General features: G+C 52.9%; 96 protein-coding genes and 1 riboswitch. Of the genes, 18 read left to right on the forward strand and 78 right to left on the reverse strand.

Going from position 1 to position 115343, the window contains the following annotated elements; genetic code table 11:
* The 9 genes from H8693_RS05215 to H8693_RS05255 form a co-directional block, all read right to left on the reverse strand.
* On the reverse strand, window positions 1–103 hold a 103-nt coding region (locus H8693_RS05215), incomplete at its 3' end, for a GTP-binding protein (protein ID WP_178619405.1).
* A 77-nt stretch (window positions 104–180) separates the two neighbouring features.
* Window positions 181–2256, reverse strand: coding sequence for an elongation factor G (gene fusA / locus H8693_RS05220; protein ID WP_178619401.1), 2076 nt, complete (start codon window positions 2254–2256; stop codon window positions 181–183).
* Between the two features lie 240 nt (window positions 2257–2496).
* The gene (rpsG, locus tag H8693_RS05225; RefSeq protein ID WP_178619397.1) at window positions 2497–2967 is read right to left on the reverse strand and encodes a 30S ribosomal protein S7; all 471 of its coding nucleotides are present in this window, start codon (window positions 2965–2967) and stop codon (window positions 2497–2499) included.
* 83 nt (window positions 2968–3050) lie between these two features.
* Window positions 3051–3428, reverse strand: a complete 378-nt coding sequence (gene rpsL, locus H8693_RS05230) for a 30S ribosomal protein S12 (protein WP_178619394.1) — start codon at window positions 3426–3428, stop codon at window positions 3051–3053.
* Between the two features lie 74 nt (window positions 3429–3502).
* On the reverse strand, window positions 3503–3763 hold the full coding sequence (locus H8693_RS05235) for a ribosomal L7Ae/L30e/S12e/Gadd45 family protein (protein ID WP_178619391.1): 261 nt from the start codon (window positions 3761–3763) through the stop codon (window positions 3503–3505).
* A 120-nt stretch (window positions 3764–3883) separates the two neighbouring features.
* The gene (locus tag H8693_RS05240) at window positions 3884–4672 is read right to left on the reverse strand and encodes a hypothetical protein (RefSeq protein ID WP_249280113.1); all 789 of its coding nucleotides are present in this window, start codon (window positions 4670–4672) and stop codon (window positions 3884–3886) included.
* A gap of 59 nt (window positions 4673–4731) precedes the next feature.
* Window positions 4732–8313 (reverse strand): DNA-directed RNA polymerase subunit beta', encoded by a 3582-nt coding sequence (rpoC, locus tag H8693_RS05245; RefSeq protein WP_249280114.1) that lies wholly within the window; start codon window positions 8311–8313, stop codon window positions 4732–4734.
* 87 nt (window positions 8314–8400) lie between these two features.
* Window positions 8401–12177: a DNA-directed RNA polymerase subunit beta gene (rpoB, locus tag H8693_RS05250; protein WP_249280115.1), complete on the reverse strand. Its 3777-nt coding sequence runs from the start codon at window positions 12175–12177 to the stop codon at window positions 8401–8403.
* Window positions 12178–12613: 436 nt separating this feature from the next.
* A complete protein-coding gene (locus H8693_RS05255; protein ID WP_249280116.1) occupies window positions 12614–13720 on the reverse strand; it encodes a PIN/TRAM domain-containing protein in 1107 nt (368 codons plus the stop codon).
* Window positions 13721–13933: 213 nt separating this feature from the next.
* Between H8693_RS05255 and H8693_RS05260 the strand changes: the two genes are divergently transcribed.
* Window positions 13934–14308 (forward strand): nucleoside triphosphate pyrophosphohydrolase family protein, encoded by a 375-nt coding sequence (locus H8693_RS05260; RefSeq protein WP_249280117.1) that lies wholly within the window; start codon window positions 13934–13936, stop codon window positions 14306–14308.
* 62 nt (window positions 14309–14370) lie between these two features.
* Window positions 14371–14955, forward strand: coding sequence for a GNAT family N-acetyltransferase (locus H8693_RS05265; RefSeq protein WP_249280118.1), 585 nt, complete (start codon window positions 14371–14373; stop codon window positions 14953–14955).
* Here the strand turns inward: H8693_RS05265 and H8693_RS05270 are convergent.
* The 8 genes from H8693_RS05270 to H8693_RS05305 all read right to left on the reverse strand — a co-directional run bounded on the left by H8693_RS05270 (window position 14905) and on the right by H8693_RS05305 (window position 23718).
* Window positions 14905–15261: a hypothetical protein gene (locus H8693_RS05270; protein WP_249280119.1), complete on the reverse strand. Its 357-nt coding sequence runs from the start codon at window positions 15259–15261 to the stop codon at window positions 14905–14907. The genes H8693_RS05265 and H8693_RS05270 overlap by 51 nt on opposite strands.
* Window positions 15262–15665: 404 nt before the next feature.
* Complete coding sequence (gene radA, locus H8693_RS05275) at window positions 15666–17021, reverse strand: DNA repair protein RadA (protein WP_249280120.1); 1356 nt, start codon at window positions 17019–17021, stop codon at window positions 15666–15668.
* Window positions 17021–18226: a TolB family protein gene (locus H8693_RS05280; RefSeq protein ID WP_249280121.1), complete on the reverse strand. Its 1206-nt coding sequence runs from the start codon at window positions 18224–18226 to the stop codon at window positions 17021–17023. Before H8693_RS05280 ends, radA begins: the two co-directional genes overlap by 1 nt.
* A gap of 497 nt (window positions 18227–18723) precedes the next feature.
* A complete protein-coding gene (ispD, locus tag H8693_RS05285) occupies window positions 18724–19902 on the reverse strand; it encodes a 2-C-methyl-D-erythritol 4-phosphate cytidylyltransferase (protein WP_249280122.1) in 1179 nt (392 codons plus the stop codon).
* Entirely contained in the window at window positions 19899–20141 is a 243-nt protein-coding gene (locus tag H8693_RS05290; RefSeq protein WP_178619365.1) for an RNA-binding S4 domain-containing protein, read from the reverse strand. Before H8693_RS05290 ends, ispD begins: the two co-directional genes overlap by 4 nt.
* Before the next feature lie 80 nt (window positions 20142–20221).
* Window positions 20222–20494 (reverse strand): HU family DNA-binding protein, encoded by a 273-nt coding sequence (locus H8693_RS05295; protein ID WP_178619362.1) that lies wholly within the window; start codon window positions 20492–20494, stop codon window positions 20222–20224.
* Window positions 20495–20680: 186 nt separating this feature from the next.
* Window positions 20681–22114 carry a nucleoside triphosphate pyrophosphohydrolase gene (gene mazG / locus H8693_RS05300; RefSeq protein WP_249280123.1) on the reverse strand — a complete coding sequence of 478 codons (1434 nt, stop codon included), beginning with the start codon at window positions 22112–22114 and terminating at the stop codon, window positions 20681–20683.
* Between the two features lie 2 nt (window positions 22115–22116).
* The gene (locus H8693_RS05305) at window positions 22117–23718 is read right to left on the reverse strand and encodes a putative polysaccharide biosynthesis protein (RefSeq protein WP_249280124.1); all 1602 of its coding nucleotides are present in this window, start codon (window positions 23716–23718) and stop codon (window positions 22117–22119) included.
* A gap of 354 nt (window positions 23719–24072) precedes the next feature.
* On the opposite strand from H8693_RS05305, the gene spoVT reads away from it, so the two are divergent.
* Window positions 24073–24627, forward strand: coding sequence for a stage V sporulation protein T (gene spoVT, locus H8693_RS05310; protein ID WP_178618641.1), 555 nt, complete (start codon window positions 24073–24075; stop codon window positions 24625–24627).
* 257 nt (window positions 24628–24884) lie between these two features.
* Here the strand turns inward: spoVT and thiD are convergent, their stop codons facing one another.
* The 8 genes from thiD to H8693_RS05350 form a co-directional block, all read right to left on the reverse strand.
* On the reverse strand, window positions 24885–25664 hold the full coding sequence (gene thiD / locus H8693_RS05315; RefSeq protein ID WP_249280125.1) for a bifunctional hydroxymethylpyrimidine kinase/phosphomethylpyrimidine kinase: 780 nt from the start codon (window positions 25662–25664) through the stop codon (window positions 24885–24887).
* Entirely contained in the window at window positions 25661–26314 is a 654-nt protein-coding gene (locus H8693_RS05320; protein WP_249280126.1) for an HAD family hydrolase, read from the reverse strand. The genes thiD and H8693_RS05320 overlap by 4 nt, the downstream gene beginning before the upstream one ends.
* Window positions 26305–26952: a thiamine phosphate synthase gene (thiE, locus tag H8693_RS05325; RefSeq protein WP_249280127.1), complete on the reverse strand. Its 648-nt coding sequence runs from the start codon at window positions 26950–26952 to the stop codon at window positions 26305–26307. Before thiE ends, H8693_RS05320 begins: the two co-directional genes overlap by 10 nt.
* Window positions 26939–27760, reverse strand: a complete 822-nt coding sequence (gene thiM / locus H8693_RS05330; protein WP_249280128.1) for a hydroxyethylthiazole kinase — start codon at window positions 27758–27760, stop codon at window positions 26939–26941. The genes thiE and thiM overlap by 14 nt, the downstream gene beginning before the upstream one ends.
* A gap of 17 nt (window positions 27761–27777) precedes the next feature.
* On the reverse strand, window positions 27778–29085 hold the full coding sequence (gene thiC / locus H8693_RS05335; RefSeq protein ID WP_249280129.1) for a phosphomethylpyrimidine synthase ThiC: 1308 nt from the start codon (window positions 29083–29085) through the stop codon (window positions 27778–27780).
* A gap of 53 nt (window positions 29086–29138) precedes the next feature.
* Window positions 29139–29242, reverse strand: a riboswitch (TPP riboswitch).
* A 180-nt stretch (window positions 29243–29422) separates the two neighbouring features.
* Complete coding sequence (locus H8693_RS05340; protein WP_178618623.1) at window positions 29423–29884, reverse strand: GNAT family N-acetyltransferase; 462 nt, start codon at window positions 29882–29884, stop codon at window positions 29423–29425.
* 226 nt (window positions 29885–30110) lie between these two features.
* A complete protein-coding gene (gene malQ, locus H8693_RS05345; RefSeq protein WP_249280130.1) occupies window positions 30111–31589 on the reverse strand; it encodes a 4-alpha-glucanotransferase in 1479 nt (492 codons plus the stop codon).
* A 53-nt stretch (window positions 31590–31642) separates the two neighbouring features.
* The gene (locus H8693_RS05350; protein WP_178618616.1) at window positions 31643–31987 is read right to left on the reverse strand and encodes a helix-turn-helix domain-containing protein; all 345 of its coding nucleotides are present in this window, start codon (window positions 31985–31987) and stop codon (window positions 31643–31645) included.
* Window positions 31988–32143: 156 nt separating this feature from the next.
* Between H8693_RS05350 and H8693_RS05355 the strand changes: the two genes are divergently transcribed.
* The 5 genes from H8693_RS05355 (at window position 32144) to H8693_RS05375 (ending at window position 36667) form a co-directional block, all read left to right on the forward strand.
* Window positions 32144–32323: a hypothetical protein gene (locus H8693_RS05355; protein ID WP_178618613.1), complete on the forward strand. Its 180-nt coding sequence runs from the start codon at window positions 32144–32146 to the stop codon at window positions 32321–32323.
* An 82-nt stretch (window positions 32324–32405) separates the two neighbouring features.
* Window positions 32406–32870 (forward strand): S-ribosylhomocysteine lyase, encoded by a 465-nt coding sequence (locus H8693_RS05360; protein WP_249280131.1) that lies wholly within the window; start codon window positions 32406–32408, stop codon window positions 32868–32870.
* A gap of 111 nt (window positions 32871–32981) precedes the next feature.
* Window positions 32982–33695 (forward strand): ABC transporter ATP-binding protein, encoded by a 714-nt coding sequence (locus tag H8693_RS05365; protein ID WP_178618607.1) that lies wholly within the window; start codon window positions 32982–32984, stop codon window positions 33693–33695.
* Window positions 33688–35289, forward strand: a complete 1602-nt coding sequence (locus H8693_RS05370) for a putative ABC transporter permease subunit (protein WP_178618605.1) — start codon at window positions 33688–33690, stop codon at window positions 35287–35289. The genes H8693_RS05365 and H8693_RS05370 overlap by 8 nt, the downstream gene beginning before the upstream one ends.
* 448 nt (window positions 35290–35737) lie before the next feature.
* Window positions 35738–36667: an alpha/beta fold hydrolase gene (locus H8693_RS05375; RefSeq protein WP_249280132.1), complete on the forward strand. Its 930-nt coding sequence runs from the start codon at window positions 35738–35740 to the stop codon at window positions 36665–36667.
* 479 nt (window positions 36668–37146) lie between these two features.
* Here the strand turns inward: H8693_RS05375 and H8693_RS05380 are convergent, their stop codons facing one another.
* The 8 genes from H8693_RS05380 to mnmA all read right to left on the reverse strand — a co-directional run bounded on the left by H8693_RS05380 (window position 37147) and on the right by mnmA (window position 49541).
* Entirely contained in the window at window positions 37147–37659 is a 513-nt protein-coding gene (locus H8693_RS05380; protein WP_249280133.1) for a hypothetical protein, read from the reverse strand.
* A 12-nt stretch (window positions 37660–37671) separates the two neighbouring features.
* Window positions 37672–38742 carry an FkbM family methyltransferase gene (locus H8693_RS05385; RefSeq protein ID WP_249280134.1) on the reverse strand — a complete coding sequence of 357 codons (1071 nt, stop codon included), beginning with the start codon at window positions 38740–38742 and terminating at the stop codon, window positions 37672–37674.
* 393 nt (window positions 38743–39135) lie between these two features.
* Entirely contained in the window at window positions 39136–40356 is a 1221-nt protein-coding gene (locus tag H8693_RS05390; RefSeq protein ID WP_249280135.1) for a SurA N-terminal domain-containing protein, read from the reverse strand.
* Window positions 40357–40438: 82 nt separating this feature from the next.
* The gene (gene mfd / locus H8693_RS05395; RefSeq protein WP_249280136.1) at window positions 40439–43867 is read right to left on the reverse strand and encodes a transcription-repair coupling factor; all 3429 of its coding nucleotides are present in this window, start codon (window positions 43865–43867) and stop codon (window positions 40439–40441) included.
* Window positions 43868–44439: 572 nt separating this feature from the next.
* Window positions 44440–45009, reverse strand: a complete 570-nt coding sequence (pth, locus tag H8693_RS05400; RefSeq protein ID WP_249280137.1) for an aminoacyl-tRNA hydrolase — start codon at window positions 45007–45009, stop codon at window positions 44440–44442.
* A complete protein-coding gene (gene glmU, locus H8693_RS05405) occupies window positions 45006–46391 on the reverse strand; it encodes a bifunctional UDP-N-acetylglucosamine diphosphorylase/glucosamine-1-phosphate N-acetyltransferase GlmU (protein ID WP_249280138.1) in 1386 nt (461 codons plus the stop codon). Before glmU ends, pth begins: the two co-directional genes overlap by 4 nt.
* Window positions 46392–47111: 720 nt before the next feature.
* The gene (locus H8693_RS05410; protein ID WP_249280139.1) at window positions 47112–47897 is read right to left on the reverse strand and encodes an NUDIX domain-containing protein; all 786 of its coding nucleotides are present in this window, start codon (window positions 47895–47897) and stop codon (window positions 47112–47114) included.
* Window positions 47898–48476: 579 nt separating this feature from the next.
* Window positions 48477–49541, reverse strand: coding sequence for a tRNA 2-thiouridine(34) synthase MnmA (gene mnmA / locus H8693_RS05415; protein WP_249280140.1), 1065 nt, complete (start codon window positions 49539–49541; stop codon window positions 48477–48479).
* Between the two features lie 139 nt (window positions 49542–49680).
* Here mnmA and H8693_RS05420 point away from each other — a divergent pair, with 139 nt between their 5' ends.
* Complete coding sequence (locus H8693_RS05420; protein ID WP_249280141.1) at window positions 49681–50583, forward strand: ComEC/Rec2 family competence protein; 903 nt, start codon at window positions 49681–49683, stop codon at window positions 50581–50583.
* 55 nt (window positions 50584–50638) lie between these two features.
* Here the strand turns inward: H8693_RS05420 and H8693_RS05425 are convergent, their stop codons facing one another.
* The 4 genes from H8693_RS05425 to H8693_RS05440 all read right to left on the reverse strand — a co-directional run bounded on the left by H8693_RS05425 (window position 50639) and on the right by H8693_RS05440 (window position 56603).
* A complete protein-coding gene (locus H8693_RS05425) occupies window positions 50639–52543 on the reverse strand; it encodes a hypothetical protein (protein ID WP_249280142.1) in 1905 nt (634 codons plus the stop codon).
* Between the two features lie 312 nt (window positions 52544–52855).
* A complete protein-coding gene (locus H8693_RS05430; protein WP_249280143.1) occupies window positions 52856–53857 on the reverse strand; it encodes a ribose-phosphate diphosphokinase in 1002 nt (333 codons plus the stop codon).
* 743 nt (window positions 53858–54600) lie between these two features.
* Window positions 54601–55446: a PHP domain-containing protein gene (locus tag H8693_RS05435; protein ID WP_178621078.1), complete on the reverse strand. Its 846-nt coding sequence runs from the start codon at window positions 55444–55446 to the stop codon at window positions 54601–54603.
* Between the two features lie 485 nt (window positions 55447–55931).
* Window positions 55932–56603, reverse strand: coding sequence for a hypothetical protein (locus tag H8693_RS05440; protein ID WP_249280144.1), 672 nt, complete (start codon window positions 56601–56603; stop codon window positions 55932–55934).
* A 135-nt stretch (window positions 56604–56738) separates the two neighbouring features.
* On the opposite strand from H8693_RS05440, the gene H8693_RS05445 reads away from it, so the two are divergent.
* Window positions 56739–57641, forward strand: coding sequence for a hypothetical protein (locus H8693_RS05445; RefSeq protein ID WP_249280145.1), 903 nt, complete (start codon window positions 56739–56741; stop codon window positions 57639–57641).
* Between the two features lie 260 nt (window positions 57642–57901).
* Here H8693_RS05445 and H8693_RS05450 read toward each other — a convergent pair whose 3' ends face one another.
* The gene (locus tag H8693_RS05450; protein WP_249280146.1) at window positions 57902–58411 is read right to left on the reverse strand and encodes a VanZ family protein; all 510 of its coding nucleotides are present in this window, start codon (window positions 58409–58411) and stop codon (window positions 57902–57904) included.
* 416 nt (window positions 58412–58827) lie between these two features.
* On the opposite strand from H8693_RS05450, the gene H8693_RS05455 reads away from it, so the two are divergent.
* Window positions 58828–60324, forward strand: coding sequence for a nucleotide sugar dehydrogenase (locus tag H8693_RS05455; RefSeq protein WP_249280147.1), 1497 nt, complete (start codon window positions 58828–58830; stop codon window positions 60322–60324).
* A gap of 94 nt (window positions 60325–60418) precedes the next feature.
* Here the strand turns inward: H8693_RS05455 and H8693_RS05460 are convergent, their stop codons facing one another.
* The 26 genes from H8693_RS05460 to H8693_RS05590 all read right to left on the reverse strand — a co-directional run bounded on the left by H8693_RS05460 (window position 60419) and on the right by H8693_RS05590 (window position 89861).
* Window positions 60419–60982 (reverse strand): LbetaH domain-containing protein, encoded by a 564-nt coding sequence (locus tag H8693_RS05460; RefSeq protein ID WP_249280148.1) that lies wholly within the window; start codon window positions 60980–60982, stop codon window positions 60419–60421.
* A gap of 81 nt (window positions 60983–61063) precedes the next feature.
* A complete protein-coding gene (locus tag H8693_RS10665; protein ID WP_283243762.1) occupies window positions 61064–61624 on the reverse strand; it encodes an acyltransferase in 561 nt (186 codons plus the stop codon).
* Window positions 61621–63126, reverse strand: a complete 1506-nt coding sequence (locus H8693_RS05475; protein ID WP_249280149.1) for a lipopolysaccharide biosynthesis protein — start codon at window positions 63124–63126, stop codon at window positions 61621–61623. Before H8693_RS05475 ends, H8693_RS10665 begins: the two co-directional genes overlap by 4 nt.
* A 36-nt stretch (window positions 63127–63162) precedes the next feature.
* A complete protein-coding gene (gene wecB, locus H8693_RS05480) occupies window positions 63163–64281 on the reverse strand; it encodes a non-hydrolyzing UDP-N-acetylglucosamine 2-epimerase (protein ID WP_249280150.1) in 1119 nt (372 codons plus the stop codon).
* 20 nt (window positions 64282–64301) lie between these two features.
* Window positions 64302–65492 carry a Coenzyme F420 hydrogenase/dehydrogenase, beta subunit C-terminal domain gene (locus H8693_RS05485; RefSeq protein WP_249280151.1) on the reverse strand — a complete coding sequence of 397 codons (1191 nt, stop codon included), beginning with the start codon at window positions 65490–65492 and terminating at the stop codon, window positions 64302–64304.
* Window positions 65492–66655, reverse strand: coding sequence for a polysaccharide pyruvyl transferase family protein (locus H8693_RS05490; protein WP_249280152.1), 1164 nt, complete (start codon window positions 66653–66655; stop codon window positions 65492–65494). Before H8693_RS05490 ends, H8693_RS05485 begins: the two co-directional genes overlap by 1 nt.
* Before the next feature lie 41 nt (window positions 66656–66696).
* Entirely contained in the window at window positions 66697–67791 is a 1095-nt protein-coding gene (locus H8693_RS05495; protein WP_249280153.1) for an O-antigen ligase family protein, read from the reverse strand.
* Between the two features lie 181 nt (window positions 67792–67972).
* A complete protein-coding gene (locus H8693_RS05500) occupies window positions 67973–69157 on the reverse strand; it encodes a glycosyltransferase family 4 protein (RefSeq protein ID WP_249280154.1) in 1185 nt (394 codons plus the stop codon).
* Window positions 69158–69166: 9 nt separating this feature from the next.
* Window positions 69167–70291, reverse strand: coding sequence for a glycosyltransferase (locus H8693_RS05505; protein WP_249280155.1), 1125 nt, complete (start codon window positions 70289–70291; stop codon window positions 69167–69169).
* 18 nt (window positions 70292–70309) lie between these two features.
* Window positions 70310–70816, reverse strand: coding sequence for a KdsC family phosphatase (locus H8693_RS05510; RefSeq protein WP_249280156.1), 507 nt, complete (start codon window positions 70814–70816; stop codon window positions 70310–70312).
* The gene (locus H8693_RS05515) at window positions 70785–72368 is read right to left on the reverse strand and encodes an aldolase catalytic domain-containing protein (RefSeq protein ID WP_249280157.1); all 1584 of its coding nucleotides are present in this window, start codon (window positions 72366–72368) and stop codon (window positions 70785–70787) included. Before H8693_RS05515 ends, H8693_RS05510 begins: the two co-directional genes overlap by 32 nt.
* A gap of 83 nt (window positions 72369–72451) precedes the next feature.
* A complete protein-coding gene (locus H8693_RS05520) occupies window positions 72452–73096 on the reverse strand; it encodes an acylneuraminate cytidylyltransferase family protein (RefSeq protein WP_249280158.1) in 645 nt (214 codons plus the stop codon).
* A complete protein-coding gene (locus H8693_RS05525) occupies window positions 73096–74286 on the reverse strand; it encodes a polysialyltransferase family glycosyltransferase (RefSeq protein WP_249280159.1) in 1191 nt (396 codons plus the stop codon). Before H8693_RS05525 ends, H8693_RS05520 begins: the two co-directional genes overlap by 1 nt.
* 5 nt (window positions 74287–74291) lie before the next feature.
* Window positions 74292–74990, reverse strand: coding sequence for a sugar transferase (locus tag H8693_RS05530; protein ID WP_249280160.1), 699 nt, complete (start codon window positions 74988–74990; stop codon window positions 74292–74294).
* Window positions 74991–75022: 32 nt separating this feature from the next.
* Entirely contained in the window at window positions 75023–76234 is a 1212-nt protein-coding gene (locus H8693_RS05535; protein WP_249280161.1) for a DegT/DnrJ/EryC1/StrS family aminotransferase, read from the reverse strand.
* 167 nt (window positions 76235–76401) lie between these two features.
* Window positions 76402–77487 carry an NAD-dependent epimerase/dehydratase family protein gene (locus tag H8693_RS05540; RefSeq protein ID WP_283243763.1) on the reverse strand — a complete coding sequence of 362 codons (1086 nt, stop codon included), beginning with the start codon at window positions 77485–77487 and terminating at the stop codon, window positions 76402–76404.
* A 684-nt stretch (window positions 77488–78171) separates the two neighbouring features.
* Window positions 78172–80055 (reverse strand): polysaccharide biosynthesis protein, encoded by a 1884-nt coding sequence (locus H8693_RS05545; RefSeq protein WP_249280162.1) that lies wholly within the window; start codon window positions 80053–80055, stop codon window positions 78172–78174.
* 60 nt (window positions 80056–80115) lie between these two features.
* On the reverse strand, window positions 80116–81180 hold the full coding sequence (locus H8693_RS05550; protein WP_249280163.1) for an LCP family protein: 1065 nt from the start codon (window positions 81178–81180) through the stop codon (window positions 80116–80118).
* A gap of 4 nt (window positions 81181–81184) precedes the next feature.
* A complete protein-coding gene (locus tag H8693_RS05555; RefSeq protein WP_249280164.1) occupies window positions 81185–81817 on the reverse strand; it encodes a tyrosine-protein phosphatase in 633 nt (210 codons plus the stop codon).
* 5 nt (window positions 81818–81822) lie between these two features.
* Complete coding sequence (locus H8693_RS05560; protein WP_249280165.1) at window positions 81823–82539, reverse strand: CpsD/CapB family tyrosine-protein kinase; 717 nt, start codon at window positions 82537–82539, stop codon at window positions 81823–81825.
* Window positions 82530–83204: a YveK family protein gene (locus tag H8693_RS05565; protein WP_249280166.1), complete on the reverse strand. Its 675-nt coding sequence runs from the start codon at window positions 83202–83204 to the stop codon at window positions 82530–82532. The genes H8693_RS05560 and H8693_RS05565 overlap by 10 nt, the downstream gene beginning before the upstream one ends.
* A 19-nt stretch (window positions 83205–83223) precedes the next feature.
* On the reverse strand, window positions 83224–84570 hold the full coding sequence (locus tag H8693_RS05570) for a D-alanyl-D-alanine carboxypeptidase family protein (protein ID WP_249280167.1): 1347 nt from the start codon (window positions 84568–84570) through the stop codon (window positions 83224–83226).
* A gap of 365 nt (window positions 84571–84935) precedes the next feature.
* On the reverse strand, window positions 84936–86081 hold the full coding sequence (locus H8693_RS05575; RefSeq protein WP_249280168.1) for a tyrosine-type recombinase/integrase: 1146 nt from the start codon (window positions 86079–86081) through the stop codon (window positions 84936–84938).
* A gap of 294 nt (window positions 86082–86375) precedes the next feature.
* Window positions 86376–87827, reverse strand: a complete 1452-nt coding sequence (locus tag H8693_RS05580; RefSeq protein ID WP_249280169.1) for a lactate racemase domain-containing protein — start codon at window positions 87825–87827, stop codon at window positions 86376–86378.
* A gap of 153 nt (window positions 87828–87980) precedes the next feature.
* Entirely contained in the window at window positions 87981–88919 is a 939-nt protein-coding gene (locus tag H8693_RS05585) for a 1-phosphofructokinase family hexose kinase (RefSeq protein WP_249280170.1), read from the reverse strand.
* A 15-nt stretch (window positions 88920–88934) separates the two neighbouring features.
* Window positions 88935–89861 carry a class II fructose-bisphosphate aldolase gene (locus H8693_RS05590; protein WP_249280171.1) on the reverse strand — a complete coding sequence of 309 codons (927 nt, stop codon included), beginning with the start codon at window positions 89859–89861 and terminating at the stop codon, window positions 88935–88937.
* Window positions 89862–90185: 324 nt separating this feature from the next.
* On the opposite strand from H8693_RS05590, the gene H8693_RS05595 reads away from it, so the two are divergent.
* Complete coding sequence (locus H8693_RS05595; RefSeq protein ID WP_249280172.1) at window positions 90186–91025, forward strand: DegV family protein; 840 nt, start codon at window positions 90186–90188, stop codon at window positions 91023–91025.
* On the opposite strand, the gene H8693_RS05600 is transcribed toward H8693_RS05595, so the two are convergent.
* From H8693_RS05600 to tilS, 5 genes are all read right to left on the reverse strand, one after another.
* Entirely contained in the window at window positions 90980–91639 is a 660-nt protein-coding gene (locus tag H8693_RS05600) for a hypothetical protein (protein ID WP_249280173.1), read from the reverse strand. The genes H8693_RS05595 and H8693_RS05600 overlap by 46 nt on opposite strands.
* 77 nt (window positions 91640–91716) lie before the next feature.
* Window positions 91717–92301, reverse strand: coding sequence for a DUF3267 domain-containing protein (locus H8693_RS05605; protein WP_249280174.1), 585 nt, complete (start codon window positions 92299–92301; stop codon window positions 91717–91719).
* A gap of 128 nt (window positions 92302–92429) precedes the next feature.
* Complete coding sequence (gene ftsH / locus H8693_RS05610) at window positions 92430–94508, reverse strand: ATP-dependent zinc metalloprotease FtsH (protein WP_249280175.1); 2079 nt, start codon at window positions 94506–94508, stop codon at window positions 92430–92432.
* 54 nt (window positions 94509–94562) lie between these two features.
* Entirely contained in the window at window positions 94563–95099 is a 537-nt protein-coding gene (gene hpt / locus H8693_RS05615; RefSeq protein ID WP_178620548.1) for a hypoxanthine phosphoribosyltransferase, read from the reverse strand.
* Complete coding sequence (gene tilS / locus H8693_RS05620; RefSeq protein WP_249280176.1) at window positions 95083–96504, reverse strand: tRNA lysidine(34) synthetase TilS; 1422 nt, start codon at window positions 96502–96504, stop codon at window positions 95083–95085. The genes hpt and tilS overlap by 17 nt, the downstream gene beginning before the upstream one ends.
* An 809-nt stretch (window positions 96505–97313) precedes the next feature.
* Between tilS and H8693_RS05625 the strand changes: the two genes are divergently transcribed.
* Window positions 97314–98975: an outer membrane protein assembly factor BamB family protein gene (locus tag H8693_RS05625; RefSeq protein ID WP_249280177.1), complete on the forward strand. Its 1662-nt coding sequence runs from the start codon at window positions 97314–97316 to the stop codon at window positions 98973–98975.
* A gap of 122 nt (window positions 98976–99097) precedes the next feature.
* Here H8693_RS05625 and H8693_RS05630 read toward each other — a convergent pair whose 3' ends face one another.
* Window positions 99098–99334, reverse strand: a complete 237-nt coding sequence (locus H8693_RS05630; protein WP_249280178.1) for a hypothetical protein — start codon at window positions 99332–99334, stop codon at window positions 99098–99100.
* A 200-nt stretch (window positions 99335–99534) separates the two neighbouring features.
* On the opposite strand from H8693_RS05630, the gene H8693_RS05635 reads away from it, so the two are divergent.
* Window positions 99535–100968 carry an MBL fold metallo-hydrolase gene (locus tag H8693_RS05635; RefSeq protein WP_249280179.1) on the forward strand — a complete coding sequence of 478 codons (1434 nt, stop codon included), beginning with the start codon at window positions 99535–99537 and terminating at the stop codon, window positions 100966–100968.
* 481 nt (window positions 100969–101449) lie between these two features.
* Here H8693_RS05635 and H8693_RS05640 read toward each other — a convergent pair whose 3' ends face one another.
* The 5 genes from H8693_RS05640 to dapF form a co-directional block, all read right to left on the reverse strand.
* Complete coding sequence (locus H8693_RS05640) at window positions 101450–102406, reverse strand: ATP-binding protein (RefSeq protein WP_249280180.1); 957 nt, start codon at window positions 102404–102406, stop codon at window positions 101450–101452.
* A complete protein-coding gene (locus tag H8693_RS05645) occupies window positions 102387–103829 on the reverse strand; it encodes a DnaD domain protein (RefSeq protein WP_249280181.1) in 1443 nt (480 codons plus the stop codon). The genes H8693_RS05640 and H8693_RS05645 overlap by 20 nt, the downstream gene beginning before the upstream one ends.
* 311 nt (window positions 103830–104140) lie before the next feature.
* On the reverse strand, window positions 104141–105034 hold the full coding sequence (locus H8693_RS05650; protein ID WP_249280182.1) for an alpha/beta fold hydrolase: 894 nt from the start codon (window positions 105032–105034) through the stop codon (window positions 104141–104143).
* Between the two features lie 1002 nt (window positions 105035–106036).
* Window positions 106037–107356 (reverse strand): CCA tRNA nucleotidyltransferase, encoded by a 1320-nt coding sequence (locus H8693_RS05655; protein ID WP_249280183.1) that lies wholly within the window; start codon window positions 107354–107356, stop codon window positions 106037–106039.
* A 65-nt stretch (window positions 107357–107421) separates the two neighbouring features.
* Window positions 107422–108249: a diaminopimelate epimerase gene (gene dapF, locus H8693_RS05660; protein ID WP_249280184.1), complete on the reverse strand. Its 828-nt coding sequence runs from the start codon at window positions 108247–108249 to the stop codon at window positions 107422–107424.
* Window positions 108250–108610: 361 nt separating this feature from the next.
* Between dapF and H8693_RS05665 the strand changes: the two genes are divergently transcribed.
* The 3 genes from H8693_RS05665 (at window position 108611) to H8693_RS05675 (ending at window position 111495) form a co-directional block, all read left to right on the forward strand.
* A complete protein-coding gene (locus H8693_RS05665; protein WP_249280185.1) occupies window positions 108611–109747 on the forward strand; it encodes a DUF5711 family protein in 1137 nt (378 codons plus the stop codon).
* A 17-nt stretch (window positions 109748–109764) separates the two neighbouring features.
* Window positions 109765–110469, forward strand: a complete 705-nt coding sequence (locus tag H8693_RS05670; RefSeq protein ID WP_178621956.1) for a CvpA family protein — start codon at window positions 109765–109767, stop codon at window positions 110467–110469.
* Window positions 110470–110664: 195 nt separating this feature from the next.
* A complete protein-coding gene (locus H8693_RS05675; RefSeq protein WP_249280186.1) occupies window positions 110665–111495 on the forward strand; it encodes a pentapeptide repeat-containing protein in 831 nt (276 codons plus the stop codon).
* A 402-nt stretch (window positions 111496–111897) separates the two neighbouring features.
* On the opposite strand, the gene H8693_RS05680 is transcribed toward H8693_RS05675, so the two are convergent.
* From H8693_RS05680 to H8693_RS05690, 3 genes are all read right to left on the reverse strand, one after another.
* Entirely contained in the window at window positions 111898–112755 is an 858-nt protein-coding gene (locus H8693_RS05680; protein WP_249280187.1) for a ParB/RepB/Spo0J family partition protein, read from the reverse strand.
* A gap of 4 nt (window positions 112756–112759) precedes the next feature.
* Entirely contained in the window at window positions 112760–113542 is a 783-nt protein-coding gene (locus H8693_RS05685) for a ParA family protein (protein ID WP_407926345.1), read from the reverse strand.
* A 144-nt stretch (window positions 113543–113686) separates the two neighbouring features.
* Entirely contained in the window at window positions 113687–114526 is an 840-nt protein-coding gene (locus tag H8693_RS05690; protein ID WP_178619113.1) for a ParB/RepB/Spo0J family partition protein, read from the reverse strand.
* 186 nt (window positions 114527–114712) lie between these two features.
* Here H8693_RS05690 and H8693_RS05695 point away from each other — a divergent pair, with 186 nt between their 5' ends.
* Window positions 114713–115228 (forward strand): DUF6125 family protein, encoded by a 516-nt coding sequence (locus tag H8693_RS05695; protein WP_249280188.1) that lies wholly within the window; start codon window positions 114713–114715, stop codon window positions 115226–115228.
* Window positions 115229–115343: the final 115 nt, after the last annotated feature.

Consider the following 115343-nt stretch of genomic DNA (forward strand, 5'->3'; position numbering starts at 1 on the left):
CCGCCGTGATCGCCGCCGTCAGCGTCGTCTTCCCGTGGTCTACGTGCCCGATCGTCCCGATGTTTACATGGGGCTTCGTTCTCTCGTATACTTGCTTTGCCATTTTCTCTTTCTCTCCTTTTATTCTCTTGCTAACAAAATAGGGGTTGCCCGGCCGCAGCCGGGCTATCCTTCCGGCAATTATTTCTTGCCGGTAATTTTTTCCGCAATGCTCTTGGGCACCTGTTCATAGTGCGAGAACTGCATGGTATATGTCCCGCGGCCCTGGGTGCGCGAGCGAAGGTCAGTAGCATACCCGAACATTTCCGAAAGGGGAACCATGGCATGCACGGCCTGCGCGCCGCCGCGGATCTCCGTTCCTTCGATGCGGCCCCGGCGGGAGTTGATATTTCCAAGAACGTCTCCCAGATAATCCTCGGGGATTACGACTTCTACCTTCATGATGGGTTCGAGAAGGACAGAACCTGCCCGTTCCAGCGCATCTTTCAATGCCATGGAACCGGCAATCTTGAAGGCCATTTCCGAAGAGTCGACCTCGTGATAGCTGCCGTCCGTCAGCGTGACCTTGAAATCCACAACCTCATAACCACCCACGATGCCGCTCTTTGCCGCCTCCTGAATACCAGCGTCAATGCTGGGAATATATTCCTTGGGGATGGCGCCGCCGACGATGGCGCTTTCAAAGCTATAGCCCGCGCCCGGCTCAGCCGGTTCCACGGTAATTTTGCAGTGACCGAACTGGCCCTTACCACCCGACTGGCGGACATAACGCCCTTCGGCGTTGACAGTCTTGGTAATGGTTTCACGATAGGCAACCTGGGGCTTGCCCACGGTGGCTTCGACTTTATATTCCCGCATCATCCGGTCGACGATGATCTCCAGATGAAGCTCACCCATGCCAGCGATGATGGTCTGGCCGGTTTCTTCATCCGTATATGCCCGGAATGTGGGATCCTCTTCCGCCAGCTTCATGAGGGCAACCGACATCTTTTCCTGACCTGCCTTAGTCTTGGGCTCAATGGCAACGCGGATAACCGGATCCGGGAATACCATAGATTCCAGAATGATGGGATGCTTGTCGTCGCAGAGAGTATCGCCCGTGCCCACATCCTTGAAGCCAACCGCTGCGGCGATATCGCCGGCATGCACCTGGTTTGTTTCTTCCCGGTGGTTGGCGTGCATCTTCAGAATGCGGCCCATGCGCTCCCGCTTGCCCTTGGTGGAGTTATATACATAGGAACCTGCGTTGACAGTTCCGGAATAAACCCGGAAAAACGCCAGCTTCCCGACAAAGGGGTCTGCCATAATCTTGAAGGCCAGCGCTGCAAAAGGCCCGTTGATATCCGCAGGGCGCGTTTCGGTTTCCTCGGTTCCGGGAACCTTTCCTTCAATGGGCTTGACATCCAGCGGAGAAGGCAGCAGCTCCACCACCAGATCCAGCATGGGCTGCACGCCCTTATTGCGATAGGAAGACCCGCAGCAGACCGGAACCACAGTTCCCGCGATGGTCTGTTTGCGCATGGACTTCAAAATTTCTTCTTTGGTGATTTCTTCGCCGGCGAAGAACTTTTCCATCAGCGCGTCATCGCCTTCGGCAACCGCCTCCAGCAGCTTTTCACGGTATTCTTCAGCCTCTTCCCGCATATCCTCCGGGATTTCGCCGATATCGAATTTTGCGCCCGTCTGGTCGTCCGTATCGTAGAGGATGGCGTTCATTTCAACAAGGTCAATGATGCCGATAAAGGTATCCTCTTTGCCGATGGGCAGCTGCATACAGACCGGATTGGCTCCCAGGCGTGTTTTCATCATATCTACGACATTATAAAAATCCGCGCCCAGAATATCCATCTTATTGATATAGGCAAGCCGCGGCACGCCGTATTTTTCCGCCTGCCGCCAAACGGTTTCGCTCTGGGGCTCCACGCCGCCCTTGGCGCAGAACACCGCCACCGTTCCATCCAGAACCCGCAAAGACCGCTCCACTTCCACTGTGAAGTCTACATGTCCAGGGGTATCGATAATATTGATCCGGCAGCCCTTCCATTCCGCCGTCGTGGCCGCGGAAGTGATGGTAATGCCGCGCTCCTGTTCCTGTTCCATCCAGTCCATGGTGGCATCGCCGTCATGGGTTTCGCCGATCTTATATGTGCGTCCCGTGTAATAGAGGATACGCTCGGTAGTCGTCGTCTTACCCGCGTCGATATGCGCCATGATCCCGATGTTTCTAATGTTACTTAAGGGGAATTCCTTAGGCACCTTTGTACTCCTTTCGACTTTTAAACTTTATCCCATAGCATTTTTCACGCTATTCTATCATATCTTCATGCCGCGCTAAAACGCGCAAAGATTCTCTTTTTTCCTCCCCCGGGTTCCGGAACAAGAAAAAGGGGAATCTTCCCTTGCGGGGAAAACAGCTTTTCCACGCGCTTATAGAAAAATTTCCTGGCAAAAATACTGCCTGCCGGCTGGCAGGCAGTTTCTTCGCCGTATGAATTCTTACCAGCGGTAATGGGCAAACGCCTTGTTGGCCTCCGCCATCTTGTGCATATCCTCTTTCCGCTTCACGCTGGAACCCGTGTTATTCGCCGCGTCCATGATTTCGCTGGAAAGACGTTCCCGCATGGTTCTTTCGCCGCGCTTCTGAGAGAAGAACACCAGCCAGCGGATCGCCAGCGTCTGGCGCCGCTCCGGACGAACCTCAATCGGGACCTGATATGTCGCGCCGCCTACCCGGCGGGCCTTGACTTCCAAAACGGGCATGATGTTTTCCATCGCCTGATCGAACACTTCGATGGCATCTTTCCCCGTCTTTTCCTTTATAATCTCAAAGGCATCATAGCAAATTCTCTGGGCCGTACCCCGCTTCCCATCCTTCATGACCTGGTTGATGAGCTTTGTGACAACCTTGCTGTTATAGATGGGGTCTGCAATTATCTCACGCTTAGGAACACCACTACGTCTAGGCATTGTTAACCCTCCTTATTTTCTCTATCTGTTCCAAAATTATCCGGTCTTTTCCTGTTTTTTCAGAAAAAACCGCCGCCGCATGCTTATTTCTTCTTCGGCTTCTTCGTGCCATAGAGCGAACGAGACTGGCCCCGGTTGGCAACGCCAGCCGCGTCCAGCGTTCCGCGGACAACGTGATACCGCACACCAGGCAGGTCCTTGACTCTGCCGCCGCGGATCAAAACAACGCTGTGTTCCTGCAGGTTATGGCCGATTCCCGGAATATACGCAGTACCTTCCATCCCGTTTACCAGCTTCACTCTGGCGATTTTGCGAAGAGCGGAGTTGGGCTTTTTGGGGGTCATGGTTCTAACCGCCGTGCAGACGCCTCTCTTCTGGGGGCATTGCTTCAAAATCGGCGAATTGGATTTATCCTCAATGGATGTTCTTCCTTTTCTTATCAGTTGGTTAATGGTAGGCATACCTTAACTCACACCTCCTAAAGTATTCATGAAAAATAGCTGTATCTCAAATCCCCCTGCAACCCGCTGGGGATTCATTGTCCTTCTTCTTCCTTCAAAAGCCCGGCGCAGGCCGCCGGAACCTTGATTCCGCATGCCTCTCCCAGCTCTTTTCGCGTGGAGATATGCACCAGCTCTATCCGGAAATCTTCTGCAAGTTCGTCAATCTGCCGGCGGATTTCCAAATCGGCGTCCATCGCCGCATAGATCCGCAAAAGCCGCCCATTCTGGGCTTCCTTCGTCACCTGTTTTATGCCGACAACCTTATTTGCCGCACAAACCAGATCCTCCAACATTTGGCTTCCTTCTTCCTTTCCCTGCAAAAAATCCAAGGAAAGCACAAGATTTATTGTATCATTCCCAATCGCGGGCTGTCAACAAGTTTTTCCCATTGCTCTCCTGTTTTTTGCGTATTTTTAACGTGTCCGCAGGCGGATGGGCTCGTCGTTCTCCCGTTCCGGCCGCTCATAGCCCTCGGGGATGACATGAAAGTTCCTGCGGATCTTTTTCCGCGAAAACCGCATCTTCGTCATGCCGTTTTCCTCTTTGAATCCAAACCAGCCCTTCTCTTTCATCTTTTCTCCCACTTGGGTATCAAAGACGTTATAGGCCGTCTCTTTATGCTTCTTCGCGTGCCAGATCGAGAGGTTTTTCCCCGCCAGATAGCCTACGCCCGTGCAGGCCAGAAGCCCCAGGAAGGGGAAGGCATTCTCCGTCGAGTTCAGCGGCACCCAGATGGACAGAATCGCCAGAGCGATCAGCGCAATGGCCGCGCCGCTTATCATCCCGATCCAGCGGAGGTTCTGCCGGATACGCATATTGCGGCGGCATGTTTTGCAAACGCTCACCGGAATCTGCACCAGCGTTCCAAACGGCTGCTTGACCCGCTTTCCATAGCCCATGATGGCTCCCTTTTCCGTATAGGGTTCCTCGTGAGCGAAGTCAACGATGGCATAGCCATCCGCCGCATGGGGATGATCCCCCCGGCAGAACTGGCATTCATCGGTGGCATGAAGCTGATCCACTTCTTCGGGCATATTGGAGAGCGCCACATCCCACACCTGCACGACCTGTTCCTTTTGATATTGCCGGACATCCCGGCAGTTCAGCGAGCAGGAGTCGCAGCCGTCGCAGCCGAGAAAATCGCATGCATAGCTGTCCCGGGCGCTGCAATCCTTGTTGGTTTTTTCCACATAATCCGCCATAGCTTCCTCATTCCTCTATTTGCGCCGCGCCCGGAAAATCCCCGGGCGCGGCATGGTAATTATTCTACAATCTCGGAGGGCGCTTCAATCACCGTCTCCGCTTCCCCGCTCTGCTGAAGGAATTGAGAAACCAGTTCCTCGTTGGGGATGTTCTTGATCGCCTCGATATTCTTATACCGCTTCATGCCCGTGCCGGCAGGAATCAGCTTGCCGATAATGATATTTTCCTTGAGACCCACCAGCGGGTCCACCTTGCCCTTGATGGCCGCATCCGTGAGGACGCGGGTCGTCTCCTGGAAGGAAGCCGCCGAGAGGAAGGAATCCGTTGAAAGCGAAGCCTTTGTAATTCCCAGCAGCACCCGGGAAGCGACCGCGGGGCGCTTGCCTTCCCGCTCTGCCTTGGCGTTTTCCGCCTCGAATTTGAACACATCCACCATCTCGCCCGTGAGCATATCCGTATCGCCGGCATCGTCGATGCGGCACTTGCGGAGCATCTGGCGGATGATAACCTCCAGGTGCTTATCCGAAATTTCCACGCCCTGCATGCGGTAGACCAGCTGCACCTCCCGCAGCAGATAGGTCTGCACGCCCTTGATGCCCTTGATCTTCAGGATATCGTTGGGGTTGATGGAACCTTCGGTCAGCTCGTCGCCTGCCTCGATCACATCGCCGTCGGCAACCTTCAGGCGGGAACCATAGGGAATCGTATACGCCTTGGCCTCTCCCACATCCGGGGAAACAATGATCTCCCGCTTTTTGCGGGTTTCGTTGACCGTGATACGGCCGCCCACTTCGGAAATGACCGCCTGGCCCCGGGGTTTTCTCGCCTCAAACAGTTCTTCGACACGGGGAAGACCTTGGGTGATGTCGTCTCCGGCAACGCCGCCCGTGTGGAAGGTCCGCATGGTGAGCTGCGTGCCGGGCTCGCCGATGGACTGCGCTGCGATGACGCCCACAGCCTCGCCGATATCCACCAGGTTACCTGTGGCCATATTTGCGCCATAGCACTTGGCGCAGACGCCGTGCTCACTCTTGCAGGTGAGCACCGTGCGGATATATACCTTTTCGATTCCGGCCGCCGCAATGCCGTCGATCAGCTCATTGGCTCCGACAATCACTTCGTCCGTCTTGGGATCTCGGATCTCGTTGATGGAAACGCGGCCCCGGATCCGGTCGGACAGGGGTTCCACCACGCCGCTGCCGTTGCGCAGATCGGTGACCCAGATACCCTGGACATCCTCGCCCAGATTGGCGAAGCAATCGTCTTCCCGGACAATGACGTTATGGGAAACGTCCACCAGGCGGCGGGTCAGGTACCCCGAGTCTGCCGTCCGAAGAGCCGTATCCGCCAAACCTTTGCGGGCGCCGTGGGAGGAGATGAAGAATTCCAGAACCGTCAGGCCCTCGCGGAAGTTTGCCTTGATGGGGATTTCAATAATCTCGCCCGAAGGATCGGCCATCAGGCCGCGCATGCCGGCCAGCTGGCGGATCTGGTTGATGCTGCCGCGGGCGCCCGAGCGGGCCATCATGTTGATGGGGTTGAATTCATCCAGGTTGCTCTCCAGCGCCTTGGTAACCTTATCCGTCGTCTCGGTCCAGACGCGGACAGCGTTTTCCTTGCGTTCCTTTTCGGTGAGGAAACCGCGGCTGTACTGCCGGCTGATCTTCAGAATCTCCTTGTTCGCTTCCTCAATATACTGCTTCTTTTCCTTGGGGATGATGATATCCGATACGCTGACCGTCACCGCTCCCACCGTGGAGTAATGGAAGCCCTGGGCCTTGATTTTATCCAGCACGGCAGAGGTGCGGGATGCGCCCAGCTTTCCAAAGCAGAAGTCGACGATTTTGCCCAGCTGCTTCTTTCCAACCAGCTCGTCGATCTCGTATTTCAGTTCGTTGCCCGGAATGCTCCGGTCCATGTATCCCAGATCCTGGGGAATGGCCTGATTGAAGATAATGCGCCCGGCCGTCGTTTGGATGATGCCGGTTTTCATCTCTCCGTTCACTTCCCGGCTCACCCGCACGTTCACCAGCGCCTGCATGGCGATGTTGCCCGTGTTATAGGCCAGAAGGCATTCGTCCGGGGAGGCAAAGGTGCTGCCCTCGCCCTTGGCGCCCGGCTTGATGATGGTCAGGTAATAGGAACCGATAACCATGTCCTGCGTCGGCGAAACCACCGGCTTTCCATCCTGGGGCTTCAGAATATTGTTAGCCGCCAGCATGAGGAAGCGCGCTTCGGACTGCGCCTCCACGGAAAGGGGAACGTGAACGGCCATCTGGTCGCCGTCGAAGTCGGCGTTATAGGCCGTGCAGGCCAGGGGATGCAGCTTGATGGCCCGGCCCTCCACCAGAATCGGCTCAAAGGCCTGAATGCCCAGGCGGTGCAGCGTGGGGGCGCGGTTCAGGAGAACCGGATGGCCCTTGATGACCTCCTCCAAAACATCCCAAACTTCCGGGCGGACCTTTTCCACCATGCGCTTGGCGCTCTTGATGTTATGGGCATAATTGTCTTCCACCAGCTTCTTCATGACGAAGGGCTTGAACAGCTCGAGAGCCATTTCTTTTGGCAGGCCGCACTGGAACATCTTGAGATCTGGCCCAACGACGATAACGCTCCGGCCGGAATAGTCCACGCGCTTGCCCAGAAGGTTCTGGCGGAACCGGCCCTGCTTGCCCCGGAGCATATCCGAAAGGGATTTGAGGGAGCGGTTGCCCGCGCCGGTAACCGGACGGCCCCGGCGGCCGTTATCGATGAGAGCATCCACTGCTTCCTGGAGCATGCGCTTCTCGTTGCGGACGATGATGTCCGGCGCTTTTAGCTGCAAAAGCCGGTTCAGCCGGTTGTTCCGGTTGATGACCCGGCGGTACAGGTCGTTTAAGTCGGAGGTGGCAAAGCGTCCGCCATCCAACGGCACCATAGGCCGCAGCTCCGGCGGGATCACGGGAATAACGTCCAGGATGATCCATTCGGGTTTGTTGCCGGATTTGCGGAACGCCTCGATGACTTCCAGCCGCTTGATGGCCCGAACCCGTTTCTGGCCGGTGGCCGTTTCCAGCTCCTTTTTCAGCTCGGCGGAAATGGCCTCCAGGTCCACATTTTTCAGGAGGATCTTCACCGCTTCTGCGCCCATGCCGGCCTTGAAAGCGTCCTCGCCGTATTTGCTCTGGGCTTCCCGGTATTCCTTATCCGTCAAAAGCTGTTTGTATTCCAGCGGCGTCTCGCCGGGATCCGTGACCACAAAGGACGCAAAATACAAAACCTTTTCCAGCGCCCGGGGGGACATATCCAGCAAAAGCCCCATCCGGGAGGGAATTCCCTTGAAATACCAGATATGCGAAACCGGGGCGGCCAACTCGATATGGCCCATGCGCTCCCGGCGCACCTTGGCGCGGGTGACCTCCACGCCGCACTTATCGCAGATCACGCCCTTATGGCGGATGCGCTTATATCTTCCGCAATGGCATTCCCAGTCCTTGGTCGGCCCGAAAATCCGCTCGCAGAACAGGCCGTCCTTCTCCGGCTTCAGGGTGCGGTAGTTGATGGTTTCCGGTTTTTTGACTTCCCCTCTAGACCATTCTCTGATTTTTTCCGGCGATGCAAGGCCTATTTGCATCGAATCGAAAGTATTGAGTTCAAACAAGTGAAAACTCCTCCCTTTCCCACTATCGGTTCAAATTTCACAAAAAATTGCTTTCCCATCACAGAGCCGGACATTTCCGGCCGCTTCTTATTCGTCTTCCGGATCGTCGTCCGCAAAGAGAGGCTCGGAAAGATCATCCGCAAAGAAGTCTTCCGCCGCGCCGTCTGCCGGAGCGTCCTCTTCTTCGTCGCCGCCCAGGATGCTGCCGAGATCCTGGAAATCCAGGTCGTCCAGGCCCAGGTCGTCGTCGATATCCTCGTCATAATCATCCGCCGCGGGAGCTTCTCCGCCCGCTGCCGGCAGATCGATATCCTCGTCGCCTTCGATGTTGATATCCAGATCCACATCGTCGTCATCGCTCTCCCGGATGATGATTTCATCCGCGGATTCGCCCAGCACCTTCACGTCCAGGCAGAGGCTCTGCAGCTCTTTGATGAGCACCTTGAAGGATTCGGGAACGCCGGGTTCGGGGATATTTTCGCCCTTCACGATGGCTTCATAGGTCTTGACACGCCCCACCACGTCGTCTGACTTGACCGTCAGAATTTCCTGGAGGGTGTTGGCCGCGCCATATGCCTCCAAGGCCCAGACTTCCATTTCGCCGAAACGCTGGCCGCCGAACTGGGCCTTGCCGCCCAGAGGCTGCTGCGTCACCAGCGAATAGGGGCCGGTGGAACGGGCGTGAATCTTGTCGTCCACCAGATGGTGCAGCTTTAAGATATACATATAACCCACGGTTACGCGGTTTTCAAAGGGCTCGCCCGAGCGGCCGTCATAGAGGACGGTCTTTCCGTCGGTGGGCAGCCCGGCTTTTTCAAACACCGCCTCAATGTCCTCTTCCGTGGCGCCGTCGAATACCGGCGTGGCGATCTTCCAGCCAAGGGCCTTGGCCGCCATGCCCAGATGCACTTCCAGCACCTGCCCGATGTTCATACGGGACGGTACGCCCAGAGGATTCAGCACAACGTCCAGCGGCGTGCCGTCGGGCAGGAAGGGCATATCCTCCACCGGCAGGATCCGGGAAACGACACCCTTGTTGCCGTGGCGTCCGGAAACCTTGTCGCCCACGGAGATTTTGCGCTTCTGCGCGATATAGACGCGAACCAGCTTGTTGACGCCGGCAGTCAGTTCGTCCTTGTCCTCCCGGGTGAACATCTTGACGTCCACCACGATGCCGCCCTCGCCATGAGGCACGCGCAGGGAGGTGTCCCGCACCTCGCGGGCCTTTTCGCCGAAGATAGCGCGGAGCAGCCGCTCCTCCGCCGTCAGCTCGGTTTCGCCCTTGGGCGTCACCTTGCCCACCAGGATATCCCCGCTTCTGACCTCCGCGCCGATGCGGATGATGCCGCGGGAATCCAGATCTTTCAGGGCGTCTTCGCCCACGTTGGGGATATCTCTTGTGATCTCCTCCGGCCCCAGCTTGGTATCCCGGGCCTGGGCCTCGAATTCCTCGATATGAATGGAGGTGAACACGTCGTCCTTCACCAGCCGTTCAGAGAGCAGGATAGCATCCTCGTAGTTATAGCCCTCCCAGGTCATGAACCCGATGAGCATGTTGCGTCCCAGGGCGATCTCGCCCTTGTCCGTGGAGGGGCCGTCCGCCAGGACTTCGCCCTTCTGCACCACCTGGTTCTTGCTCACCAGCGGCAGCTGGTTGATGCAGGTGCCCTGGTTGGAGCGGGAATATTTGATGAGCTTATAGGTACGGATATTTCCGTCGTCTTCTTTGATTTCGATGCGGTCGGCCGATACATGGCGCACCACGCCGCCCTCCTTGGCGATGACAAGAACGCCCGAGTCATAGGCCGCCTTGCCCTCCATGCCGGTTCCCACGATGGGGCTTTCGGGAATGAGAAGCGGAACCGCCTGCCGCTGCATGTTGGAACCCATGAGGGCGCGGTTGGCGTCGTCGTTTTCCAGGAAGGGGATCATGGCCGTCGCCACGGAAACCAGCTGCCGCGGGGATACGTCCATCATGTCCACCTGTTTTGCCGGCACCTCCACAAACTGGTCGCGCCAGCGGCAGGTGATGCGCTCGTTGACAAACCAGCCGTTTTCGTCGAGAGGCTCGTTGGCCTGCGCCACAATCAGGTCGTCTTCCTCGTCCGCCGTCAGATATTGGATCTCGTTGGTGACGATGTTGTTTTCGTGATCGATCACCCGATACGGCGATTCAATGAAGCCATATTCGTTGATCCGCGCATAGGTCGAAAGCGAGCCGATCAGTCCGATGTTGGGACCTTCCGGCGTCTCGATGGGGCACATGCGGCCATAGTGGGAATGATGCACGTCCCGAACCTCGAAGGAAGCGCGGTCGCGGTTCAATCCGCCGGGGCCCAGGGCCGAAAGGCGGCGCTTATGGGTCAGCTCCGCCAGCGGATTGGTCTGATCCATGAACTGGGAGAGCTGGGAAGAACCGAAAAATTCTTTGATAGCCGCCGTCACAGGGCGGATGTTGATGAGGGCCGAGGGCGTCGCCACATCCATATCCTGGATGGACATGCGCTCACGCACCACGCGTTCCAGCCGGGATAGGCCGACGCGCAGCTGGTTTTGCAGCAGCTCGCCTACCGAACGCAGCCGGCGGTTGCCAAGATGGTCGATGTCGTCGGTATGCCCGATGCCATAGCGCAGCCCCAGAAGATAGCTCATGGTGGCGAACATATCCTCCACGATGATGTGCTTGGGGATCAGGATGTTGTGATTTTCCTTTAGCTTTTCCTTCAGAAGCTCGGCGTCCTCCCCGCATTCCTCGAGAATCTTTTTGAAAGCGGGATAGTATACCAGCTCGTTGATGCCGGCCTCTTCGGGGGCAAAGGGCAGATATTCCTTTGCGTCCACAAAGTGGTTGCCCACCACCTTGACCTTCTGGTCTTCCACATAGATATGCACGAAATTCACCCCGGCATTCTGAATCGCCCGGGCGGTCTTTTCATCGATGGTGTCGCCTTCCATGGCGAGAACTTCGCCGGTTTCCGGGTTGAACAGGTTTTCCGCCGCGCGGTAGCCCTGAATCCGCTTGGCCAGCGAGAGCTTTTTATTGAATTTATAGCGGCCCACACGCGCCAGGTCATAGCGCTTGGGGTCAAAGAACAAGGAGTCGATGAGCATGCTGGCGCTCTCCACTGTCGGCGGTTCGCCGGGGCGGAGGCGCTTATAGATTTCAATGAGGCCGTCGTGCTGGTTCTCTGCCACGTCCTTCTTGAAGGTGGGTTCCAGATATTCCGGTTCGCCGAAATATTCCGTGATGGCCGCGTTGTCCGAAAGGCCCATGGCCCGCATGAGAACGGTTGCGGGGAGTTTCCGCGTCCGGTCTACACGCACCCAGATGCAGTCGTTGGAGTCGGTTTCAAATTCCAGCCATGCGCCCCGGTTGGGGATGACGGTGGAGGCAAACAAATCCTTGCCGGATTTATCCTTGCTGGTGTCGTAATAGACGCCCGGGGAGCGGACCAGCTGGCTGACGATAACCCGCTCGGCGCCGTTGATGATAAAGGTGCCCTTTTCGGTCATCAGAGGGAAATCCCCCATAAACACTTCCTGGACCTTCACCTCGCCTGTTTCCTTGTTGATAAGGCGGACAACCACCTTGAGGGGAGCGGCATAGTTCACATCCCGTTCTTTGCACTCCTCCACATCGTATTTGGGGGTATCCTGGATATAATAATCCACGAACTCCAAAACGAGGTTCTCCGAATAGTCGGTGATGGGGGAGATGTCGTCCAGCACTTCCCGCAGGCCGTCTTTCAGGAAGCGGGCATATGAGTCTTTCTGAATTTCGATCAGATCGGGGAGATCGATAACCTCCTTGATCTTGGAAAAACTCATTCTCTTGGTTTTACCGGTTTCGATTTCATGCACCATACTTGAACAACTCCTATATATGTAAAATAGTTTCTGCTTGTCTGCTGCCCCGCCGCCCTGCTCCGGGCAGCCTCTTCACTTTCTTGTTGACAAATGCGTGAGATGCGGTTACAGTATATCGTAACAACACCCGCGGCAAAGCGCATATTTTTCGTGACTTCGCATATATTTATAGCGACACTTCGGCACTATAAACATGCTAATGCAATGTATTATGTTAGCATAAGTCAACCCTGCTGTCAACCGGTTTTTCTAAAGAAACTGCCGGGAAGACAGTTTTTTTCGTTTTTTGCCGGGTTTCTCTCGTTTTTGCTTTTCCCGCCCCTCTCCTCGGTCTTTTCCAGAGACGCAAAGGGCTTGCTCCTTTTTCAGGGGCAAGCCGCCGCGTTTTCTTTTGATGCCATAAGGGAGGGGAAACCGCCTCCGCAGGCCTTATTTATTCGCTGATTTTGGCAAAGATCATCCGTCCGGCTGAAGTTTGGAGCACGCTGGTTACCGCCACCTCCAGGGTTTGTCCAATGCGGTTGCTGGCGTTTTCCACGACAATCATGGTGCCGTCGTCCAAATAGGCGATGCCCTGGCCGTTTTCCTTGCCTTCCTTGAGAATCGTCACGGAAAGTTCTTCGCCCGGCAGCAGCACCGGCTTCACAGCGTTGGAAAGATCGTTGATGTTGAACACGCTGACGCCCTGAACAGCCGCCACCTTATTCAAGTTGAAGTCGTTGGTTACCACCATACCGCCCATATCCTTTGCCATGCGCAGCAGCTTGGCGTCGACTTCGGCCACGTCGTCATAGTCCACCGAGCTGATCTCCACGGGAATATCCAGCTCCTTTTGAATCTTGTTCAGAATATCCAGGCCCCGGCGGCCCTTGCTGCGTTTCAGGGAATCGGCGGAATCCGCGATATGCCGGAGCTCGGAGAGCACAAACTCGGGGATTACGATGGTTCCTTCAAATACGCCGGTTTTGCAGATATCAAAGATTCGTCCGTCAATGATAACGCTGGTATCCAGAATTTTAGGCCGGGAAATTTCCTCTTCCGTCTCCTTGAAAAACGGCTCCTCCGCCTGCTTTCCCTTGGCCCGGGAAAAGATGGGGCGGTTTACCTTGGCGCTGGTTTTCACAGCCACCCGCACGCCGATATAGCCGCAGAGGATATAGACGATGATATCCACCGGCAGGGAGATCCAGATGATTTGGATGCGGTCAATGGGCCAGGAGAGCAAAAAGGCAATGAGCAGGCCAAAGGCCAGGCCCACCGCGGCCGCAACGACCGTTTTTGCCGGGGAGTTGACCAGATGCTCCTCCAGATTGTTGACAAATTTGATGATCGCTTCCACAATCGGCCGGGATAAAAAAATAAAAATGATTCCGGATACTATGGCGCTGACAATAAAAATCAGCAAATTGGCCCAGGGAAGCAGCGCAAGATAGGGATCCATTCCCGTCAGGCCCTGCACGGCGCTGTATACCAGCATCACGATGCCGGGACCGATAGCAATGCCCGCAAGAATGATGATTGTTCGGAAAAAACTCTTCATGTGTCCTCCTCTCTTTTTCAAATGATAAGATGCAATTTTTATGATAGTGAACCGGAGGGGAAATGTCAATAAACCGGGGTGCCCCAAAGCCCCCTGTTTTCGGAAAATTCACACTTTGGAAATAGTTTCCCAGTTTCTCCCCCGGGTTTGACAAAGCCTCCCGGGCAATCGTATAATATAGGCAAGTTTACAAGGGAAAGGGATGTTCAAATCGTGGCGACAAATTTCAAGGATATCATGGCGGAGGATTTCCAGATCGTTGTGGAAAACTATCTGGAACGCAACCGCAACCTGCTGGACACCATGTCCAAATACCAAATGGCCTCTTCCCGGCTTTCCCGGGCAATAACAAAGGCCTCCACCCAGTGCGGCTGCATCTCGCTCTCCGGGAAAAAGCCGGAAGGGGAACCCTCCACGGCCGTTTCGGGTTCTCTTTGCAAAAACTGCCGGACTGTCATCGAAAAGGAGATGGGAGACGTCCTCTTCTATCTGGCGGCGATCTGCAATGCCCTGGATCTCAGCATCTATGACGTGATGCTCAAGGAGAAAAAGGCGCTGGATCTGCTGGGAAATTACACGCTGAAATAAGCTGGCGCAGGCTCCCCTCCGGGAGCCTTTTCTTATCTTTCCAAACCGAAAGGAGGAATTCGATGCAGCCTCTGCTTTCCATGGCCCGGGAATCCGATGCCCCTATCTGCCTCTCCGTTTATGCCCCTTATGTGCGTCAAACGGCGATTACCTTCGAATATGAAGTTCCCAGTGCCGGCGAATTCGCCCGGCGCATCCGCGCCGTCCGGGAACAGGGCGATCCCTGGCTGCTTCTCACCATGGGAGACGTGCTTATAGGCTATGCCTATGCCGCCCCTTTCCATGCCCGCGCCGCCTATCAGTGGGGCCGGGAGTGCTCCATTTATCTGGCCGGGGAATTCCGTGGCCGGGGTTATGGTTCCGCTCTATACCGCGCCCTTCTCTCCCTTCTCACCCGGCAGGGATATCAGACCGCATATGGCGTGATTACTCTGCCCGGAGAAGCCAGCGTCGCCCTTCATCAATCGCTTGGCTTCCAAAAAGAAGGGGTTCACCATGCCGCGGGCTACAAAAACGGCGCCTGGCATGACGTTCTTCTGATGGCAAAACCTCTGGGGACCTATGCCGCGCCGCCCGCGCCCATCCGTCCCTGTCCTTCAGATTTTTCCTTTGCTCTGGATTCCATTCGCCTCGGCGGCGAGCCATGACTGCCTCTTTTTTTCGTCTCCTTTTCTATTTCTGCTTCCCCTTCTCCCTTTCCGCTCTTTTCCCTTTCCTGTTGTTCCAGCCTCGGCGGCGAGCCATGACTGCCTCTTTTTCTCGTCTCCTTTTCTATTTCTGCTTCCCCTTCTCCCTTTCCGCTCTTTTCCCTTTCCTGTTGTTCCAGCCTCGGCGGCAGGCCATGACTGCCTTTTTTCCCGTCTCCTTTTCTTTTTTCGCTTCCCGTCCTCCCTTTCCGCTTCTTTTCCCTTCTGTTGCGATTTTATCCCCGGCCATGGAAGGTTTCCCTTCATTTCGTATTGTCCCATTCTGATCTTTATTTGAACGCAGGCATATTTTCTTGCTGTTTTTCTGCTCCGGCCCTGACAGCAAAAACTGTAGGGGGCCTGCCGTAAAACATCTTAAACCACTAACCACCCACTCTTTCCCGGTGGTATCCCCCTGCTCTTTTCGCCTGTTCCCTCCGGCCGCTCAATTGCCTCGTATATTCTCCTTTTCCCCGGAGAATTCCGCCGCTATTTTTTATTCTTTTTTCTCGTTCTCTCCTTCGTGCTTCCTTTCCTTGTGTTTCTTCTTCCTATATAGCAGACTATCCTCATCCTAAAAAGCCCGCAAAAAAAGAGGGGCTTCCCCTCTTTTCTCATCGCATATCACAGCACTTCCGCCGCGCTTTATTCTCTTTATTCCCTGGCCCCGCTTATTCAAACAACACGCCCAGCGCATCCGACAGGGTCTTGACGCCCTGCAGCTCCATCCCTTCCGGCGCCCGCAGCCCCTTCATGTTGGAATAGGGCAGCACCGCCCGGCGCAGACCCATATGCCTCGCCTCGGTGAGGCGTTTTTCTGCCTGGGAAATATGCCGCAGTTCGCCGGTCAACCCCAATTCGCCCAAAAAGACGCTCTCTCTGCCAATCGCCTTGTTGCGGAAGCTGGAAACAATGCTGGCCGCAATGGCCAGATCCAGGGCCGGTTCATTGAGGCGCATGCCGCCGCCCACATTGACAAACACATCCTGGTTATAGAGCTTGAGGCCGATTTTCTTTTCCAGCACCGCGATAATCAGGCTGGTGCGGTTGAAATCTGCTCCTGTCGTCATCCGCCGGGGCATGCCGAAGGATGTCTCGCTCACCAGCGCTTCCACTTCCAGAAGCACCGGCCGCGTTCCCTCCATGGCGCAGTAGATACAGGCCCCGGGAACTCCTTTGTCCCGCCCGGAAAGCAGAATCGCCGAAGGATTTTCCACCTCCCGCATGCCGTCCTCCCCCATTTCAAACACGCCGATTTCGTTGGTGGAGCCGAAGCGGTTTTTCACGGCCCGGAGAATGCGGAAAGAGCTGTGCCGTTCCCCTTCAAAATAGAGCACAGTATCTACCAGATGCTCCAGCACCCGCGGCCCGGCGATGGCGCCGTCCTTGGTCACATGGCCGATGATAAACACCGCCGTCCCCGTCTCCTTTGCCAGCCGCGCCAGCGCGCTGGCGCAGGCCCGCACCTGGCTGACGCTGCCCGGCGCAGAGCTCCCCTCCTGGCTATAGATAGTCTGGATGGAATCCACCACGAGAAATTCCGGCTTTGCCGTCTCCGCCGCCGCCAAAATGATTTCCAGCTGAGTTTCCGCCAGAAACAGCATCTGCGAAGACAGCCCCAGCCGCTCGGAGCGCAGCCGCACCTGCTCGGGCGATTCCTCCCCCGAAACATAGAGCACCTTTCCCCGGCGGCAGAGGGAATCCGCTGCCTGCAAAAACAGCGTGGATTTTCCGATCCCCGGTTCGCCGCCCGCCAGGACGACGCTTCCCTTGACAATCCCGCCGCCCAGCACCCGGTTCAGCTCCCCGATGCCCGTCTTTACCCGGATTTTCTCCAGAGAGGGATATTCTTTCAGCTCTTTGAGCCGCCCCGGCTCCAGCCGGGCCTGGGACGCCGGGCGGGAGGAGGGAACCTCCACCACCTCCGTGATGGTGTTCCAGCTGCCGCAGCCCGGGCACTTGCCCATCCATTTGGCGCATTCATAGCCGCATTCGCTGCATTGATAGACTGTTTTCGCCTTTGCCATCACCATACCGCCTTTGCATATTTGACTACGTCCACATCACTCTCGCTCGTCACGTCATACCACGCCACCATATCCCCGCACACGCTGGCCAGCCGCCCCCGGGAGATATCCGTGTTCAGCCGGTATTTCTGCCCGGTGGCAAAGACATAGATATAGACGTTCTGATCCTTTGTATAGGCCAGAAAATCCTGCCCCATGTCAAAATTCAGCACGCCGGATTCGATGAGCTTTGTCTCCCCGCCCTTTTCCATGAGATAAATATCCCGGGGCGGACCGCTGGTGGAGGATAAAAACGCGATATAGTTTCCGTTCATCTTGGGGCTATAGGCATAACGCCCCGGCTCATAGGCCACCTCTGCGCCGCCGTCCAGGGGCTGGACATAGATGCGGCATTTCTGAATCTCATTTTCCATATAGGGAACGGCATAGACAAGCCCTCCCTCGCTCACATGGGCGCTGCCCGTCACCGAGGCCATGCCGTCATAGACCTTCACGGCGACGCCCTCCCGGGTAGGCATATGATAGAGATAGAGCCGGTCGGTGGATTCCCCCGCCTGCTGCCAAAAGGCCAGATATTCCCCGCTGACCGAGATCTGGGGCAGGGCATAGGCATATTCCTTCACCAGATAGCTCTTGCCCTCGGCCCGGTTATAGAGCATGATGCGCCCGCCGCCGTCGTCATTGGAATCCACCCAGACGAGGAAGTCCGGCGTGAGCCGCGTCCAGACAATGTTGTCGTATTTGACGTTGATCCCGGAGATCTCCTGGCTTTCCTGGGTCGCCGTGTTATAGACCACCAGCTTGTCATAAAACGCCACGCCGTCCCGCACGGATGCCGAGCTGAAGACAATTTCCTCCCCGCAGAGATAGGCGTCGTTGATCGTTTTATACTGGATGACCGCCTCATTTTGCAGGCTGCTCAGGTCGTTTTCCTTGATATCCGCTTCGGTGCCCGTCTCGGGATCGACAAACTCCCCCGGAACAATGGCGTCGGGATCGCTTTTCGGCTGCCCGGAAAGAGCGGGCACCAAAAGGAAAACCACCAGCAGGACCGCCGCGACAAGGCCTGCCGCCGCCCCTTCCAGAAGCACAAAGGGATACGCCCGGGAACCACGGAAGCTTCGGAGCCCCGCGCCCCGCCGCCGATAGCTTTTGCGCGCTATGCGCCTTCTTCTTTTTTGCCGGTATTTGCGGAATAGTGCCATGATCCACCTCCCTGCTTTCTTTTTAAAGAAAGCAGGCAAAGAAATTTTATATCTGTCGCTTATTTGTCCCGTTTCCCATAATTTCTCGGAAACTCCTGCCCCCCCAAATCAGGTCAGTTCTTCTTCAAAAGAATGCGGACAAGGAATTTTATTTCCGTCGCTTATCTGCTCGCGTTGCCCATGCCCCTCGGGCCCCCGGCCAAAGCAGCTTTTCTAAAAAAGCTGGATAACAGATTCTATGGCTGTCGCTTCCCTTGAAAGTTCTTATTTCGCACCAGCCCCGGCCCCGTCCATAGAGAACCCGGGAAGAGTGTGGAAATATCTCCCAACGGCTGCTCCTATGCGCCTTTCCTCCCCGTCTTTCCAAAAGAAAAAGGGCAGGAAGCCCAAGCCGCCCGCCCCGTTTTGGATTCATTCCGGGATTTTTCGGGAATGCGGGATTTTCCGGGCAGGGCCTCCCGGCCCTGCCTTTCCCGCCGTCTTGTCGTTTCTTGTCCTTAGTATATCATACAGGCATTTTTTGTCAAAATGCAGACGGCCTCGGCGCCGATTCCCTCGCCCCGGCCAAAGGCCCCCAGCTTTTCCGTGGTGGTAGCCTTGATATTGATGCGTGTCAGGCTGATTTTCAGCGCCGCCGCGATGTTCTGCTTCATGCGCTCTTTAAAGCGACTGATCTTCGGTTCCTGCATAATCAGCGTGGCGTCGATATTTCCAATGGCATATCCGTCCTTATAGAGCGCCTGGCCTACCCGGGAGAGCAGCTCGACGCTGTCCGCGCCTTTATAGAGGGCGTCGGTATCCGGAAAAAGCTCGCCGATGTCGGGCAGGCCCGCGGCCCCCAGCATGGCGTCGATGATGGCGTGAACGAGAACGTCGCCGTCGGAATGAGCCTCTAGCCCCCGCTCATAGTCGATCTTTACGCCGCCCAGGATCAAGTCCCTTCCATGCACCAGCTTATGCACATCAAACCCGTTGCCCACGCGGCTTTCCCCGTCTCCCATGAGATAGAGGCGTCCCTGCTCCAGATCCAGCGGATTGGTCAATTTAAAGTTGCTGCGCACGGATTCCACAAGCCGGGGCGTGACCCCGATGCGCTCCACCAGGGAGGACTCGTCCGTGCCCACAAAGCCGTCCTTTTTTGCCTGGGCAAAGGCCCTCTTCAGGATATGCACCTGAAACACCTGGGGCGTCTCCACCAGCACCACCTTGCGGCGGTCGATTGTGTCGGTAATGCGGCCCTCCGGGCTGGCGATCTTCACGGTATCCACCGCATGCTTGCCCGCTACGCCGCTTCCGAAATCGATGGCGCTCTGCACACATTCCTGAATCAGCTCCGGGCGGACAAAGCAGCGGGCACCGTCATGAACGGCGACGATCTCGGCATCCTCCGGAAGGGCATTTAGGCCGCATTCCACGGAATCCTGCCGGGTCTTTCCGCCGGGCACAATCATAAACTGCCCTTCCTCGAACAGATCCTCAGCGATCTCACGCACCAGCTTTTGCTCGCTCGCCCGGCAGACAATGATGATCTTTTCAAAACAGTCAGTATCCGCAAAGGCGCTGAGGGTATGCTCCAAAACCGCCTTTCCCGCCAGGGGCACAAACATTTTGTTGATGTTTGCCTTCATGCGCACTCCCCGGCCCGCCGCCAGAACCACCGCATAGTTTCCCTTCATTGGATCACCTCATACATGCTCTCCGCCTGCTCCTTGCGGACAGTTTCGCTCAAATCCTTCACCCGGATTTTCACCGGGCGCGCGCCGAATTCGATGGTTATTTCGTCGCCCACCTTCAGCTGCAGCCCGGGCTTCGCTTCCCGGCCGTTGACGCAGACCCGGCCGCCCGAACACGCCGATGCCGCCACTGTGCGCCGCTTGATGACCCGGGAAACCTTTAAAAATTTATCCAGTCGCAAGGGTCTTCCTCCTTGTTTCCTTCGTTTTCAAAGAAAAAACCCTGTCCGTTAAGCGGCAGGGTCTTTTTCACTTTTTTGCCTTACTTGATCGCGTCTTTCAGGGCCTTTCCGGCTTTGAAAGCGGGAACAACCGATGCGGCGATGTCGATGGGCTGCTTGGTCAGGGGATTGATGCCCTTTCTGGCAGCGCGCTCTCTGGATTCAAAGGTGCCAAAGCCGACGATCTGGACCTTTTCGCCCTTAGCCAGCTGTTCAACAACCGTGTCGGTCATAGCAGCCAGAGCTTTTTCCGCGTCCTTCTTGGACAGTTCCGCTTTTGCCGCGATGGCAGCGATGAGTTCAGTTTTATTCAATGTTCTTTCCTCCTATGTATTTTTCTTCCTTCTATTTGCATAGTGCCCGCCTGGCCTTGGCCCCGCCGGGGCAACTTTCTGCCCTTGCAAACCCCTTCCAACCGCTTTACAGAGGGGTTTTCTGCTCAACTATATGCGATTATAACCAATCTCTCCCGGTTTTACAAGCTTTTTTCTTTGTTTTTTCTACTGTTTACAAAACTTTTCCAAACTTTTTGCTTTTTGATAAAGGTTTTCCTGGGATTCTATGGGCATTTTTTCCAGATCCAGCCCCTTCTCCCGGGCCAGCTCTTCCATCCGGGCAAACCGCGCCATAAACTTCTTTGTGGCCTGGTTCAGAGCCGTGTCGCCGTCTACTTTCCAAAGCCGCAGCAGGTTGACCACGGCAAACAAGAGATCGCCGGACTCCTTCTCCAGCGTTTCCCCGCCGCCCGGGAGCTCCCGGACCGCTTCTTCCAATTCCTCCCGGACCTTTTCATAGGCCCCTTTCCAATCCGGGAAATCAAAGCCCGTGTTGGCCGCCTTTTTCTGAATCTTTGCCGCCCGCATGAGGGGGCTCATCCCCTTGGGCACAGCCTCCATCGCCTCGCTCACCGACTGCTGCCCTTTTTCTTCCCGCTTGATCTTTTCCCAGTTTGTGAGCACCTCTTCGGGGGTATCGCAGACATCCGTCCCGAAGATATGGGCGTGACGGTGGATCATCTTCCGGCAGATTCCCGTGGTTACGCCGTCCATGGTAAATTCCGAAAATTCGCCGCCGATCTGCGCGTGGAGCACGGCCTGCAGCAGCACGTCCCCCAGCTCTTCCTCCAGCATATAGGGATCGGCCGCGTCAATGGCATCCACCACCTCATAGGCCTCCTCGATCATGGTCTTGCGCAGGCTTTCATGGGTCTGGGCTTTGTCCCATGGGCAGCCGTTCTCGCTCCGAAGAGCCGCAATGATATCCACCAAGTCATAGAAGCTATAAGACTGTTTTTTCAAAAGAACCGGCTTGTCCGCCACGACAGACGCGCGGTAGTCCCAGCCCTCCTGCCGCCGGAACAGCGCCGCCAGGGGCATCGCTTCCACCTCCGCCCCCCGGACGAGATAGATCTCCTGCTCCTCCGGGAGCCATTCCATGAGCTTGAGCGCCGCATCCGCCGCCTTATAGGGCGTGTCCACCTCGGTGATAACCACGGGGCTTTCCGCCTGATAGCGGGCCTCGCGGAATTCCGTTCCCGTATAGAACCGGGCCGGGCCGCCGGTGAGCCGCCCGGCACAGCGGCTGAGTGCCTCTTCCCCAAAGGAAAGGCCGGGAATCACCCGGATCTGCGGCCCAAACTGGGCCAGAACCGCCTGGGCCAGCGTGCTCTCATAGACGCCGCCCATGACTAAAAGAGCCGCGTCCTCCTGCCCTGCCAGAAATTCGCATACCCGTTCATGAAAATCCGCGAAATCCTCGGCCTCCTCATAAAAACCGTCCAGCGTCTGAAAGCGGACGCCCTTTTCCGTCAGGGCCTCTGCCAGAGGAATCTCCACTGTCTGCAAAATCACGTTCCCGGCTTCCAAAACCGCCTGATAAGCTGCCAGTGTGAGGGAATCCAGCTCCCCCGTTCCGATGCCGATGATCTGCCGCATAGCTACCTCCATATCCCGGTCTTTTGCATCACGCCCGCGATTCTTCCGCCGCCCGGGAAATACCGCATATCCTCCCGGCGGATACATCCGGTTATCAACAGCAGTATAGCATAAATCACCGCCGAAGCCAACACGGAGAGTATGAGCGCCTTGCCCTGCCCCAGCGGAGTGAGCACACGGTATAGAACCAGCAGCCCCGCGCCCATGCCCGCCGTGGCCAGCAGCGGACGGAGCAGAAGCTCCCGGGTATTCCAGCGCACTCCGCCATAGCCCATGGCGGCCGATGTGTTGAGCAGGGCGGCCAGGGCAAAGCAGACCATGGAGCCGATGGCGGCGCCTTCGATATTGACGCTGGGGATGCGGATCAGGGCCACCCCCAGAAACACCTTGACAACCGAACCAAAAGCCATGTTCAGGACGGGAATTACCGTCTTTCCCATCCCCTGCAGCACGCCGGTCTGGATCTGGATGACCGAGAGGAAAAAAATGCCCGGACACATGAGCCGGAGGAGTCCCGCGGCGCGGGTCAGATCGTCGGGTGAAAGGCTATGATAGAGCGTGCCCAGAATGGGTTCCGCCAAAAGAAAGAAACCGACGGCACAGGGCAGGCCGATCAGGATCGAGAGCCGCAGGCCAAAGGATGTCTGATATCCCACCAACTCGCGGCGCTTCTGCGCCCGGGCGGCGGAGATCGCCGGAACCAGGCTGATGGCCACAGCCCCGGAAAAAACGGCCGGCATGTTCACCAGGGGATGGACAAAACCGTTCAGCAGCCCAAATAGGGAGGAGGCCGCCGCCTGCGTATATCCCGATCCGGTAAGCACTCGCATAACCACCATGGAGTCGATGGCGCTGACGATGGGCATGACGCAGGAACCCACCGTCACCGGCAGGGCAATCCGGGCCACCTGCTCCAGGGTTTCCCGGAATTTTCCCCGTTCCCGTCCAAGTGGTTTATAGTGCTGCTTATGGCGGTGCCCATGGAAAAAGCAGAACATCATCACAAAGGAGACGCCCTCCCCGATGGTCACGCCGAGAATTGCCCCGGCAGCCCCATATTCCGGGCCATAGGAGACCCACTGCCCCGCAAAATAGAGGCCGGCCAGCAGTTTGCAGATCTGTTCCACCACCTGGGAGACGGCAGTGGGCGTCATCATCTGCATTCCCTGGAAATATCCCCGATAGGCCGAAACCACCGCCACAAAGATCAGGGAAGGGGCGATGATTTTAAAGGAAATGGCGGCGCTGGGCATGCCGAAGGCCACTGCCAGCAGGTCTCCCGCGGCAAACAGCGCCAGGCTGGTCACAAGCCCCAAAATCACCAGGGAAACCATGGAGACGTGGTATACCCGCCGCGCCCCTTCGATATCCCCCCGCGCCCGCTTCTCGCTCACCAGCTTGGAGATGGCAATGGGCAGTCCGGAGGTAGAGAGCACCAGCAGCAGGGAATAGACGGGGTATACCATCTGATAATTCCCCATGCCCTCCTGGCCGATCATGTTGCTTAAGGGAATGCGGTATACCGCGCCCACCACCTTGCAGATGATGCCGGATACGGCGAGAATCGCCGCGCCTTTCACGAAACTTTTGGATTTTGCTGTCATTGGCTCTCCCCCTGGGGCGGTTTTCTAGGGGACCTTTCCCCCTCTTCCATCCATATGCGCGGTTTCTCCCCGCCATTCCCCAAAATCCGGCAGAACAGGGCCGGCAAAATCCCATCCGAACCATCTTTTTGTTTTTTATATCCCGTCGGCGGTGAAAAGAAAAAGCACGCTTTTTTTATAAAGAAACGCCGCCCTCTGTTTGCTGAACCAACGCGTCTGTTTTTGAAAACAAGGATTGGAAAAAGTGGAAATCCGCAAAAAAATCCCCGTATATTTTCCTCTGATTTACGGATACTAGCCGTATCAAAAAAATGAGAAGTATTGTGAATACTGGTAATTGGAGGAACATCGTTTATGAAAGCAACAGGTATTGTAAGACGCATTGACGATTTGGGGCGCGTGGTGGTGCCCAAGGAAATCCGCCGCACGCTCCGCATCCGGGAGGGGGACCCTCTGGAAATTTTTACGGATAAAGACGGCAGCGTCGTCCTCAGGAAATATTCCCCCATCGGCGAGCTTTCCGAATATGCGGAGGATTTTTCCGGCGCTATGGAAAACGCCATCGGCCGGACCGTCGTCATCTGCGATAAGGACAGCGTCGTCTCTGCCAGCGGCGAGCTGAAAAAGGAATACACGGCCCGCCCCATCAGCCGGCAGCTGGAGAGCGCCATTGAGGGCCGCAGCCTGATCTATAAAAACAGCCGGGAGGGCGCATCCTGCATTCCCATCTATGAGGGCGAGGACGTCTCTCAGATGGAATCCCAGGTGATCCGTCCCATTCTCTGCGAAGGGCAGGTCATTGGCGCGGTTATGGTGGTGAGCAAAAATCCCGAGCAGGTGCTGGGCGATGTGGAAAAGAAAAGCGCGGAAATCGCCGCTATTTTTCTGGGTGCCCAGATGGAGCAGTAGCCTGCGGGGAAAACAAAAAAACAGCGGCAGGAGCAGTTTTCCTTCCGCTGTTTTTTTGTTGTTCTCCTGTCCGCGCCGCCAGCATGCGCATTGGCTCTGAAAAGCGGCTGGATTCCCCATTCCTGTGCCGTTTTTTCCATCCTGCCAATGCCTTCCAGCAATGCGCCGGAAAAGACGGGTGCAGACGGGCCGGCCCTCTTTGTTTATTCCGGCCTTCCCGTACGCTTTCTTCCCGCAAGGGCTTTTCTATCCGCCGCTTACACCCCGGCCATGTGATTCAGGGGGCCGGAGCCTTTTCCCAGATCCAGCCCCGCCTTCAGCGCCTTTGTGAGATACGCTTTGGCCCGCTTGACCGCCTCCCCCAGCGGATAGCCCGCCGCCAGGGCGCAGGCGATGGCCGAAGAGAGGGTGCATCCGGTTCCATGGGTGTTGGGGTTCTCAATCCGCGGCGCAATAAACCAGCAGGGCTCTCCCCCGTCCCATAAAAGGTCGCAGGCTTCTCCCTCCAGGTGCCCGCCCTTGATGAGCACGGCGCCGCCCGTCTTTTCTCCAATGCTTTCTGCCGCCCGGCGCATATCCCGGCGGTTTTCGATCTTTTTCCCGCAGAGCGCCTCCGCTTCGGGAATATTGGGGGTGATGACCCGTCCCATGGGCAGAAGTTCCTCCACCAGCGCCTCCTGGGCCGCGGGAGAGAGCAGGGCGCTTCCGCTGGTGGACACCATAACCGGGTCCACCACGATGTTTTCCGCCGCATATTCCCGCAGCTTTCGGGCAATGACCCGGATGATATCGGCATTCGAAACCATGCCGATCTTCACGGCATCCGGCCGGATATCCGAAAAGACGCAGTCCATCTGCTGCCCCACAAACTCCGGCGCCGCCTCAAAAATCCCATATACGCCGGTGGTATTCTGGGCAGTGAGCGCCGTGATGACGCTCATGGCATACATTCCATGCACCGTAATGGTCTTGATATCCGCCTGAATGCCCGCGCCGCCCGAACAATCCGACCCGGCAATGGTCAACACCTTTTTCATTGAAAAAATACCTCGCTTGCCTCCTGATAATTCCGGAAAAAAACATCTGCCGTTTCCCGGATGGCCTCCCGGTCCTTTTTCTGGGAATCGTCGGCAATGGCCGCGATATGCAGCCCGGCCTTCCGGGCGCTTTTCATGGCATAAAGGGCGTCCTCAAAAACCCAGGTTTCGGCTTTTTTGGTTCCTAGCGCCTTGCGGGCCGTCTTGAAAATCTTGGGGCTGTCCTTGCCCACGCCCACGTCCGAGCAGGTGAAAATCTGCGAAAAGAAGGAGAGCAGGCCGTTGCGCTTGAGCGCCGCCTGCGCCAGCCAGTTTTCCGTGGCCGTCGCCACGCACATCCGGACGCCCTCCGCCGCCAGCCTCTGCAAAAATTCAAAAGCCCCGGGCTTGGCCTCCACTTCCTCCAAATAGAAGTGCTGGATCATGCGGTTGACGCCGTCCAGGATTTCTCCCACCGATTCGGTGACACCGTAATTCTCCTGAAAATAGACCGCCGCCTGCCGGAGGCTCATGGTCTTGAGCCTTTCATCCAGCCCCGGCTCGGGCTGGACGCCCCTTCCCCGGAGATAATCGCTGCCCAGGGTTTTCCAGATTCCCATGGAATCGAGAAGCGTTCCATCCATGTCAAAAATAATGCCGTTTACCCGCATGCCTTCACCATTTGCTCCGAAAGGGCGCGCAGCTCCCGGCAGGTGTTTTCGATATCGCCGCTGGCAAATATGGCGGAGACCAGCGCCACGCCGTCCACGCCCGTGCCCGAAAGCTGCATGATGTTTTCCTTAGAAATTCCGCCGATGGCCACCACTGGAATCGAAACCGCCCGGCAGATCTCCCCGAGCGTCTCATGGGAAACCGCGTCCGCATCCAGTTTGGTGGATGTGGCAAACACCGCTCCCACGCCCAGGTAGTCTGCGCCGTTTCTTTCGGCCTCCAGCGCCTGCTCGACCGTCTGGGCCGAAACGCCCAGGATCATGTTGTCCCCGATTGTTTTGCGGACGTCCCCGGCCTGCATATCGTGCTGCCCCACATGGATGCCGTCCGCTCCGCAGGCAAGGGCAATCTTCACATTATCGTTGACGATAAAGGGCACATGATAGGCCCGGCAGAGGGCGCAAAGCTCCTCCGCCTCTTCCAGAAAGGAAAGCTCGTCCAGCTCCTTTTCCCGCAGCTGGATGCAGGTCGCTCCTCCCTTCAGGGCCTCTTCCACCTGTTCCTTCAGCGTCTGATGGGAGAGCCACGCCCGGTCGGTGACGGCATAAAGCCGCATGGCCAAACTATCGCATTTCATATTTTGCCCCGCTTTCCAGGATTTCACCCGTCATATGGAAAATTTCATCGATAATTTTATTCCGGTAGGTGGAATTGCCGTCCTCCGGAGCCAGCCGCTCATGGGCGCGCTCCCCCGCCAGCCCCATGGCGCAGACGGCGGCAGCCGCCGCTTCCAGGCTGTTTTCCGGGTTGGCTACCAAAAAGGCCGTCATCATACCCGAGAGCATGCAGCCCGTCCCCGTGATTTTTCCCATCATGGCATGGCCATTGCGGATGACATATGCCTTTTCTCCATCCGCCACAATATCAATGGCGCCGGTAATGGCGACGACAGCCTGGGTCTTGGCGGCAAATTTTTTGGCAAATTCCACTGCTCCGGAAAGCGTTTCCTCGGTGACCGCATCGGCCACGTCCGCATCCACGCCCTTTGTCGTTCCCTCGCCGAGAGCCAGCGTCTTGATCTCCGAGATGTTCCCCCGGATGACCGTAAACTGCACCTTCTCCATCAGGTCATAGGCCGTGTTCGTGCGCAGGGAGGAAGCTCCCGCGCCCACAGGATCCAAAAGCACCGGATGCCCAAGCTCGTTGGCCTTCTGCCCCGCCAGGAACATGGCCGGAATCGTGCGGGCGTTGAGCGTTCCGATATTGATGTTCAGCCCGCCGCAGATAGAGGTAATCTCCTCCACATCACCCGGATCGTCCGACATAATGGGAGATCCGCCGCAGGCCAGCAGGATGTTGGCTACATCGTTGACCGTCACATAGTTAGTGATGTTGTGCACCAGAGGCGCCGTTTTTCGAACATTGTTCAGCATTTCTTTCATCATGTGTTTTTCCTCGCTTTTTATTCATCAAATATAGAGACAATTTCCCCATCCAAAATCCGGTTCATATTGCGCACGGCGCAGAAATTGCCGCACATGGAGCAGGTATCCTCCTTCTCCGGCCGGGAGGACTCTCGGTATTCCCGTGCCTTCTCCGGGTCTATGGCCAGGTCGAACATGGCCTCCCAATCCAGCTTCTTGCGAGCCGCGCTCATCTCGTTGTCCCAGTCCATGGCGTGAGGCAGGCCCTTGGCGATGTCCGCCGCGTGGGCCGCGATGCGGGCGGCGATGATCCCTTCCTTCACGTCCTTCACATCCGGCAGGCGCAGATGCTCGGCCGGCGTGACATAGCAGAGGAAGGCCGCGCCGGAAGCCGCCGCAATGGCGCCGCCGATGGCCCCGGTAATATGGTCATAGCCCGGCGCCACATCCGTCACCAGCGGCCCCAAAACATAGAAGGGCGCGCCGTGGCAAAGAGTTTTTTGAATCTCCATGTTGGCGGCGATCTGGTTCATGGGCATATGCCCCGGCCCTTCGATCATGATCTGCACATCCTTTTCCCAGGCCCGCTTGGTCAGCTCGCCCAGGGTAATCAGCTCCTCGATCTGGGAAGCGTCCGTTGCGTCCTGGAGGCAGCCCGGGCGGCAGGCGTCTCCCAGGCTCAGGGTCACGTCGTATTCCCGGCAGATATCCAGGATCTCATCATAGTGTTCATAGAAGGGATTTTCCTGCCCGGTCATCTCCATCCAGGCGAAAATGATGGACCCGCCCCGGGAGACGATGTTCATAAGCCGTTTGTTGCGCTTGAATTTTCCCGCCGTTTCCTTGTTGATGCCGCAGTGAATGGTCATGAAGTCCACGCCGTCCTCCGCGTGCATGCGGACAATATCAATCCATTCCCGGGAGGTGATGGTGCCCAATGCTTTATGGTAATAGACCACCGCGTCATAGATGGGCACAGTGCCGATCATCGCCGGGCATTTTTCCGTGAGCATCCGGCGGAATTTGCGCGTGTCGCCATAGGAGCTCAGGTCCATGATAGCCTCCGCCCCCATATCCACGGCACTCTGCACCTTGGTCAGCTCCATATTCAGGTCGGTCAGATCCCGGGAGGTTCCCAGGTTCACGTTGATTTTCGTGGTGAGCATGCTTCCCAGCCCGCTGGGGGCAATGCAGGTGTGCTTCTTGTTGCAGGGGATGATGGCCTTCCCCTCCGCCATGAGGGCCATGAGCTGCTCGGGCGCCATATGCTCCTTGCGGGCGACGATCTCCATTTCCTTTGTACAAATGCCTTTGCGGGCCGCGTCCATCTGTGTCGTGTATTCCATATTTCCGCTCCTTTCTTCCAAAAAAACAGGGTATACATATTTGTATACCCTTTCTTCTCTGCGCGTCGGTTTCCTACGTTGGCATTATCCAAATCAGGTATAAGGGTCGGAGCACACGCTCCCTCTCAGCCGGTTTCCAGCTCCCCTGTCGCTTCCTATATAATTTTCTTTATCCTATCACAATCCCGCGTTTTTTGTCAAACCTCCCGGTTCTGGTTTTTTAAAGAAAGCAGACAAAAAACTGACCGGCTTTATACGGCCCCCGCAAATCCCTGCCATGGAGATTGCAGACAGCAAAAAAGAGCGGCGCTGCCGCTCTTTTATACTGTCTTTTTGCCTATAACGTCTTGCGCAGGATCAGGAATTCCTCTTCCTCCATCTGATCTTCATCCGAAACATTGATGACATGGAAGTCCAGTTCCTCCCGGTATACCCGCAGGGCCTTGTAGTTGGAGGGATGCACCGTCACCTCCACCATCCGCAGATTGGATTCCTTCAGATCCATAAAGGCGTTGGCCAAAAGCGCCTCCCCCAGATGCTTGCCGGATTCCGAAGGCTTCACCAGAATGCCATAGAGGAATACGCGGTTGGGATTGTCAAAGTCCCGCATAAAATAGGAGACACCCAGCACCTCATCATATTCCATGGCGGCATATACCCGCCCATAGCGGATAAAGGAATGCACTTCAAAAATGTTCATCCCGCCGCCCCGGCCGGCATGTACCTCCTGTTCCAGCTCTACAATCTGTTCCAAAAGATCATAATCGCTTTCGCTGACATGAAAATATTCAACTGCCATTGGCTCTATTCCTTTCTTGGGCGTTCCAAACCGCCCTCTACCCTATTGTACACCGATTGTTTCCTTATTATAGCAAAACGCGCAAAAGAATGCAATATTTCCCTTTTTCCCTGCCATTTTGGAAAAAATCAGGGAATCGGGAGCGAGCTGCCCCTGCCGGGGAAAAACAAACGGAGGTTTGTCTCTCTATTTATTGGGGCCGCTCTTTTCTGCCCCGGGCTGCGCTCTATATCCGGGAATACCGTCGGGCCATTTCCGCCATGCGCCGGGCCAGGCCGGGATCCGCCGTCAGCTCGCCGGGCAGAAGCCTCCATTCCCAATTGCCGCCGATGGTGGAAGGAGTATTCATCCGCGCCGTCCCGGGAAGGTTGAGATAATCCTGCATCTGCGCCACAAACACATCCGCCACGGACATGGAGGCGCCGCGGATCACGCCCCAGCTCCAGCCCTCCTCTTCTGTGAGGGCAAAGTATTCCTGCACCCGCCGCCGGGTCTCCTCCGGCGCATGTTCCAGCCAGTCCCGAAGGGTGGTATTGTCATGGGTGCCCGTGTATACCACACATTCCCGGGCAAAGGTATGGGGCTGATAGTCCTTGAAGTCCTCGGAATCAAAGCCGAATTCCAGCACCTTCATTCCTGGGAACCCCGAATCCCGCAGCAGCTCATGAACCTCTGGCGTGAGATATCCCAGATCCTCGGCAATAAACTCCAGATCCGGAAACTGCGCCTGCACGGCCCGGAGAAAGTCCATGCCCGGCCCCTTTTCCCATCTGCCGTTCCTGGCCGTCTTTTCCCCAGCCGGAACTGCCCAATAGCTCTCCAGCCCCCGGAAATGGTCGATACGCACCACGTCGAACAGCTTCCCGCAGATTCCGAGCCGCCGCATCCACCAGTCGTATCCCCCCTCCCGCAGAGCCGCCCAGCGATAGAGGGGATTGCCCCAAAGCTGGCCGTCTGCCGAAAAATAGTCCGGCGGCACTCCCGCCACGGCACTGGGCGTCCCGTCCTCTTCCATCTGGAAGTATTCCCGGTGGCTCCAAACGTCCTCCGAATCCATGGCGGCATAGATGGGGATATCTCCGATGAGCCGGATGCCGCATTCCCGGGCCTTTTTCCGCAGAAGGCCAAACTGGCGGTAAAATTCCATCTGAAGAAACACATGATATTCTATTTCGCAGGAGAGCCGCGTCCGGGCGGCCTCCACCGCCGCCCTCTCCCGCCGCCGGAGGGGCTCCGGCCAGAGCGTCCAGGGCCGCCCGCCCTGTTCTTCCTTCAGCGCCATAAACAGAGCATATCCCGGCAGCCAATCCCGGTTTTCCTCCAGAAAAACTTCCATTTCTCTTCGGATTTCCGCATCCCGCCGGGAAAACGCCCGGCGCAGCAGAACCTCCCGGCTTGCCCGAACGGCGTCATAATTCACCCTGCCCGGCGTATCCGCCGCCTGCTTCAACTCCTCTTCCAAAAGCAGGCCGCGCTGCCGCAGCAGCTCCAGATCGATGAGAAGGGGATTGCCCGCGCAGGAGGAGGGGGACTGATACGGCGAATTCCCAAAGGCCACCGGCCCCAAAGGCAGCATCTGCCAATAGGTCTGCCCGGCCTCCCGCAAAAATTCCAGAAAATCATAGGCCTCCTGCCCCATGGTTCCAATGCCATGGGGTGAAGGCAGTGACGTGATATGCAAAAGTACGCCGCTTCCCCGCTTCAATCTCTTTTCCCTCTCTTTTCATCCTTTTCCATGGAAAGCCTCGGTCCGGGCCGTCATGTTTTATTGGAAAACCTCCGCCGCATGGCTTTGACGATATCCAGCAGATAAAGCTGCTCATCCTCGGAAAGTCCTCTGGCCGCCTCATAGAGCTCTGCCAGCAGCCGGGCGCTTTGGGATGCCTGTTCCTTTTCCATCTCTCCCGCGCCCTCCAGCAGCCATTCCCGGCGGATCCCCAGTTCCTCGCAGATGGCGTTCACAACAATCCGCTGCGGCTGCGTTTTGTTTTTTTCCAGGTTATAGATCACGCCCCGGGACACGCCGATGGCCTCGGCCAGGGATTCCTGGGTATATCCGTTTTTTCTGCGCGCATAGCACAGCCGTCCGCCTAATGTTTCCATAGTACCAACACCACCTTAAAGCAAGCATACCATGGCAGAAAATCATTGTCAACGCGCAATTTCATTGATAATGAAAAATATTTACTTTAATTTGCATTTACAATGAATTTCCTTCGTGCTATAATGCTTCCATAGAATGGGAAAGGAGTGGTTTCCATGGGAATTGAGCGGGATTCCCCATCGCCGGGCGCCATTATAGATGAAATCATTGACAACGCATCCTGCCTTTCCGCGGAACAGCTGCGCACCCTGTTGCTGCTGGCCCGGGGCATGGCCTATACCCATAAGCTCCTGACCCGGCCTGACGGCACGCCCCCGCCCTCCTCCTCGGAATAGCACGGTTTTTCCAGCTTCTTCCGTTGTTGAATTTTATGCCCATATCGATTACAATAGGAAAAGAAACAGCAAGGAGGGCTTTATGCAGAAAATCGCCAGCTTTCAGGTCGATCACAACCTCTTGACCCCCGGCATTTATGTCTCCCGGGTGGACTTTTCGGATATCGTGACTTATGACCTGCGCTTCAAGACGCCCAACGCGGGAGACTATCTGGATCCCGCCGCCGCTCACACCATCGAACACCTGTTTGCCACAGCCGTCCGCTGCGGTCCCCTTGGTGCCAGCACCGTCTATTTCGGGCCCATGGGCTGCCTTACCGGCTTTTATCTTATCTTCAAAGGCGTTTCCCATGCAGACGCCATCCGGGAGATCCGCAGGATCGTTCAGTGGATGACGGACTTTTCGGGGACGATTCCGGGAAGCGAAAAAAAGGAATGCGGAAACTATCGGTTTCATAATCTGGAACAGGCCCGCCGGGAGGCCGCGGCCTTTGGCGCGGTCATCCAAAACTGGACGGAATCCGATCTGCTCTATCCCGGCGATTGATCATGCCAGACGCCAATGAAAAACCGAGTATTTTCTTAACGTATGGCCCCTATGGGGCATCATATAACCTTCCCCAAAAGGGAGGGCAACCTATCCTAAAGGAGTAAACAAATGCTGCAGATTAAAAACTTAGTGAAGAGCTTTCCCGGCGGCGTCCGGGCGGTGGACAACGTGAGCCTGCATGTGGCCCCCGGCGATATCTATGGATTTATCGGCCATAACGGCGCCGGAAAAACCACCACCATCAAATGTGTCACCGGACTCTATGATTTTGACGAAGGGGAAATCTATGTGGACGGCAAATCCGTCAAGGAGGATCCCATGGCCTGCAAAATGGTCTCCGCCTATATTCCGGATAACCCGGATCTCTATGACCATCTGACCTGTATGCAGTATTTGAATTTTATCGCGGATATCTACCGGATTCCCAAAGAGCCCCGGGCGGAAAAAATCAAATACTATGCCGATATCCTCGAGCTTTCCTCGCGCCTTGGCGAGCCCATCGGGGCTTTCTCCCATGGCATGAAGCAGAAGGTCGCCATCATCGCGGCTCTGCTCCATGAGCCCAAGCTGCTGGTGCTGGATGAACCCTTTGTGGGCCTGGACCCCAAGGCGGCGCATATCGTCAAGCAGCTGCTGGCGGATATGTGCCAAAAGGGCGGCGCGGTCTTTTTCTCCAGCCATGTGCTGGAAGTTGTGGAAAAGCTCTGCAACAAAATCGCCATCATCAAAAAGGGCAAAATCATCGTCTCCGGCCTGACGGAGGATATCCTCAAGGATGAATCCCTGGAAGACCTGTTTTTGGAGTTGACGGACAATGAATAATTTTTTTAAGCTCGTAAAAGTAAATCTGCTGGAGATTTTCTATAACAGCCGCAAGAAGAAAAAAGCCGGCGGCGGCGCGGGCCAGGCGGGAACCATCCTTCTGTTCCTCGTGTTGTTTGCCTTTGTGGCCTTCGCCGTGTTTACCATGGCCATGGGGATGGGAGAAGCAATGGCGGCAGTGGGCCTGCTTCCCATGCTCCTGCTCATTGCCCTTTCCTTCAGCACAATCTTTGTGCTGGTGCTGTGTATCTACCGCATGCCCGGTTTCCTGTTTTCCTTCAAGGATTTTGACCTTCTCATGTCCATGCCCATCAAGCCGTCGGTCATCCTGGGAAGCAAGCTGTTCACCAGCTATCTGGAAAATCTTGGCGCAGCGGCGCTGGTTTCCCTGCCCTTTATGATCGTTTATGGCATCATGACGGGCGCGGGCATTGCCTATTATCTTCTGATGATCCTCATCTGCCTGTTTATTCCGCTTCTCCCCATGACCGTCGGCGGGCTTTTGGCCTTTGGCCTTGCCAAACTGGCGACAAAGCTCAAGATGAAAAACCTGGTGATGATCGTGGGCATGGTTCTGGTGATGGGGCTGGCCTTTGCCTGGTCCTTCGGCGCGCAAACCCTCACGGAGACGGAGGGCATCATGGCCTCCCTTGGGATGTTCAATCAGATCGGCAGTGTTCTCTTCACCTCCCGTTTCTTCGTGGAGGCGCTTTCCGGCCCCAATCTGCTCTCTCTTTTGATCTTCATCGGCATCAGCCTGGGGCTTTTCGCCCTGTTCATTTTGCTCTTCGGCCGGGCCTTCCGCCATATCAATACGGCGATGCGCCAGATCACCGGCCGCCGCCGCAAGGGCAAAACGGCAAAAATCGAAGTGCGCTCGCCTCTGGGGGCGTTGCTTCATAAGGAGATTAGGACGTATTTCGGCTCTTTTATCTATATTTTCAACACATGCGTCGGTGTAGTGTTGGCGACGCTTCTGGCCATTGTCGCCGTAATACTGGGGCCCACCGCCCTTTCCTTCCTTGCCGATCTTCAGATGGTCGGGCCGGATTTTGCGCCTTTTATTCTCATGATGATCTTCTCCTTCTTCATCGCCTGCGGCAACATCTGCGCCCCCTCCATTTCCATTGAAGGCAGCCGGTTCTATATCCTGCGCGCCCTGCCCATCGATCCCAAGGATGTGTTCCGCGCCAAGCTGCTTCTGCATGTGATTATCACACTGCCGCTGATGGTGCTGGATGCGGCGGTACTATGCGCGGTTTTGCAGTTCTCCCTGGCAAACACGCTGCTGTTTATCGTCTATGTGGCGGTATTCGTCGTGTTTATCGGAACGCTGGGGCTTTCCATGAACCTAAAGTTCCCCCGGCTGGATTATAAGGATGACATGACAGCCGTCAAGCAGAGCGCCAGCGTGTTCTCCTGCATCATGATCGGCATGGTTCTGGCCTTCCTGCCGCTGCTTCCCCTGTTCCTCAACTGGCCCATGACTCTTTTCTCGGCCGGAATGATCGTTCTGTATGCAGGCGCGGCGTTGCTGCTCTGGCAGTTTATCACCCATGGCGGCGTGCGGATTTTCCGCTCTCTCCAAGCCTGATCTGTTTTCTTAAAAAAGCAGGAAAAAATCCCGCGTTTGCTGCGCTTTATTTCGCCTTTTTGGCGGAACCCGATTCCCAAAAGGAAAAGGATTCACAGCGGGCGGGCAGAGGGGTTGGAATCTGCGTTTTTGAATTATTCCGTCCCCTCCTGCAAAGAATAAAGACAAATACGGGATCGCTGCCGGGATTTCATAATCTGCCGCATCGCCGTAAATCAACAGGGGTAACGCATTATAAAGAACAGCCCTGCCGATATCTCGGGTTCGTTCGTTTCTTTGGGGCGGTTTTCCGGAATATCGTCTTTGCCAACCCGGCATCCGCCGGCTTTTCAGGCAGTGCAGGGGTTCTTGTCCGGCGCTGGTTTTCCTGTGGATAAGTGCGCTTGCCCGGAGATTGCGCAGAAACAAAAAACCCCCATGTCCATATTCTATTGAAAAGGAGACGCCTATGAACCTGCAGGTACAGGAATTTTCCTATGTATCCCATGATGGAAAAACGTCCATTGCCGCCCGAAAATACCTTCCGGAAGGAAACCCCCGGGCTATTTTGCAGATCTGCCATGGAATGTGCGAATACTTTGGCCGGTATGATTCCTTTGCCCGGTTTATGGCCGGCCACGGCTATATCGTCTGCGGCAACGACCATCTCGGGCATGGCGGCAGCGCCCCTTCTCCCGAACACTATGGTTTTTTTGCGGAAACGGACGGCCATCTGCATTTAGTGGAAGATGTCCATACCCTGACCCGGCGGATGCAGGCGGAGCATCCCGGCCTGCCCGTCATTCTTCTTGGGCACAGCATGGGTTCCGCCATCGCCCGCCTGACGGCGGCACGCTATGCCGCCAGCTATGCCGGCGCGGTCTTTTCAGGAACTCCCGTGCAGAAGCTCCCCCGGCTTTCCCGCATTCTCATTGCCCAGCAGGTGAAAAAATATGGCCCCCGGGGGCATAGCCAGCTTCTGGTAAACCTATCCATGGGCAGTTTCAACAAACGGTTTGCGGCAGAAGGCTCCAAAAACGCCTGGCTTTCCCGGGACAGGGCAGTTGTCACTGCCTACGACGAGGATCCCCGCTGCACCTTTACCTTCTCTACCTCCGCTTATCGCGACCTGCTTCACATGGTTTCCCGGGCCGCCTCTCCGGCCTGGCCCAAGGCTCTGCCCCGGGAATTTCCCGTGCTCGTTGCCTCGGGTGCCATGGATCCCTGCGGAAATTTCGGCAAGGGCGTCAAAAAGGTGTTTTCTTATATGCAGGACTGCGGCATGACCCATATTTCCTTAAAGCTCTATCCCGGCGCACGCCATGAAATTCTCAATGAGACAAACCGGGATGAGGTATATGCGGATATGCTGGCTTGGTGTGAGAATCTATTGGCATAACACCATAAAAATAAGGAAAGCAGGCTTTTGCCTGCTTTTTTGTTTGCTTCCTTCCAGCCTGCCATATTCCCGGTGACGGCCTCCGCAGCGACTGCGGCTCCGGATCGTCTTTCGCCGCCATTTTCCATCCTACAGAAATATCCCTATCTTTTTGATTTACATTCCCACGCTTATCTTTTGGGTTTGTATTATGAAACCTTCACTTCGTTTCGGTTATAAAAAATATCCGTTCCCTCTTTATTCGCGCGTTCGCGCTCACTTCTCTTTGGTCTATTTTTTGAAACCTCCGCTTCGCTTCGGTTATAAAAAAACTTCCATTTGTTCCCTGGTGCCTCTCGGCACCAACTTTTCTTTTTGGTCGTTTTTATGAAACCTTCACTTCGTTCCGGTTATAAAAAATACCCATTCCCCTTTCATTCGCGCTTTTGCATTCTTTTCCTTAGTTTTTATAAGCCTGCGAAATCCATGCTCCGGCATTTTTATATATCGGTATCTCTCCGCTGCATTTCCCGGGCATTTGCGGCTGCCCGAATCTCTTTTCGATGCTGGAGATGGATGCCGATATGCCCGATTCCCAGCAGTGTCACCGCCAGAAGCATCGGGAGGCTTCTTCCATAGAGAGCCAGCAGCAAGAACGCCGCGACTGGCAGCACAGCCCCTGCAACAGGGATGCCCCATAGGCTTCTGTAAAAATCCCCCATTGTTTTGCCGCTTTTAAAATATCGAATCCAATATATCTCATATAAGACCATCAACAGGAATGCAAAAAGCAGCAGGGCAAACCGGCCGCCCTCTTTGATATTCAAATCACTGCACAGCAGGGCCAGACAGGTCACGGAGATCTGGCCGATCCTTTCCATCCACTGCAATACTTTATTTTCCCTTTTTGCATAGGCAGCATAATCCGCCGGCTTATTTCTGCTCCATATCAGATTGGGCGCCATAAGCATCAGCAAAAACAGAAAGCCGACATAAGAAAAACCAAAATGCATATTGCCCTCCTGCTACACGATATAGAAATTCGCCTCCCAGCCGGGAATATAGGGATGCTTGCGCAGATAGATGCGGGCCTCCGGCCATATCTCCCAAAGCATGCGGGGCAATGTATAGATATCTTCCGTGCGGTGATAGGCCGCCATCAGCATCTTGGGATGCCATCGGCGGATGGTTGCCTCCATGCCCAAAATTGCCGGTCTCTCCGCGCCTTCCACATCCATCTTCACAAAGCTCACACCGCGTCCGTTCAGAATATGATCCAGGCTGTCTGCCGGAACCTCCCGCTTTCCTCCCCCCGCAATGGCGGCGCAGCGCCCGGACTTGGCGGAAAATTTCAGAACCGCCGGGCCGCTGTATGCCGCCAGCCGGTGCAGTTCCGCGTTTTCCAGATGGTTTTCCTCTGCATATTTCTCCAGCTTTTCAAAATTCTTTTCTGCCGGTTCCAGGGCAATGATGCCCCGGTATCCTCCCGTGCACTCCAAAAATTCCCGGATCGTGTCCCCCGTATAGGCGCCCAGGTCGGCATACGTCTCTTCCCGGGTGAGCCGCAGGATCTCCCGATATGCCCGGGCCCGGGGGGATGCAATCGCCTCCAGTTCCTCCATCCGGCCATGAAGCCGAAAATTCAGGAGGCCGGCCATCACGCGCCGGGATTCCCCGTCCGCCAGGCGGGCATAGACCTCCGCCAGTTCGCCTGCATGGGTTTCTGCATAGGCGGCATCAAATATTCCGCCGCCAAACACGGGAAGATCGGGAGCATATACCTCCTGCTCCCGGGCAATCCGATGGATTCCTTCCATCACATCCGCCAGATCCGTGGCAAACGCCAGCAAAATCAAAACATCTCCATATCGCTCACAAATTTCGTGATAGGTTTTCACCCGGAAGCCGCGGTATACATGCCCCCGGACAAATCCATCGCTGGCCATCACATCCGCCACGGCGACGCCCTGTTCTTCCAACAGCGCAAAGAGCTTATCTGCCCCATTGCCCATGCCATAGACCACCACTGGTTTTTTTGTATGCCGGACCCGGTCCATCCAACTTTCTTCCGCGTTCAGCCAAGACAATCCTTCCATATTCCTCCTCGGCGGAGGGCCATTTTCGCAAGACCATTCTCCGCGCTCTGCCGTTCCTTCTCCCGCCCAAAGGCACCAGCAAAAATTTCTTTCCGGCTCCTCGGCGAAGGGCCGTTTTCGCAAGACTATTCCCTGCGCTCCGCCGTTCCTTCTCCCGCCCAAAGGCGCGTCCCATTCCTTGGTAGAGAATCCTGCTCCCAAACCCTTTGCTGCCCTGCCAATTTATTTCGCGCGACAATGCAGCAATTACCGTTGCTTTCGTTTTCTCTGTTCTTGATTCAAGCGCACCCGCGTTCCTCGCTGCAACGCCTCGGTTTTGGCGTTCTTCCCGCGTCCTTTCGGGCGCTATATAAAGAAAAACCCGGGAAGCCCCGGGTTTCTTCTCAGAAATCCTCAGAAAATGCGGTCCTCATATTTCTCGATGTCGGCCGCCTCCGTCCATTCCTCTACCTTCTCATCATAGAGCTTGCCCACTTCTTCATCCCGCAGAAGGGGTTCGAGAAAACTCTTGGCCTCTTCATAGGGAACGGTTTTGGATTCCACATCGCTGGCATACTGAATGATATAGTATCCAAAGTCCGAAGCCGTCATAGGGGAAACATCCCCCACCTCTTTAAGGGCCATGCCGGCCTCCACGAAAATCGTGTCAAAATCCTCCATACCCTGATAAATGCGGTATCCCCGGGACTTGGTCGGCTCGGTCTTCATGCCCGGATCCTCGCCATATTCTGCCAGCACTGCATCAAAATCCGCGCCGGCAGCCGTCGCCTTCTGATAGACCTTCTCCGCCTTTGTCTTGATTTTTGCCAGTTCCTGATCCCGCAGGGCATCGGCTTCCTCATCCTTTTTCTCCAGCCGCAGGTCGGTGATCTGCTCCCGGATATCCTCGGGAATCGCAACCAGCAGGTTTTTTACATAGCGCAGGCCGGAAGGAATATACAGGGAATATCCCAGGCTTTCATAGGTATCCAGGTTCTTGGGCGATTCGTCCAGCGTTTTCTTCTGCGACGCCAGGTTTTCCTCATAATAGGCCTTCAGCGCCTCGTCCGTAACGGTATAGTCCTCGCCCAGCTTCTCCCGGACATTCTTCTTCACATAATCCCGGGCCAGGCGGTCGCGGTAGGAACCGTCGGTGATGCCATAGGTATCCTCCTGCAGCTTGGCTCTCCGCTCGATCTCGGCCTGTTTTTCCTCTTCGGTTCCGGTGAATTCCTCCTCCACCTCTTCTTCCACAGAGGAACGGATGCCGGTCTTTCGGGTTTCCACGGATTTATCCAGCTCTTGCTTCTGCTCATCCGAAAGCTCGGCCACTCCCAGCTCCACGGCCTTCTGATAGATCACTTCATAGCTCACCAGCTCTTCAAAGACCTGTTTCTTCAGCTCCTCCACTGCCTCTTTATTGGCGGCGGAATTCTCGTTGGCGTCCGTGATGCCATAAAGAGTGCGATAGGACTGATAGTCCTTTAAGAAGGTTTCCTTCTTGATTTCGGTTCCGTTGACAACGGCAATGACCTGTTCCTTGTCCAATTCCTCATTGGTAAAGACCATATGGCAGCCTGTAATCGAAAACAGCATAACCGCCGCCAGCACCGTCGCAAAAATCTTTTTTCCCATATCCTTTTTCTGGTCTCCTTCGTATCCTTCGCGCCTTCCCCGGGAAACGTCTCCGCAGCAGCGCGTACATTCGTAACTTTTATTATACTGGATTTGCCCCGGATATGCAACGCCTGATTTGCTCCATCAGCCCCAGCAGTCCGCTGTATATTTTCCCTTTCCCGGGCTTAAACAGGATTCGGGGCGGGCTTCCGGCGCGGAACTGGGCGGTTTTCTGATAATTCTGCAAAATTTCCAGGAGCTTTCCGGGATCAATGGGCGCATCCTCGGGGAAGCGAAGCTCGATCACATTTCCCTTGCGGATCACGCTGGCAATATGCGCCCGGGCGGCATAGGCCCGCACCACCGCCGCCCCCAGCAGGTTTTCCACCTCGTTCGGCGCCGTGCCGAAGCGGTCATAGAACTCGTCCCGGACGGCCCGGGCGTCGTCCATGGTCTGGATCGCCTCGATGCGGCGGTACATATCCAGCTTCTGCTCTTCCTCGGGAATATAGTTTCCGGGAATATAGGCGTTAACCCCCAGCTCCACATTGGACTCGGTCTGGGCGGCGGGCGCATCGCCCATGGCGGCGCGCACCTGCTCTTTGACCAGTTTGCAGTAGAGAGTATAGCCGATCTGCGCCATATGCCCGCTCTGCTCGGCCCCCAGGATGTTGCCCGCGCCGCGGATCTCCAGATCCCGCATGGCGATCTTGAACCCGCTTCCAAACTGGGTGAATTCCCGGATGGCTTCCAGCCGCTTGGCCGCCGCTTCGTTTAAATTCCGTTCCGCCATATGCGTGAAATAGGCATAGGCCCGGATGGAGGAGCGCCCCACCCGGCCTTTTAACTGATATAGCTGAGAAAGGCCGAATTTATCCGCCTCATAGACGATGATCGTGTTGACCGATGGAATATCGATGCCGGATTCAATAATCGTCGTGCAGAGAAGCACATCGTATTGATGCTCATAGAAATCCTCCACATTTTTCTCAAACACGGTTTCGCTCATCTGTCCATGGGCGGTGACAACCCGGGCTTCGGGCACAAAGGCTTTGAGCTGCCGGGCGATCTCCTCCATGCCTGTGATCCGCCGGGTGACGAAATAGACCTGGCCGCCGCGCTGCAATTCCTTTAAAATCGCTTCGCGTACCAGCCCCCAGCTGAACGGGGCCACATAGGCCTGGACCTCCTTGCGCTCTCCGGGCGGGGTGGCGATGGTGCTCATCTCCCGGATGCCCGTCATGGCCATTTCCAGCGTCCGGGGGATGGGCGTGGCCGTCAATGTCAGCACATCCACTTCCTTTTTCATATCCTTGATGCGCTCCTTATGGGAAACGCCGAACCGCTGCTCCTCATCCACCACCAGCAGCCCCAGGTCCTTATAGTGGATCTGCTTGGAGAGCAGCTTATGGGTGCCGATGATGATATCAATGCGGCCCTCGTTGACGGCCCGGATGGTGTCCGCCGGATTTTTAGAATAGCGGGAAAGCAGGCCGATGCGCACGGGGAAGCCGGCAAACCGCTCCTTAAAGGTCTCATAGTGCTGCCGGGCGAGAAGCGTCGTCGGCACCAGCACCGCCACCTGCTTGGAATCCATCACGGCCTTGAAGCAGGCCCGCATGGCCACCTCGGTCTTGCCATAACCCACATCCCCCAGAAGCAGGCGATCCATGATCTTTCCGCTCTCCATATCCCGCTTGATCTGGGCGATACTCTCGGTCTGCCCGGGGGTTTCCTCATAGGCAAAGCTGTCCTCAAACTGGCGCTGCCAGACGGTATCCTTGGAGAAGCGATATCCCTTGCGGGTTCCCCGCTCCCGATACAGCGCCACCAAATCCTCTGCCAGCTCCTTGATGGAGGAGGTCGCCTTGGCCTTGGTATTCTCCCATTCCTTGCCCCCCAGCTTGTTCAGCCGGACGCTTTCCGCCTCGCCGGGGCCGATGTATTTCTGCACCCGGTCGATCTGGGCGGTCTGGATATACAGCTTGTCGCCGCCGCGGTATTCCAGCTCGATATAATCCGCCCGGGCGCCGCCCACCTCCATATTTCTAAGCCCCAGGAATTTTCCCTTTCCATGGATCTCATGCACCACGATATCGCCGGGCTTCAAGTCTCCCAGAAGATCCTCCGGGGCGCGGTTTTCCTTCTTTTTCTGCCGTTTTTCCCGGCCCTTCACCGGCGCGCCGAAAATCTCTTCTTCGGAAAGATAAAGGGTCTTGGTTTCGGCAATCTCAAATCCCTCGGTCAGCCGGGCAGGAACGACCGCTGCGCCCGGAGCCTCCAGCGCCTTTCCCGAAAGGGCCGGAGCCAGCACGCCATATTCCTTCAGCCCCTCGGAGAGGGCTTTGGTCTTTCCGCCGGAGAAAAGATAGCAGCGATAACCTTCTTTGATGCGCAAAAGCAGGGAATCCGCCAGCATTTCCATGTTGCCCATAAAACCCACGGCGCTCTTCATGGCAAAATCCACCGTGTGCTTTTTCAGCCGCTTTTCTTCGCTCAGGCCGGGCACATCCAGCGCCCGCCCCGCAAAGGCGTCCAGAAATTCCTCCGGCGAGAGGCGGCAGGCAATCTCGCACCCAAAGGCATCCTCCTGCTCCATCACCTCGGAGAACAGGCTGACCCGCGCCTCTTCCCGTTTCTCCTGATCCGCCGCCAGGCGGTGGTATTCCTGGAATACCACAAGGCTTTCCCCGGCATAGTCCAGAATATTCCATGTCTTTTGGAACACGCCGGTATATGCTTCGATATTGGGGAAGCTTCCGTTTTCCCGGAGGTCATAGGCCATCCGTGCCCCGGCCTCCTCCCGCTTTTCGCCGGATGTCCGTTTGAGATAGCCGCAAAGCTCCTGCTTTTCCTCCTCGGAAAGGCATATCTCTCCTGCAGGCGGAATCGTGATATCCGAAAGCGAATCCCCAAAGGAGCGCTGGGAATCCTCATCAAAAAACCGAATGGTTTCAATCTCATCGTCAAAAAAAGTGATGCGATAGGGATGCGGGGCATCCGGCGGATACACCTCCAAAATCTCGCCCCGGCCGGAACAGAAGCCCGGCGTTTCCACCAGCGCCGTCCGCTCATATCCAAGGCCGATGAGCTTTTCCATGAGCTTTTGCGGGGGAATGACCATCTCGGGCCGCAGCGTCAGAAATTTATCATAAAACGGTTCCGGCGCCCGCATTTTATAGAGAAGGGCGTCCATGGAGAGGAACACCAGCCGCCCCTTTTCCCGAAGCTGCGCCAGCGCCGCCACACGCTCCGCCGCCGCCTCGCCGCTCTTGGCCTCCACCAGCCGAAGCTCCACATGCGTAGAGGGCAGATAGACCTTGTTGCCATAATAACAGCGGTCAAATTGCTGCTTTGCATCATAATCCGTAGCCGAAACCACAAATACCGTCCGCCCCATGCGCGTGAGAGCATAGAAAAGATGCGTGCGCGCCCCGGGCGCAACCCGCAAAAGCGAGCAGGGCATCTGCCCTCCCCGCACAATTTCCTCCAGACGGGCCATGCCGCCGGCTGTCTCTAAACTATCCAAAATACATTTCACGGCTGTTTTGTATTTCCCTCCCGCTTTGTCCTGGCGGCATTTTTCCGGGTGACCGCCTAAATCTCCAAATTGTGCCCGCCGCCTTTTTGCGAAAGGGCATGACGATGCGCCGCCCCGGGGCTTTCTCCCCCGCGGCGGTCGCCGGGCCGCCGGAGCGGCCCCTTTTTCTTTCCTTCTATTCTATGCGAGGCGTGGGGAAAATACAAGCATTCCCGCAAATTTCGCGGCAAAAAGGCAGGGCCTTTGAGGGACTTTTGTAAAAGCCTCTGCTTTTCGGCAGATACTTCCGCTTCTGCGAAGGGCGAAAGAGCAAGACCTTGGGAGACTTTTGTAAAAGTCCCCCAAACCCCTCAAAACCTTTCGGCAGATGCTCCCGCATCTGCGGGGAATGAAATAAATAAAGAAAAAAACTTCTTTCTTTTTCGCAAAAACCTGCCGCGGCGAGCCGCTTTGACACGCCTGTACCGTTTCGCACCTTTTAACTGCCCCGGTCACAAAATTTCTTTGCTTCTTTCTTTTTAAAGAAAGAAGGGGAATATCTGCCCTGAAAATCGAATGTCCTACAAGGCGGCGCCGTTATATTTTTGCTGCGCCGCCTCCACGCCATGCTTCAAAATCTCAAGAGCCGCCTCGGCCGCCCGCTCGCTGTTGGCCAAAAAGGCCTTCTTTTGCTCTGCCCTGAGCTTTTGCAGCACAAAGGCCGCCAGATCCATGGGCGGCTTCGGCTTGCCGATACCGATGCGCAGGCGGGGAAATTTCTCCGATCCCACCCGGGCCACAATCGAGCGCATGCCGTTGTGGCTCCCGGCGCTGCCGCCCGCCTTGATGCGCAGGCGGCCCAGATCCAGGTCGATATCGTCATAGATCACGAGGAGTTCCTGGGGAGACAGCTTATAAAACCGCATGGCTTCGGCAACCGCCTCTCCTGAAAGGTTCATATAGGTGTGGGGCTTTAAAAGCAGGACGCTCTTGCCCCCAATCTTTCCCTCGGCCACCACCCCCTGAAACCGCTTTTTATTGAAGCGCAGCCCGGCCTTCTCCGCCAGGGCATCAATGGCGGCAAACCCGGCATTATGCCGGGTATTGCGGTATTTCAGCCCTGGATTTCCAAGGCCCACAATCAGGTTCATTTGTTCTCTCCATCCTTTTTGCCCACGGGATAGCGGCCTTTGCCCCAGCCGGCCTTGATGGTTTCCCGCGCCCGGGCGATACAGAGAGCGTCTGCCGGGATATCTTTGGTTACGGTGGCTCCGGCGGCGATATAGGCGCCGTCTCCCACGTTCACCGGAGAGATCAGGTTGGTGTTGCAGCCGATGAAGGCCCGGTCGCCCACTTTGGTGCGGAATTTTTCCTTGCCGTTATAGTTCACAAACACCACGCCGCAGCCGATATTCACATCTTCGCCCACATCCGCATCGCCTACATAGGTGAGATGTGAAACTTTGGAGCGGTTGGCAATGGTGGCGTTTTTGGTCTCCACAAAATCGCCGATGCGGCAATGCTCCCCGATGGATGTGCCCGGTCGGATATACGCATAGGGGCCCACCTGGGCGCCCGCGCCCACCCGGCTCTCCAGCACCACGCTGTTCTGCACGGCTGCGCCGTCCTCCACCACGCTGTCCTTGATCCGCGAACCCTGATAGAGCGTGCAGCCCGCGCCGATTTTCGTGTTTCCCTCCAGGATCACGCCGGGATAGATCACGCTGTCCTGTCCCACGGTAACATCCGCATCGATATATGTATTGGCCGGGTCGATGAGCGTCGCGCCGCCCAGCATAATCCGTTCGTTGATGCGGGAGCGGAGAATAGCCGCAACCCGCGCCAGATGCGCCCGGTGGTTGACGCCTTCGCCCTCTTCCAGATCGGCCAGGACAATCCCGCCCGTCTTTTTCCCCTTTTTATAGAGGATATCGATGCAGTCCGTGAGATAATATTCGCCCTGGGCATTGTTGGGGGTCAGCTCGCCGAGCGCCTCCAGAAGAGCCTGGGTGCGGAAGCAATAGAAGGATACGTTGACCTCTTTGATTTTCTTCTGCTCCGGGCTGGCATCCTTTTCCTCCACGATGCCGCAGACATTGCCCGCCGCATCCCGGACAATCCGGCCATAGCCTGTCGCGTTCTCCAAAATACCCGTGAGCAGGAGGACGTCAAACCCGCCCTTTTCCGCCTCATCCGCCAGCATGCGGATGGATTCGCCCCGCACCAGCGGCATATCCCCCGCGAGAATCACGGTATAATCGCTCCCCCGCAGCAAATCCTCCGCCATCATGACGGCATGGCCGGAGCCCTTGCGTTCCGCCTGAAGCGCATATTCGCAGCGGTCCCCCAGGGACTTGGGAACTGCGTCGCCGCCCGCGCCATAGATCACAATGGGTTTGCCCGGGAAGGCTTCCTCCGCCGCGCTGACCACCCATTCCACCAGCATCCGCCCCGCCGCCTTATGCAGAACCTTGGGCGTCTGCGATTTCATCCGCGTGCCATTGCCTGCCGCCAATATCACTGTTCGATTCATTTCTCATACCCCTTACTTACATATTTCATTTTCTGGTATATTTCTCTCAAGGCCATGCGGCCTTTCTCTGCCAATCCATGGGTGCCGGAGTACGGCTTCCCCGCCCGCCTTATGACGTTAACAGGCATGCCCAGCCCCCTGCTTTGCGCCCGTTTTCTTTCCCCGGGCAGGAGCATAAAAAACCGGCATCATTCTATCATAAAAGCCCAAACACAGGTCACTTTTTGAAGAACCAGGCATGCAATAGGGATTGCAGGCCATTCTCCGCCATTTTTCCAGTCCGCTCCTCTATGGGGAGCAGCCGTGGATTCCGTCTTCTTAGGGCTCCGTAATTCCGTTAAAAATGTATCCCTTCAAAATCGCGGCCTAAGGCTTTGCCCTCTTTTTTTAAGCAAATACATTTTTTCTGCAAACCTTCGCCCCATTTGGAGTGTGTTCATCCAAAAATACAGCCCGGTAAACTCTGTATTATACATTTTCTTTTCCTGCCTTCTTTTCAAAGAAGGCGGGCATTCCCTCAATTCAGCTTTTTCCCCCTTTTTAGAGGATTCACTTGCAACATCACCCGGCAAACCCTTTGTTACAAATTTTCTTTGCCTGCTTTCTTTTTAAAGAAATCGGGCATTCCCTCAATTCAGCATTTCCCCTTTTTAGAGGGTATTCACTTACAACATGACCCGGCAAACCCCTTGTCATAAATTTTCTTTGCCTGCTTTCTTTTTAAAGAAAGTAGGAGAGGCGCCCGTCTTTTTGCTTTTGCAGCAGCGGATTTCCTTCCACATCCCCTGGGGAAAGGAAGGCCGCCTCATATAAGCCTTGAAGTTCCGCGAGCGATGCCCCCTCCGGAAACACATTATAGGCGATGTCGCCATAGCGCAGCTCCTGCCGCAGATGCAGGAGAGAGCGCAGCGCCACTTCCGCATGGTCGAATGCCATGCCGCCGCTCTCCAGGATCTCCATGCGCCGCCGCACAGTCCTTTCATAGCAGGACTCCTGCGCCACCCGCAGTTCCAGCCTTTCCGGCCCTTCCAGGCAGATCTCATATTCTTCCCGCACGCTTCTCTCCCCGCGCGCGGCCTTTTTTGCAAAGCCGTTCAGCGCAAACCATCCGGCTTCCGCCGCATCGTCCCCCGCCCTGGGCGACACAGCCGCCAGATTCACCAGAGAAAGGTACTGCGGCGTGATAACCCGGTCCCGGGGGTCCCGGTCAGGCGCACCCATGACATAATACAGATCGGCATATACATCCGAAATGCCGGTTTCCTCCTGCAGTTCCCGGGCCGCCGCCGCATGGATATGCTCCTCCATGTTGAGGAATCCCCCGGGGAAAGCCCAGTAGCCCCGGTAGGGAAATCCGCCCCGCCGGATGAGCAGGGCCTTCAGCTTCTTTTCCTTCGGGTCATAGCCATAGAGGGCGGTATCCACCGCCACCGACGGCTTCTTATATTTATTGGGGTTATAGCGGGCGAGAAATTCCCGCTCCTCCGGGGATGACGGCGTATACATATCCTTGCCTCCTTTTGCTGTTCAGGGCAAAACCGCCCTTTTGCGAGCCTGCTCCCAGGACTTTTGACATCCTGCGCAAATCCCTTTTACTGATGCCCTGCGCCTGCGAAAGCAGATTCTTTCCCTTCCTGTATCGCTTCTCTCCGGTTAGGCTTTTTTGCCAATTTTCTGCTGAGAATACGATACGGCATTTTTCCCGGTCTTTGCTTGTCCGGCGTCTTTTCTCCCGCCCATTCCATCCAAAGGATATTCCTTTGGCGAAAATTCCAGAGCCGCCTGCGCAGATTTTCCAAAAAGATGATGCGCAGCCAGATTCGGCATCCGTTCCGCTTCGGTTTCTTTGGCCTGCCCCTTTTATCCGGGCAATCCCGCCAAAGATGTTTTTCAAGTGAGCCGCCCTCCCGGGAAATTGTGCCTATCCCGCGTCCAGGCGGTTTCCTCGTCCATATATCTTCCCCTGCCGGCAGGTTCCTGTCATAAAACACTTTCGGCTGCTTTTTTTGACGTTTCTTCCGGAAATATATTTCCAGAAAAGGCCCTGTTCCATGGGAGTTTTGCCGGCGTTTTTAAGAAATTGGGCTAGAAGAGAACCTCCCGGATGATGCCGCCGCCCAGGCACTCGTCGCCGTCGTAAAGGACGGCAAACTGCCCCGGCGTGACCGCCCGCTGGCGTTCGGCAAATTCCATCAAAAGCCCGTCTGCCTCCCGCCGCACCAGCACTTTTTGATCCGGCTGGCGGTAGCGGAATTTTGCCATCAGCTCCCGTTCCCCGGAAAATTCCTCCGCGATGAAATTGAAGCCCTCGGTGCGCAGCGCCCGGGAATAGAGGGCCGGGCTGTCGGCGCCCTGCTCCACATAGAGAATATTCTTCTCCAGATCCTTGGCCACCACGAACCAGCGTTCCCCCGTTCCCCGGCCGCCGATGTTCAGCCCGCGGCGCTGGCCCAGAGTGTAATACATCAGCCCATCGTGCGGCCCGATGTATTCCCCCTGGAGCGTGCGCATCTCGCCCTTCTGGGCGGGCAGGAATTTTTGCAGGAACTCCTTGAATTTGCGTTCTCCGATAAAGCAGATGCCCGTGGAATCCTTTTTTTCGGCCACGGAAAGACCCGCCCGGCGCGCCATCTCCCGAACCTGGCTCTTCTGCATGCCGCCGATGGGAAACATGGCATGGGAGAGCTGCTCCCGGGAGAGCATGCAGAGAAAATAGGACTGATCCTTTCCCGGATCCGCTCCTTTGAAAAGCCGCCCCTCCCGGGACTGGACATAATGCCCGGTGGCCATCTTTTCCGCGCCGGTTTCCAGGCAAAAATCCAAAAACGCCGCAAACTTGATCTCGCTGTTGCAGAGCACATCCGGATTGGGCGTCCGCCCTGCCTTGTATTCCCGGAGGAAATAGGAAAACACCCTCTGCCAATATTCTTCCGTAAAATTGACAGTATAATACGGAATGCCGATCTGGTCGCACACAGCGCGCACATCGTCATAATCCTCTGCCGCCGTGCATTCCCCGCCATCCCGGGTTTCGTCCCAATTTTTCATGAAAATGCCGATGACGTCATAGCCCTGCTCCTTTAAAAGAAGCGCGCTCACCGCCGAATCCACGCCGCCCGACATCCCCACGGCAATCCGTGCTTTCTGCATAAAGAACCCCCTTATCATCCATTATAAATTATACCCGGCCCCGGCGCAAAGTCAATATGAGCCGCCCGCCGCAGGCTTGCCGCGCTCAAAAAAAACAAGTATAATGTGCCTAACAGAAGGGATCAAAGGAGGAAGCGTCATGGGTTCCGGACACAAACGGCTTTTATTCATACTCATCGGCATTCTGGTCATCGCTGTCGCCGCGGCAGTCATCGTGCGCATGCTGCCGGCACCCGGCCCTGTGCCCGGCCCGTCCGGTTCCAGGATTCCCACAGACAGCGGCGGCCTGGAACTGCGCGTCTTTGATACGGGGGATTCCGACGCCATCCTTCTCATCACCCCCGAGGGAGATACCATGCTGGTGGACACCGGACTGGACGAAACCTATGGGCATCTCTATAATTCCCTGAAAAATCTGGGAATTTCCCGCATCGATATCCTGGTTCTCACCCACCCCCATAAGGACCATATCGGCGGCGCGCCCCAGCTCCTTTCGGATTTCTCGGTTGGACAGGTCTATATGCCCGCCACGGATTATACCTCCGGCCGGATGGACGCCCTGGCCGAGGCCCTTCAAAAAGCCGGGCTTGCGGCCACGCCCATTGCAAAGGGCAGCCAGTTCTCTCTGGGCTCTCTTGCGGTAGATGTGCTGTCTCCCGGCAAAACCTATGAAAATATGAACGACAACAGCGCCGTACTGCAATTTACCTATGGCGAGAAAACTTTCCTTCTCATGGGGGACGCCGAAAAGGACGCAGAAGCCGATTTGATTGCCGCCTATGGCGGCCAGCTTCGCGCAGATTTTCTAAAGGCCGGGCACCACGGCGCCAAGGATGCCTCCAGCGAAGAGTTCCTGGCCGTTGTGCAGCCATCCTATGCCGTCTTGACCGGGGACCACGCCGTCGATCCGGATCACATCCATGAAAAGGTCATCGAGCGGCTGGAGGCGGCCGGAGCCGCCGTTTACCGAACCGACCGGGACGGCGATATCACGGTTATCTGTGATGGAAACAGCATTTCCATCCAAACAGCCAACGGATAAATTATAAAAAAGCCTTTCGCAAAATAACGCGGAAGGCTTTTTTATTGGAAATTTTTTATTCCATGGGGACATAGACGAGCGTCCCTTCTTGGGTTACGCGGTATAGGCGTCCCGCCGCCATCTCTGCCGGGTCCTCAAACAGGGAGGCATAGTGATCCATAAAATAGTCGTCTATCGCATATAAAGCGAAATATTCGTATTCTTTTTCCTTCAGCTCCTGCTGCAGCGCCTGCGCATCCATCCCCAGGTTCTCGTCCAGGCTCCACAGCCGCAGATTTGCGACATATTGCGGCCGCATGCGGTAACGCATTGTATAATAATCGTCGCCGTTGGTTCCCTGGGAAACGAAGAACACCCGATTTCCCTCGCCGGGGATAGTTTCCAGCGCCTTTTGTGCATATTCGATAAACGGCGCCTGCTTTTCTTTTGCTGCCCGTACATTCTCCCGGGAGAGATACTCCCCGAAGCTCTTCAGCGGCGCAAAAAATATGAGCAGGGCCAGAATCACACCAAGGGCCCGGTTTCCCACTTCTCCCTGCCGGATCAGCTGCACCAGCCGGGCGAACTGCAAAAACAGCAGGGCCAGAAACGCGATCCGGATATACCTGTCAAAGCTGGCCAGCCGAACTGCCTCCGCCGTTGGGAATTTAAACATATACATGATACACAGCCCCGCCGTATATATCAGATAGGTGGCGATGCTGCAAATATCCAAGCACCGGCGCTGCAGGCGTCCCTGCGGATTGCGCTTATCCTCCTGATGCGATAAGAATAGAAAGCCCACAAGGAGCAGGGCCGAAAGCGCAAAGAAACTGATGCCTTCGGATCCATTTCCCATCTGAAATTTTGGGGCAAACAGCGCCATAATATAATTGATAATCGTTTGCCTGCGGTAGGCGTCCGCCGGATCGCTTCCAAACAAAACCGAGAATATTCCGGCAATGCTCACCTCGCCGTCGAACTGCTCTGCCGCATTTTTTATGTGCAGGAATATCGTCCAGCTGATCTTTGCCAGCAGGATCGCCCCGATAACCGCCAGGGAATATACGATATATTTTTTTATGGGTGCAGATGACGCGCCGTTCTCCCGCCGGCTTTTCCAATAGTCCAGCCACATTCCCAAAATATAGGCAGCCGCGGCCATTATGGCGAACATCATGCCCGCCTGTTTTGTCAGAATAAGCATGGCCAGAGCAGCGCACAGGGTAATCAGCTGCAGCAGATCCCGTTTTTTTCGGATTACAAACGGATAGGCGAAGCAGAATCCCGCCAGCAGGCCCAAATAGGCGTCAACATAGATGGAGCTGTAAAACGTGGAAAATCCCAGAAGAGGCAGCAAAATTGCCGCGGCTATGCTCGCAAAAACCCCAAAAGCCGGCTTCCAGCGCAGCCCTCGAAAGCAGGCCGCCAATAATGCTCCGCAGGCCGTCTGATAGGAAAAATACAAAAGCCACTCGCTGAATCCCCCGCTTCCCAGAAGGTTCCGGAATAGCTGCATAAAATATTGGAAGGTTGCCATCGCCGGCGGATAGGAGGAAAACATGGCGTGAGCCGCGGGGTTGGCGCTGAAATCTCCCATCGTATACATCACCTTTACGGTGTCGGCCCAATGCGAGAATTCATCCGAGGTATTGGGGACCATCCCCCGGCTGCAGACATAGGCCATCAGGAAAAAGATGACAAAGAATATAAATCCCGGAGTAAAAAGATTTTTCAGAAAAGACGCAAGGTTCTTCTTTCGCAGCAGCAGATATCCCGCCAGAAGATAGGCCCCCGCCGCCAGCGCCAAAACGACATACAGCCCGCTTTGCAGCGCCCCGAAAATTCCCAGGAGGTAAAACACCGTCATGATTGCAAAAATCGTGAGAGGAAGAACCTCCTCATAGCGCCGGCCGCCATATGCCGCGGCAAGAACGCTTCCCGAAGAAAGAACGAAAAATAAAAGGATGAAGAATACCATGAAACCCTCCATTGTAATTTCATTAAAACGACGTTTTATTTTATATTAACGACATTAAACGACTTAATTTTATCGCATATTCCCCGGCTTGTAAAGCATTCTTCTCATTTCCATCAAATTTAAGGATAACGGAACTATACAAACCGGCCGACGTTCTCCCGCCGGCCGGTTTGACTGTCATTTATCTGAATGCCGCGGCCTCCCTGTCCACACCCCCGCTTCCATCTGCTCCGGCAGGATTTTTTGCCACAAAAAAGCGCAGGAGCTTTACGCTCCTGCGCTGCAGTTTTCCTGAAAAAATGCCTGCCGGGATCAGTCCTCATTCTCCCGGGCGCTGTCCACAACCTTGGGCGGGACATGCTTGAACAGGGGGCTTACGGATACCCGCTCGTGGATCCGGAACACGCCCTCGGCAAAGAGAGGCGCCACGGAAACCGTAATCATCTTCTTGCTGGCAAGGATAAAGGGGTTTTCCACGGTATCCGTGCTGATGAGCATTTCAATGGGGCTTTCATCAATCTTTTTCACGCCCTTCTCCCGCAGCATGTTATGGGCCAGGCAGGCGATGATCCGTTTGGCTCCCTTGCGCTTCAAAACATTGGCGATGTCCACCAGTGTACCGCCGGAAATGGTGAAGTCGTCGACGATCATGCAGTTTTTCCCCTCCACATCGCCGATCAGCTCGAGAATCTGTGCATTTTCGTCGTGGCCGGTCCGGGTCTTGTCCCCAATGGCAACATTGGTTCCCAGATAATCGGCATATTTGCGGGCGGTTTTGGCAAAGCCGGCGTCCGGCGAAACCACCACAAAGCTGTCGTCATAGATATCCAGCCCTTTGACATATTCGCAGAGGATGGGCAGGGAATAGAGATGGTCGGTGGGGATCTTGAAGAATCCCTGCACCTGCGGGCTGTGAAGATCCATGGTCACGACCCGGTCTGCGCCCGTCACTTCGATGCAGTCCGCACATACCCGCGCCCGGATGGAAACCCGGGGTTCGTCCTTTTTGTCGCCCTTGGCATAGCCAAAATAGGGGATAATCGCTGTGATCGTGCTGGCGCTGGCCCGTTTGAACGCGTCCATCCAAAAGAGAATTTCCACCAGCTCGTTATTGGGATCCAGGCCGATGGGTTGAACCAGATATACGTCCTTATCCCGCACGGTTTCCTGAATCCGGATAAAGATGTTCCCGTCGGAGAAGTGGATGACCTCCGATTTTCCAATTTCCGCCCCCAGGTATTTGCACATTTTTTTCGCAAACGCAACACCTGTGCTTCCAGCAAAGATTTTGATATCGCCCTGTTCGGAATGCATTCCCTATTTACCTCTGTTATTCATTTTATTGTATTGAAGAAAGATTGAAAAATGCTCTTTCTAGGTTTATTTTAGCACACAAAACAAAAACCCGCAACAACAGAAACGCCGGGTTTCAAAGAAAACTTTCCCCTCGGCGGGCGGCCATATTCGCAAGCCTGTTTCTTCTTTGCCACAGTTCTTTTTCCCGTCTGGCAGAAAACCGCATAGCGTCATGGCGTCCCTCGGCGGGTGGCCATATTCGCAACCCTGTTTCTTCTTTCCCGCGGTTCTTCTTCCCGCCTGACAAAAAACCACACAACGTCATGGCGTCCCTCGGCGGGGGCCGCATTCGCAAGCCTTTTTCCTTCTGTCCCACAGTTCTTTTTCCCGTCTGGCAGAAAACCGCACAACGTCATGTATTGTCTTGGCGGGAGTATATGTGCCCATCATTCCAGCCCTCCCGCGATCACCCTTCTGTCCGTTCAACAGCCGTCTGAATAACACCAGGTGTTCCCTCCGCGGAAACTATCCCCCTATTAGTCTTGCATGCGGCGGCTGCCATGCAGCTCCGGAAGCCCTTTGCAGCTGTTTTCCCATATTCTCCCGCCAATTCTTCCGGCTGCGCATCCTCGCCGTCTTTCCGCTGTTCCGGCTTTAACGCCCTTTTATCAAACCCTGGTTTCTGCAAAATAGCCTTTGGAAAAGCAAGGGAGGGCGCATAGAACCCCTCCCGCTTCAAGCATCCTTTTTCCTCCTGGGCATTATTCCTTCTTTGAAGAAACGCGCGCAAAGAGCCTTTCTACGCTTTCTTCCAGCGCGGCCCCGCCCCTTTGTTCCCGAAAAAGCTGGGTGGATTTGCGGATTTTCCCATGATAGTCGCTGCCCTGGGTGATAAACAGGTCATATTTCTTCGCCAAACCGAAAAAGAACTCCACTTCCTCATCGCTGTGGGCGGGATAGTATACCTCCAGGCCTTCCAAGCCCTCCCCCTTCAGCCGTGTGAGCAGCTCGTCATAATCCGGATAATAGGCCAGCTTGGGATGGGCCAGCACACAGTGCCCGCCTGCCTGGCGCGCCAGCCGGATGGCCTCGCTGCTCTTGATTTTGAGCCGGGGAAGGAAGCCGGGTTTCCCCGGTTCGAGATACCTTTTAAATGCGTCCTCCACATTCTCGCCAAAGCCCTTTTCCAAAAGCGCCCGGGCGATATGCGGCCGCCCCAGCACGCCGCCCCCGGCAATCTCCTCCACCCGCTCCAGAGTGATGGGATAGCCCTGGTCCTGTAGCTTTTTCACCATCCGGGAAGCGCGGGTGATCCGCTGATTTGCCAGTACGTCAAGAGCATCCCTGAGCTCCTGGTTCCAGATATCCATGCCATAGGCGAGAATATGCATCTCGCCTTCGTATTCCACATTATATTCCAGCCCGCTGATGGCCGGAAGGCCAATGCGTCCGGCTTCCTCCAGAAATTCCGCCACACCGTCGATGGTGTCGTGGTCCGTCAGCGCAGCCCGGGTAATCCCCGCCGCCTTGCATTCCCGGGCCAGCTCACGGGGCGTGGAGCTGCCATCCGAGGCAGTGGAATGCATATGCAAATCGATTTTTTCCATATCTCGTCCTCGCAATCTCATTTTTCAGATATAGTATAGCGCAAAGCCGCAAAAAAAGCACGGCGTGTTTCTGCCGTTTCCCTTGACAATCAGAGTATTTCATTATATTCTGAAGGTAATTTCAAGAACATCACACACTTTTGTTTCTGCCGCAGCCAGACATATTTTTTAAGAGACGGTTCTCGCCCTTCCGTTTTCCGGGAATGCCATCAGCAGGAGGTTCCCATGAAGAAGCTCGCCCCCACCAGCTATGTTCTTGCTTTCTTCTGCCTTTTCCTTCTTTTCCCCTCTCCCGTCCGGGCTATGGAGGGATACTCTCCGCTTCCTCCCTCTTTCGCCGGGATCGCCTCCCTTATTTTATGGATTCTCCTTACTTCCGCCATAAAATTCGGGATCTCCTTTCTTTTTCTTCCATTGGATAAAAAAGCGCGGCTGGTTTTTGCCGCCGCGACTCTTGGTATACAGACCTTTCAATTTGTGCTTCTCTATTTCGCATCCGGCCGGTTTGCAGACCCTATTTTTTTCTTCCTCTTCCTTTTATTCGGATCTCTGCTCCAAATCATCCCCGAAGGCGCCCTGCTCTGCGTCGCCTGCTCCCCGGCCCAGCGCCCGCCCTCCCCGCGGAAAACCTTTCTCCATGCCATTTTCTCCAATATCGCCGTCATTCTCGTGATGCACCTGCTGCTCTGCGTGACGCAGCCGCCCGGAAGCCCTATCTTTTTTTGATTCCCCCTCTGCCTGTCTTTCCGTGCGGCACTCCAAACCGAAATCGCTGAATCCGCCGCACATCGGAGGTTCCCTTTCATGAAAAAACGCATCTCCTTCTGCGCCGCCCTTCTTCTCTCTTTTGCCTCTTCCCCGGTTAGTGCCGGCAGCAATGCCGCCTCAGGCGCCAACGCCCTGCCCGTGCTTCTGGTTTTGATTTTAGCGACCACTCTCCTAAAGCCCTGGATCTCCTTCCCTTTTTCCCTAAGGATGCGCGGGTGCGGAGGTATCTTTGCATTTCTATCCCGATCCTGCAGGCGGCTGTGAATATCGCTGTTTATATCCTGTCCCGTTGCTATCTGGATCCCCTCAACGTTTTTATGTATTCCGTTTTGTTCTATTTTCTCCTTGTTCCCTGGGAGGGATTCCTGCACTACTTCTGCTGCGAACACTGCATTCCCAATTCCCCTGCCCTGCGGCAGGCCTTTCTCTGCGCATTTTCCTCGAATCTGGTCATTTTTGCCGCATTTCTTTTGCTGGGCCGGTTCCTGTTTCCCTGAAGATATCCCGAAAAGGAGGCATACCTTATGAAACAGAAGTTCCGCATTTTCCTCTGCATCTGCCTGTCGCTCGTTCTTGTTCCCCTTTCCGTCAGTGCCAACGCGCCGCCGCCTGCCCCCGGCGTTTATATCCGGTTTGAAGGGCTGGAGGATGCTTCTTATTTCGCCGCCTATCTCTCATCCGACCCGGAAGATGCCGAAAATGCACTGCAGTACAGTGATGACGCCGATGATTCCCGTTCTTTGCCCGATGTGGAATACGACATTTTTCGCAAATTTAATGCCTATTCCGATCCGGATGGATTTGTCTTCACAAATAAAATAGCGCAGTGTGGCAGCAAGCAGTTTTTTTATTTTGAATATCCGCCGGAAACCTTCAAAATCCTTCTCTATATGCCCGAAATTGACGGCTATATTTGCAGCGAGCCTATTTCTTATGATGCCAGCCAGGATTATCTTGTTATGGCCGTCACGGGCTGGGAAGGTGCTTTCACCGCCCCAGAAAATCTGTCCGTTCAGGTATATCCTTCCCAGCCCCCGCCCAATTATGGACGGATATTCAAAAATATCTTTGCCCGCATAGCTCTTACCTTAGTTCTTGAGACAGGGATTGCCCTGCTCTATAAATTCCGGGAAAAGAAACAGATTCTCGTCATAGTCCTGGTGAATATCGGCACACAGCTTCTTCTGAATTTGGCAATTTGGCTGTTCTCTTCTTCGGTAATGTACTTGGGTTCGTTATTTTTCCTGGAATTCTGCGTTTTTATTGCTGAAACAGCCCTATATATCGCTTTCCTGCCTAAGGTAAGCAAAAACGATATCTCTCCCTGGAAAATCCTCGGATATACGGCGTGTGCCAATTTTATTTCCCTTATTGTCGGCGGCATTTTGTGCATCCCCTTTTTTGACCTGTTCTTTCCTCTGTTTTGAAGCCATGGTTCCATATCTTTGCTGCCATAATCGGGGATAAAATATGATGATTCGTTTTTATATGCGCAAGTGCCCCGCTCCCGCAAGCCCCTTAGAATATCGAGGGACTTCGCGCCATTCTCCCCATTGTGTGCGTTGTTCTTCCCGGCCCAAGTGAAAACCACGCCTACTTTCTCTCCCCGCATCCGGTTTATCAAAAAGTATCATAAGCAAATACGGCAGGCCAGGCCTGCCGTATTTGCATTCTCGAAATCATCCCTTTATAAGTTCTTTTCCTTCACACTTTTGCCCCGTATTCGCCGGGCAATGATGAGGATTCCCAGCGTGATCCCGCCCGCCAGCAAAAATCCCGACATATCCAGAAGAATATCCTGCACCATCGCTCCACGGCCCGCGAATATCTGAATGGACTCGTCAATGGTCGCGGCCATGAGCCCCAGTGCCGTACAGTTAAACACCCCTTGCCCCGAAACCGGCCGCGCTAAAAAGGTAAACAGCACAGCCTCGATTCCCAGCACGCTATATTCCAAAAAATGCGCAATTTTTCGGATCTTAACAAGAATAAACTGTGCCGCCGGCGTCTCGTTTCCAAAAATAGTTTCCAATAACTGCCGCACCCAATCGCTTACGGCGCCGGAATCCTCTCGGGAGAGCAGGGAGTTTCCCCAAACCAAGCACAAAGTAAAAAGAAACAAGAACAGCCAGATTCGCCGCAACTTCTTTTTATTGTCCCAATCCTGCCGTTTTCTCCTCGACACTGTCTCTTTCATATAAATATTCCTTTGATTTTTTCTGATCCCTTTTCTGCAAATCAACCATTGGATATCGCTCTCCATTTATTCGTATTTTAGAATATCTGCAATATAGCGGCATGTCAAGCCGTCTCCGCAGAACTCCTTATGGCTGTCTATTCTATTTTTTTGTTTTCAGCGTCTCCTAAATTTGGGAGCATATAGCACCGGCTTTTTTACATAAACACCGCTCCCACATCTCCGCCGCCATAATTGTCGTTTAAAACGACAATTATTTGTTTTTTCTGATATTGTTGGTTTTATTCAGATTTTTTGTCGGCTTTCATTGACTATTATTTTCAATTTTAATATAATTTATATATTTAATAGTTATAAATCATCTCGAATTATTGTCGCTTTAAACGACACATAATTCTATTTTGGAGGTATCCCTTATGCGTACTCTTTCCCTCACTCTGCTTTCTGAAACTGTGGTTTCAAGAAGAAAAATATTGAAAATGACACAGGCGCAGCTTGCACAAAAAACCGGCATGAGCCGTTCGGTTCTTTCTAATTTGGAAAATAGGATCTATAAGCCTTCTATCGATCAATTAGAATCCCTGGCCGCCGTTCTAAATTTTGATCTTACCGAAATGTTCGTTGAACAGTCTGGTCCGGTTACCCCTATTAACCGCTCTTATAATATAGCAATCGCCGGAACCGGATATGTCGGCCTTTCCCTGGCCATTCTTTTGGCGCAGCATAATCAGGTGACAGCGGTTGATATACTCCCCGAAAAAGTACAAAAGCTGAATAATTTCATTTCTCCCATTCAGGACGATTATATCGAAAGATACCTTGCAGAAGCCAAAGCGGGAACACGAAAGCTGAATCTCCGCGCGACCACAGACGGCGCCGCCGCCTATGCTTCGGCAGATTATGTGATTATTGCAGCTCCGACTAATTATGATCCAAAGATCAATTATTTTGATTGTTCTGCCGTAGAGTCTGTAATACGTTTAGTCTTAGACAGCACGGCAAACCGGGATGTGAAACCGATCATCGTAATTAAATCAACCGTTCCCGTCGGATACACAAAGCATATCCGCCAACAATTCCATGTGGATAATATCCTCTTTAGCCCGGAATTTTTGCGAGAGTCCCAGGCATTATATGATAATCTCTATCCCAGCCGGATCATTGTGGGGTGTGATAATCAAACGGAAGATGCGGCGCACATTTTTGCCGCCCTGCTCCAGCAAGGCGCCCTTAAAAATCCTGTTGCAACCCTCCTTATGGGCTATACCGAAGCCGAGGCCACCAAACTGTTCGTGAATACCTATCTCGCCCTCCGAGTATCATATTTCAACGAACTGGATACTTATGCTGAAGTTAAGGGATTAGAAACCGCATCAATTATTAAGGGAGTCTGTCTCGATCCTCGTGTCGGAGATTACTACAATAATCCCTCTTTCGGTTACGGCGGCTATTGCCTGCCCAAAGATACCAAGCAGCTCCTGGCTAACTATCAGGATGTGCCGGAAAATCTGATTCAAGCCATTGTTGAAAGCAATCGGACAAGAAAAGACTTTATCGCTGATCGCGTCCTTCAGATGGCAGGATATTATAGTTATACCGACAATGGTTTTGACAACGCGCGCGAAAAATCAGTAACGGTCGGCGTATATCGTCTTGCTATGAAAAGCAACAGCGACAACTTCCGGCAAAGCAGCATTCAGGGCGTAATGAAACGTATTAAGGCAAAAGGAGCCATTGTAGTAATCTATGAACCAACGCTTGAAGATGGTTCCACATTTTATGGCAGCCTTGTAGTGAATAACCTAAAAAAATTCAAAAAGATATGCAACTGCATTATTGTTAACCGGTATGATTCTGCCCTTGATGATGTTCGGGAGAAAGTTTACACAAGAGATTTGTTCCGGAGAGATTAACTTTTAACTATTCTGGTTGCGGCACCAAAAGAACCGGGAGTATTACCGGTTCTTTTGGTATCGTGCAGCATTTTCAAAAATTAGTAGGACTTTTTTATTCCTTTATGAGCCGGCCTTCTGTCCCTATATCTCCTATTTTCTTAGCAGGTATACCCGCAATGGATATGTTTTCGCTTAGAAAACTCTTGTTAACTACGGCATTCGCTCCAATAGCAATATTATCAGCAATTTTTATATTTCCAAATAGCTTAGCCCCTGGTCCTATATATACATTATTTCCAATTTCAGGCGCCGCATGAGAAATTCTAAAATCTGCTCCAATATTTACACCCGCGTGAATTCTGCAATTCATTCCAATATGTGCATATTCACTAACAATTATCGTGCCGATATGCGCCAAACACAATCCCTTTTCTATGCAATTCACCGGAACTGAAAAGCCCAGCATCGCCCCAAGCCTTGATCTTCTATATCGCAGCATCCCTTCCCGAAGTGTTGAAAAAAATCCTCTTTTACAATTTTTATAATACTCACACTTTCTAAGAAGAATTTCATATTTCCAAATATAATCATTTATGGCCGGCTTTTTTCTTGTGCGGCTTAGCGCTTTTTTATCTGCTTCTAAATAAATCTTTAAATCTTCTTTTGATGATATCATTTATATTGCACTCCCTTTTATGGAACGAACACCGAATGCATCTTTCTCTATATTTCTAAACAAATGCTGCAAGGATCCTGTTTACGTTCGCTCATTCATGGCGCCCCGAATTTTTACTACCCTGGCAGGATTTCCGGCAACGACAGCGTAATCCGGAACATCTTTGGTAACTACAGCCCCTGCGCCGACCACCACACCTTTACCTATCGTTACTCCGGGCAAAATAATGGCCCTATATCCAATCCAGGAATCGTCGCCAATATTCACAGTTCTCGCTTCCGTATCCCCTTGATACTTAATAGGAATATCTATTCTTTCCGTGCAATGATTCACTGTAAAAATGCTTACTTCAGGCGCCATAATGACATTGTTTCCAATAATACAGGGGCCTGATATCTTTGCTTTTATTCCAATTCCGGAATTATCTCCCAGCTGAATTTTACTGGAAAAAGATGCAAGATTGCAAATGTTAACATTTTTTCCACATTTATCTAATATCAATTTGCCACAAAACCCTCGAAACTTTTTCGACAGAAAAGCCACAGGTTTAATAAAAAATGTATGCCCTGGTAGCCATCTTCCAATGCCGTAATACAAACATCTTCCAATTATTTTTTTAATTTTAACGCAAGTTTTACTCATTTTGACATCTCGTTTTTGTTATGTTTTCGTAGTCCTGTAAATTTTTTAATCTTTGCCGCCGTATTTTTTATTATTGGCATAATAATAGCCCTTGATTGAGGAATAATTAATTCTACAGCTACATAAACGCAGATGCAGATAAGAATCATTGCCAACGTCCATCCGATGGAATCCGAAATGTTCTTTAAAGCTATTGTTATTATTGCCATTGCCGCTGAACCCAGCACAGACGGAACCATCCCTGCCAACATTCTTGTTGGGGATAACCCTATATACTTCTTTCCTAAAAGTATATTTATTAAACCGAAACATCCGCGGGCAACACTTGTAGCAATAATCAAATAAATAAACCCTTTTTGCACGGTAAATAAAAGCAGAAGAACCGATATTATCAGATACAGAATTTGAGAAATCACGGATAGTTTCGGCTTTTCTTTTGCCGTAAATGTCAAACTGATATATTGGCCGGTTAATATTGAAAAAGCCATGGCAAGTGAATATAGGCCCACAAACATGCTGGCTTCCATCCATTGTGACCCAAACAATATATTCGTCACAAATTCTTTATAAAGAAACACCCCGGTTCCTAACGGTATCAATAAAAGTCCAACGCTTTTTTGAAAGGAATAAAGAATATCCCCAAATTCGTGATTGTTATTCTTTACGACGGACAGAGACGACAGCAGCACGGACGAAGTGGAGGCTGCAATGATATTCATAATGCTGGTAACCATAGAAATGGAGTTTTTATAAATCCCCAAATAATATGCGCTCAAAAACCGGCCAACAATAAATGTCCCAATATAAGATGTCATCCACAAAAGAATCGTCTCCACCAATGTCCACATACTAAAAGAAAACATTTTTTTCAATAAGGAGAACTTATAAAATAAAAATGGCTTCCAATCCGATTTAACGGTTAGTATGATCGCATTTGACAGGTTTGTGGCAACCGTTCCAATTACAATAGACCAGTAACTAAATCCCAGCAAGGCCAATGGAATAGTAACAACCACGGGCATAAACGCACCGATAATTCTTGCGAAAAATAATGTTTTAAAATCGAACTTCTTTTTATATATTGCCATCTGAATGCTCGAAAAAGATGTCAATACTAAAGAAATGCTCGCAAACGAAATCACGCTGCCCAGTCCGGGATTTCCTACAAGCGTCGCTATACTATCCGAAAAAATACATATGATGAGCCACAGAAAAACAGAAATAGATACGTTGGTCCAAAAGGCTACATTCGCGCTTTCTTTTAATTCCCTGTCGGAATTGAATTTCTTTTGGATCAAATATTTCTGAAAACCCGCATCCGTAAATACATCTGCCAGGCTTGTAACCATGGTAACCGTTGCAACAACGCCAAATTCGGCAGGACTCAATAATCTGGCGAGAACCATGCTGGAAATGGGAGAAATCAATTTCGCCGCAATTTCGGTTATACTGGCCCATTTTACAGATGAAAAAATTTTATTGTTTAATTCTTTTCTTTCCATCGTTCTTCCTAATAAGTAATATTATTGACCCGGGATTCAGGCTTTCCACGGTTCATATCTATTAAACTCAAGTATATCCGCAATACGCTTACATGCATGTCCGTCTCCATATGGGTTGCAGGCTTTTGCCATAGCATCGTATGCTTTCTGATTTTCAAGCAATTCTTTAAAATTATTATAGATAACCTCTTCATTCGTGCCCACCAGTCGGAGAGTTCCAGCTTTTACCCCTTCGGGACGCTCGGTCGTGTCCCTCATAACAAGCACAGGTTTCCCATAGGATGGTACTTCTTCCTGGATTCCGCCAGAATCTGTCAAGCAAAGATAACATCTTGCCTCAAAATTATGACAATCAAACACTTCAAGCGGTTCAATGATATGAATTCTATCGCATCCGCCAAGTTCTTCATCTGCCGCTTTTCTCACAGCCGGATTCATATGAATTGGATATATGGCCTTGCATTCCGGATGTTCATCAAGAACCCGCCGGATGGCTCTAAACATGTTGTGCATTGCCTCCCCAAGATTCTCTCTTCGGTGAGCCGTAATAAAAATTAACTTATCATCTCCAACCCATTCCAGTTCCGGATGTGTATAATCTTTTTTAACGGTGTGTTGCATGGCATCAATAACGGTATTCCCCGTTATGAAAATCTTCCCTGGATCCTTGCCTTCCTTTATTAAATTGTCCGCAGCCATCTGGGTTGGAGCAAAATGATACTGGGAAACGATTCCAACAGCCTGGCGATTGAACTCTTCTGGGAACGGTGAATAAATGTTATATGTGCGCAGCCCCGCCTCCACATGCCCAACAGGAATCTGAAGATAAAAACACGCCAGAGCTGTTACAAACGTTGTTGATGTATCCCCATGGACCAGAACTACATCCGGATGCACTTCTTCCAAAACGTATTTAATCTTTTCAAGAATCCCAGTAGTAATATCAAATAAAGTCTGCCTTTGCTTCATAATGGAAAGATCATACTCGGGAACCACATGGAAAGTGCTCAAAACCTGATCAAGCATTTGCCGGTGCTGCCCAGTCACACAGACTATAGCTTCAATAGATTTGCGGGTTTTCAGCTCATTAACCAATGGGCACATTTTAATTGCTTCCGGTCTTGTCCCAAAAGCCAACATGATCTTTTTTTTCATTTTATACCTCTTAGTAGGAATTATTCTTTTATTCTGCTCCCTGGAATTAATATTCTTTTTATCCTGACTGCCAATCTAAGGCATCTTGCCTTGATCTTTCTTTGCATATTCGACTGAATTACAAATGACAGGCGATATGCCTTAAAAAGGCCGTCCTTCCTAAATACTTTTTGATATTTTTCCCACCCAGCAGGTGCTGGAATCGGTTTATGAATCGCACCATTTTCTAATGCATTCTTTTCTTCAATTGGGGTCAAAGAAAATGTATTATCTAAACTATTGATTAACTCTTTTCCTTTAAGTGTATGGACAATAGCAGAGGAAACCCCATGCGGATTATACCCTTTCATACCTTTTTCAACATAATGATAGTCGCCAATCATTAAGTCTCCCCGCAGTGCACTTCCTTTGATCGGGCAAACTCTGCAAGACGGTCTCTTAAGATATCTAAAAGCAGCGCCATAACTGCTCAAATGAAACTGCTCCATAAACTCTTTCCCATTTTTCATTTTTACCTTGATATAAAAAGGGGTCCATTTCCCATTCTTTTTATACCGCACCGAAAAATAATCTATAACAGAATCAAATTTTTCTTCCATTTTTGTGCAGTATTGCTTCTGTACGCTTGGCGATGTTGGCCCATGGCATATTAACTCCATTGTATATAGATTATCATTGTTGTTAAACGCTTTTTTAACTGCGGCAACATCACAGGGAAGGCCAATGAACAAGCACTTTTTATTATTCCTAAGATCATCGTGCAAGCATCTGTAAATATGGCCTTTTTTCGATTGTGCATATTTTGAAGTTTTAAGTTTGTTTATATCTTCGCAGGAATCAATTCTCGCATATTCTACAGTATGCCAATCATCACTATAGGCCACCCCATATACGATCCCTTTATTTTCAAGAAATTTTGTAGAAATCGCCGTGGCCAGCCCTCCGGAAGCGCAGGAAATCGTCTCCTTATCCGCTTTATAACTGCCCGCATAAAACCCTATGTTCTTAGATACATCATGAGCTACATCTTTTAATGGACAGATCTTAAGACATTTTTTGCAATTTAAACAGGACAATGTATCCGTGATCTCCGGATAAAAAAAACCATCTATATCTTCCTTCATATGAATTACGCCCGCCGGACACATATCGGCACACATCCCGCACCCACAGCATAATTCTTTTTTTGCGTATAAATCTTCCGTCTTCATTATTTGCAATCCTTCAGCGCAGTTTTTAGATATTCTAAAGAATCCGCTCTCTTTATCTCCAAAATTTTGTTAACCCGATTATAATCTATCGGATTATTATCTAAATTATCTATACTGTCGTCATCCAAAATCAATCGGCTTTGCAAATTCCAGGTATCCAAAATATTGTCTATTCTGGAATTTCTGGAATTTTTACTTCCAACTTTAGTCCTGTAAAACACATAGAACTGTTTATTATTAATTACCGAGAATGCTAATCCGTGAAATGAATCCGTCATTACGCACGCAGCCCCTCGTATTAAATTCAAAAATTTTTCAGGGCCATACCCTGTAATAACTAAATCTGCATAGCTCGTATCAATCGCCGATACACTTTCCGTGCTTAAAATTGCGATAAGCTTTAATCCATGTTTATCAGCGTAATCCCTTGCTAATTGTTTGTGTTTTTCTGTTCCTCCTAAAAAATAACACAAAACATATTTTCCATCAATTATCCGCTCTTCCGGAATCAAACGGTTCCATTCCTCTTTTGTAAGCAAATAGGTGGGATCAAGAACTACCTGAACAGAAGAATCGCAAAGTTCCTCTATAATTTTTTTCCCCTGCTCCTCTCTTACGCTTATATGATTGATTCGTTTCAAGAAATTTGCTGCGCTGGATTTACAATAAAACGGATACTCCGCAACGCCCAAACTGGTTGCATAAGAAATCTTATTTATATAATCAGGCACAAATCTCAATGTGGCAAAATTTCCAAATACAGCATCCGGGGCCCACAGTTGATCGCTTCCAACCAAAACCCCGTTTAGCCCTTTTGCATAATTTTCCAAATCAATGATTCCGGATATTTTTTTTTGATTCTGCAGCTTTTCTTTTATAAATACATTGGAAACGGCCTTCCTTTCCGAAAGATTTTTTTTATGAATCTCATCATATTGCAGCTGATTGGCATTTCTTGTTTTCAATTTTCTCTTTCTTCCAAATTCTTCAATTAAATGCCAAAGTAAATACGGCGTTTTTCTAATATGTTTAAAGTCTGTTCGCATATAATCTATTATTTCCGTATCATATCCCAGCATATGAATAACTTCTTGTGTCGCAAACGCCTGCAATAACATTCCATAATTAACACCTTTATAAGCCAGCACAAGTCCTATCCTCATTGCTATTTCTCCTCATTTTATACACCGCAGCAAATAATATTCTATTTCTGTTTTTCCTTTATTACCTCAGCATTCAATAAGCCTTTGGCAATAATTCCCTGATATGCTGCAAACACAGCCAAAAAGACATAAAATACAGCATCATAAATAAATACAACCGTAATTCCCGTCACCAAAACGCAAATAACGCTCCAGCATAAGGTCCTTGTTTCCATTTTTCTTTCAATATTTTGATCGGAAATGGATCTTTTCCAAAAGAACAGGGCCTTTTTAATTAACGGCAACACCATCATTAACATGCCAACTATTCCCGTGCATGCCAGCAATTCATAATATAAGGAGTGGCTATATACATTTATCTCTCCCTGGACTGAGGCCAAGCCATTGCCCCAGATGGGACTTTTTAGGAACTGTTCCCATGCAACTGATTGATACGCCGCCCGCTGCATATCACCGCCCGTCGGCCCGCCGAACAATCTATCGACAACAACTAAGGAGGACAAGGAATCCGCCTGTAAATATAGGATAATTAATAATGCTATAAATACTATGATTATAAATATCTTGTATCCGGCGTTTCTCTTATATTTAATAAATAATAAAGAGTGAAAAAACGTCAAAAGGAGAAATAATATCACTATTACTCCTCTTCTTGATGCGGCCAGCACTTGCGCTACACATTCCGTTGCTAATATCACGATCAATAAGATCATGGCAATTTTATTCTTGGTACTGCTCATCAGAAATAATGTAGACATCACCCCGAGCAAAATAAAAGAAGAATATACATTCGAATTTAAATCACTAATTACCAGGGCGCCCGTATAACTTGCCGTCCCTTTAACCAATAAGGAGATAGACAGTGCAAATATCGTGCCGCACAAAATTGCCATTATCTTTTTAAATCTATTATAATCATAATCTATGCAGCTAAATATACATATCATGGGAATTAATAATTCCATTACATTGATAAATGCGGATACCGTTATGTTTTGATAGGCGGCAAAAGGAATTCCAAATAGGGCCGCAAATAAAATGAAGATGAAAACAAAAAATAACGGCTTATAGTATTGTAATTTTTTGATAGAGAGCGCTTCTAATACGAGCAGAGAGATTCCCAGGCCGATAAGCATTCCGTCTATCTCATAAAAAGCATATTGAAACCATAGTGTATAGACAAAGAACAATCCGACAACTATAAATTTCAAATTATTTACGATTGAACAAAAACGAGCTCGCAAATTAAATACCCCCAGGAATATCCCCGCATAACTAAGAAGAAAATGCCGCTTCTAAAAATTAACTTGGTTCCGCTTAACGGCCACCGCGACCGGCCATCGATATAAAATCCAATATTTTTTTTGCCCGCCGATGAATTGACAATTCCTGTGAATCCTGGAACCCTTTATTCCCCAGTTCCCTTCTTACAGAAATATTATCTTTCAGCAAAATAAGCGCCTGCCGAATTTCGTCAACAGAATTGGGATCTATTCTAATTGAATTATTATCATTTAAAACATCATCATTAAATGACAAGTTTGACGACACAACCGGAACCCCACACGACAATGCTTCTGCCACTGCATTGCATGAACCTTCGCTGAGCGTAGGCAGGCAAAAAACATCCACCGCATTCAGCAGCACAGGCACTTGCTCGTGCTCTAAAGGTCCACAAAAAAGTACCCGCTCTCCCGAAGGAGGAACATCTCCATTCCCCGGCACACCTGCAAAAACCACATAGGCATCATCTATTGTGTTTATAGCCTCTAACAGGCGTTTATCCCCTTTGCGTTGAATAAATCCTCCGACAAATCCTACGATAAATTTATCCAGCGGCAGATTTAACTTTTCCCTGCATTCTTTCCTATCCAGTTTTCTAAACAGCTGGTGGTCCACTGCATTTGGGGCAATAATGACTGGAATATCCTGAAAAATTCCAAGTTCATCTAACTTTTTCGCATTCTTTGTTGAAACAGAAATAACGCCCGCAAGGCCTTCAATGTCTTTTGAAGTCAGATCCCCATACGTCTTTTGCACTTGCGATTCATAGTCGCATTCACCAAAAGCCACAAAGGAAGGAATTTTCAGCAGTCTGCCGATTTTTATTGCAGCTAATCCCCCATACAAGAAAAAATGCCCATAGACAGCATCAAAAATTTCCCCTGCTTTTCTTATTTTTTTTGCAGCTTTTATGGCCCCATTTTCAAACCATTTTTCTGTAAGTTTTTCAGTGTTATAGGAACCAATCTGTTTGGAAGACGCAGAAAATACTCTTGGATATATAACGCGCACTTTATTCCCGGCAGGCGTAGTATGCACAGTTTCTCTTGGTATCGTTTTGATTTTCTTTCTGTATCTCATATATGAAACAGGAGAAATGACAGTGCAGTTTATCCCCGTATCAGCGATGGCAAATATTAAATTTTGAAAGAAAACATTTTTATATTTTTCTACCGGATTAGGATACCAGCCCGTAAAAAGTATTTTTTTATTTTCCATTTATATTCCCTACTCTTTTCTCAACATAGCTTCATACTCATCAAGCAAGATCTTTTCCATTAAGCCCCAATTATATTTCTCATCATATAAGTTTCTGGCCCTTTTCCCCATTTCCTCACACATTGCAGGGTTCGATTTGAAAGCTCTTACTGCATCATAGAACTCATTTACATCATAGTTTATCACAATTCCGATATTATATTTTTCGACAACTTTATCAATCCCCGTGCCTCTGCATACGATAACCGGTTTTCCCAAAGCTAACGATTCATAGAATTTATTTGGCGCACAAAGCCGGTGATTTCGGATCGTGGGCTCATAAATTGCAGATAAACAGATAGACTTTGACTCGTTTATGAGGCAATCCTTATACATAATCTGTCCTAAATATTTAAAATTTTCATACTTTTTATCCAGCTCCTTGGCCTGATCTTTATATAATCCATAACCTGCAAAGCCAAATTTCAGATCACTGTTATCTTTATACTTTTTAAAAATCTCTTCAATTAAACGTTGAATACAAAACGTTCCGCAATAAAAATAATCATATTCTATATCGTTATGAAGCCATTCTACTTCCGGGGTGTTATGCACCACAATGATTTTTTTGGGGGATGATTTTGCAATCTGCTCTCTTCGTTCATCTGTGCAGATTACAGTTACATCCGCCGTGTCAATAATTCCTATTTCCAGCTTTTCAATAAAGGACCGTAAACAGCTTGGAATCGATCCATGGCCATCAACATAATAATCAAAAATATCATATACGATTTTGATATTATACTTTTTGCACTTTTTGTAACACAATAGAATCGTATCAAGGTTGCAGGCATGAACAATATCCACCTTGTCCTTATTTTTGTGTAAAATATTGGCGACGAATCTTAACCATTTATACAGTTTTCCTATATTTTTAAAGCCAACATGATCCTGCACCTGATAGTTGAACATGCAAATCTTAATTTGCTTCAAATACTTTGAAAAAACCTCTTTACACTTTTCTTCTGAATGGCCTTCTCTGTCCCACCCTACAATTAATACTTGATACCCGGCCCTAAGTATAGAGGTGATTTCTTTTGTCGCCCTGGAATCGCTGTATATTCCATTGGCTCTCACATACATAACCGTTTTCATTTTATCACCTCTAATACTTTATTGGGATTCATCCAAAAGCCATTCAATAAAGTCCCGAACAGCTCCCTCTCCACCGTTGTGGTCAGCAATATAATCAGATACTTCAATGACCTGCCTCGCAGCATTTTTAGGGCAGCCAACCAGTCCTCCCGCCTCCTTTATTAACAGCATACAAGATAAATCATTGATGTCGTCTCCAATATATGCGACTTTTGAGAGATCCGGGGCGACCGACTGCATTTTTTCTATTTTATCTATCACCCCTTGATATATATCCTTTATCCCAAGTTCGCTGCCGCGTTGCAAAACAATATCCGAACTTCTTCCTGTAATAATCACCGGAATAATCCCCGCCGGAATAGCGATATCATGGATCCCGTACCCATCCTTTATATTAAAAGCTTTATACGCTTCCCCATGACCGCTCATATATATTTTTCCATCTGTCAATGTCCCATCGACATCCATTATTAAATACTTTACTTTTTTCATTTTATTCATATTGAGACGGTGTAACAAATTCAACAGTTACGCCTTCATCCCGTATTCTGTTGATAAAGTTTTTGTAATATCTATTTCTTCTCTCAACCTGTTCCGCATTCACCGGATGTCTGAGATTGGGATCGTAATAATTCTCATTGATATTTACAGAAAAACCGTCAAACCCAGCTAATTTCACCTTTTTCACGCCACATGCCCTCAATAGATTAAAAGCAATTACTGAAGAAGAATCATGCGTTCTTTCATCTACATCAATCCAGTTTCCGTAATTCAAAATTTTTACGTTTCCTCTCCCGCCTTTTGATATATTGGAGCAGACAATAATGTTTAATCCGGCGGCAATAGCGCTGTCATAAATATCTTTGCGAGTCGTCAAAAGATAATCATTGCAATCCAATACCGTATTTAATCCCAGCGTTACAACATCCTCTTGTTCTGCAATGGATCTTATCTTTTCCATGGCAGCCCCAATGCTCTTCCCCGGCGCGATAAGCAAAAGAGTCTTCCCGCGAAATGCCGCCTCCAAATCTGCAACCGCTGCCGCGTCATCTACGGATTTGCTGTCGTTATACCGCCGATATATTTCTTCCGCATAATTTTTATCAAAAGATATTTTTTTCTCAGGCACGATCAGCCCCAGCAGCTCTCCCACCTGATCGATGGGAAGCATATGCTTATTATAAAAATGGCTGGCATAGCTGGGGGAGCATCGATGAACTGCAGAAAGATAGTATTCCGGAGCATATCCCCAATAAAATTCCGAGTGCAGTTGGTTTATCACAGTATCAATCACCTCAAGCAACGGGGCTATGCGGTAATTCTTCCCATAATACAGATTCAGATGTTCAAGAAGAAGTTCCGTATTAAGATTCCCGGCGCCCTTTCCCATCCCCATAATAGAGCAGTCAAGCATGATATCTCTGTTTGTAGGGAACTGAAGCATGGCAATTGCATTAGAATATGACATCTGCAAATTGTTATGCGAATGGAACCCTAATATCATAGAAGAAATCAAATTATGATCAACCAGGTTTAAAACCCGGCTCATATCATTTGGACGCATTTCTCCAAAGCTATCAACAATATAAAATCCTGATGCATCCGGGAGTTTTGTATTAACCAGTCCAATAAACTCTAATAATTCCGCATCGCTATAACGCAAAGTTATCATTGGCTGGATATAAAGTTTATAGCCTTTATCCAGAATCTTGCGTCCGATAGAAATAACAGCCTGTCTATCTTTTTTATGAAACGCCAGACGAATTCCATCAATCCCCTCTTCTGTCCTTGGATGCAGATTATCCACGTTAAATTTGCCATAATCCATCATAGCAACATATAAAACCCCTGGTTTCTTATGTTTTAGTATGCAATGAGGGATTACTTTTTCATTTATATACTGGGTTCTGCCGGATTCGGATCCTTTATTTTCATCGATATAACCCATTTCAATAACATCTACACCCGACGCCTCTTGTGCCGCTAAGATTTTCTCCATATAGGTCTGTCCAAAGTTAAAATCATTAACACAGCCCCCATCCCGAAGCGTCACATCCAATACTTTCAGTGTATTCATGCTGGTTTTCCTTCCCCTTTCTATCGAATATAAATAAATCAAGCAATATGTAAAATGCTTTAACCCAAAGCCATACTCAATTTTTATAATTCAACATTTATCAAAGCTTCGGCTAAAGCAAAATCTTCCGGATGATCTATATCAACAGATTCTTTAATAGACACCTCTTTAATAAATGGCTTTTTGCCAATTCGTCTCCGATACTTTTCATAGACTTCTTTTGTGAAAACATAGACACCGGACGTTTCCTGATATATCGGCTTCAGATCCTGTGTCCTCGGCAAATCAGATGCATCAAAATTCAAAGGTCTGCCATCTTGCCATAAATAATCCTGGAGCTTTACCGCACAAAAAGCGGAGTCATACTCTCCAGATTTTACCGCCCCAATACACTCTTTCATTGTTTCTACTGTAATAAACGGGGCGGTTGCATGTGCATATACATATATGTCGGCCTCTATTACAGCCCTGAAGTTATCAAAAATCTGTGTGAAATTGGATGTCGGCAAATCTAAAAATTTCGGTCTTTGAATAAATACAACGCCTTCCGGCAAAAACGGAATAACCGCTTCATCGCTGCAATAAACATTGATACTGTCACAAAACCCCGTCTCTTTTAGACGGTCCAGTTCATATTGGAGGAGGGGCTTTCCCCCAAGCATCCGGGTATTTTTCCCTGGGCATCTTTCATTTATTAATTTAATTGGCATTATGGCAACTATACTCATTATATTTTTATCCCCTTCATATAATCATATATTAACTCGGCGGCACATTTCATGGAACCTTTGGGATTATTCCAATACACTTTAGAAATAGCTTCCAGCTTATCGTTTGTATGTGAAGAGATATCTACCAGCTTTAGCGCGTTCTCTAACTCCTTTTTATTCGTGCATACAGCTGTTGCATACCGTTCATAAAAGCTGAATTCCTCATTCGGAAATTTCCAAATAATAAGATTGTCCGATTCATATAAAGCTCTTCCCAACAAGGCAGATCTATGGCCCACATACACATTCACTGAAGGCAATCTTCCATTGCGTATATACTCAATATTATGATCATTTAATATCTTATATAAACTTTGGTCACTGCGCGGATGTAACTTGACATACAGCTTTGTTGTCTTATCAACTAAATCCGCAAACGATGCAAGGAATTTCTCGAGATCCTTTTTTTTGGCGCTTCCATCTTCCACTAAAGCATTGGCTATATAGCAAATGGCTTCTTCTTTTTTGCCGCCCGGGATAAATCCATCCAGATCATGGTCTCCGATTAATCTTATCTGATCCTTTGTATACCCATGATGCGACATATAGTATTCATCCCAATATTCGCCCATTGTCAATATATATTCAGCTATAAGGCGCATAGAAAACTGCGCTTCCACAATCATGGTAATATTCTTTTTCTTTTTTAATACTTCTGCGATAACTTTGACAAATGATTTCCCATCATAACGGCACATATGTCGGACAATATTTAAATATTCAAATACCTTGGAAAGCTGCCCGATAACTGATATCGCATTTGCTGCCGAAACGTCGTTGATATTCATTCCGTCAAACATAACGCCTTCTTGCAGCATAATCGTTTTTATTCCCAGTTTTTTCGCATGAAGAATAAACTCCAGATCCGGTATCCGGCATTGAGTAAATACAATAATTTTTACTTCTTGAGAAATCAAGAAATCATCAATATTTTTTATTTGCTTTCGGTGATAAAAATAATCAATGAAACTCTCCTTTTTCTCTTCCTCCGTCGGCAATTCTATACAGACAGCCCCCATAAACACAGAGCTGTCCTTTTTCTTTATTTCTTTCGCAATCTTAAAAGCGAACTTTTTCAGGTCAACTAACGGACGCTCGAAAAATAAAATATCTATCCCTTTTTTTTGCATTGGACGCTTCTCTTTCAACTTCTTTACTTATACTTTTTTCCCAAAACTGCCAATACTGTCCGGGCCATAGTTGTCAGATCCCCAATAAAAGAAAATTTTCTAATGCTTTCGAGATTATATTTCATTTTCTCTGGAAGCACATTCTCTATATAAACTTTGTCCACATTATCTGCCGCATCGAGCAGCTCCGCCTCATCTTTATACCGTATACTAGCTTCACTAGTAATTCCAGCAGGCAACAATAAGGTGGCACACATCTCTTGGCTGTATTTCTTTACAAATTTTATGGCTTCCGGCCTGGTCCCGACAAAAGACATGTCTCCCCGCAATACATCTATCAATTGTGGAAGTTCATCCAGCCTGTACTTTCGGAGGAATTTTCCCACTCGTGTGATCCGCCGATCATTTTCCACGGTAACATGTGACCCAATCTTATCTGCATTTGACACCATCGTCCGAAATTTATGTATTTGAAATACCTTTCCATATTGTGTTACTCGTTCTTGGCGGTAAAAAACACCTCCCGGCGAATCCAAAACAATGGCAACGGCAACAACCAACATAATAGGGCTCAAACAAACTAACATAACCAACGCAAGCAGAATATCAAAGCATCTTTTCAGTCTCAGGCTAAACTGTCGCTTGGAAAGAACGTCGTAATAAGCTCGAACTTCGGGAATCTGAAATTCCTTTGGCAATTCTTCCCACTTTCTCCATCTCATGTTTTTACCACCATATTATTTCCGGTATCTATTCAGAGATATTTTTTAACAACATCCTCAAAATTTGCTGTTACATATTCCACATCTTCGTCTGATAGCTTTGTATGCAAAGGCAAAGTAATTTCTTCTTCAAAATAATGGTATGCATTGGGGAAATCCTTAATATCCCATCCATATTTCTTATAGGCGGTCATCATCGGCAGAGGTTTATAATGTACATTGCAGGCAATCCCTCGTTTCGCCATTTGAGTAATAATTTCATTGCGCTGTTCACAGCTAATGCCCGGGACCCTTGCCAAATACAAATGTCCTGAAGATTGAAAATCCTCTCCATAATGAACCAGATGCTTCACGCCCAATTTATCGCACACCGCATCATATTTTCCAATTATTTCTTTCCGCCTGGTCAGCAATTGGGGATAGCGTTCCAGCTGCCGCAGCCCTATCGCTCCCATAATATCCGTCATATTGCATTTATACCATGGGCCAACGATATCATATTCCCAGGAACCAAGCTGGGTTTTTGCCAGCGCATCCTTTGACTGTCCATGTAAACTGTATAGCTGAAATTGATGATAAACAGCTTGGTCATCCAATCCCGGAATGTTTCTCCATGTGGCCGCACCGCCCTCTGCTGTTGTTAGGTTTTTTACTGCATGAAACGAAAACGCTGAAAAGTCAGCAATCTCTCCAGCCATTTTTCCATGCCGGGATGCACCCATTGCATGAGCGCAGTCTGCGACGATAGCTACGCGCCCTATCGCATTCTGAATATTATTGGATGCAGTAAAAAGATTCTTTTTATCCTCTGCTGCTTCAAAAATCCGATCATAATCGCAGACAATCCCCCCTAAATCGACAGGGATAATCGCTTTTGTTTTTTCCGTAATGGCCGCTTCCATGGCATCATAATCCATCTCACAGGAATCCAGCTGTGAATCAATAAACTTAACAACAGCCCCAACGTGAATTGCCGCAGACGCGGAAGACGTATAGGTATATGCCGGAACTAAAACCTCGTCCCCTTCTCCAATTCCCAACAGGCGAAGAATCAATTCCTCCGAAGCCGTGGCAGAATTAAGACACACCACCTTGTTGGTATGAAAGTATTCTGCCAATCGATTTTCAAACTCTTTGACCCGAGGCCCCGTAGTGATCCATCCGGAACGAAGCGTCTCGCATACTTCCTGGATTTCAAGTTCTGAAATATCTGGCGGGCTGAATGAAATGCTCCTGTTTTTCATATTCGTATCCCCTCCATAATCTATAGCCATGTATCATACTCAGTTTTTAACGCCTATCAAATATTTGGCAATTTGCCAGAATTTTTTCAGGCCATTCTTTGCGCCTGCCCCCGTTTCCTATCTCTATTACAGTTTCTCAACCTTTCCCCCTGGGAAGGGCACAGGACTCATATTTTATAGAATTCCTTATACCATTCTGCAAAACGCCGCAGGCCTTCTCTTAGTTTCGTCCCGGGTTTAAACCCAAAATCCCTTTCGAGGGCGCTGGTATCTGCATAAGTAACAGGGACATCTCCGGGCTGCATGGGAACCAATTCTTTATGGGCTTCAAAGTCATAATCTTTAGGCAACACCTCGGCACGGATCAACTCTTGCTGGAGAATATTCACAAAATCCAACAGGTTTTCCGGGCTGCTGTTTCCAATGTTATATACTGCATATGGCGGTATCGGCAATCCATCTTTTCCGGTTTTTTTCTCCGGCGGAGCCTGCATTACCAGTTTTACCCCATGAACGATATCATCAATATAGGTAAAATCCCGCTTACAGTTTCCGTAATTAAAAATCTGAATTTTCTCACCTTTTAATAATTTGTTGGTAAACCCGAAATAAGCCATATCCGGCCGTCCGGCAGGGCCATAGACAGTAAAAAAGCGAAGTCCTGTCGATGGGATATTATAGACTTTGCTATATGCGTGGGCAAGCAGTTCGTTGCATTTCTTCGTGGCAGCATAAAGGCTCACCGGATGATCCACCATATCTTCCGTTGAAAAAGGAAGTTTTGTATTTCCGCCATAAACCGAAGACGAGGAGGCATAGACTAAATGTTCCACACCTTCCGCTCCACCATTATAGGAATTCCTGCAGGCTTCCAGAATATTATAAAATCCATCCAGATTTGATCGGATATAAGTATCTGGATTTGTAATACTATAGCGCACGCCCGCCTGCGCCGCCAAATTGACTACAATATCCGGTTTATAAAGTTGAAACAAAACGTCGACCACAGATTTATCAGAAATATCTGCCTTAATAAAAATCCAGGAGGATTCCTCATGCTCTGACGCCTTTTTTTCAATTCTTTTTAATCGATATTCTTTAATGGAAACATCATAATAATCATTCAAATTATCAATGCCAATAATTGCAACAGACGGGATGGTTTCCAGTAATTCCATCGCCAAATTGGAACCAATGAATCCGGCTGCTCCAGTTATCAAAATCTTTTTATTTTCCAGACTGATATATTGCATATTTTTGTCACCTTTTTGATCTAAATTATATGTCTTTCTTAAAATCTACGCTTGCCCCGCAATTGCAGATATTTTTATCCTTATATTAGTTGTTTCTTCCGGCATTATTATATTGTGCCGGGCAGTTATATCCTTCTAAAAATACTTATCCCAACATCCCGGAGTACATTTATTTATATAATTTATCCAGCTTTGGCTGCAGCTATTTTCCCCCACTGCGCCAGATCAATTATTTCCCTGATGAGGCATAAGGATTGCTTTCGCTCAAGTATATTTTCGCTTTATAACTATTTCATCCCATTGGCACACGGATCATTACATACCTCATTGGGAAATTGAAAAACCGCCTCTTTACATCGAATAGATGCTGCTATATAGAAAATTTTTCATTTTCCCCCGCCGTTCATTAGCCGCCCAGCATAGCCCAACATAATCCGGCCCCAACTATGCTCACTGCTTGTGCAGTTCTTCCCGCGGTTAAATCCACTTGGCCTTTTTAAGGCTGCGGCTACACAGGCGGACATAAGATTCACACTGCTTTACTCCATTGCATATTGCTTCAAAAAAACAAATGCCGTTGATTCAGGTTCTCTTTTTCTGTATGAGAACACATAAATATTGCTGCTTTCTTCATTTTATTTTTTTGCCACATTTGCAGCCGGCAATTGGTCCAGCCTGCCGCATTTATGCCTCTTGTTTCTGGGAGGTATCGCTCTCCCCCGTCCATTGATAGGAGGGAACAATTTCTTTCATCACTTTCTGCACATCTGCCTCTTCCGCCGCCTCATTATAAGAAACTTTTCCAAGACGCGCAAGTTTCTGTTCAAAATCCGCCCGATCGATATGCAAAAGCGGTGCAACGAAAATCTTCTCATGGGATGTCTTTATCAATTTTCCCCGTTCTTCTTCCGTCATGAGTTCTTCATACATTTTTTCTCCAGGCCGCAGCCCGGTAAATTGGATGGGCATATCTTCTCCCGGCGTATAGCCATAGAAACGGATAATTTTCTTCGCCAGATCCAAAATCCGGATGGGTTCTCCCATATCCAGAACATAGGTACAGCCGCTCTGCGCCAGGCCGCCCGCCTGCAGCACCAGCTGGGCTGCTTCGGGAATCGTCATGAAATACCGCACGATATCCGGATGCGTCACCGTCACCGGCCCGCCGCTTTTGATCTGGGCCTGGAACAGGGGAACAACACTGCCATGCGAACCCAGCACATTGCCGAAGCGGACGGCCATGCATTTCATTTTCCCCGCCTGTGCCGCCAGCTGCACCATCATCTCGTTGATGCGTTTGGTTGCACCCATGACATTCGTAGGGTTCACGGCCTTGTCCGTAGAGAGCATAACAAACCGCTCCACGCCGAACTCCTGGGCCGTCTCAATGAGATTCTGTGTTCCAAAGACGTTGTTGTTTACCGCCTCCTTGGGAGAAAACTCCATGAGGGGAACATGCTTGTGGGCCGCGGCATGAAACACGACCTGCGGCCGGTAATGGGCAAACACCTCCCGCAGCCGCCGGGAATCACAGATCGAGCCAATCTCGGCCTGGAAATGGCATTCCCCGTTATACATCCGCTTGAGCTCACATTCCAGGTCATACACGGTATTTTCATAGATATCGAACACCACCAGCAGTTTCGGGGCAAATTTCACGATCTGCCGGCAAAGCTCGGAACCGATGGAACCGCCGCCGCCCGATACCAGGATCACCTTATCCGTCAGATAGCTGCTGATCTCCTCGGTTTTCAGATGCGTTTCCTCCCGGGAAAGCAGATCGGATATTTCCAGCTCCCGCAGCTGAAATTTTTCTGCCATTTTGCCGATCCCCTGAATCTGAGAAAGAACGCGGACCCGGCAGCGGGTCCTGCCGCAAAGCTCGGCCACCCGATCCATATTTACGTTATAGAGGGCGGATATGGCAATGATGATCTCATCAATGCCGTATTTCACAGCCAGCGTGGGAATATTCTCACAGTTTCCCCGGATGGGAATGTTCTGGATCTTCAAGCCCTGTTTGGCCGGGTCGTCGTCCACGGCCAGAATCGGCTCTCCGATAGCGCTCTTGTTCCGGTTACAGGTTTTTATTACATAGGCACCGGCACTGCCCGCGCCCACGATCATCAGGCGCTTATATTTCACGGGAGTTCCTTTTTTGTCCCCTTTGCGCATGCGGGGACGGTACGCACGAACCAGCATGCGGGCGCCGCCGGTAAGAGCAATCACAAGCACACAGGCAATGCAAAGCACCGCCCAGGACAGCCCCAGGCCAAGGATGCGGCTTATGACAAGCCCCAAAAATCCGGCCAGAATGCTCAGCCCCGTGAGCATCGCCAATTCCCGTCCGCCGGCATATTTCCAGAGAATGGAATAGATCCCGCCCAGAATAAACACCGGAATATAGGTGCAGATGCCAAGAACACAATATCTCAGAAAATATCCCGTATTCCACTGTATAGCCCCATTGCCTTCAAAACGCAGCAATATTCCCAGCGTCAAGGCAATGATTACCCATACTATGTCAAATAGTACCGCGAATACGCGGGAACGACTTCCCTTGTGCATGCTTGCTTATATCCTCTCAACTTTACTTCCAAAAATGCCGCTTCTATATGCAGCAATGTCCTACTTTTCATAAAGGAATTCCAATACCAATTCCTTATTCTTGTCCAGATCTGCTTTGATTACGCTGGCGCCGTTTACCCGGGCGTAATTCCATGTCTTGTCAAAGGGAATATGCCCGCCCTGCAACGTGAAATTGCCGGAGAATACAGCCGCTTTTCCCAGATCCAGCATCATCCCCAGGGACATATTGGTTTTTACATGCTCTGTCATTCCGTTGATCAGCGACAAAAGCGAAGCAACATCCTTTTCCTGCTTTGCCCGATTGAAAAATGAAAGCAGCACATCCCTCTGCCGGCGCGTCCGGCCCCAGTCGCCGTCCCCCATCTTGCGGTTGCGGCTGTGCGTGAGAACCTGCGCTCCATTGAGTGTATAGGTCCCGTCCTCTTCGGGAAGATCCGATGTTTTCGTAGTCTTGTTAATATACGCAGCCTCTTCCTTTGTTAGCGTAAGCTCCAAGCCGCCCAACATATCCACCATTTCCTGCATATTTTGAAAATCAGTGGAAATATAATATTGGATATCCAAACCAAAATTCTGGTTAATGGTGTTGATGGCCATGCCCACGCCGCCAAAGCGGTATGCCGTGTTGACGCGGTTCCAGGTTCCGTGCCCTGCAATGGGAACATAAGTATCCCGCAGGACGGAAACCAGTTTAGCAGTTCCCGTCTTTTTGTTATAGGAGAGAACCATCATCGTATCCGAGCGGCCGCCCGATTCCCCTTCGCGGGTATCTTCTCCGAGTACCAGGATATTGACGACATTTTCATCAATTGTATCCACTTTATAAATGGATTCTTCATATACGCCGCCATCCAGCGGATCGTCATAATCCACATCTAGGTCGTCCGGCGACTCCACCGGCTCCAGCGAAGGCTCGGGCTCGGGCGTTTTGATATCCGCCGGCGGCTCCGTCACCTGCACGGAATTATCCGTCATGCCATTCAGCCGAATGAGATAATATCCCCCTACCGCCAAAACTGCCACCAAAATTCCCAGCAGCACCCATAATGTAATTCTGAGAGCCAGCGGCTTCTTTTTCTTATCGCCTTTGCGGTGTTTTGCCATTCTCTTACCCCCTCGGCAGTCGTTTTGCGATGCGCCCAAACTGTTTATAGTCCGCTGCCGAATGCGCATCCGATCCAAAAATTCCGGAAAATCCCTGCCGCATCAGCTTTTCTGCGCAGCGGCGGCTCGGGCGCAGCGGCCCGCCCAGCAGCTCCAAAGCGTCGATCTGCAGCGTGCACCCCATTGCCTGCCAGTCCAGAGCGATCTCCAAGTTTTTTTGCACATATTGATATCGCTCGGGATGGGCAACGATAATTTCCAGCCCCTCTCTTTGCAGCTCATAGAGCTTGCGGTGCTCATCCATGGGCCTGGTGTGCATGCCAAATTCCATCAGGAGCTTCCGCGTGCCCTCAAAACAATATTTTCCCGCTTCCTCGGGCGAAAGGCCGGAAAGAATCCTCCAATGCACCTCAGCCCCCAAGCTCAGTTCTATACCCAGATCCGCAGCCTCCTGCCGCACCAGAGCATACCGCTCCTTTATAAGATCCCAGGGGGCGTCCGCCTCCCGGATATGCGGAGTGGCAACAATCGCCGTAACGCCGGCCTCCTTTGCCGCCTTGAGCATGGCAACGGATTCCTCACGCGTCTGCGCGCCGTCATCTACCCCAAACAGAACATGGCTGTGCGGATCTTTCATCTGCCTTATGACCTCCTGCTAAAAGCTCGTTTTTTCGCGATCTTCTTGCGTTTCTTGCCATCCCGGTAGTAGTAACCGTATTCGTCACTATAGGACCGGACGCCGTTGAGCGCCACGCCCAAAATGTTGGCCTTCGCTTTTTTGAGCTGCGCCACCACTTCCTGTTCCTTCTTTGCATCCACCATACCCGCGCGGATCACCAGCAGCGTTCCGTCCATCATTTCGGAAAGGATGGCGGCGTCGATGAATACGCCCACCGGCGGCGTATCGAAAATAACGATATCAAATTCCTGTTTCAGCTTTTCCACCAGCATTCGAAACTTTTTCGAGCTTAAAATCTCCACCGGGCGTTTCATGTCCCGGCCGGAATCCAGAAAATAAAAATTCTTCTGGCGCGTCGGCTCCACCGCGTTCATCACGGGAATGCTGTCATCATAGAGGAGCTCCAGCCAATTAGTCGCCGGGCGCAGGCTGCGCCGGTTGGCCACCATTGGCCGGCGGCAGTCTGCCTCCACCAGCAATGTTTTTTTTCCTTCCTCCGCCATGGCGGCGGCCAGAGAGATGGCAACGGTGGTCTTTCCCTCTTCCGGCATGGCGCTGGTAATGGCGAGTGTCCGGATCTCCTTATCTACGCTGGAAAATCTTATGTTTGTCCGCAGGGTTTTAAATGCCTCGCTGACTTCGGGAACAATCGTTCCCGCTGCGTTCATATTTACCGCCATTTTTTGTCCTCCCCGTTATCTTCTCGCGGAATCTGCCCCAAAACTGGCAGATCCAGTAACTTCTCCACATCGTCCGCATTCCGGATGCGGGTGTTGGTCATCTCCAGAATCAGGATGAACAGCGCCGACACCACCAGGCCAATCAGTCCGGCGGCCAGTACATTGCGCATCAGGCTCGGCCCGGAGGCTTCCGTCGGCGTGACTGCCGGGTCAATTACCGAAATATTTTCCGTGTTCGTCACTTCCAAAATACATTCCGAAAGCGTTTGTGCCAGCGCATTGGCGACAACCGCCACTTTTTGCTGGTCTTTCCCTTCCACATTCACATAAAGCATGCGCGTGTTGGCTTCCGAAGAAATGCTTACGGTGAAATCGTCCAAATCCTCCAGGCCGGCAATCTGCGCCGCCTGTTTGGTTACCCGGTCGGTCTGGGCAAACGCGCGGTAGTCGTTGACCAAAAGTGTGCTGGTGTTGACATCCGAGGATGTGATGGTATCCGACGCCTGATTCATGACATAAAGGCTGGTCTTGGCCGTATAAACCGGCGGCAGAACGTTGCTGCTGATAAACGCCGTGACCGCAACGGCAATAAAGGGGATCAGAACAAAAACAACGATATGATCCAGTATTGCCTTAAAAAAATCTTTTACTGTAAAGTCTCTCATGTATTTTACCTGTTACTTCTCATTTTATTTTCTTTTGCAGGAATTTCCCGAGAACGATCACCGCTCCTGCAACGACCGCCGCGGCCAGCGTAATCAAAATCCATCCTGCGCCGCCGTTTCCGCCGCTGCCCTGCTCCGTTTCCGAGGCAGGCTGCGATTCAGCAGGACTCTGCGGCGGAGCTGCCGGGGAAGTCTGCGCGGAGGCCTCCTGGGAAACCGCCTGCAAAACAACGCTCCCGATCTCCGTCTCCCCATAGGTAAGGCGGGCCGTCATGGTAGCCGTGCCGTTTTCCTCCTTCACGGACTCTGCATCCGCTGTCAGCCGGAGCTGGGCCGTATCCAGTTCAAAACCGGGATAGGCTGCGGCCGTAATACTCTTGACAATGGGCGTCCAGCCGCTGACCTCTTTTCCGCTTACCGTCGCGGTCACTCCTGCCGCCAATTCTTCCACCTGTCCCGAGACATCCAGCATCTGGATGCCCATATACTGGCTACAAAAATCCTCCAGCAGCGAATACGAGGCGGAAACCGAAGTAGAACCTGCCCAGAATAAAATGGTCAGGTCGTTTTGGTCGTTTTTCGCCCGGGCGGCGATATATGTCGTTTCACTTCCGCTTCCGCGGGAGGCCGCCTGGATCAGGGAATTATAGTCATCCTCCTGCGGATCCATAATGGTCAGAAAATTCCGGATCGAGGAGGGCAGGTTTCTGTTATCCGACTCCATGGTATAGCTGCTAAGGGAGAGAATCTCGCTCAGATCCTCATTGGCATAGAGCGCCCGCGCCAGCAGAAGCTGATCATTCGCCGTTGTCACCTGCCCGCTGTCCAGCGCGCCGGTGGCATTTTTAAAGGTCGTATCCTTCATTCCCAGTTCGGCTGCCTTCTCATTCATCAGAGCGACAAAATCATCCGCTCCCGCCTTTTGCGCCGCCTTATTGGCCAGCGCCACAGCGGCATCCTGGGCGCAGTCCACCATCATGGCCGCCAGGAGGTCCCTGACCGTCAGAGTTTGTCCCGCCCGAAGGCCGATTTTGCGGTTTCCCTGAAAGGGCTCGAGATCTGCCGCCTCCAGAGTCACCTCCTCGGATAATTCCAGGTGATCGACGGCGGTAAGAGCCACCATCCAGCGGACCGTGCCGCCGATGAGAGTCGTCTTTTCGCCCGCGTTCTTTTCCGTCAAAACCGCACCGGTTTTGTTATCTGAAATCAATAAAATTTCGCAATCTTCCTGAAGATTTTTGCTGTCCGGGGCCGTTCCCAGAATATGAAGCGTCGCCGCCGATGCGCTCAGCGTCGTCCCTAAAAGCGCCGCTGCCGCAATGAGCGCCGTCCATATTTTTCCCCATCCGCGTGCTCCTCTCTTCAAACAGTGTTCATCCTTTCCTATATTGTTGCCCATTTTCTGCAAACTATGAGCCCTAAAAATCCGTTTGTTTCCGCATGGTATAATACCACTGCGCCATTTTTCTTTTTGCAGCGACCGCTGATTTTATCCTCTCCCTTTTTGGCCACAGAACAAAATTACCCAGCCGCTCAATTTTCTTTCCGAAAGTATATTGCTATCTGCATAAGCAAATACCTAGTCCTTAGTATACCTCCATATTTTATAATTCGTCAAGCCTAAAAGGTATATTCTGTCGGCTTTTCTGGAAGTATATTGCTATTTGGAGAACTGCATAAATGAATGAATATACAGCCATTATCCAGGGCATGTGACCATAATTTTGACACCTATTGAAAGTGGCTTGCCAGCCGCTCCAGCTGGTATCGTTTTTGTTCCATCGTGGAATGGACATATTGGTTCAGCGTGATCTGCACTCCCGCATGGCCGAGGATCTCGCTCAGCGTTTTGATATCCACCCCCGCTTCAATGCAGCGGGTGGCAAAAGTGTGGCGAAGCGTGTGAAAGGAGCGAGGGGGGATCTTCAAGGCGCGCAGGCTGGCTTTATAGCGGTTGAGATATGTCCGGGGCTCCAGAAAAGCGTGATTGCCGGTCAATAAAAAAGAATGGGGGAGCGCCTGGGCCTGCAAGCGGGAAAACAGGGGAACCAGCCTCCGGGGAAGCGGAATGTTTCGAAACGATGATGGAGTTTTTGGGTCGCATAGGATAACTTTTGTTTTTGAAGGGCTGTCTGCCGCCGTATTCCGAATGCGAAGAAGCGTATGGCGGACATGCAGAACCGCATTTTTTAAATCGACATCATCCCAGGTAAGGGCACAGACTTCTCCGATGCGCAAGCCGGTCATCAGGGCCAGGATCATCCCGCAGCAGCAGGGCGAATTAGCGGCGCTTTCCTCCCAAAAGGCGAGCAGACGCTGCTGTTCCTCCGGGGAAAACACCTGGATGGCGGCGGCCGGAGATTGGCGGATGGGGCGGAAGATAATTTTCCCCTCAGGAAGCCATCCCCGTTCTATGGCATAGCGCACGGCACATTTAATAATGGAAAGCGTATCCCGGACGGTTTTGGGGGAAAGCCCGCTGCCGTCCGCCCGCCCATGCGCGGCCAGGGTGTGCGTAAAAAGATCAATGCGCTCCGAGTTGAGCTTTTTTAGAGGGACCGTTCCCAATTCCGGCCCAATATACCGTTCCCACAGGGATAGATATTGGGCATAGGTGGAAGGCTTTATAGCGGGGCGGATTTCCTGGAGCCAGGAAGTAAAGCCCTCCTGGAAGGTCCGGGACTCTTTGGATTTTGCCACCCAGCCGTTTTGTTCAAGAGATAACTGGGCCTGTCGTTTTGCCTCGCGGGCCTGGGCATAGGTGGGGGCATAGACATAGCCATACTGCGCTTTTCCGCTCAAAGAATATCCTTTGATAAAACGCCCTTCCCAGCGGCCGTCTTTCCGTTTGCGAATATTTTCTCCTCTTCTTGGCATGCGAACTCCTCCTTGCAAACATATATTGTGTTTTGACCCCTGCATTTGACCACGAATAGCCCCCGCATGCAAACCGCTCCGTATATTGCCGATATCATCGGGAGCAGAATTGACAAATATAGCGGGCAAGGCTTATAATTAGCATAGCTTTTGCATAGGGCAACGCATAAATAAAAGAGGTTTCAGCAGGCAAATATCCTACCTATAGCAATATACTTTCGGATTTTTTGCATTTTATACATGCAACAAAAAAAGAGCGCAGAGAAAATTCTCTGCGCTCCTGCTTTTTTTCTGTCAGGCTTTCGGGTCCTCGCCCTTCATGCAAAGGTGGGCTGCCGCCGTCTTGAAGGCCAGAGGCAGCGCCAGAATGTTGGGGTTGGGGCCAACGAATTTCCGCTTGGCATCCTCCAGCGCCTCTTCAAAGGTGGCGCGGGTCTTGAGACCCATGCCCCGGGCATAGCCCGGATCCTGTGCGCCCACGATATAGATGGCGGAGGTGTTCATCTCCGCAATATGGCCGCAGGACATCATGGAAAATCCATGGAAGGGATGGAAGGCGTTGCAGAAGCGGTATTTGCGGATATACTCCTCGTTGGTGGCAAAATACTCGCCGTAGCGGTTCATATCCGGCAGCGTGTTGCTATAGTCGTGCTGGAACATATCATACAGCTCCCTGAGATACGGCCATAGTTCATCGTGGAAATAGCCGTTGCAGATGGAAGAGCAGATGATTACGCAATTTTCGCTCATTACCCGCTTATGCCGGATAACCTGGGCGGAGAGGGCCTGCATCATCATGATGGGGTTGGTGCCCATGCCGTCGCCGTAGTGGAAATTCTGCGGCATGCCGAACACCATCACATCGTATTTCTTCTCGGCAAAGGGGACATAGGTGCGCTTGTCCGCCGTCTTCCAGGAAACCGGCTGCATTTCCTTGGCCCAGCCGCTGTTGATCTCGATCTGGCGGGACTTGCTGTCCAAAACCGCGTCGCAGCAGAAGAATTTCTTGCCCATCATTTTTTCCATATGCTGGCCGATCTCGTCGAACTTGGTGCGCATGAGGGAATGGCCGGAAACCGGCGTGAAGTCGGCGCGGTGCATAACCTGGGGAACATGATGGGAGGCGATGGAGCGCCAATGGGTGATGCCTGTGGCGCAGTGCTTATAGCCGCCCGAATAGCCGCCATAGGGATTGCCCTGGGTATGCCCGATCAGGATAGCGACATCGCTGTCATAAACATATTTGTTCATGAGAACCGGATCGCCGCGTTTGGTCGTCCCCAAATCGACAAGATGGTCATAGTCCTCGCTGTCGTGGTTGATGATCTGGTGGGTATACCAAAATTCGTTAAACAGCTCATCGCCCAGGACGGCGCGGATATCCTGTTCCTTATTCTTGGGATGCAGCCCGTTGGAGCAGATAAGAAGGATATCCTCTTTTTTCACACCCGCAGCATACAGCTCATCCAAAATCAGCCGAATGGAGATTTTGCGGTGCGACGTGGGCTGTTCGCCGCCCTTGACCCGGTCTGGGAAAATAATGGTCACCTTGGCCCCTTTGAAGGCCAATTTGGAGAGAGGCTCCATCCCGATGGGATTGCGGATGGATTCCAGCGTCTTTTCCTTTAGCTGATCTTCCGGAATATAGGGCGGATCCGGCACGGTCACGCCCGGGATAAACACATCCGTATTATCCGGCAGCTCGGCGGCCATAGTTCCATGGCCATATTCAAATTCCAATTTCATAGGACATCCTCCTTTTATCTTCCTTCTTCTTTGAAGCAAAACAGGCAAAAAAACTTCATGGCTGTTTTATTTATCCCCTCCGCAGATGCTGACGCGTCTGCCAAAGTTTTAAGGGGTTTGGGGGACTTTTGGGGGAAGTCCCCCAAGGTCTGGTTATCCCTCAAACGCTTCGATGGTGACGCGCTCCATAAGCTCCTCCACCTGGTCTTTTTCCACAAAGCCCACCTGGCTGTGCATGGCGTTGGAGATGCCGCAGGCCATGGCCAGCCGAGCGCATTCCAGCACCGAAAGCCCCCGGGCGCGGCCAATGCAGAAGCCCGCCACCGTGCTGTCGCCGCTGCCGATGGTATTGACGGCATTGACCTTGGGAATGCGCGCCTTGAAGATGCCCTCCCCGGTGAACAGCAGGCTTCCCTGGCCGCCCTGGGAGATCATGAAGGTTTCCACACCCAGTTCCGCCACTTTTTTCGCCAGCGCGGGCATATCCTTGTCCGTAAGCTCGCCCTGGATTCCAAAGGCCCGTTTGAGTTCCGTCAGGTTCGGCTTGGCATAGAAATATTTTGCCGGGAACGAGCTGGCAAAGTATTTGCTGTCCACATCCAGGGCGCAGAGCGCACCTTTTCTTTCCGCCAGCCGGGCCAGCTCGCCAAAGACGCTCAATTCCATCCCCGGCATGCGGATGCCCGAACAAATGACAATATCTCCCGGGCGCAGATCCTCCTCTAAACGGTCAAAAAACGCCTGTTCCTCTTCTTTGGTGATTTCTTCCCCGGGCTCGACGATCTCTGTTTCCCGCCCGTTTCTTGCATCGATAATGTCAATGGCGGTGCGCGTCTCTCCCCGCGTTTCAAAATAGACGCCTTCGACACCATAGCTCTCCATATCCTGGACGATCATCTGCCCCGTCGCGCCGCCCACAAAGGCATAGAGCACGCAGGGCTCGCCCATCTGGGCCATTACCCGGGCGCTGTTGACCCCTTTGCCGCCGGCGGAGCAGACGGATGGAATTTCCATGAATTTTTTCCCCACCTGATAATCGTCGATATAATAGGTCCGGTCGATGATGGGGTTCAGGCATAACGCACGAATCATTTCCCTTCTCCTTTTTTAATAGCGGCCGGCGCTGTTTACCACGTTGCGCATTTTGTGCTGCACTTCCTTCTGGAAAGCATCCCGGGCCAGCGTGAGATATTTGCGCGGGTCATAGACCGCCGGGCTCTCCCGGAAGAATTTGCGGATGGCCGTGGTGTAGCAGAGGAAGTTATCCACATCCGAATTTACCTTGCATACGCCGTATTTCGACGCTTCGGCGATGGACGCTTCGCTGCAGTTGCGCATATATTCCACCTGCCCGCCCTCGGCGTTGCAGGCGGCAATCAGTTCGGGCGGCAGAGACGCGCCCCCATGGAGCACCAGGGGATAGTCCCCCACAACCCGGGTGATCTCCTTGACCCGCTCCATATCCATGGGCAGATAGTCGTCGCCCTTCACGCCGCCGTGCGTCGTCCCCACGGCGATCGCCAGGCTGTCACACCCGCTGCGCTCGATAAACTCGCACACCTTGGAAGGGTCGGTATACACGGCGTTTTCCGCGAATACTTCGTCCTCAAAGCCGGGCAGGCTTCCCAGCTCGGCCTCCACAATGACGCCATGGGCATGCGCATAATCCGCCACCTGCCGGGTCAGGGCGATATTCGTTTCAAAATCATGGTGCGAACCGTCAAACATCACCGACTGCATTCCCGCATCCACAGCGCTGTTGCAGTCCTCCACGGTCTGGCAGTGGTCGTGATGCAGCACCAGCGGCGCGGAGCTGTCCTCCAGATAGAGCTTGGCAGCCTGAATGAATTTGGGGAAATCCTTCACATATTTCCGGGCCCCCATGGATACCATGACAAAGGCCGGGGAACGCTCGGCCTCTGCCGCACCGATGACGGCTTGGAGCATCTCCATATCGGCCACATTGCAGGCAATAAGGGCATAGTGATTTTTGAGAGCGTCAGCATAAAGTTCTTTCGGGTCGCGTAACGGCATAATCTTTTCTCCTTTTTCCTTTTCAGGGAATGCAGTTTTGATGAATTTACATCCAGTATAGCATATTTTGATGGAAAACGGCTTTCCTTCCGCCATTTTTCTCTGCTACTATTATATCGCGCTTTTTTCCATAAGAAAAATAGTGTTTTTCTATCTCCTTTATAGCCATTTTCTTATATAGTTTGACGCCGCTCTCTCTGCATGCCGGCCGGGTCCAATCTCCTGCATTTCCTTTCCCTTTCGTGAGAATTTGTGTTGCCTGGTTCCCCAAAAACATGTATAATATTTTTTATACCATCTTTATACAATCCGGAGGCAACTCGAATGATTAAAATCAGCGCGGACAGCACCTGTGACCTCTCTCCCGCTCTTTTGCAGGAATACGGTATCTCTCTCGTTCCCCTGGGGATCGTCGTGGAGGAGCAGACATATCTCGACGGCGTGAACATTACGCCCGCCGATCTCTTCCGCTATGTGGAAGAGGAAAAAAAGGCCTGCCGGACCAGCGCCGTCAACGCCTTTACCTATGAGGAAACCTTCCGCGGATATCTCGCCTCCTATGACGCCGTCATCCATATCTGCATCAGCGCGGAATTTTCTTCCTGCTATCAAAATGCCTGCCAGGCGGCTTCCCGGCTGGAAAATGTCTATGTCATCGATTCCCGCAACCTTTCCACAGGCAGCGGCCATCTGGTTTTGGACGCAGCGCAGATGGCGCAGAAGGGCATGGCGGCCGAAGCCATCTATCAGGCTCTTTTGGAGACAGTTCCCAAGGTGGACGCCAGCTTCGTCATCGACCAGCTGGGCTATCTGCGCCGGGGCGGGCGCTGTTCTGCCATTACGGCGGGGGGCGCCAAGCTGCTGCGGATCAAGCCCTGCATCGAGGTCGTTGGGGGCAAGATGGATGTCGGCAAAAAATACCGCGGTTCCTTTGACCGCTGTCTCAAGCACTATGTAAAGGACCGTCTGGCCGAGCGGGAAGATATCGACTACAGCCGCATTTTTATCACCCATACCACCTGCCAGAGAGAAACCGTCGATATGGTGCGCAGTCTCGTGGAAAAATACGCCCAGTTTGAAGAAATTCTGGAGACTGACGCCGGGTGTACGGTATCCAATCACTGCGGGCCCAACACGCTGGGGATTCTTTTCAAACGCAAATAAACCGCGCGGGTTGCGGTTTCTTTCGGGGGAAATGCGGCGTTTTGTCGCGTTTCCCCCGCTTTCTTTAAAAAGAAAGCGGGCAAAGAAACTTCACGACTGGGGTCTGCTTTCTCCCACTGGGTTCCGCCTCTGCCGCGGACTGGCGGCGTTTTTCTTACTTGCAAAGACCTCCCTTTCTTTAAAAAGAAAGGAAACAAAGAAACTTCACGACTGGGGTTTGCTTTCTCCCGCTGGGTTCCACCTCTGCCGCGGACTGGCGGCGTTTTTCTTACTTGCAAAGACCTCCCTTTCTTTAAAAAGAAAGGGAACAAAGAAATTTTACGACTGGGGTCTGCTTTCTCCCGCTGGTTCCCACCTCTGCCGCGGACAGTTTTTTCGTTCTCCAAACAAAAAGGAAGGAGAAAAATATTTCGGCTGCCCGGCAGTATTTCCCCTTGCCAAAACATCTGCGCCTTTTTCCGTCCTTCCGAAATCTTTTTGTCCGCTTTTTTAAAAACAGAAGAGACGGCAGGATTGTGCCGCGCATATTCCAGCAAAATTTTCAGGAACAGACCATCCCGGCGACAGCCTGTCTCCCTTCCCCATCCCGCCGGCGAATCCATCAAATCGTCCATAGCTTCTGACAAAAATCAGCATATCGATACGCAAGAAATGCCGGCGGCGTCTGCCGCTTGCTCCCCTGTTCCGGTCTTTATCCCAGGGGTTCCCCGGTCTTTTGCGCGGGAGCATAGATCCGCATATCCGTTCCCGAATCCTGTACGCATAGGGAAGCGGGCATCCGGCAAAGCAGACAGGTCACATATATGTCCCCTGCCGCCCCGGAGATATTTCCAATCTGCACGCCATATATGACCCAGAACCAGGAAGCGTCCAAAAGGCAGTTCAGCCCCAGCAGAACCAGCCCCCAAAATACCACCGGGGCCAGTGCGATGACGATATAAGCCGCCTTTCCAAAATACGCGCTGCTTCCGGCAAATGCATATATCCCTGTAAACCCATAGTTCACCTTTGCCCTGCTGAAGATCCGCATAAACACCCCATGCGTCAGCTCATGCAGGATAATATAGGCGATGTAGCCCGCCGCCAAAACCAGCAGCTTCCATTTGGCCTCCACCAGCGCAGAAATACCCGGCCCCCATAGAGCCCCTGCCGCCGCCATGGCGATCAGAAGCAGCAGGGAAAACACCTGCACAAAAATCATCGTTTTTTTATCCTTTTGCAGGTCAACGGTGCGAACCATTTCATATCCATCCGGAAGTGTTAAGGAGCTTTTCATGCGCCCTCCTATTTTATGGGATTTTGGGGAAAAGAGCGAAGTTGATTAAAAAAAGCATAACAAAAAGCCGCCCGGAACACAAGGTTTCGGACGGCTTTTTTCATTTCTTTTTTATCTTCCGGCTCTTGTCAGGATTTATCCTTCATCTCGCCCTGCCCGGTCGGTTCGGCCTGGCCGCCCGCCGGCTGCTGGGGGATATGGTGGGGCTGCGTCGTCTCCACCTCCTGCTCCTGGGGCTGCCGGGGCGGTTCATTCCCTTCCCCGCCTTCCAGGCTTTCGCTGGGCTCCCCGCTGCCCGCCATGGGCTCCTGGGGGGAATCCTGCGGGGGAAGCTCACTCTGCTGGGGCTTCTCGGGAAGCTCCCCGCCGGCAAACAGAATCTCAAACTCTTCGCCGGTGATCTTTTCCCGCTCCATCAGGACTTTTGAGATATGATGCAGCTGATCCATATGCTCCCGGAGGATCTCCTGGGATTTTTCATAGCATTCGCTGATGATCCGCCGGATCTCGCCGTCAATCTCGCTGGCGACCTCCTCGCTGTAATCCCGGGAATGGCCCAGTTCCTTGCCCAGGAACACCTCCTGGTCTCCGCCATGGAAGATGGGGCCAATCTGGTCGCTCATGCCGTATTTCACAACCATGCCCCGGGCCATTTTGGTCGCCCGCTCGATATCGTTGGAAGCGCCGGTGGTTATATCTCCCAGCACCAGCTTTTCCGCCGAGCGTCCGCCCAGCATCATGGCGATCTCATCCAGCATCTTGGAGCGGAAATAGTGGTTCTCGTCCTTTTCCGGCAGCGTCATGGTGTAGCCTGCCGCCATGCCCCGGGGGATGATGGAAACTTCATGGACATCGTCGCAGTGGGGCAGCACCTTGGCGCAGATGGCGTGGCCCACTTCATGATAGGCCGTAATCTCCTTATCCCGTTCGCTCATGACGCGGCTCTTCTTCTCCGGCCCCATCATGACCTTGGTGACGGCTTCTTCGATCTCGCTCATGCCGATCTGCTTTTTGCCGCGGCGGGCCGTCAGAATGGCCGCCTCATTCATAATATTTTCCAAGTCGGCTCCAATAAAGCCCACCGTCATCTTCGCCAACACGGAAAGATCCACATCCGGCCCCAGCGGCTTGCCCTTGGAATGGACGCGCAGGATAGCCTCCCGGCCCTTGACATCCGGATAGCTCACATAGACCTGCCGGTCAAACCGGCCGGCCCGGAGCAGCGCCGGGTCCAGAATATCCACACGGTTGGTGGCCGCCATGACGATGATGCCCTCGTTGACCATAAAGCCGTCCATCTCCACCAGGAGCTGGTTTAAGGTCTGTTCGCGCTCATCGTGGCCGCCGCCCAGGCCCGCGCCGCGCTGCCGGCCCACAGCATCGATTTCATCGATGAATATGATGCTCGGGGCGTTTTTCTTGGCGCTTTCAAACAGGTCGCGGACGCGCGCCGCGCCCACACCCACAAACATTTCCACAAAGTCCGAACCCGAGATGCTGAAAAACGGCACCTTGGCTTCGCCGGCCACGGCCTTTGCCAGCAGCGTCTTGCCGCCGCCGGGAGGGCCGACCAGCAGCACGCCCTTGGGGATCCGAGCGCCGAACTGGGTAAACCGCCGGGGATTGCGCAGGAAATCCACGATTTCGGAAAGCTCTTCCTTTTCCTCATCCGCTCCGGCCACATCGGCAAAGGTCTTGCCGGTCTGCTCGCCCATGGTCATCTTGGCCCGGCTCTTGGCAAAGCTCATGGTTTTGCCGCCACCCTGAGACTGGCGCATCATGAAATACCAGAGCACCGCCAAGAGGGCAATGGGGATGAGATAGGGCAGCAGCTGCACGAAGAAGGAAGGCTCCGGCGTCGGCTCATAGGTAACCGCAATGCCAAACTCGGTGGCATCCTGGGCGCCCAAAATCGACTTCAAATCGTTGTCAAACTGCAAAAGGGAAGGGATATAGGTCCGGTAGTCGTGGCTTTCCGGGAATTCCGCGGCGTTCTGAACGGAAGATCCCTCCTTCAGCATGCCATAGGCATTATAGCCGACAACCGTGATTTTGGAGAATTTCCCCTCCTTCACCTGAGTCATAAAATCTGTATAGCCAAGTTCCCTCTTATCCGTGTTGCCCAGCGCCCCAAAGGACGACGTCAGAAGCACGATGGCGAGAATGATCGCCACATAGACAAGAGGGCCCCGCAATGCTTTCTTCAATCAGCTTTTCCTCCTTCTTTTCCTATACATAAACGTACACCGGATGTGCACCTTTTATTCATAAATTTCCGGCTTGAGCGTTCCGATAAACCGGAGATTGCGGTATTTCCCATTGTAATCCAGGCCATAGCCCACAAGAAACTCATCCGGCACGGAGAATCCGACGTAGTCCGCCTGCATCTCCACCGCCCGGCGGGAGGGCTTATCCAGCAGGCAGCAGCACTTTACGCTGGCCGCGCCCCGCTCCTTCAGGAGCTTGGAAAGCCGCTTTAACGTGCGCCCTGAATCAATGATGTCCTCCACAATCAGAACATGTTTGTCCGTAATATCCGCCTCCAGGTCATAGAGGATGCGCACAGTGCCCGAGGATTCGGTTCCCGCGCCATAGCTGGAAACCCGGATAAAGTTCATCTCCAGCGGAATCTGCATATCCATCAGAAGATCGATATAAAACACGGCCGCACCGTTTAAAACGCAGACCATCAAAAGATCCTTGCCCGCATAGTCCGCCGCGATCTGCTCCGCCAGCTCGCGGACCCGTTTGCCAATCGCCGCCTCGTCAAGAAGCGTCTTTTCAATATCCATCAGCATGCCTTGCTTTTCCATCCTCTTCATTTCCCCCGTGATTAAAAATATAGCAGAGCCGCTCGGCCGCCGGGGCATTTTCCCCCACCCGCAGCTTTTCGCTCAGCCCATAGCCGATGACCCAGAGCACCTCCCCATCCCGCGCCAGCAGCGGGATGCCGTCCCGCATTTCGGCGGGAATCTTCCGGTCGATCATCCAGTCCTTGAGCTTTTTGGAGCCATGAACGCCAAAGGGCGAGAAGCGGTCTCCCTCCCGGCGGGTGCGGATCTCCGCCCCCTCCAGGGCCTCGCCGTTGACAAACTGCACCAGGCTGCTCTTTTCGGGAAACTGCCGGGGAGGTTCCACCGGCTCCCGGAACAGCATCTCGCCCGGCCAAAGCTCTGTCGGCCCCGTCTCCCGGAGGGAAAAAGAGCCATTCCTTTCTATTGTATACATTTTATCGCTAATAATCAATGCGTTATAGCTCACTCTGGCAAAAAACTTGCCCTGAAGGGCGAAATATTTGCCGGTCTTTCCCGTGCGGGCCAGTTCGATCATCCGGTCCACGGCGTTTTTGTCCACATCGATCAGGCTATAGCGATGGGAAAGCCCCTTGCGGATCACGCGGCGCTTGATGGCCAGAGAAAGCGCATTGAACACGGCCAGATCGATGAGCAGGCTTGCTCCCCTCTCCTGCACGCAGCGGGTATATTCCAGGTCGGTATAGGTGTCCAGAGCCGCATCCTCCTCCAAAAGCAGCTCGGAAGCACGCATGATCGCCTGGCTCACCGCCGGGTTCAGCTTTGCCATCCGGGGCAGGATCTCGCTGCGGACATAGTTGCGGGAATATTCCGCCGACGCGTTGGAGGAATCCTCCACAAATGCGACGCTGTTCCGGCGCGCATATTCCAGTATCTCCTCCCGGGTGACCTCCATCATGGGCCGAATAATGCCCGGGCTGCGCCGGATTTTCATGGACGTGAGGCCGGAAATGCCGCTCCCGCGGATCAGATTCAGAAGAAAGGTCTCCGCCCCGTCGTCCTTATGATGGGCCACGGCGATTTTATCCAGCTTTTGCTCCTGCTTCTGCTCATGGAAAAAGGCATACCGCTGCCGGCGGGCCACAGCCTCCGGGCTTTCTCCCGTCTCCCGGACCTCTTTTGGAACGTTGCCCCGCCCCACGGCCAGAGGCAGCTGCCTAAGAGCGCATTGCTCCTTGACAAACTCCATATCCCGCAGGGACTCCGCCCCCCGGATGCCATGCTCAAAATGCAGAACCATCAGGGAGAATCCCAGCCGGGGCGCCAGATTCTCCAGAACATGCAGGAGAACCATGGAATCGGCACCGCCGCTCACGGCCACGCCGATGCGTTCCCCAGGCAGGATCAGGCGGTATTGTTGTATCGTTTCTTCAATTTTATCCCGTATCATTGCGCTTTCCTTCACTTTACCCACCATATTGTACCGGGTCTTTTTATTTTTTACAAGGCCAAACATATGAAGGTTTTATTAATATTTGTCCTCGGCGGACGGCCTTTTTCGCCAGCCAAAATCTTTTCGGCGTTTTATTCGCCCCCGCCCGGCATTTTTTGCCTGCCATTTCTATCTTCCCTCGGCGGACGGCCTTTTTCGCCAGTGTAAACTCCTTTCGGCGTTTTATTCGTCCCCGCCCGGCAATCTTTCGCCTGCCATTTCTATTTCCCCTCGGCGGACGGCCTTTTTCGCCAGCCAAAATCTTTTCGGCGTTTTATTCGCCCCCGCCCGGCATTTTCCCGCGGGCAGGGACCATCTGCAAATACGGGGAGGGCCGCCCGGCCGGATAAAAGCCTGTCCGGCTGGTTCCGTCCGGATCGGGCTTTCGCAATCTCAAATGGGCCCGCGCCCTTCATCTTGTATCCCATGTGGGAATCCATTCGGGAATTGCGTGATGATCCCCGCCGCAGGAACATGCCATCTGTTCCGCCGGGCCGGATTCCCACTGCCGCCGTATTTTCCCATCCAGCAGCGGATTGCCGTCCCTGCCAGCGGATACCGGCAGATATACGCCGCATTCGTGCTTCCTCCCGGCATACCTGCCGGGCGATGCATCCCCTCCCCGGCTCCGCGGGAAAGCGCTGCGTCGGCGAGGTGCGGATTTTGGAGAAATGTGGTATACTAATAGCACGAAAAAACTTGGCTGCCCAGGGCTTTTTCTTTATGCCTTCTTTGCGGGAGCCATTAAAACTGCGAGGTATACCGTTTTGAAAACAAGCCGAATATTCCGAATTTTTATGATGGCGCTGGACACTTTCGTGCTGGCGTTTCTGCGGCTTTTCCGCAAGTTCACCCATCTGTTCGCCTATGAGCCTTCGGAAGAGACTCTGGGCTGGGATCTCCCCCATGCCACCGAGCTGACAAAGCCCGAGCGGCTGGGCATCCGCGCCGAACTGGAGGTAAACGGAGAGCGGGTGGAAAGCTATTCCCGCTCCGAGTCCATCTATTTTGACCCGGAACAGCCCTATACAGATATGGAGGGGATTGTCACCTTTCGGGGAGACAACTTCCGAAGCGGCGGCGCCTATGGAACCGCCACTCTGCGGGCGCGGAAATTCGGCCGTTCCTGGGATTTTGATACTGGACGGCTGGAAAAGGGCTATGGCCATGGTTTCTGGACGGGCAGCGGCTGGACAGGCCAGCCCCTGATCGTCCGCTGGAGCGATGAGATGAAACGTGCCATGAATCTGACCCCGGCGAAAAAGGGCAAAAAGGGATTGGTGGAAGCCGTCTATTCCACCATGGATGGCAACGTCTATTTCCTGGATATCGAGGACGGTTCCCTCACCCGCGCACCCATCAGCGTCGGTCTGCCCTTCAAGGGGGCGGGGGCGCTGCATCCCTCTCTGCCGTTGCTGCATCTCGGCCCCGGGGATTCCGGCCCTTCGGAGGATCTCTATGCCCGGGCCTACCTCTATAGCCTGACGGACGGGGAAAAGCTCCTGGAATATGGCGGGCGCGACCCCTTCGCCCTGCGCAAATTCCATGGGTTTGACAGCTCTCCCCTCTTCCATGAGGCCACGGACACCCTCATTGAGCCGGGGGAAAACGGCATTCTCTATACCATGAAGCTGAACACGGCCTTTGATCCCGTACTGGGCAAGCTCACCATCCAGCCCAGCGAGCGGGTCAAGCTGCGCTATTCCACCAGCCGTTCCAGCGAGGAGAGCTATTGGCTGGGGATGGAGGACAGCGCCGTCGCCTGGAAAAACTACTTATATATTGCGGATAACGGCGGCAATCTCCTCTGCATCAATATAAATACCATGGAGGTGGTCTGGGCGCAGGACGTGGCCGACGACACCAACGGTTCGCCCGTCCTCTCCATTGAAGGCGGCGTCCCCTATCTCTATATTGCCACCTCGCTGCACTGGACAGCCAGCCCGCGCCTCAAGCTGGCAGACGTTCCCATTTTCAAAATCAACGCCGTCACCGGCGAATATGTATGGCGGCGGACCTATTTCTGCAACACCATTGCCGGGATCTCCGGCGGCATCCAGGCCACCTGCGCCGTGGGGCGTCCCGGCAGCAATATTGAAGATCTGGTCATCTTCCCCGTGGCGCGCACACCGCAGGTCCGTGCCGGCATCCTTGTCGCCCTCGACAAGCAGACCGGGCGGGAGGTCTGGCGCACAAAGCTCAAGCGCTATGCCTGGAGCTCGCCCGTCGCGGTTTACGACGAAAACGGCAATGCCGTTATCGTCCAGGGCGACAGCGTGGGCAACCTCTATCTCATCGACGGCGCCACCGGCGAAATCCTCGACCGTATGGCGCTGGGGAGCAACATTGAGGCCACCCCGGCGGTATTTGAAAATACCATTGTTGTGGGCACCCGGGGGCAGAAAATTTTCGGCATCCGGCTGCGGTAACGCCGCCCGGCCGCATACGTTTTTCCGGAACAGGGCAGACTGACAAAAACCCCTTGTTTCCCGCGGCGGCACAAATACGCCCGCTGCCCGGGGAAAAAAGACCGCCAGCCTCGCCCGGATGGCTATATTTCCGGCCGCCAGGGCAGTAAATACCGGATCTCCGGCCCTGCCCCGGCTCCATCGGCAGATGGGTATGCAGAATTTCCCGCGTCTGCCGATATCGTTCCCGCGTCTGCCGATATCGTTCCCGCGGAGTATTTCTCCCACCGCTCTCTGCCGCCGGTTCCCCCTGGGGCGTTGATCCGCAGACTGACCAGACAGGAGGGCCGGGACATATGGATTCCGGCCGATGCCGGCATTTCCGCGCCCCTGCTCCGGGAAAACGGCATCGGCTGTTATCGTATCTCCGTCATCTCCAGGCTGGCGGGCGGCGGACTGCTGCTGTTCCCGAAAACCGGCTGTGTTCTTCCGCTTTGCTGCGCGAAAGTCCGCGAGGAAAGCGGCATTGCAGAACGGATATATCGTCCCCGCCGCAGCACCGGCGCACAGGAGGCCTGTCATGAAAAAAACCTATGTTACATCCCTGCCCGACCGGGCGGGCGCCTTTCTCCGGGCCAGCGAGATCATCTCCTCCCTGGGGCTCAACATTACCCGGGTCAGCTATAATAAGTCCATCGACGCCCACATGCTCTTCATCGAAGCCGAGGGCGAAGAGGCGGTTCTCCATGAGGCAACCCGCCGGCTTCTCGCGCATGGCTATCTTCTGACAGACAAGCCCGCGGGAAGCGTAATCCTGATGGAATTCCTGCTCCGGGACGCCCCAGGGAGCGTGCTTCCCGTCCTGCGCCTCATCCATCAGTTTTCTTTCAACATCTCCTATATCCGCTATCAGGCTGAAAAAGGCGGGCCGCAGCGGTTCCGCATGGGCCTTCTGGTGGAAAACAGCCAAGCCATTTCCGCCTTCATCCGCCAGGCCTCCGACCTCTGCGAAATTTCCATTCTGCAATACGACGAAACTGAAAAAAACCTGGACAATACAGTTTTCTATATTTCCTTCGCCAACCGCATCGCAGAGCGCGTCGGCCTCTCCAAGCGGGATAAAGCCAAGCTGCTGGTGCAGTCCAACCGGGTGATGGAACTCCTGGATCAGTCGCATAACCCACCCTATAAAACCTTTGAGACGATTGGGCGGTTCGCCGAGCTGCTCCGGGAATATAAAGGGGCGGCCTACCATCCCCGCATCTCCCGCTATTCTCTGAAAGAAGGCGTCTCCCTCACGCTTTTGGAGCCGCCCTGCGGCAGCAACACCTGCGTGCTGGAAAAGGACGGACAGCTTTTGGCAATCGACAGCGGCTTTTCCTGCTATCGCGAAGAAAACCTGCAATGTCTCAAGGAGCTGTTCCCCGGGTTTATGGAGCGGAAACGGGCGCTGTTCCTCACCCATGCCGACGTGGATCACTGCGGCCTGGCGGATGATTTTCCCGCCGTCTATCTTTCGGCATCTTCCCGGGAAAATTTTGTCCGGGAGGCCGCCGGCCGGCGCAATCTGCGGGAGGAAAATCCTCTCCACGCCCCCTATATCCGCATCAGCAAAATTCTCTCCCGGTATACGCCCCCATCCCTGGATTCCATGCGGCCCATCGGCGGCCCCCGCACCCCCGCAACAGAGCATCTGGATGCCATCGGCGCCTTTTCCTTCGCCGGGATGCATTTTGACGTTTATGAGGGCCGCGGCGGGCACTGCCTAGGGGAAACGGTCCTGGTGGAAAAACAGCTCCGGCTGGTGTTCACGGGGGATATCTATGTGAATATCAAGGGGTTTTCCCCCGAACAGCTGGATTTCAACCGCCTGGCGCCCTATCTCATGACCAGCGTGGATACCGATCCCGCCATGGCAAAGGCCGAGCGGGAGGAGATATTCTCCCTTCTGTCCCCCGGCTCCTGGCTCCTCATCGGCGGCCACGGCGCGGCAAAGCCCCTGGAAATTGAATAGAAACCCGGCAGCGGCACAGGCAAGTACGGACAGACGCCAAAAGACTGCTAACGCAAATTCTTGCATTGTTATTCTGCCATATTTCAAGCAAAAAACCGCTGGAATCAGCGGTTTTTTGCGCAGTATTGTTCTTTTTTTCTGTTTCCGGCAGGATGGTTTTGCATTTTCCCGCCCTGGCCGCCAGAGCAAAGCGGACATTGGAAAGCTATGCCGCCGCCCCTCTTCTATAGGCGTAATTTCTGCATAATAAAAGGCGGGTTTCACCGCCGGCTTATCCTATGGAAAACGTATGTGTAGGGAGATATTTGCGGCAGCAGGAATTGCGCAGTACCAGACTTAGCTTTTCTTTGCCAGTTTTCTTTTTAAGAAAACACCCGCGAATATGGGGAATGACACTTTTTCGGCAGCTGCTGCAATTATAAGTTTTTTTGTATCCCAGTCATAAAATTTCTTTACCTACTTTCTTTAAAAAGAAAGTAGGTCAGCGGCGCAGGCGAAGATCCTCCCCCGCGAACCGGATCAACTCCCTCTTCTGGCAGTCAAACAGGCGGGAGAAAACGCGCTCGCCATAGCGAGCCTTCAGCATGGTTTCATCCAGATTGGTGGCCAGCGCCGTAAGCCGTCCGGCGGCCTGCCGCCGCTCCAGCAGTTCAAAGAAATATTCCCGGGTCACGTTTTGCGTAACCGGCTCGGTTCCCAGGTCGTCGATCAGCAAAACCGCCGCGTCATAAATGAGATCGACGCGGGAAAATTCCCCCAGCCGGTGCCGGTGAAACAGCCCAAACAGGCTCCCCGAGCGGATATAGAGAATATCCCACTCCTTTTTTTGCAGCTCTTTGGCCAGATAGGCCAGCATGAAGCTCTTCCCCAGCCCCGCTTTCCCCAGCAGCACCATAGTGCTATGAGGATTTTCCGGATATTTCGCCGCATACCCCTCCATAAACCGGCGAATCTTGCGGATCTGCTCCCGGGCGCCGGATGTCTCGGAAAAAATGCTCTCGTCAAAAGCCTCCGCGCCGCCTTCCAGCCGGGCAATCTCCTCTCCGCCCAGCACCCGGACATAGACCTGCTCCTTCAGGCAGGGACAAAGGCGCTTTTCCCGCCCCTCCCCCAAAAGGCCGGTATCCCGGCAGTCCGGGCAGCGGAATTGGGGTTCCAGGGCGGAAAGGGAAATGCCGGCATCCCCGGCTTCCCGGCGGATCTGCTCATTCAGCCGCTTCACCTGTGCTTCCGTCCGCGCCTGAATGGCCGCCTTGTCCGACGGGTGCTGCAAAACTTCCCTTAGCTGGCTTAACAGCACATCCTGCCGGGCTTCCAGCAGCTCCCGCAGACGCGGCGAGCGGGAAAACGCCTCCTCCCGGGCCGCCTGGGCCGTCCGTTCCGCATGTCCGCGCCGGGCGTCGTATTCGCCAAAAATATCATACAGGGTTTCCGCCATCCTGCTCCTCCATTTCCTCCAGGGAATCCTTAATTTTTCCCCGCAGCTCCTCCAGCGTATAGTTGCGCTCCATCATGGGATTGCCTTTTTTGCCGTCCCTTCCGGCAAAGGCGCGGAACGCCTCGTCTTCCCGCCGGGCATCCGCCAGGCTCTTTACCCCCGCCGCCTGCCAGCGGGAGAGCATCTTCTCCATCGCCTTCAGGGGGGCCGCCAAACCGCAGGCGCACTGGGCGGCATAGCCGATGACTTCGTCGTTCATGCCGTATTTTCCGGTGAAGCGGTCATAGACGGCCTCATCCCCCCGGGTCACCTGTTTTTTCAGGCCAGCCTGTTCCAGCATTGCCTGAATCCTGCCCCGCTTTTCCTCCCGGGCGGCCAGGTATTCCTGAATGCCCTCTTCTGAAAAGAGCCTTTTGCTGGCCCATCCGATCAGCAGTTTATCCACATATTCCAGGTTCGCCGCGCCCTGCCGGGCCGCATAGGCACAGGCAAAGCAAAGCGCCCCCTGAGAAAATCCCATATTTTTCCATTTCATGTATTTTTCCCGGGCCTCCGCCGTGATGGTCAGCCGCGGCGCGCCCAGGGCCATCAGCAGCTCTTTGATGGCCTCGCCGGTTTCCTCGGTTCGGGCAAAATGTTCGTTGATATCCTTGGCGGTGAGCTTGCCCTGCCGATGCAGGTTTTTCAGGATACCGTCCAGGTATTTCATGTTGGGATACTGCACTTTTGTCATGGCCGCCGTTGCCGCCATGATGCCGCCAAAAGAGAAGCCCCATTCCCGGACCCATTTATCATAGAGCTTTTCCTCTTCGTCCGTGGGGAGACGGCGAATTTTCAGGGCTTTCAAGATCTGCCGGGCGGCATCCGCGTTGCTTCCGCCCTCCTCCATGCGCTCCTGCGCCCGCTCGATGGTATCCACGCCTTCCCGCGCCCATTCTCGGGCCTTATCCCGAATGGCCGCGATGGAAACCCGGTTTTTCGCCCGGGAAAGCGTAATCATATATTCCGCCAGCATGAGAACCACGGGCTTAGGCAGGCCATAGACATCGATGCACTCATAAAAAACCTGATATTCCTGATAAGACAGCTCCCGGTCGGTAAAAAGCGCCTGAAGCATGGCGTTAAAGGCCGCGTCCTCATAAAGCGCCGGATTCGTTTCCCGGCACTCCGCCGCAGGAAGGGCATAGGAAAACGCCGCCCCTTCCGAAGCCCAAAGGCCGGCCTCCAAAAGGGCGTCCACCGCCTCCTGCACCTGGTTTTTGGATAGGTGCAGCTCCGCCGCCATTTCGTCTATTTCTGCCTTTTGACGCACCAGGCCATAAAGATACACCTTGGCGCAGGCCGGGGGCGCAGCCAGCAGCTTTTCCGCCGCGTCCCGCGGAATGGCGACCATGCGAAGCGCCGCCGCATCAAATGTAATCAATCTTCTTCCTCCAACCGGAGCGCGTCCGCCGCTCCTTTTTGCGGAAAAACCACAAGGCCGCAGGGCCTTCAAAAAACCCTCACTCCAAAAACTTTTCGGCGGATGCTTCGCATCCGCGGGGAGCGGACACAATCGCCCGCTTACCTAACGAAAAAACTGGCGCGCAGCGGCTCTCTCCATTCCCTTTATAGGGAATAGAGGCCGGAGCGCCCCCCCAAAAGCGCCTGCCTCCTGTTTTCTCTATGCGGGAAAACAGCAGGGAGAAAAAAGAGGTTCTATTTTGCAATAAAACCTCGGCGGAATCCGTATGCCTACCGGGAGATAAACTCCAGTATTCCCTCGTTGACGGCATCCGGCTTTTCCTCCTGGGGAAAATAGCCGCAGTTGCGGATGGTAAGGGAATAGGCATCTTTCATATGGGCCGTCAGATATTGGCTGTCCTCCACATTGTGAATCGGATCGTCCACGCTCTCGACCACCAGCATGGGCTTGGCAATCGCGCCAATCTTTCCCGCCAGCTCGCTTTCGTCATAATTCATAATCGCCAGCCGCGCCGCGCTCACCACCTCCCGGCTTTGGAAGGGGCGGGTATATTCCTCTACAGCCAGCTTATCCACAATGGTTTTGTCAAAATATGCTTCTTCCATGCTCTTGGCCACAAAGGCTTCCTTTGCAAATTTCGCCATGCTGCGGCCGCCGAAAGGCCCGGTCACACTCTTTGCCCCGGGGAAATTTGTGTTGCGGAAAGCCCCGGGATGGATGAATACCATCTCCTCCACCATATTCCCGTTAAAGCTGGCAAAGTCCAGGGCATAGGCCGCCGCCTGCCCGAAGGCGATGATCGAACACTTTTCCACGCCGATGGTCTTTAAAAATGTTTCCAGCGAGAGGGAATATTCCTCCACCGAATAGGAGATATCCGGGCAGTCCGAATAGCCATGCCCGAGCAGGTCGGGCATCACCACATGAAAATGCTCCGACAGCACATCCTGATTGTTTTTGAACGTATAATACGACTGCGCCGCGCCATGGAGCAGCAGTACCGTCTTGCCGCTTCCCCTTTCAAAATAGTGCATGCGCGCTTCCACGCTCAGCACATCTTCCTTGCCGCCGCCCAGCTCTACATATGTATCAAACGCGATATTAGCATAGCTCCCCACCGTCTTTTTATTGGTGAAAACCGTGCTTTTTACTCTCGTAATCACTGCTTTTTCCTTCTTCCTTATGACATTCCAAAGGGGCCCTGCCCCTGCCGGTAATCTGCGGGCAGAAAAACCGCCCTTCGGCCTTTTCGCCGCAGACCAATTTCATCTTACCCTATTTCGTCTTTTTTCGCAACCCCCACTCCGGCGGCTCAGCGCCGCGGCCGTGTTCGCAAGCCAGTTTCCCTGCACGGCACGGATTTTCTCCCGCCCGGCTCTTTCACTTTTGCCCTTTTTCCGGAAATTGCGGCTTACCGCCGAGACCGTGTTCGCAAGCCAGTTTCCCTGCGCGGCACGGATTTTCTCCCGCCCGGCTCTTTCACTTTTGCCCTTTCTTTCCGGAAGTTGCGGCTTACCGCCGAGACCGTGTTCGCAAGCCAGTTTCCCTGCGCGGCACGGATTTTCTCCCGCCCGGCTCTTTCGCTTTTGCCCTTTCTTTCCAGAAGTTGCGGCTCGGCTCCGCAGTCATGACCGCAAACCGGATTCTCAGAACAGCGTGAGTTCTCTACCACCCGCCTTTTCCAATTTTATCCCTTGCAGGGAGTTTTTGCAAAATTTCTTTCCATGCCGCAAACCATCTTTTTGACTCTGGCCTATGCGTCTGTTATTTGTGGTATACGTTCAGAACTTCGGTGTTCACACAATTCCACAGCACAAGAAGCGCATTCGTTTATCTGCCGCGGGAGACAGGCTGCCGAAACTATATCTCTGCCTGAAAAATGGACCTTTTTCTGCAGGTTCTGTTGGCCTCGGGCGATGAAGCCCGTCTTCTTTCGCAACTGCTGATTATTTTCTTCTTCAAACCCGGAGATCGGCGCCTTTGCTATTTATCCTTTGCGATTTTCCGTCAAGAAGTTTTCTCTATTGCGCGGGGCCCTCCCCGCTTTTCCCACAAGACTCTGCCGTAGCGCTATGTCTGTTTCCCGCTTATGGCTCGCCGCCGAGGAAATTTCCCCATTGCGGCAGTGCGCCTTCCCGCTTTTCCCGCAAAACTCTGCCGTAGCGCTATGTCTGTTTCTCGCTCATGGCCCCCCGCCGAGGGGAGGCGGCGTGAAGAAGGCGTTCCCGCGTATTCTGGGAAGGCTTGTTGGCGCAGAGAACCAGCAGCTGCCGCAATATCCTTCCAACCTCGGGGCCAGGGGGAATCCCCAGCTCCTCCATCAGGTCTCGGCCGCTCACCGCCAGATCCCGGAGCGACATGGGCACGCCCTCCGCCTGCATTTGGGCCGCAACCCGCCGAAACCGTTCCGCCGTCGCCACCGGCCCGGTTTCCCATCCAGAGCCCCAGACGTCCGCTTCCCTCAGGGCCGCCAGCTGCAAAAACCGCCGGTAGCCCACCTCCTGGCATTTGCGCCGCAGGCGGCTTTCCCGCGCCTCTCCCGCCAGGTCATACATATGCAGCTCCACCAGCACCGCCACATCTTCGGTGATCTCCCGGGAAAATCCCCATTCCGGCAGCCTCTCCCGGGCAATGCGCGCGCCGATGCGGTCATGCCCCAGCATCCGCCCATTGCGGTCCACTGCTTCGGGCTTTCCCACATCGTGAAACAGCGCCGCCAGCCGGAGAACCAGCTCCGGAGGCGCGCAGGCCACCGTATGAAGAATGTGCTGCAGCACAGTATACTTATGATATTTCTTTTTCTGGGGCAGGCCCTCCGCAGCGCGCAGCTCGGGAAGCAGCTCCTCTAAAACCCCCGTGCCATGGAGCAGCTCCAGCGCCCGCAGCACGGGATGCACCCGGCTCACCTTATCATATTTCACATCGCAGAGCAGGATCTTTTCCATCTCGCCGGCAATGCGCTCCCGGGAAACGTCCCGGATCAAGCCCTTCTGTCGCCGGGCCTCCCGAACCAGCGCGGCGTCCACCCGGAATCCCAGCTGCCCATAAAACCGGGCCAGCCGCAGCAGCCGCAGGCCGTCGTCCCGCAAAATCTCCGCCGGGTCGGGCGTGGTCGTCCGGAGAACCCGGGCCTGCAAATCCGCCAGGCCCCGGCCCGTGGGGTCCAGAATCTCGCCGGAAAGCACGTCCATATACAGCGCATTGACGGAAAAATCCCGCCGCCGGGCATCCTCCTCCATGGAAACGCCGATTTCCACCCGCTCGGGCGCATGCCCGCCGCCCGGGCCATAGCTCTCCCGCCGGAAGGTGGTATGCTCCATGCGCACACCGTCCAGCGTGATCTCCAGCGTCCCCAGGCGCCGGTTGATCTCCTTTGCCGTGCCCGGAAGGGGCAGGGCCAGCACCTCCCCGGGCAGCGCCGCCGAAGCAATATCGAGATCTGTGGCCGGAAGGCCGAGAAGGGCGTTTCGGACTCCGCCCCCCACAAGATACAGCCGCGCCCCGGCCCGCTCAAATATTTTCGCCGCCTCCCGAAGAGGCGGGCAAACCTCTATTTTGATAACAATTCCCCCACAAACACATATTCCGCCGGGCCGGTCATATAGACGGTCTGCGCCGCCCGCTCAATATGCATGCAGCCGGCCTCCAGCTGGATATCCACCGCCGGGCCGGTCAGCCCCAGCTCGTTTAATACCACCGCCGTGGCGCACGCTCCCGTGCCGCAGGCCATCGTCGGCCCCGCGCCCCGCTCCCACGTCCGCACCCGCACGGTGTTCGGGCCAGTCAGCTCCACAAAATTCACATTGATCTTCCGGGGAAACTGGGGATGGGCTTCCAGAGCCGGGCCCAGATGCGCAAAGTCGATATCGTCCACAGAATCACAGGGCACCACCATATGGGGCACGCCCATGAGGACGCAGTGGGCGGTGACCGTTTGACCGGCGGCCTCCAGCCGGACGTTGAGCGGGCTTCCTTCTCCCGCCATGGGGATCGCTCCCCGATCAAAGGACGGAGCGCCCATATCCACCCGCACGCCCGTCACCCGACCGTCTCTCATCTCCAGCCGGGGGCGCATGATCCCCGCCAGCGTTGCAAAGGCATATTCTTCCCGGTCGGGAGCAAAGCGGTCGTGAAAATACCGGGCAAAACAGCGGATGCCGTTGCCGCACATTTCGGCCTCGCTACCGTCGGCATTGATAATCCGCATGCGGGCGTCTGCCTGCTCGGCATCCTCCAGAAGCAGCAAGCCATCCGCCCCCACGCCCAGGCGGCGGTGGCAGAGCTTGCGAGCCAGAGAAGCCGCATCCCCCGCGGCGCCCTCCCGGTTATCGATCACGATAAAATCGTTGCCCAATCCGTGCATTTTTGTAATTTCCATGTTTCCGGCTCCTTTCCGCTTTCGCCAAAACCCGGTGGCGCCGGCCGTTTCCAGCCGACTCCCCTTTTTCATAGGGGGCCGGCCAAAAGCATGCCCCCTCAAAAACCCGCGCCCGGGGCGAGGGTCCTTTTTTACTTATATTATAATATATAGTATAGCATACCCCTCTATCCCTCTTCAATCCGGCGGGAGGACTGTTTCCAAATTGTATACTTTTTCTTTTTATTCGCCATACTGGATGGTATGTGGTAGAATATAGGGGAAGATCCTCGCCTTGCAGGATTTTGGAAATTTTTACAGAATATTATACGGAAGGATCTTTTTGATTTTTTGACTTTTTAAAGGCAGGTATTGGTATTCTATGGCCTATAGCGAAAGACAATCCTATCGGGTGCGCAGGCACCGGCGCCGGTTCGGGCTTCGCCGCTGGCTGTTTCTGGGCGGCGGCGTTCTGGCTTTGGCTGCCCTGGTGTTCCTGTTTCTCCTGTTATTCACCAATGTGTTTCAGGCGCCGCCCCAGTTTCTTGCCCTCCCGGTTTCTCCGGGGACCAAGGTGCTGGAGCAGGATGGCTGCCTCTATTATCTGACCGGGACCACCCTCAACTGCACGGATAAAAAGGGCGAGACTCTCTGGACCACCAAATTTTCCGCCGGGCAGCAGGATCTGGCCGTGAGCAGCAAGCTCATCTGCCTCTATAACGAATCCTCCGCCACGGTGATCGACACCCAGAAGAATCCGCTGTTTACCGTGCCGCAGTCGGACTTTCAGATCATGGACGTAGTCTGCGGCAACAGCAGCCTGGCCATGCTCTGCAAAATTGATGAAAACGGAACCGCCCATGAATATATCCGCATCTTTGACACCTCGGGCGCGGAGATCAACCGGGTGGACCTGAAAACATCCGAAGCCCTGAAATTCGGCTTTTCGGGAGACGGAGACAACCTTTGGTATCTCACGCTGGACACGACCGGCGTCTATCCCATTTCCCAGATCACCACGCTGGTTCCCACGCAGAATTCCCTGACCGGGCTATACAGCATCTATGACGAGCTGGTGAGCGACGTCCGCTTCCTGGGAACAGAAATGTATGTGGCCGGGACCACCTATCTGGCCAGCTATGACACGATCCAGCAGACCAAAACCGAGGATACGCTGATCTATGGAACCAAATGCGTCGCCGTCTGCGAGAGCGGGGATGACATTCTCTTCGCCTTTGCTCCCCGAAGCACCTCCGACGGCAGCGAATATACCGTCCGTCTGCTCTCCAAGAGCGGAGTGGACACGCTTTTGCAGCTGCCGGACGGCATTCTTCATTTTGCGCTTTCCAGGAACTATGTATACTGCTATTCGGCGGACACGGTCTATGTCTATAAAACCAGCGGCGAATTTGTAAAAACCATTCCCCTGGACTTCACGCTGACGGGCGTCACGCCCCTCACGGATTCCACCGTCCTCCTGCGGACGGAGACCGCCCTTTATGTGATGAATCTTGACTAACGGAGGCTTTCTCATTCATGAATATTCTGGATATCGTTGTCCTTGTGCTTCTGCTGCTTTATGTTCTCAACAGCGTATACCGGGGGTTCATCCCCTCGCTTCTGAATCTGGGGGGATTTTTTGTCTCCTGGATCGTCTCCTTTCTCGCCTATCCGCTGCTTTCCCGGGCGCTGGTGGGATCGGATTTCTTCTCCTCCCTCAAGTTCTATATCGAGGGAGCCGAGCGCATCGGGAATTATGAGCTTGTCCGTGTCCCCGTGGCCAGCATCTCGGAAAGCCAGCTCACGAGCATTATGGCGAACGCCAAAATGCCCACACCTTATGACACGGCCATCGTCAACAACGTGAAAAACCGGGCCTTTGAAAGCCAGGGGCTCACCACGCTGGGCGAATACTTTGACACGACGATTTATAATGTGATGATCAACATCATCGCCATTCTCATCCTGTTTCTGGCGCTCCGCCTGCTGCTCACGCTCATCACCAACGCCGTAAGCTATTCTTCGGATCTCCCGCAGCTCCGTCATTTTGATTATACGCTGGGCGGCGCCGTAGGGCTGGTCCGCGGGTTTTTCTCCATGCACCTCATGTTCACCATTGTGCCCGTGGCGCTGATCCTGCTGCCCATCGCTCCCATTTCCGATCTTTTGAACTCTTCCTTCACCAGCTCGATCTTCTATTCAGGAAGTCTGGTGCTTCGATTGATCTCTGGGACAATTTAGGTGCATTCTTCGCTTTCAAAGGGGTGTGGGCTAAAAAAAGCCCATATCCCTTCTTTTTTTACATTTTTCACTGACAGGCCGAAAAAAATATGGTATTGTATATGACAAAGATATGGAAATTATATCACCCCAGCTGTTGTTTTTATCCTGCCCTCCTTTCATGGGAAAAATGTTTTAAAAAAGAGGTGTTTTGTTATGAAACTGCACGCGGAACTCCCGGACGCCATATTGCAGGAATTTCTCCCCCGCTGCCGAAGCTGCTATGGGCTATGCTGCGTGGCGCTGGCCCGCAGCATTCCCGACGGTTTCCCGGAAACACGCCTGCCCGGCGAGCCCTGCTCCTTTTTGCAGCCGGATTTCCGCTGCACCATTCACGCCGAACTTTCTGCGCGCGGTCTCTTTGGATGCGAAACCTATCACTGCCTGGGGGCGGGGCAGATGGTGAGCGGTCTTTTCCCCTCGGGTTCCTGGCGGCTGGCAGATTCCCCGGATGAAGCCCGGGAAATCTATCGGGCTTTTCTTCTGGGGGAAGGACTGAAACTTACCTTATGGTATCTGGCGGAAGCAGGCACACTTCTCCCGGTTCAGGAACTTTGGGCCCGCATCAACCGGCTTTTATCCAAGGGCCTCGCGCTCTGCGGTTTTTCCCGGGAGGATTTTTTCCTCTATGATCTGGAGGAATATCTCCTCCGGGCCCATTCCCTTCTGCGCCAGACCTGGTCCATGCTGCGCAGGCAGCTTTCCTGGAAGCCCCGGCGCAGGCCTCCAAACTGCGTTGGCAGGTGCTTTCAGGGCTGGGATACCCGGGGCATGAACTTTTCCACATCCTCCCTCGCCCAAGCAGATTTTCAGGGATGCGACCTTTGGGGCGCCAATTTTCTGGGCGCGGATATCCAGGGGGCGGATTTTCGCGGCGCGGATCTCTCCGAGGCACTTTTTCTGACCCCCGGACAAATCGGCCGGACGATAACAGACGAGACTACCCGGCTGCCGCAGGCCCTTCTGTTTTGTTTGAATGGAAGATAGGCAGGGTCTTTTATAATTTCACTTTCTCTTAGATGCTTTCTTTAGAGAAAAGCAAAGAAATTTTCTGGCAGTTTGCAGATGTCCTTTCATTCATATCGGCATAAAAGCAATCCCATCTATTGGCATATCGTTTCGGGCTTTTTCCCTTTGGAAAGCGTGGTGTAAAAAGCATTTTGCGCCCGTATATAAACCTTTGCCTTCCCCATCTTCCCCGCAAAGAATCCCGCCGCCCTGCCTTTTTTACCGCTTTTTATCATCATAGGCGAGCAGCCCGTTTCATGTCACATGTTTTTCTTCCGCCTCTTTTCGGCCCTATTTTTCTGAACCTCCGGTGCTTTTCCGGCCCACATAAAAAGGGAGCCCGGAAAAACCGGCCCCCTTTTGCCATTGTTTCACATGAAACTATTTCTTTGCCTGCATCAGAAAATCATACAGGCCATCCAGCTGCTCTGCGGAAAAATACTCGATAATCAGCTTTCCGCGCTCCCGGCTGCCCGAAAGGCGGATCTTTGTCTCCATAGCCTCGGAAAGCTCCTTTTCCGCCCGGGCAAATTCCGGGTTTTTCCGGGGCTTTGCCGGGGCGGGCTTTTCCGGGGCCAGCAGCTTTTTCACATATTCTTCGGTTTCCCGGACGGACATATCCTGTTCCGCCACCTCCCGCGCCGCCGCTTCCAGCAGCTTCTTATCCTTCAGCGGAATCAGCGTGCGGGCATGGCCGGCGCTGAGCGTCCCTGCCTCCACCATCTCCGCCACGCTTTTGGGCAAAACGAGCAGGCGCAGTGTATTGGCGACGGCGCTCCGGGAGCGGCCCAGGGCCTCCGCCACCTTTTCCTGGGTGAAGCCGTATTCCTTCATCAGCATGGAAATGGCCATTGCCTCCTCCATGGGGTTCAAGTTCTCCCGCTGGATGTTCTCGATAATCGAAATTTGCAGGACCTCCCCCGCCTCCATATCCTTCACTATGGCGGGCACGGTTTTGAGTCCCGCGATGCGCGCCGCGCGATACCGCCGCTCTCCGGCGATGATCTGATAACGGCTGCCCTTTTTATTGAGAATCAGCGGCTGAATGACGCCATGGCGCTTGATGGACGCCGCCAATTCATTTAATTTTTCCTCGTCAAAATTTTTGCGGGGCTGCGATTTGCAAACATCAATCCTGGAAACCTCGATTTCCAGAGATTCCTTTGGGTTTTCAATGATCGTGGCTTCTGCGTCGCCCAGAAGCGCCCCCAGGCCCCTGCCCAATCCTTTTGCCTTCAACTTCCTAGTCCTCCTCTATCCCCATGATCTCCCGGGCCAGCTCGGTATAGGCCTCAGAGCCGATGCATTTTGCGTCATAACGCGTGATGGGCAGCCCATGGCTGGGCGCTTCCCCCAGCCGCACATTGCGGGGGATAATCACCCGGTGTACCTTGCCCCGGAAAAACTTCTTCACTTCCTCCACCACCTGGATGGAGAGATTCGTTCGGGCGTCGAACATGGTCAACACCACGCCCTCCACTTCCAGCGCCCCATTGAGATGCTGCTTCACCAGCTTCACCGTGTTAATCAGCTGGGAAAGGCCCTCCAGGGCATAGAACTCGCATTGAATGGGAACCAGCACCTGATCTGCCGCGGAAAGGGCGTTGAGCGTCAAAAGCCCCAGAGATGGCGGCGAATCGATCAAAATAAAGTCGTATTCCTCCCGCACGCTCTCCAACGCCCGGCGCAGCAGCGTCTCCCGGGCCATCATGGCCACCATCTCCACTTCTGCACCCGCCAGATCGATGTTGGAGGGCAAAAGGGACAGGTTTTCAATGCCGGTCCGGCAAATCACCTCTCTCGCATCCTTCCCATTGATGAGCACATCATAGATGGATGCCTTCAGCCCTTTTTTGTCGATGCCCAGGCCGCTCGTGGCGTTCCCCTGGGGATCGATATCCACCAGCAGCACCCGGTTTTTCAAATCCGCCAGGCATGCGCTGACGTTGACGGCCGTGGTCGTCTTTCCAACGCCGCCCTTCTGGTTCGCAATGACAAGTGTCCGTCCCAAAATGCTTACCTCCATAATACTATTCTATGATAGCAATTTTTCGCGCAAAACACAACTTGTTTTTCCAGGCTTTGGCACAATGGAAAGAGCCCACGGGACGCGGGTTTCACGCCGGGTGGGCTCCCAAGGGGTATTGGGGACGAAAAAGTCGTCGTAAGCTTATTTCATAATCTTGATGCGCACTTCATAGCAGTCGCCCTGATCGGCGTAGTCAAACGTGGTCTGCACACCAAGGGAATTGATTTTTTCCAGGCTTTTTTTGATGGTGTTGAGATAAATCTGATAGTTGCATTTCATATGGATGACGTTGCTCCCCGCCTCGGGCGGCAGCTCGCCATAGAGCTTTTTTAGTTCGCTTTCCACAATATCCTCCGTCGCCTTCACCGAAAGATTCTCCTCCCGGATGCGTTCCACCAGCTGCATCTGGGCCTCTTCGTTATGCAGCCGCAGAAGGGCGCGGGCATGGCGCTCGGTCAGGCCATAGAGCATGATCTTTTCCTTTACCGTCCGGGGCAGGCGCAGAATGCGCAGCTTGTTGGCGATGGTAGACTGGTTTTTCGAGAGCCGCCGGGCCAGGTCCTCCTGGGTAAAGTGATGCTCCCGGATGAGATTCTGATAGCCCTCTGCTTCCTCAAAAAAATGGAGATTCTCCCGCTGCAGGTTCTCGATCATGGCGATCATCGCCACATCTGTATCATATGCCTCATTGCGCACAATGGCTTTGATATGAGTGAGTCCCGCCAGCTTGGATGCCCGGAGCCGCCGTTCCCCGGCGATCACCTCATATCGCTCCGGCCCGATCTGCCGGACGTTGATGGGCTGCAATAGCCCAATCTGCCGGATAGAGCTGGAAAGCTCCCGAATGGCTTCGTCGGAAAAATATTTCCGCGGCTGATAGGGATTGGGGCGGATTTGGGAAATGGGGATCATCTGCAGGGTATCCTGCGCCGCCGGCTGGTTTTCATCTCGCAAGGCTGCCGCCTTTGTAAATTTCAACATAAATGCATCGTCTCCTTTTCGGTTTGCTTTTCTATTTCGTGATGAAAAAACAAAATCCTCTGCGGTTTACAAAACTAGTCCCGGTTCGACAAAAGAACCCACAAAATGTATGCATATTTATAAAGGATTCCATATATTGTGGTTTTTTCCCATGTGTGCTATACTTTCTCCCGGAGGGATCTGGAAATGAAAAAGGATATGGCTCTGCGCTCCCTCTCCCGGGAGCAGCTGGAGGAACTGTTGGAAATTTACGCGAAAAACTGGCTGGCCATGGATGGGGTCTGGTTCCAGTCCGTTGAAGCCGCCCATGGCATGGAGGAAGCTATGAAGCACGACGCCGCGGCATGGGAACGGTTTACTGTCATTGAAGCGCGCCGGCTCAAGGCCTTTTTGCAGCTTCCCGAGCATCCGGGGCTGGAGGGTCTGCGCCGCGCTTTAGAGCTGCGGTTTTATGGCCGCCTGAACCAGGATTCGGTCTATATGGAAGGAAATGCGTTGTTTTATCGGGTCGGCTCCTGCCGTGTCCAGAGTGCCCGAACCCGCAAGGGCATGCCGCTGCATCCCTGCAAAAGCGTCGGTATCCTGGAGTATTCCGGCTTTGCCCGCACCATTGACAGCCGCATTTGCTGCGAATGCGTGAGCTGCTATCCCGAAGTTACCGACGATACCTGCGCCTGTCTTTGGAAATTTACCCTGAAATAGGGCTGGCTCAGCGCAGGAAACCGCGCTCCGGCTGTTTTGCGGTCTCTATTTTCATAGACAAGCCCCGGCAAATCCCTTATTGCCGCGCAGCCAGGCATAAATTTCTGATTGGCAG

This window comes from Guopingia tenuis, from assembly GCF_014384805.1.
Classification (GTDB): Bacteria; Bacillota; Clostridia; order Christensenellales; family Christensenellaceae; genus Guopingia; species Guopingia tenuis.

Excerpts from the sequence above, each read along its gene's own strand:
- rpsG (WP_178619397.1), bottom strand. The coding sequence starts at position 2,967 with ATGCCTAGACGTAGTGGTGTTCCTAAGCGTGAGATAATTGCAGACCCC.
- rpsL (WP_178619394.1), bottom strand. The coding sequence starts at position 3,428 with ATGCCTACCATTAACCAACTGATAAGAAAAGGAAGAACATCCATTGAG.
- H8693_RS05235 (WP_178619391.1), bottom strand. The coding sequence starts at position 3,763 with ATGTTGGAGGATCTGGTTTGTGCGGCAAATAAGGTTGTCGGCATAAAA.
- H8693_RS05240 (WP_249280113.1), bottom strand. The coding sequence starts at position 4,672 with ATGGCGGATTATGTGGAAAAAACCAACAAGGATTGCAGCGCCCGGGAC.
- rpoB (WP_249280115.1), bottom strand. The coding sequence starts at position 12,177 with ATGGTGCATGAAATCGAAACCGGTAAAACCAAGAGAATGAGTTTTTCC.
- H8693_RS05255 (WP_249280116.1), bottom strand. The coding sequence starts at position 13,720 with ATGAAGAGTTTTTTCCGAACAATCATCATTCTTGCGGGCATTGCTATC.
- H8693_RS05265 (WP_249280118.1), top strand. The coding sequence starts at position 14,371 with ATGCAGCCTCTGCTTTCCATGGCCCGGGAATCCGATGCCCCTATCTGC.
- H8693_RS05270 (WP_249280119.1), bottom strand. The coding sequence starts at position 15,261 with ATGAAGGGAAACCTTCCATGGCCGGGGATAAAATCGCAACAGAAGGGA.
- radA (WP_249280120.1), bottom strand. The coding sequence starts at position 17,021 with ATGGCAAAGGCGAAAACAGTCTATCAATGCAGCGAATGCGGCTATGAA.
- H8693_RS05280 (WP_249280121.1), bottom strand. The coding sequence starts at position 18,226 with ATGGCACTATTCCGCAAATACCGGCAAAAAAGAAGAAGGCGCATAGCG.
- ispD (WP_249280122.1), bottom strand. The coding sequence starts at position 19,902 with ATGAAGGGAAACTATGCGGTGGTTCTGGCGGCGGGCCGGGGAGTGCGC.
- mazG (WP_249280123.1), bottom strand. The coding sequence starts at position 22,114 with ATGCGGCAGATCATCGGCATCGGAACGGGGGAGCTGGATTCCCTCACA.
- H8693_RS05305 (WP_249280124.1), bottom strand. The coding sequence starts at position 23,718 with ATGACAGCAAAATCCAAAAGTTTCGTGAAAGGCGCGGCGATTCTCGCC.
- spoVT (WP_178618641.1), top strand. The coding sequence starts at position 24,073 with ATGAAAGCAACAGGTATTGTAAGACGCATTGACGATTTGGGGCGCGTG.
- thiD (WP_249280125.1), bottom strand. The coding sequence starts at position 25,664 with ATGAAAAAGGTGTTGACCATTGCCGGGTCGGATTGTTCGGGCGGCGCG.
- H8693_RS05320 (WP_249280126.1), bottom strand. The coding sequence starts at position 26,314 with ATGCGGGTAAACGGCATTATTTTTGACATGGATGGAACGCTTCTCGAT.
- thiE (WP_249280127.1), bottom strand. The coding sequence starts at position 26,952 with ATGAAATGCGATAGTTTGGCCATGCGGCTTTATGCCGTCACCGACCGG.
- thiM (WP_249280128.1), bottom strand. The coding sequence starts at position 27,760 with ATGATGAAAGAAATGCTGAACAATGTTCGAAAAACGGCGCCTCTGGTG.
- thiC (WP_249280129.1), bottom strand. The coding sequence starts at position 29,085 with ATGGAATACACGACACAGATGGACGCGGCCCGCAAAGGCATTTGTACA.
- H8693_RS05340 (WP_178618623.1), bottom strand. The coding sequence starts at position 29,884 with ATGGCAGTTGAATATTTTCATGTCAGCGAAAGCGATTATGATCTTTTG.
- H8693_RS05350 (WP_178618616.1), bottom strand. The coding sequence starts at position 31,987 with ATGGAAACATTAGGCGGACGGCTGTGCTATGCGCGCAGAAAAAACGGA.
- H8693_RS05355 (WP_178618613.1), top strand. The coding sequence starts at position 32,144 with ATGGGAATTGAGCGGGATTCCCCATCGCCGGGCGCCATTATAGATGAA.
- H8693_RS05360 (WP_249280131.1), top strand. The coding sequence starts at position 32,406 with ATGCAGAAAATCGCCAGCTTTCAGGTCGATCACAACCTCTTGACCCCC.
- H8693_RS05365 (WP_178618607.1), top strand. The coding sequence starts at position 32,982 with ATGCTGCAGATTAAAAACTTAGTGAAGAGCTTTCCCGGCGGCGTCCGG.
- H8693_RS05370 (WP_178618605.1), top strand. The coding sequence starts at position 33,688 with ATGAATAATTTTTTTAAGCTCGTAAAAGTAAATCTGCTGGAGATTTTC.
- H8693_RS05375 (WP_249280132.1), top strand. The coding sequence starts at position 35,738 with ATGAACCTGCAGGTACAGGAATTTTCCTATGTATCCCATGATGGAAAA.
- H8693_RS05380 (WP_249280133.1), bottom strand. The coding sequence starts at position 37,659 with ATGCATTTTGGTTTTTCTTATGTCGGCTTTCTGTTTTTGCTGATGCTT.
- H8693_RS05385 (WP_249280134.1), bottom strand. The coding sequence starts at position 38,742 with ATGGAAGGATTGTCTTGGCTGAACGCGGAAGAAAGTTGGATGGACCGG.
- H8693_RS05390 (WP_249280135.1), bottom strand. The coding sequence starts at position 40,356 with ATGGGAAAAAAGATTTTTGCGACGGTGCTGGCGGCGGTTATGCTGTTT.
- pth (WP_249280137.1), bottom strand. The coding sequence starts at position 45,009 with ATGAACCTGATTGTGGGCCTTGGAAATCCAGGGCTGAAATACCGCAAT.
- glmU (WP_249280138.1), bottom strand. The coding sequence starts at position 46,391 with ATGAATCGAACAGTGATATTGGCGGCAGGCAATGGCACGCGGATGAAA.
- H8693_RS05410 (WP_249280139.1), bottom strand. The coding sequence starts at position 47,897 with ATGTATACGCCGTCATCCCCGGAGGAGCGGGAATTTCTCGCCCGCTAT.
- mnmA (WP_249280140.1), bottom strand. The coding sequence starts at position 49,541 with ATGCAGAAAGCACGGATTGCCGTGGGGATGTCGGGCGGCGTGGATTCG.
- H8693_RS05420 (WP_249280141.1), top strand. The coding sequence starts at position 49,681 with ATGGGTTCCGGACACAAACGGCTTTTATTCATACTCATCGGCATTCTG.
- H8693_RS05425 (WP_249280142.1), bottom strand. The coding sequence starts at position 52,543 with ATGGTATTCTTCATCCTTTTATTTTTCGTTCTTTCTTCGGGAAGCGTT.
- H8693_RS05430 (WP_249280143.1), bottom strand. The coding sequence starts at position 53,857 with ATGCATTCCGAACAGGGCGATATCAAAATCTTTGCTGGAAGCACAGGT.
- H8693_RS05435 (WP_178621078.1), bottom strand. The coding sequence starts at position 55,446 with ATGGAAAAAATCGATTTGCATATGCATTCCACTGCCTCGGATGGCAGC.
- H8693_RS05445 (WP_249280145.1), top strand. The coding sequence starts at position 56,739 with ATGAAACAGAAGTTCCGCATTTTCCTCTGCATCTGCCTGTCGCTCGTT.
- H8693_RS05450 (WP_249280146.1), bottom strand. The coding sequence starts at position 58,411 with ATGAAAGAGACAGTGTCGAGGAGAAAACGGCAGGATTGGGACAATAAA.
- H8693_RS05455 (WP_249280147.1), top strand. The coding sequence starts at position 58,828 with ATGCGTACTCTTTCCCTCACTCTGCTTTCTGAAACTGTGGTTTCAAGA.
- H8693_RS05460 (WP_249280148.1), bottom strand. The coding sequence starts at position 60,982 with ATGATATCATCAAAAGAAGATTTAAAGATTTATTTAGAAGCAGATAAA.
- H8693_RS10665 (WP_283243762.1), bottom strand. The coding sequence starts at position 61,624 with ATGAGTAAAACTTGCGTTAAAATTAAAAAAATAATTGGAAGATGTTTG.
- H8693_RS05475 (WP_249280149.1), bottom strand. The coding sequence starts at position 63,126 with ATGGAAAGAAAAGAATTAAACAATAAAATTTTTTCATCTGTAAAATGG.
- wecB (WP_249280150.1), bottom strand. The coding sequence starts at position 64,281 with ATGAAAAAAAAGATCATGTTGGCTTTTGGGACAAGACCGGAAGCAATT.
- H8693_RS05485 (WP_249280151.1), bottom strand. The coding sequence starts at position 65,492 with ATGAAGACGGAAGATTTATACGCAAAAAAAGAATTATGCTGTGGGTGC.
- H8693_RS05490 (WP_249280152.1), bottom strand. The coding sequence starts at position 66,655 with ATGAGGATAGGACTTGTGCTGGCTTATAAAGGTGTTAATTATGGAATG.
- H8693_RS05495 (WP_249280153.1), bottom strand. The coding sequence starts at position 67,791 with ATGCTTATCGGCCTGGGAATCTCTCTGCTCGTATTAGAAGCGCTCTCT.
- H8693_RS05500 (WP_249280154.1), bottom strand. The coding sequence starts at position 69,157 with ATGGAAAATAAAAAAATACTTTTTACGGGCTGGTATCCTAATCCGGTA.
- H8693_RS05505 (WP_249280155.1), bottom strand. The coding sequence starts at position 70,291 with ATGAAAACGGTTATGTATGTGAGAGCCAATGGAATATACAGCGATTCC.
- H8693_RS05515 (WP_249280157.1), bottom strand. The coding sequence starts at position 72,368 with ATGAATACACTGAAAGTATTGGATGTGACGCTTCGGGATGGGGGCTGT.
- H8693_RS05520 (WP_249280158.1), bottom strand. The coding sequence starts at position 73,096 with ATGAGTATAGTTGCCATAATGCCAATTAAATTAATAAATGAAAGATGC.
- H8693_RS05530 (WP_249280160.1), bottom strand. The coding sequence starts at position 74,990 with ATGAGATGGAGAAAGTGGGAAGAATTGCCAAAGGAATTTCAGATTCCC.
- H8693_RS05535 (WP_249280161.1), bottom strand. The coding sequence starts at position 76,234 with ATGAAAAACAGGAGCATTTCATTCAGCCCGCCAGATATTTCAGAACTT.
- H8693_RS05540 (WP_283243763.1), bottom strand. The coding sequence starts at position 77,487 with ATGCAATATATCAGTCTGGAAAATAAAAAGATTTTGATAACTGGAGCA.
- H8693_RS05545 (WP_249280162.1), bottom strand. The coding sequence starts at position 80,055 with ATGCACAAGGGAAGTCGTTCCCGCGTATTCGCGGTACTATTTGACATA.
- H8693_RS05550 (WP_249280163.1), bottom strand. The coding sequence starts at position 81,180 with ATGGCAAAACACCGCAAAGGCGATAAGAAAAAGAAGCCGCTGGCTCTC.
- H8693_RS05555 (WP_249280164.1), bottom strand. The coding sequence starts at position 81,817 with ATGAAAGATCCGCACAGCCATGTTCTGTTTGGGGTAGATGACGGCGCG.
- H8693_RS05560 (WP_249280165.1), bottom strand. The coding sequence starts at position 82,539 with ATGGCGGTAAATATGAACGCAGCGGGAACGATTGTTCCCGAAGTCAGC.
- H8693_RS05565 (WP_249280166.1), bottom strand. The coding sequence starts at position 83,204 with ATGAGAGACTTTACAGTAAAAGATTTTTTTAAGGCAATACTGGATCAT.
- H8693_RS05575 (WP_249280168.1), bottom strand. The coding sequence starts at position 86,081 with ATGCCAAGAAGAGGAGAAAATATTCGCAAACGGAAAGACGGCCGCTGG.
- H8693_RS05580 (WP_249280169.1), bottom strand. The coding sequence starts at position 87,827 with ATGAAATTGGAATTTGAATATGGCCATGGAACTATGGCCGCCGAGCTG.
- H8693_RS05585 (WP_249280170.1), bottom strand. The coding sequence starts at position 88,919 with ATGATTCGTGCGTTATGCCTGAACCCCATCATCGACCGGACCTATTAT.
- H8693_RS05590 (WP_249280171.1), bottom strand. The coding sequence starts at position 89,861 with ATGCCGTTACGCGACCCGAAAGAACTTTATGCTGACGCTCTCAAAAAT.
- H8693_RS05595 (WP_249280172.1), top strand. The coding sequence starts at position 90,186 with ATGATTAAAATCAGCGCGGACAGCACCTGTGACCTCTCTCCCGCTCTT.
- H8693_RS05600 (WP_249280173.1), bottom strand. The coding sequence starts at position 91,639 with ATGGACGATTTGATGGATTCGCCGGCGGGATGGGGAAGGGAGACAGGC.
- H8693_RS05605 (WP_249280174.1), bottom strand. The coding sequence starts at position 92,301 with ATGAAAAGCTCCTTAACACTTCCGGATGGATATGAAATGGTTCGCACC.
- hpt (WP_178620548.1), bottom strand. The coding sequence starts at position 95,099 with ATGCTGATGGATATTGAAAAGACGCTTCTTGACGAGGCGGCGATTGGC.
- tilS (WP_249280176.1), bottom strand. The coding sequence starts at position 96,504 with ATGATACGGGATAAAATTGAAGAAACGATACAACAATACCGCCTGATC.
- H8693_RS05630 (WP_249280178.1), bottom strand. The coding sequence starts at position 99,334 with ATGCCGGCATCGGCCGGAATCCATATGTCCCGGCCCTCCTGTCTGGTC.
- H8693_RS05635 (WP_249280179.1), top strand. The coding sequence starts at position 99,535 with ATGAAAAAAACCTATGTTACATCCCTGCCCGACCGGGCGGGCGCCTTT.
- H8693_RS05640 (WP_249280180.1), bottom strand. The coding sequence starts at position 102,406 with ATGGCGGAAACCCTGTATGATATTTTTGGCGAATACGACGCCCGGCGC.
- dapF (WP_249280184.1), bottom strand. The coding sequence starts at position 108,249 with ATGGAAATTACAAAAATGCACGGATTGGGCAACGATTTTATCGTGATC.
- H8693_RS05665 (WP_249280185.1), top strand. The coding sequence starts at position 108,611 with ATGGCCTATAGCGAAAGACAATCCTATCGGGTGCGCAGGCACCGGCGC.
- H8693_RS05670 (WP_178621956.1), top strand. The coding sequence starts at position 109,765 with ATGAATATTCTGGATATCGTTGTCCTTGTGCTTCTGCTGCTTTATGTT.
- H8693_RS05675 (WP_249280186.1), top strand. The coding sequence starts at position 110,665 with ATGAAACTGCACGCGGAACTCCCGGACGCCATATTGCAGGAATTTCTC.
- H8693_RS05685 (WP_407926345.1), bottom strand. The coding sequence starts at position 113,542 with ATGGAGGTAAGCATTTTGGGACGGACACTTGTCATTGCGAACCAGAAG.
- H8693_RS05690 (WP_178619113.1), bottom strand. The coding sequence starts at position 114,526 with ATGTTGAAATTTACAAAGGCGGCAGCCTTGCGAGATGAAAACCAGCCG.
- H8693_RS05695 (WP_249280188.1), top strand. The coding sequence starts at position 114,713 with ATGAAAAAGGATATGGCTCTGCGCTCCCTCTCCCGGGAGCAGCTGGAG.